We start from the raw sequence: 90,249 nt of genomic DNA, 5'->3' as shown, positions 1-90,249 counted from the left end.
CCCCCCCCCCCCCCCCCCCCCCCCCCCCCCCCCCCCCCCCCCCCCCCCCCCCCCCCCCCCCCCCCCCCCCCCCCCCCCCCCCCCCCCCGCCGCCGATTTCACGGGAGGCCGCCGGTGCGGTTAGACTCGTGAAACTGCTCGGCGAGGGATGCCGTGTGCCCGCTCGCCGGGTGCCCGCTCCGTGATCGACGCGCTGCCGGTGCCGGACTCCCGTCCGCCCGGCAGGCCGTTGCCGCCGAGTGACCCCCGAACGTACTGAGGGTGTGGTCCCGGCGGTTTTTCGCGTTGCCTGCACCCCCGTGCCAGTTTCCACGAGGAGTGCAGTCGTGTCCGAGATCCGTATTGCCGCTGAGACCCGTTCCGAGTTCGGCAAGGGTGCCGCCCGTCGTGCCCGTCGCGCCGGCTTCGTCCCCGGTGTCGTCTACGGCCACGGCCACGCCCCGGTTCACCTGAACCTGCCCGGCCACGACCTGATGATGGCCCTGAAGACCCCGAACGCCCTGCTGGTCGTCCCGATCGACGGCAAGGACGAGTACGTGCTGCCGAAGGCCGTCCAGCGCGAGGCCATCAAGCGCACCATCGAGCACGTCGACCTGCTGCTGGTCAAGCGCGGCGAGAAGGTCACCGTCGAGATCCCGGTCCACGTCGAGGGCGAGCTGGCCCCGGGCGGCAACCTGGTGGAGCACGTCCTGCAGGCCCTGCCGATCGAGGCCGAGGCCACCCACCTGCCCGAGTCGGTCACCGTCTCCGTCGAGGGCCTGGAGGCCGGCGCCTCCATCCACGCCAAGGACATCGCCCTGCCGGCCAACGTCTCGCTGGCCGTCGAGGCCGACGCCGTCGTGCTGCAGGTCATCGCCGCCCAGGCCGCCCCGGTCGAGGAGGAGGCCGCCGAGGCCGAGGGCGCCGAGGCCTGAGCCTCGCGTCACTAGCTGAGACCGCTGCCCCGGTCGCTCCCGCTGGAGCGGCCGGGGCAGCGGTGTGTCCGGGATGATGGCAGGGCCTAGCGCGAAGGAGGAAGAAGGCATGGCGGACGAGTACGAGGGCCCCTGGCTGGTGGTGGGGCTGGGCAACCCCGGGGAGCAGTACGCCCGGAACCGGCACAACATCGGCTTCATGGTGGTGGACCTGCTGGCGCAGCGGATGGGCGCCAAGTTCAAGGCGCACAAGAGCCGGGCGCAGGTGGCCGAGGGGCGGCTGGCGGGCAAGCGGGTGGTGCTGGCCAAGCCGATGTCCTTCATGAACCTCTCCGGCGGGCCCGTGACGGCGCTGCGCGACTTCTACAAGGCGCCGGCCTCGGCGCTGATCGCGGTCCACGACGAGCTGGACATCGACTACGCGGCGCTGCGGCTGAAGCTGGGCGGCGGGGACAACGGCCACAACGGCCTGAAGTCGATCACCAAGTCGCTGGGCCCGGACTACTACCGGGTGCGGTGCGGGATCGGCCGCCCGCCGGGCCGGATGGAGGTCGCGGACTTCGTGCTGAAGGACTTCTCCTCGACCGAGCGCAAGGAACTGGAGTGGTTCGTGGACCGCTCGGCGGACGCGGTGGAGGCGCTGCTGTCCGAGGGGCTGGAGCGGGCCCAGGGAACGTACAACTCCTGACTCCGACTGACGAGCCGTCAGAACGCCTGCGCGGTACGCAACGGTCGTACAACGCTTGCCCGTCCAAACCTGAATCCGTGTGAGAACCCTGTGCGGGATCGGATAGCGTCGGTCCGGTACGCGAACGAGTCCTGGGGAGTTCTCGATGCGGGGATTGCGTCCGGTCCGCCGGGTGCGGCGGAGCCGGGTGGTCGAGCCGAAGCGGCTCGGGCGGCGGGTCGGTACGGCCGGTGCGCTGGGGGTGGCCGGGGTGCTGCTGTCGGGCGGCGCGCTGGCGCACGCGGATTCGGCCGTCGAGTCGGACCCGGCGATCTCCCCGGAGCCGGCGGCGGCGCAGTTCGGCCCGGTGCTCGGCGATTCGATGGGCCCCGACGCGGGGCTGCTGGCGGTCGGCGGCGGCCTGGTGGTGGCGGCCGGCGGCGCGGCGCTGTGGCTGAAGCGCAGGCGCGCGGGCGAGGGCGCGGAGTAGGGCCTCAGCCGGCGTCCCGCACGGCCCCCACACGCGCCTCGCGGCCCCACGCGGCGCCTCGCGGAGCCGGAAGCCGGCGCGAAGCGGGAACCTCACGGCCGAGGGCCGGTGTCCGGACGGGACACCGGCCCTCGGCCGTTCGCGGTCCGGCCGTCAGCCGGTGTTGCGCAGGCCGGCGGCGATGCCGTTGACGGTCAGCAGCAGCGCGCGGGCGCGCAGCGGGTCGTCCTGGCGCCCGGCCGAGAGCTCCTCGCGCTGGCGGCGCAGCAGCGCGACCTGGAGGTAGGAGATCGGGTCGAGGTAGGCGTCGCGGACGGCGAAGGTCTGCTTCAACACCGGGTTGTGCTCCAGCAGTTCGCTCTCTCCGGTGAGCCGGAGCACCTCGCGCAGGGTGAGCGCGTGCTCGGCCTTGATCTGGTCGAAGACGTGGTGCAGCTCGCCGGGCACCAGCTGCTCGACGTAGTGGCGGGCGATCCGCAGGTCGGTCTTGGCCAGCGTCATGGCGACGTTGGACAGGAAGTTGCGGAAGAAGTGCCACTCGCCGTACATCTCGGTCAGCACGTCGCCGAGGCCGGCCGCGCGGGCGGCGGCGAGGCCGGAGCCGACGCCGTACCAGCCGGGGACGATCTGTCGGGACTGGGTCCAGCCGAACACCCACGGGATGGCCCGCAGGCCGTCCAGGCCGGCGCCGGAGTCGGGGCGGCGGGACGGGCGGGAGCCCAGGTGCAGCGAGGCGAGCTGGTCGACCGGGGTGGAGGCGAAGAAGTACTTCGGCAGGTCCTCCTGCTCGACCAGGGCGCGGTAGGCGGTGTGGGCGGCGTCCGAGACCCGGTCCATCGCGGCGTCCCAGCGGGCCAGTTCCTCGGGGGCCTGGCGCGGGGCGGTGTGCAGCGCGGAGGCCGCGAGGGTGGCGGAGAGGGTCAGCTCCAGGTTCTCCCGGGCCAGCGAGGGGAGCAGGTACTTGTCGGAGATGACCTCGCCCTGCTCGGTGACCTTGATCTCGCCCTCCAGGGTGCCCCAGGGCTGGGCCAGGATGGCCTCGTGCGAGGGGCCGCCGCCGCGGCCGACGGTGCCGCCGCGGCCGTGGAACAGGCGCAGCCGGATGCCGTAGCGGTGGGCGACGTCGCGCAGCCGGCGCTGGGCGCGGTGGATCTCCCACTGGGAGGTGGTGATGCCGCCGAACTTGGAGGAGTCGGAGTAGCCGAGCATGACCTCCTGGACGTCGCCGCGCAGCGAGACGAGCAGGCGGTAGGACGGGTCGGAGAGCATCTCGTCGAGGATGCGGTCGGCCTGCTGGAGCTCGTCGGTGGTCTCCAGCAGCGGCACGATGCCGATCTTGGCGAGGCCGGCGTGCAGGTCGATCAGGCCGGCCTCGCGGGCCAGCACGGTGGCGGCGAAGACGTCGTCGGCGCCCTGGCACATGGAGATGATGTAGCTCTCGACGATCTCGTCGCCGAAGCGGTCGAAGCCCTCGCGGATGGTGTTGAACACGCCGAGGGTCTTGGTGCCTGCCTCGTCCAGCGGGGCCGGGGTGGGGGCGAGCGGGCGGCGCGAGCGGAGTTCCTTGGCGAGCAGCTTCTGCCGGTACTCGCGGGGCATGTCGGCGTAGCGCCAGGCCTCCTCGCCGAGCCGGTCGAAGAGCTGGCCGAGCGCGTGGTGGTGGGCCTCGGCGTGCTCGCGCACGTCCATGGTGGCGAGCTGGAGGCCGAAGGCCTCGACGGTGCGGATGGCGCGGGCGAGGCGGCCGTCGGCGATCAGTTCGCCGCGGTGGGAGCGCAGCGAGTCCTGGATCAGCCGCAGGTCGGCGATCAGCTCGCGGGTGCCGAGGTAGTCGCGGCCCGGGACGTGCGGGGTGCCGCCGGCCAGCCGCTCGCGGGTGTTCTCCAGCTTGAGCCGGATGCAGGTGGCCTTGAGGCGGTACGGCTCCTCGGCGTTCATCCGCTTGTAGCGCGGGCTGAGTTCGGGGAGCAGGTGCAGGTCGGTGTTGAGCGAGGCCAGCAGCTCGACCGAGGCGCCGGCCAGCCGCTCGGAGGTGGAGAGGGTGTTGCGCAGGTCGTCGATCGCGGCGAGCGCGTCCTTGATGCCGTACTCGTGCTGGAGGTTGAGGACGTCCCAGGTGACCTTCGGGGTGACGTTGGGGTTGCCGTCGCGGTCACCGCCGATCCAGGTGCCGAAGGTGAGCGGCCGTACGCCCTCGGGCAGGCTCAGGCCGACCCGGGCGAGCTCCTCGTGCAGCTCCTCCAGGACCTCGGGGACGGCCTCGCGGTAGAGCTCGTCCAGGTAGTAGACGGCGTTGCGGGCCTCGTCGGTGGGCTCGGGGCGGGCGATGCGCAGTTCGTCGGTCTGCCAGAGCAGGTCGATGACCTCGGCCAGGCGGCGGTCGGCGGAGCGCTTGGCGCTGCTGGTGCGGGCCTGGTCGGCGGCGGCCAGGCCGGAGGTGACCTCGTCGCGGTGGATGCGGTCGAGGAGTTCGCCGATCCGGCGCAGCTTGTTGAGGACGCTGCGGCGGGCGGCCTCGGTGGGGTGGGCGGTGAAGACCGGGCGGACCGCGAGGTGGGCCAGGGTGTCCTGGAGGTGCTTGGGGTCGGCCTCGGCGAGCTGGTCGGCGGTCTGCGCGAGCAGCGAGCCCTGCCGGGCGCGGCGGGTGGCGAACTCGCGGCCGCGGTGCACCTGCTCGGTGACGTTGGCGAGGTGGAAGTAGGTGGAGAACGCCCGGACCAGCTTGGCGGCGGTGTCCAGGTCGATGTCGGAGAGGAGCTCGGCGGTGGCCTCGCCGTCGGTGCGGCTCAGCAGGCGGACCTGTTCGACCAGGCCCAGCAGCTGGGGGCCCTCCTGACGGACCAGCGTCTCGCCGAGCAGGTCGCCGAGGCGGCGGATGTCCGCGCGCAGGGCGGCGTTGTCGGCGCTGACGGGCGTGGGGTTCTCCGCCGGGGCGGGGACCGGAGCGGTCACGGCTGGCTCCCTGTGGTGGTGGGGGTTCGGCAACGGCTCATCGTCACAGTCCACACGCGTGTGGCCGGCGTGACGCGTGCGGACCGCGCTGTCCGACGCGACCCAGCATAGGTGTCGGGGCGGATGCTGTCCGCGAGGTGGCCGGATGGCGGACAGCGCTGCCGAAAACCACCTGTGGTCTGGACCACTTGACGGGTTGGTTGAGTGTGACGGGCAATCCCGGTGGGGAGGGGAGGAGGTTGCCGCTTACTCTGTGGGGATGAGCAAGTCGCCTGGGGAGCGCGCGCCGGTCCGGTCGTTCTGGTGGTGGAAGCGGCCGCGCAGCGCTTTCCTGGACATCGGGCTGGCGATGCTCGCCGCGGTGGAGTGCGCGGTCAGCACGATCGCCTTCCTCTCCGCCCGGATCCACGTCAGCACCGCGGGAGCGGTCGGGATAGCCGTGCTCGGCACCCTGGCCGGCGGCTCGCTGGTGGTGCGCCGGCGCTGGCCGGCCGTCCCGGTGCTGGTGACGCTGCTGGTGATGCCCGGGATGCTGGGCGTGGTGCTGCTGGTGGTGGCGCTGTACACGCTGGCCTCGACCTGGGAGTGGCCCTCGCGCCGCCGCCGGGTGGTGGCGCTGTCCGCGCTGGCCTTCGCCGAGGCGGCCGCCGTGATGGCGGTGTCGCTGATGACGCCCGGCGACGCGCCGGTGGATCCGCCGCCGCTGTGGGGCCAGGTCCTGCTGTCGCTGCTGGTGTCGGTCGGGCTGACCGTCGCCCCGGTGGTGACCGGACTGTACGTCGGCGCGCGGCGGCGGCTGATCGAGTCGCTCAAGGACCGCGCGCACGGCCTGGAGACCGAGCTGGACCTGCTCGCCGAACAGGCGCAGGAACGCGCCCGCCGGGCCCGCCTGGAGGAGCGCACCCGGATCGCCCGGGAGATGCACGACGTGGTGGCGCACCGGGTGTCGCTGATGGTGGTGCACTCCGGGGCGCTGGAGCGGATCGTCGTCAAGGACCCGGAGAGGGCCGCGCAGAGCGCCAAGCTGATGGGCGAGGTCGGCCGGCAGGCGCTGAACGAGCTGCGGGAGATCCTCGGGGTGCTGCGGATGGACGACGAGCGGCAGCCGGAGCCGGACTCGCTCGCCGGACTGCCGCGGCTGGTCGACCAGTCCAGGGCGGCCGGGATGGCGGTGACGCTGACGGTCAGCGGCAGCCGGCAGGAGTTCACCGGCGAGGCCGAGCAGACCGCCTACCGGGTCGTCCAGGAGGGCCTGACCAACGCCCACAAGCACGCGGGCGGCGCCCAGGTGTCGGTGCTGCTCTCGTACGCGCCGAACGGGGTGCGGGTGGCCGTGGTGAACGCCTGCCCGGGCGGGGAGCGGGGCGCGGCGAAGCTGCCGAGCGGGGGCAACGGGCTGGTCGGGATGCGGGAACGGGTGATCGCGCTGGGCGGCACCTTCTCCTCCGGGCCGGAGGCGGACGGCGGGTTCCGGATCGAGGCGGTGCTGCCGTCCCGGTTGGCGGTGCGGGCCGAGCGGCTGCGCTGAGCGGCTGCGCTGAGCGGGCGGGCCTCGGGGCTCCTCCGGGTCCCTCGGTACTCCTTCGGTCCCTCAGTACGCGTCGGCGGTGCGCAGCAGCTCCGGTACGGTGCCCAGGACCAGCGTGGAGATCGCCTGGTCGATGCCCTGGCCGAGGAACCACTCGCCGGTGTGGTCCAGGCTGTAGACCCGGCCCTCCTCGTCGACGGCCAGCAGCGCCTGCCCGTACGCCTCCTCGCCGAGCGGGGCCAGCTGCGTCCCCAGCGCCCGGCCGAGGTCGAGCAGGGTGCGCGGCTGGTGCAGACCGCACAGCGGGTCGATCAGGAACGGGGTGCGGGCCAGCTGGCGGCCCGGGCCGGACAGGTCGAAGGCGAGGCCGCCGAACTCGGCCCAGGCCTCCACCGCCGCCGGGAACACCGCGTGCCGTGCGCCGGTGGGCGCGCCGTGCCCGACCAGGGTGTCGGCCCACTCCTCGGCCTGCCGGATCTGCCAGCGGCCGGGGTGCCAGCCGGCCGCCTTGAGCTCGGCGGCGACGTCGGCGGGGAAGCGGGGCCGGGTCCGCGTGCCGGCGGGGGAGAGGGTGGCCGGTGCGGGCGGGATGGGCGGGTTCAGGGCGGGCTCCAGGGCTGGGGGACGGGGACGTGCCGGCCGCTCGGCCGGTCAGTGCGCGGGCGGGCCGACGGCGACGCTGCGCACGGTGAAGTGCTCCAGCATCGGGGCGCAGGAGCGGCACGGCGGCGCGTGGCTGCCGTGCGCCGGGTCGCCCTCCTCACGGATGCGCACGGTCGTCATCCGGGAGCCCTTGAGCGCCTTGCGGGCCTCGTGCAGGGTCATCGGCTTGCGGGCGGCGCGCTTGGAGCGCCTGCCGTCGACGGCGGTCAGGTACTGGGAGAGCAGGACGGCCTCCGGGCAGCGGCCGGTGAACCGCTCGCGGGCCTCGGCCGGCAGGGTGTCCAGGAACTCGGCGACCAGGTGGTGCAGCACCGGGCGGCGCGGGTCCTTGTCGCCCGCCAGGGTGTGCACCTCGCCGCCCTTGAGCGACAGCGCGGCGGCGACGGCGGGCAGCAGGCTGTCGCGGTGGTGGCGCAGCACGGGCGGGCCCGCCGGCTCACCGGTGGTCATCCGTCCTCCTCCTCCTCGTCATCCCGACGTCGGCCGCGGTGGCCGGGCCGGTCCGGGGCAAGCCTGTCAAACGACACCGACAACCGCACATCCGGGGTGCGGCGCAGGCCGGTGCCGCGACGGCCCGGCCATCGCCGTACCCGATGCTGTCGAATGCTCACCGGTCCGTCACGACTTGTCCGTCGATGTGCCGAAACGGCCTCCGGCCAGGCTCGCGGCCGGTACCGTTCCGGCCGCGAGCCGGAGGGGGCGCGGCCGACCGCCCGGGGACAGGTGCCGCCGGCGGGCCGACTCCGGTGCCCGCGCCGGACGTTGGGGCCGCCGGGAACCGGGCCGGGGCGCACCGCCCGGCGCCGGTCCACCGGCAGCCCGCGTTCCGTCACCTCGGCCACCGCGAGGGGACGTTCCCGGCCGCCGGGCGGGCGGTGGTGACGGCGGTGGGTCCGGGTGGTGCGCCGAGTCCGTCGTCCGCCTGGCAGCCGGGGGGTTGAGGGCAGGCCCTAGGCTGGTGCCCAGCAGGCACCGTATTTTGCAGCAGCCAGTGGGGGCTCCCAGATGACGACAGGTCGGCCCGGCGTCGCCGCCGCACCGAACGCGGCGTACGCAGGTCAGGTGGTGCAGTTCCCGGACCCGGTCCGCGCGGAGCGGCACCCCGCCGGGGTCAGGGTGGACGAGTACGGCTTCCCGGATTTCGGCCCGTACGCCGCCGCGGCGGCCGAGGTGGCCGACCCGCCGGAGGGCTTCGGCGTGGACGAACTGCGGCTGACCGACTACGTCTCGGCCAACGCCGCGCTCTACACCCAGGGCCACCCGCTGTGGGCCGACCTCCCGACCGCCGTCGCCACCCCGCCCGGCTGGACCTGGCACCACGCGGTCGGCCGCGCCGCCCCCGGCTGGCGGCGGATGGAGCTCGTCCCGGTCGAGGTCAAGGCGCTGCTGCGGCACCACGGCGGCCTGGCCACGTCCGGCGCCGACCACACCCGCCGCGGCACCCGCCCGCTGCAGGAGCGCCGGCCGGTGCACTTCTCGCTGGCCAGGGACGGCGGGGACCCGATCGGAGTCCCCGAGGACCTGGTGCAGCGCGCCGAGGAGCGCCTCGGCTACCGGCTACCCGACGCCTACCGCACCTTCCTCAAGCTGGGCGGCGGCCGCGCCCCGGTCGGCGTGGGGCTGGACACCGAGCTCGGACTGCTGCTCGACCAGCCGTTCCTGACGCTCACCGAGGAGTACGGCACCCAGGACGTCGTGTACGCCAACAAGTGCCTGCGCGACCACCTCACCAAGGACTACCTGGGCATCGCCTACGCGCAGGGCGGCCTGGTCGCGCTCAAGGTGCGCGGCGAGCGGGCCGGCTCGGTCTGGTTCCACCTGTACGACGACGCCCGCGACACCGGCGCCCCGGAGGCCCCGGAGGACCGCTGCGCCCGGCTGCTGCTGCCCTGCGGCGAGGACTTCGACGCCTTCCTGCTGCGGCTGGCGGGCAGCCCGCCGGAGCTGGAGACGGTCGCGGCGCTGATGGTGGACGGCGGGTTCGCCCGCGCCGTCCCGGTGGGCTGAGGCGCGTGGTCGCGGTGGTCGCGGTGGTGTCGGTGGCCGCGGTGTTCGCGGTGGAACGGGGGACGAAGAGGATGCGGACAGGGGTGAACCGGGCGTGGTGACGTACGCGCAGGCGCAGGAGCTCGCCGAGGAGTGGATCAACGGCGGAGTGCCGCGCACGCGGCAGCGCGAGGTACGGGTCCGGGAGTTCGACCTGGGCTTCGTCTGTTGGGCGGTGGCGCCCGCGGGCCCGGCCGAGGGTACGGGCGGCGCGGGCGGCGGCTCGGGGGAGGCCCGGCTGGTGATCGCCCGGGACTCGGGCGCCAGCACGCTGTGGCCCGCGCTGCCCGTCAACGAGGTGGTCCGGCAGTACGAGGAGGTCTACGGGCGGCCGGTGGCGGCCAACCCGGCGGGGGCGGCGAAGCCCGCGCCCGGGCCGGTGGAGGCGACCTCCTTCCTGCTCAGCCCGCCGCAGTGGCTCCAGGAGGCGGGGGCCGCGGCGATCGCGGCGGAGGCGGAGCGGCTCGGGACGGCTCCGGCCGCTGCCGCGGCTGCCGAGCCCGTCGAGGAGCCGCCGGCTCCGGCGCCGCAGCCCGCGCCGGCCGTGCAGCCCGCGCCGGCCGTGCAGCCCGCGCCGGCCGCGCAGCCCGCGCCGGCCGTGCTGACCGAGCCGCCGGTCTCCGACCGGCCCGCCGGGGACGCGCCGACCATGCTCGCGCCGCCGCCGGGGCAGGACGAGCCGGCCGTCGTACCGCAGTCGGCGCCGGTGCCGGTGCCGGTGCCGCAGGCCGCCGCGCCGATCGCGCCTGATGTGCCCGCCGCGCCCGCGACGCCCGCCGGGCCCGCGACGCCCGTCCCGCCCGCAGCGCCCGTCGCACCCGTGGTGCCGGGCCCGCCGGCCGGGGCCGAGGCCGCGACCATGCTGATGCCCGAGGGGCTGCGGACCACCGGCTCGGATCTGCCCGAGCCCGCCGCGCCGGCGGGTGCCGAGGCCGCGACCATGCTGATGCCGCCGACGGGCGGCGGCTACGGCATGCCCCCGCTCCCGCCGTCCGCGCCGGCCCCGGCCGCCGCGGAGCAGCCGCCCGTTGCCCCGCCGGCCCCGGTGCCCGCCCCGGCCGCCGAGCCGGCGCCCACGCTGCTCGCCTCGCCGGACGCCATGCCGGGGCTGATGGGCCTACCGGGCGCTCCGGCCGCCCCGCCCGCCGGCGGTCCGCAGGTGGAGCACGCGCCGACGATGCTGGCCCCGCCCGGCGGTCTGCCCGGTCTCGCCGGTCTGCCGGGCGCCCCGGTACCCGGCGTTCCGGCCCCGGCCCCCGGTGCCCCGGCCCCCGGCGTTCCGGCCCCGGGCGCCCCGGAGGGCGGCGCGCCGCAGGCCGGGCTCGGCCGGGGCGCGGGCTCCGCCCCGCCGCCGCCCCCGCCGGCCGCACTGCGCGGTGGCCCCGCCGGCCCTCCCGCCGCGGGCGCCGCTCCCGCCGGGCTGGGGCGCAACGCGGGTTCGGGCCCGCCGCCGCCCCCGCCCGCCGGGCTGAAGCACACCCCGGGTGCCGGCACGCCCGTCGCCAACCCCGGCGGCCGTGGCGCCGCCTCCGCCCCGCCGCCCCCGCCCCCGGTGGGCCTGCGCGGTGGCGAGGCCCCGGCGACCCCGGCGGCCGCGCCGACCGGCCCGGCGGCGTCCGGGACGGCGTACGAGGCGACCCAGCTGGCGAGCGCGATCGACCCGGCGCCGGCGGCCGGCCCGGCGGACCCGGGCACCCCGCCGTCCGGCGGCCCCGCCGTCCCGCCGCCGCCCGGCGGTCCGGCGGCCCCCGTCGCGCCCGCGGCCGGCTACGGCTACCCGAACGCGGGCGGCGCCGCCGGGCTCGTCCCGCCGGCGGCGGTGCCCGGCTCGCCGCAGCCCGCGCCGGTGCCCCCGGGCGTGCCCGCGGTCGGCCCGGGGTACTTCGCCGCGCTCAGCTACCGGGGCCCGGACGGCTCGGAGCAGAAGCTGCTGCACCGCAGCGAGCCCGGCACCCCGCACCCGGAGTGGAAGATCCTCCAGGACCTGCGCCGGCTCAACGTGCCGCCGGAGCAGGTGCTGGAGCTGTACACCGAGCTGGAGTCCTGCGACCTGCCGGGCGGCTACTGCAACCGCATGATCGCCGCGTCCTGGCCGAACGTCCGGCTCACCCACACCGCCCCGTACGGCCGCGACCACGCCTCCCGGCAGGCCGGGATGTCCGAGCTGCTCGACCACCTGGACGAGCTGCACCAGCTGGCCTCCGGCGCCCAGCGGGTCCGCCCGTTCCGGGTGCCGGCGCCCGCGCCGGGGACGGTCCAGGCGCTGCCGCCGCTCCCGCCGCAGCAGCTCGCCCAGGAGATCGGCGCCGCGTTCGGGCAGAACCTGTTCCGCTACGAGCAGCGCGCCGTCTCCCGCCAGGGCGTGCCCGAGCCGGTGTCCCAGACCCTGATGTGGGCCGGGCTGCCGCGCGACTTCGGGCCGTTCTTCTGGGCGCAGGCGCAGGAGGGCCGCCCGATCCCGACGCTCGCCGAGCTGGCCGCCGAGCGCGGCCTCGCCGCAGGCCCGGACTTCGGCGGCTACCTGGTGCTGGGCAACGACTACGGCCGCCAGCTGTGCGTCCAGTACGGCACCGCGCACGTGGTGGCGGTGGACATCGATGGAACCGGCCAGCCGCCCCGGTTCGTCAACAGCGGTGTACCGGAGTTCGTCCGTTCGCTGGCCCTGCTGGGCCGGATGTGGCGGCTGCGGTACGGGCTGACGCCGGACCAGGCCGGTCGCTGGACGACCGACTTCCAGGCCCAGCTCGCCGCGATCGACCCGGCGGCCCTGCAGAACGCGGACACCTGGTGGGCCGTGCTGCTGGAGCAGTTCTGGGACGGCCTGCTGTAGCGGTCCGTCGCCGATCCTCGCAGGTGGGGAGGGGTCGTTCCGGTGTCCGGGACGGCCCCTCCGGCATGCCGTCGCAGCCGTGCCTCATTGGGGTTTCGCCCGGATCTGCGCAAAATAGGTCAAGAGGATGGGTCTATTCGTCCCGTCCTCGACGCAATCCGGTCCGTAGGACGGCGGAATCCGGCCCCGGACTCCCAACCGGTTCCGGATCCGACCGTTCCGTCCGATCATGGGCTCCGCAGCCCGCGAACGAGGGGAAGAGCCCATGAGCGACGCCGTCCCCCAGTACGGCTTCACCCAGGCCCGCAAGGGCTACGCGCCCGAGCAGGTCGACCGAGCCCTGGCCGCGCTCACCGCGCAGCGCGACGAGGCCTGGGAGCGGCTGAGTGTCCTGGGCGCCGGCATCCGGCAGATGGAGGCCCGGCTGGCCGACATCCGCCGGACCGCCGAGGAGGCCCCGGAGCCCGACTACCAGGTGCTCAGCGAGCAGGCCGCCGGACTCGCCGCGATGGCCGAGAACGAGGCGCGCGCCGTCCGGGAGAAGGCCGAGCGCTTCGCCGAGGACCTCCGGGACGAGGTCTACGAGGCCGGGCAGGCGGCCGACCGCGCCGCCAGGGAGTACAGCGCCACGACCCGGGCCGCCGCCGACGCGGCCGCCCGCCGCACCGAGGAACGGACCCGGGCCGAGGCCGAGGGCATCCGGTCCGAGGCCGACCGGGAGAGCCGCGCCATCCGGGACGCCGCCACCGCGTACGCCGCCAAGGTGCGGGTGGCCGCCGCCGAGGCCGGCGAACAGGCCGAGGCCGAGCTGGCCGCCCGGCGCCGCAAGGCCGACGAGACCTTCGCCGCGGCCCAGGCCAAGGCCGACGCCGAGGACGCCGAGGTCTCGGAGACCGCCGAGCGCCGGGTCAAGGAGGCGGAACAGCAGCGGGAGACCGTGCTGAACCGGATCAAGCAGCTGGAGACGGACGCCCAGGCCAAGGCCGACCAGCTGATCGAGCAGGCCCGCCGGGAGGCCGAGGAGATCAACGCGGCGAGCGAGCGCGAGCAGCGCGAGTTCGACACCCGGCTGGAGACGGTGCAGCAGCACCTGGACCACATCAAGGCCACGCTGGCCTCGCTCACCGGGGCGGCGGTCGGCCAGATCGAGCCCGAGGTGGCGGCCGCGGCCGTCGCGGCGGCCCGGGCCGCGGAGGGCTCGGCCGAGCAGGCCGCCGAGGAGTCCGCCGAGGCCCCCACGGCCCCCACGGCCCCCGCTCCGCGGGACGCGGTCGAGGACGCCGTCGCCGACACCGCGCCGGTGGACTCGGAGGCGGACACCGGAGAGATCCCGGTGGCGAACCTGCGCAAGGCCCTGGCCACCGCGGCTCCGGCCGGAGCCAAGGGCTCCGCCCCGGAGCAGTCGGCGCCCGTGCTGCGGACGCCGGTGGTCGGCAGCAGCGCGACCAGGGCCATCGGCGGCCCCGTGGCGACCGGCCCGGTGCCCCCGAAGCCGGCCTCGCCGCCCGCCGGGGAGATGGCGGCCTCCGACGCCGCCGCTGCCGGGAAGGCCGCCGAGGGGCGGGCGGAGGACGAGACCCGGATCGTTCCGAAGATCATCATCGTGGACGACGGCACCGACTACGCGACCCCCAACACGGTGAGCTACCGCCGCCGCTGACCGGCCGCGACCGTACGTCGTCGCGAAGGCCCGGCCGCTTCCCCCGGGGCGGTTTCCGGCGGTCGTTGCCACACGTGGTCGGTCGTCCAGGCCGCGATGAGTTCAGCCAGGCGCTCGGCTGGGGTTTCCCAGCCGGGCGTTTCGCGTGGGCGGCGGCCGACCGGGTGGGCGCCGGGAGCGAAAGAGGCCGAGACCCGTGGCGCCCTCCAGGAAAGGGCGCCACGGTTCCCGGCGCTTGGGCGGGCGCCCCCACCCAGGGCCGCCCGGCCTCGCACCTCCGACCCCCATCGGTGGTGCGACAGTGCCCCCACAGCCATCCCCCACGGTTGGGTGCGGCGGGCACGTTCACCATGGTGCGCGATCTCCATGGACGGCCAGTGACAGGAGTATGTCCAGTTCGTGGCGGATAGCCGTGCTCGGTTCGGCGGTACTCCGGGTTGGTTCGTCCACCGGCCGGTCCGGTGTTCCGTCCAGTCGTTCGTTCCCGGACGCGCCCCTGACAAAAACAGCGGGGGCGGGGGCGTGCTGCCCGGTGCCCCGACTCCGGTCACGGCCCAGGTACGGCCCCGCGCCGATCCCGTTCCGGCCCCGCCGATGTCGTGGACCGCGTGCCTGTCCGTGCCGCGGCGTAGGCTGGAGACCCCCGGCCGCTCGGCGTGCCGGGCCGTTCGCGTTGCCCCGGCGGGCCTTCGACCGCCCCGGGGCGGCACCAGCCACGGGACGAAGAAGAGACCCCAGATGAGCCTGACCGGACTGCTCGATGTCGTCGCGCGGGACGCGGCGCTCGCCGAGGCGATCGAGGCGGCCACCGCCCCCGGAGCCGCGGCCGGCGGACGCCGCCACCTGGACCTGGTCGGGCCGCCCGCCGCCCGGCCGTTCGCCATCGCCGCGCTGGCCCGCGCGCTCGCCGGGCAGTCCGCCGGGGAGCGGGGCCGCCCGGTGCTCGCCGTCACCGCGACCGGCCGCGAGGCCGAGGACCTCGCGGCCTCGCTGCGCTCGCTGCTGCCCGCCGACGCCGTCGCCGAGTTCCCGGCCTGGGAGACGCTGCCGCACGAGCGGCTGTCGCCCCGCTCGGACACCGTCGGGCGCCGGCTGGCCGTACTGCGCCGGATCGTCCACCCGCGGGCCGACGACCCGGCGGCCGGGCCGGTGCAGGTGGTCGTCGCCCCCGTCCGCTCGGTGCTCCAGCCGCAGGTCAAGGGGCTGGCCGAGCTGGAGCCGGTGGCCGTCCGGCGCGGTGGGTCGTACGACCTGGAGGAGGTGGCCCGCCGGCTCTCCGCCGCCGCCTACGCGCGCGTCGAACTGGTCGAGAAGCGCGGCGAGTTCGCTGTCCGCGGCGGCATCCTGGACGTCTTCCCGCCCACCGAGGAGCACCCGCTGCGGGTGGAGTTCTGGGGCGACGAGGTCGAGGAGGTCCGGTACTTCAAGGTCGCCGACCAGCGCTCGCTGGAGATCGCCGAGCACGGCCTGTGGGCGCCGCCCTGCCGCGAACTGCTGCTCACCGACGAGGTGCGGGCCCGGGCCGCCGAGCTGTCCGCCGAGCACCCCGGGCTGGCCGAGATCCTGGACAAGATCGCCGAGGGCATCGCGGTCGAGGGCATGGAGTCGCTGGCGCCGGTGCTGGTCGACGACATGGAGCTGCTGCTGGACGTGCTGCCGCTCGGCTCCGTCACCGTGGTCTGCGACCCGGAGCGGGTCCGCACCCGGGCCGCCGACCTGGTCGCGACCAGCCAGGAGTTCCTGCACGCCTCCTGGGTCGCGGCCGCGGCCGGCGGGGACCGGCCGATCGACCTGGAGGCCATCGACGTCTCCGCCGCCTCGCTGCGCTCGCTCGCCGAGGTGCGCGAACACGCCGACGAGATCGGGCTGCCCTGGTGGTCCGTCAGCCCGTTCGCGACGAGCCAGTCCTCCGTCGACGGCATCCTGGAGTTCGACGCCAACACGCTGACCCTCGGCATGCACGCCGTCGAGGCCTACCGGGGCGACACCGCCCGGGCGATCGCCGACGCCAAGGAGCGGCTGGCCGCCGACTGGCGGGTCGTCATGGTGACCGAGGGCCACGGCCCGGCCTCCCGGCTCGCCGAGGTGCTGGGCAACGAGGGCATCCCGGCCCGCCTGGTCGCCGACCTCACCGAGGCGCCCACCCGGGACGTCGTCCACGTCTCCTGCGGCTCGATCGAGCACGGCTTCGTGGACGAGAACCTCAAGCTCACGGTCATCACCGAGACCGACCTGTCCGGGCAGAAGTCCTCCACCAAGGACATGCGCCGGATGCCCTCGCGCCGCCGCAACGCGATCGACCCGCTGGCGCTGGTGGCCGGCGACTACGTCGTCCACGAGGCGCACGGCGTCGGCAAGTACGTCGAGATGGTGCAGCGCACCGTCCAGGGCGCCACCCGCGAGTACCTGGTGCTGGAGTACGCCCCGGCCAAGCGCGGCCACCCCGGCGACCGGCTGTTCGTGCCGACCGACCAGCTGGACCAGGTCACCAAGTACGTCGGCGGCGAGGCCCCGACGCTGCACCGGCTCGGCGGCGCGGACTGGGCGAAGACCAAGCAGCGGGCCAAGAAGGCCGTCAAGGAGATCGCCGCCGACCTGATCAGGCTGTACTCGGCACGGATGGCCGCCCCAGGCCACACCTTCGGCCCGGACACCCCGTGGCAGCGCGAGCTGGAGGACGCCTTCCCGTACGCGGAGACGCCGGACCAGCTGACCACCATCGCCGAGGTCAAGTCGGACATGGAGAAGTCCGTTCCGATGGACCGGCTGATCTGCGGCGACGTCGGCTACGGCAAGACCGAGATCGCGGTGCGGGCCGCCTTCAAGGCCGTGCAGGACGGCAAGCAGGTGGCCGTCCTGGTGCCGACCACGCTGCTGGTGCAGCAGCACTTCTCGACCTTCGCCGAGCGCTACGCCAACTTCCCGGTGACGGTGAAGGCGCTGTCCCGCTTCCAGACCGACACCGAGGCCAAGGCCGTGCTGGAGGGGCTTTTCGAGGGCTCGGTGGACGTCGTGATCGGCACCCACCGGCTGTTCTCCTCCGAGACCAGGTTCAAGGACCTCGGCCTGGTCATCGTCGACGAGGAGCAGCGGTTCGGCGTCGAGCACAAGGAGCAGCTGAAGAAGCTGCGCGCCAACGTGGACGTGCTCACCATGTCCGCGACCCCGATCCCGCGCACCCTGGAGATGGCCGTCACCGGCATCCGCGAGATGTCCACCATCACCACCCCGCCGGAGGAGCGGCACCCGGTGCTGACCTTCGTCGGCCCGTACGACGAGAAGCAGATCTCGGCCGCGATCCGGCGTGAACTCCTGCGCGAGGGCCAGGTGTTCTACATCCACAACCGGGTGGAGTCGATCGACAAGGCGGCCGCCCGACTGAAGGACCTGGTGCCCGAGGCGCGGATCGCCACCGCGCACGGGCAGATGGGGGAGACCCAGCTGGAGAAGGTCGTCGTCGACTTCTGGGAGAAGGAGTTCGACGTCCTGGTGTCGACCACGATCGTGGAGTCCGGCATCGACATCTCCAACGCCAACACCCTGATCGTGGAACGCGGCGACACCTTCGGCCTCTCCCAGCTGCACCAGCTGCGCGGGCGGGTCGGGCGAGGGCGCGAGCGCGGCTACGCGTACATGCTGTACCCGCCGGAGAAGCCGCTCACCGAGACCGCGCACGAGCGGCTGGCCACCATCGCCCAGCACACCGAGATGGGCGCCGGCATGTACGTCGCGATGAAGGACCTGGAGATCCGCGGGGCGGGCAACCTGCTCGGCGGCGAGCAGTCCGGGCACATCGCGGGCGTCGGCTTCGACCTCTACATGCGGATGGTCGGCGAGGCGGTGGCGGAGTTCCGCGAGTCGCTGGCGGGCGGCGGGGAGCCGGAGGAGGAGCCGCTCGAGGTGAAGATCGAGCTGCCCGTCGACGCCCACGTGCCGCACGACTACGCGCCCGGCGAGCGGCTGCGGCTGCAGGCGTACCGCTCGATCGCCGCCGTCAACTCGGAGGAGGACATCCGGCAGGTCCGGGACGAGCTGGTGGACCGCTACGGCAAGCTGCCCGAGCCGGTGGAGAACCTGCTGCTGGTCGCGGCGCTGCGACTGTACGCCCGGCGGTGCGGGATCGCGGACATCACCCTCCAGGGCTCCAACGTCCGCTTCGGGCCGGTGGAGCTGCGTGAGTCCCAGCAGCTGCGGCTGAACCGGCTCTACCCGCGCAGCCAGGTGAAGGCGGCGGCCCAGCAGCTGCTGGTGCCGCGCCCGAGCACCGGGCGGATCGGCGGCAAGCCGCTGGTCGGGCGGGAACTGCTGGGCTGGTGCAGCGAGTTCCTGTCGGCCATGTTCGACGACCTGGCGGGGGCGAAGAAGTAGCGTCCGCCGCTCGGCGGTTCCCGGCTGGTTCACGGCTGGGCCCCCGCCGGGTTCACAGCTGGATCGCGGCGGTCTCGGGCTTCGGCCCGGGGCCGCCGTTCCGTACGTACGGGGGTGCGGCGGGAGGTCAGCCGAGCTTCCACTGGCCGGCCTGGTTGGAGAAGCCGTTGTCCAGCGCGAACTGGACCTTGTCGAGCTTGGTGCCGTCCGGGACCTCGAAGGTGACGAAGCCCTTGCCCGTCTCGCCGGGAGCGATGTTGGTGGGGGTCTGGAAGGCGGGGCCGGCCTTGGTCTCCTCGAGGTTCGGCCCGTACGCCTGGCCCTGGGCGTCCACGACCTTGGCGCTGCTGGCGGGGACCTCGCCGTACGCCTGGGCACCGGTGGCCTTGATCTGGAACTGCACCGCGACGTAGTGCTTGCCCTCGGCCGGCTTGAGGTACTCGTTGGCGCTCTCGGCCGGGTCGACCACCTTCACCGCGGTGACGTCGGCGGTGTTGCCCTTGTCCATGCCCTTGAGCGCGATGGTGTCGCCGAGCTTGGCGGGGGCCTTGGCGGTGTCGGCGGCCTTGGTGCCGGCGCCGGCGGCCGCGGTCGGCTTCGCCTCGGTCGAGACGGAGGCGCCACCCGTCGAGTCGCAGGCGGTCGCGGTGAGGGTGACCAGCGCCGCGCCCAGCAGCAGGGCGGCGGTGCGGCGGGTGGTGACGCGGCGGGCGGTGGCGGACATGACTGTTCTCCCGGTGGTCGGTGGTCTTCCTGGTGTCGCTCCCGTCCGGTGGCGACGGAGAGATCACACCACTGGCGCGTGAACCATGTCAACGAGATTTCACGAAAGATCTCTGTTCACGCGTGAACGAGGGTGGGGAGCCGCATCGCTATGCTGTGCGGTCACACCCCCTGCCCGCCCGCGCCACCGAAGGAGCCCCCGTGCCGGACCGTCCCGAAGTGACCGCCGCCGAGATCGCCCGGCTCGCCGGCGTCGGCCGGGCCGCGGTCAGCAACTGGCGCCGCCGCCACCCCGACTTCCCCCGCCCGGTGGGCGGCACCGACGCCAGCCCGGCCTTCGCGCTCGCCGAGGTCGAGTCCTGGCTGCGCGCCCAGGGCAAGATCGCCGAACTCCCGCTGCTGGAGCGGGTCTGGCAGCTCGTCGACACCCTCCGCGACCCGGCCGGCCACCCCGCCGCCCCGCTGGTCGAGGCGGGCGCCCTGCTCCTGCTGCTGCACCGCGAGCCCGAACAGTGGGCCGAGCTCGCCGAGCGGCCGGACACCCGGCTCGCCCTCGCGCTGCCCCGGGCCGTCGCCGGCGCCGCCGTCCACGCCTTCGGCCCCGACGGCGCCCACACCCTCGGCCTCCCCGGCCTGCTCGGCAGCACCCAGCTGGACCTCGCCCGGCTGCTCGCCGAACTCGCCGCCCAGGCCGGCCCGGTCGGCGCGTACGAGCAGCTGCTCACCCGGTACGCCGAGGCCAACACCCGGCAGCTCAGCCCCACCCCGCCGGAGGCCGCCGAACTGCTCGCCGCCGTCGCCGGGATCCCCGCCACCGTGCTCGACCCGGCCGTCGGCCTCGGCTCCGTCCTGCTCGCCCACCCGCCGACCACCGGCCGCTACGGCCAGGACGCCGACCCGGTCACCGCCGCCCTCGCCCGGCTCCGGATCGCCCTGCACACCCCCGCCGACGAGCCCGGCCCGCTCCCGCTCGACCTGCGGGCCGGCGACGCCCTGCGCGCCGACGGCTTCCCCGGCGACACCTTCGAGGCCGTGCTCTGCCAGCCCCCGTACAACGAACGCGACTGGGGCCACGACGAGCTGCAGTTCGACACCCGCTGGCCCGGCGGGCTCGTCCCGCCGCGCGGCGAGTCCGAACTGGCCTGGGTGCTGCACTGCCTCGCCCACACCCGCCCCGGCGGCCTCGCGGCGCTGCTGCTCCCGCCGACCGTCGCCGCCCGCCGGGCCGGCCGCCGGATCCGGGCCGAACTGCTCCGCTCCGGCGCGCTGCGCGCCGTCATCGCGCTGCCCGCCGGCGCCGCCCCGCCGTACGGCGTCCCGCTGCACCTGTGGGTGCTGCGCGCTCCCCGGCCGGGGAGCGACTTCCGCCAGGTGCTGATGCTCGACGCCGGGGCGGCACCCACCGCCGCGGTCGGGGCCGCCGGGGCGCCGGCCGCCGAGGGGGGCCGGGACAGGGTCGACTGGCCCGAGCTGCGCCGCACCGTCCTGGACGCCTGGCGCGGTTTCGACCTCGCCGCGCGCGAGGGCCTGCCGGTCCCCGCCGACCGCCCCGGCGTCCACCGGGCCGTGGCCGCCATCGACCTGCTCGACGACGAGACCGACCTCTCCCCGGCCCGACACGTCCCACCGGCCGCACCGCTCGGCGGCGCGGCCGAACTCTCCCACCTCGGCGGCCGACTGGCCGAACTGCTGGCCGGCCTGCCCGACCCGACCACGCTGCTGCCGCGGCCGGGCACCGCGCCCGACGGGGCGTCCGGCGCCGCTCCCGCGGGGCTGGTCACCATCGGTGAACTGATCCGCGGCGGCGCGCTGGAGGTGTACTCCTCCGGCACCGGCACCGGCACCGGCGCCGCCACCCGGCCGGCCGGCTCGGGAGCGGGCGGTTCGGGGGCGGCCGGGTGGGGAGCGGGCGGGTCGGGGTCGGCTGGCTCGGGGTCGGGCGGCACTCCCGTCGTCACCGACCAGGACCTCGCCACCGGCGCCGCGCCCAGCGCCGTCCTGACCGTCGGCCCCGGCCCGGCCGGGGACGTCCGCACCCGCCCCGGCGACGTCCTGGTCCCCGCCCTCGGCGGCGGCACCGCCCGGGTCGTCCCCGCCGAGGGCCCGCTGGTCGGCGCCGCCCTCGGCCGCCAACTCCACCTCCTGCGGCCCGATCCGGCCGCCCTCGACCCCGAGTTCCTGGCCGGCCAGTTCCGCTCCACCGCCGGCACCCGGCGCGCCGCCAGCCACGCCACCACCACCGTCCGCCTCGACATCCGCCGGGTCGAACTGCCCCGCCTCCCGCTCCCAGCGCAGCAGCGCCTCGGCGCCGCCTTCGCCCGCCTGGCCGCCTTCGACACCGCCCTCGCCCAGGCCGCCGCCCTCGGCCGCGGCCTCGCCCAGGCCGCCACCGACGCCCTGGCGACCGGCACGCTGCTGCCGCCGGACTGAGGGCGGTCCACGACGGGCGCCGCGGAGGTGACCCAGGCTCAGTAGCGGCGCGGTACCGGCGCGGTACCGATGCGGCAGCGGGCGGACGGAAGCCCTCCGGAGCGACCGGGCCGGGCGGTACGGTGAGCGCAGCCGTCCGCACCGCCCTCGGTGCCGGTCCTCACCAGCTCAGGAGCGCGCATGTCAGGGCACCACCCCGGGCAGTTCGGACCGCCGCCCGGCGGAACGCCGTACGGGCCGGGGCGGGGGCCGCTTCCCGCGCCGGCGCCGGTGGCCGGGCAGGCTCCGATTCCGGGGCGGTTCGGGCTGGTCGCGCGCGTCCTGTGCGCACTGGCCCCGCTGCTCACCTTCGGCCTGCTCGGGGCCGTCCCCTCGCTGCTGCTGGCGGTCCGGCGCCGGCGGGCGTACGACATCGCCGGTGCGGCGGTGTTCTGCGCGCTGCTGCTCGCCATGCTCGTCTCCGCCGGGGTCGCGGGCAGCCTGAAGAACCCCACCGCCGACACCACCGGCCAGATCACACTGGCCGTGCTGTGGCTCCTGCCGACGGCGCACTTCCTGGTGATGGACAGCCGCGCGGTCTGGCTGGCCGGGCCGCCCGCGCCGCAGGCCGTGCCGTACGCCGTGCCGCAGGCCGTTTCGCCGTACGCGGCGACCGTGCCCCGGTACGGGGTGCCCGCGCCGGCGGCCCCCGGCCCCTCGGTCGCGCCCCGCTCGGTGCAGGCCCCCTTCGTGCAGGCTCCCTCGGTGCAGACCCCCTCCGTGCGGGCTCCCGCGGTGCAGGCTCCCGAGACCGCCCACGACCTGCGCGAGCTGGGCGAGTTGCTGCGCCGCCAGGCCCGCGAGGACCGGCCGTGACCGCCACCCGACTGATCGCCGGCCGCTACCGGCTCACCGAGAAGATCGGCCACGGCGGCATGGGCCAGGTCTGGGCCGGCCAGGACGAACGGCTGCTCCGCCCGGTCGCGGTCAAGCTGCTCCGCCCCGAGCACCTGCTCCCCGGCGGGACCGGCACCGGCGGCGAACGGACCGGCCACGGCGACGAGTTGCGCCGCCGCTTCCTGCGCGAGTGCCGGGTCACCGCCGCACTCGACCACCCCGGGCTGGTCACCGTCTTCGACGCGGGCGAGGACGAGGGCGAGCTCTACCTCGTCATGCAGCGCATCCCCGGGGTCAGCCTGGCCGACCTCATCGCCGAAGACGCGCCCTTCCCGATCGAGCGCGCCGCGGCCGTCGCCGCGCAGCTGTGCGCCGCGCTGGCCGCCGTCCACGCCATCCCGGTGGTCCACCGCGACCTCAAGCCGAGCAACGTCATGGTCCGCGAGGACGGCCGCACCGTCCTGCTCGACCTCGGCATCGCCACCGCCCTCGACACCGAGACCACCCGGCTCACCCTCACCGGCGTGCCCGTCGGCAGCCCCTCCTACATGGCCCCCGAACAGGCCCTCGCCGCCACCACCGACCCGCGCAGCGACCTCTACGCGCTCGGCTGCCTGCTGCACGAGATGCTCGCCGGCGAGGAGCCGTTCCGGGCCCCCACCGCGCTCGGCGTCCTGCGCCGGCACGTCGACGAACCACCCGTCCCGCTACGGCAGTTGCGCCCCGAGGTGCCACAGCCGCTGGAACAACTGGTGCTCGACCTGCTCGCCAAGCAGCCCGCCGACCGCCCCGCCGACGCCTGGACCGTCTACACGCGGCTGCTCCCGCTGCTGCCCCCGGCCGACGGCACCCCGCAGCCCCGCCACACCCCGCTGCCGGACCCGGCCCGCCCCTTCCGGTACCCGCACCAGCCACAGCCGCCGGCCGCGGCGGCCACCCCGGCGCCGACCGTCCGCTCCGAGCCGCGGCCCTTCCTCCTGCCGCCCGCCCCTCCGACACCGCCCCCCGCCCCCGCGGGCCCGGACCTCGGCGCCGAATGCGCCCGGCTCTCCGACCTGGTCGACGCCGGCCGCCACACCGAGGTGCTCGGCCTCGCCGCCCGCCTGCTGCCCCGGGCCGAGGCCGAACTCGGCGACGCCGCGCCCCTGGTGCGCACCATCCGCACCATCTACGCCCGCACCCTCCTGCACGAGGGTCACCCCCAGCAGGCCCTCCCCGAATACCGCCGCCTCGCCGCCACCGCCGACGGCGGCCCGCACGGCCCCCAGGGCCTCGACCACCGCTACCGCGCCGCGATCTGCCTCGACCGGCTCGGCCACGGACCCGAAGCCCTCGCCGAGTACCAGGCCCTCCTCACCGCCCACACCGCCCGCCTCGAATCCGGCCTCGACACCGACCCCGAGCGAAGCTACGACCTCCGCGAACGCATCGGCCTCCACCTCGCCGCCGCCGGAGACCCCCAGAACGCCTGGCAGTGGCTGCTCCCCCTCCTCCTCGACCGCGAACGCCGCGACGGCCCCCACCACCCCACCGTCCGCCGCCTCCGCCAGTCCCTCTCCACCCTCACCCCCACCTCCACCTCCTGGCCCCCGGCACCCCGCTGACCCACCCCGCCCCCCGGCATCGCCGCCCCGCCGCCCCGGAACCTCCGGCACGGGCGCCCCGGCATGGTGGTGTGACCCTCCGTTCCGCCCTCGGCATGTCGGCCCCCGCGCCCCTTCCGGCTGGCACGACGTGTGCGTGCCGATTCAGAGGCCTTCGGCACGGGAACACCGTGCCGGCCTCGACGCACAGGGGTCGTGGTGTGGCCTTTCCACGTTGCCCTCCGGGACGTTGGCCCCCGCGACCCTTCCGGCTGGCACGACGTGTGTGTGCCACGAAGGCTGCTGCCGTGCCGGTTCGGAGCCTTCGGCACGGGCGCACCGTGCCGGCCTCGGGACGTTGGCCCCGCGCCTCTTCTGATCACCGTCAACAGCTCCAGCCCCCTGGGCCTCCAGGTATCCCGGGACGCCGCCCCCTGCCCGCCCGTTCGCCGAACGCCGTGCCACAGCCGCTCTCCACCGCCCCGACGGAGGGCGTCGCCATCTCGGATCAGGAAGTCGGCCGGGCCGACTTTTCGTGCTGGTGGCTTGCGGGGGAGCAGGGCGGCGCCTGGGAGCGGGAAGTCGGCGGGCTCGGCTTCCTGTGCGGGCGCGGGCTTGGCCGAGGCGTTGGCCTGGGCCGGAGTGGGTGCCGGATCAGGAAGTCGGCCGGGTCGACTCTTCGTGTCGCTGTGGTGCGGGTGCGCGGGTGCGCGGGAGGTCGGTGAGGCCGACTTTCCGTGCCTGCCGGGGCTTGGTGCGGGTGCCCGGAGTGGGTGTTCGGCGTGGGAAGTCGGCGGGTTCGACTTCTGCGTGGACGGGAGGCGTGGCCCGGGGCCGAGCGGATCCGGAGTGGGAAGTCGGCCGGGCCGACTTCTCGTGTCGCGGCGGGACTGGCCGGGCGAGAGCGGGGGACCGGGAAGTCGGCGGGTTCGGCGTTCTGCGCTGGTGGGGGCGTGGCTGGGGGCGGAGGTAGGTTCGGGGTGTGACGACGAATGTTCCGGGCGCGAAGTTGATCCTGCTGACCACCACCCACCGGGTGGCTCCCGGGCTGCTGGCGTGGCCGGCGTGGGAGGCGTTGCGGTCGGCGGGGCGGGTGTTGGTGGGGGACGAGGGGCATCCGCAGGTGGCGGCGGTGCGGCAGGCCGGGGTGGGCGTGGAGGTCGTGCCGGCCGGGTCGGCGCCCGCGTTGGCGCGGCTGCTGACCGGGCAGCCGGCCGGGGGCGGGCCGACGGTGTGGCTGGGCAGCCCGGACGGGGACCCGGGGCTGACCGACGCGTTGGCGCGGCTCGCGGTGGAGCAGGCCGGCGAGGTGCCCGAGATCGAGGTGCTGCCCGGCTCGTACGACCTGCCGGGGTCGCGGCTGCTGGACCTGGTGACGGTGATGGACCGGCTGCGCTCCCCGGGCGGTTGCCCCTGGGACGCCGAGCAGACGCACGAGACCCTGGTGAAGTACCTGGTCGAGGAGGCGTACGAGCTGGTCGAGGCGATCGAGGACGGGGAGCGGCAGACGCTGCGCGAGGAGCTGGGCGACGTCCTGTTCCAGGTGTTCTTCCACTCCCGGATCGCCGAGGAGCACCCGACCGACCCGTTCACCGTCGACGACGTGGCCGGGGACATCGTCGAGAAGCTGATGTACCGGCACCCGCACGTGTTCGGGAACGTCGAGGTCGAGGGTGCCACCGAGGCGGAGGCGAACTGGGAGCAGCTGAAGGCGGCCGAGAAGGCGGACCGCGAGTCGGTGCTGGACGGCGTGCCGGCCGGGCTGCCCGCGCTGGCGTACGCGGCGAAGCTGGTGTCCCGGGTGCGCCGGTCCGGGTTCACCGGAATGCCGGACGAGCCGTACGAGCTGCCCGCCGAGCTGACCGCCGACTCGGTGGGCCGGCTGCTGCTCGCGGTGGTGCAGCGGGCCCACGACGCAGGGGTGGACGTGGACGCGGCGCTGCGGTCGGCCGCGCGCGGTTACCGGGACGGGGTGCGCGCGGCCGAGGGTCTCGAGCCGGACGGGGAGTAGGTGCTCAGGCCGCCGTGGCGGTGTGCTCCGGGCGCCGCTGCGGCGGGACGAGTTCGCCGATGGCCTCGCCGACGAGGAGGACGAGTTCGGCGAGCCGCTCCAGGTCGAGGTGGTCGGGCAGGTCGGCCAGCGAGATGATCCGCTCGCCGCCCGGGCCGGCGACGGCGAACAGGTCGATCGGCCCGAGGTGCTTCTCGGCGGTGTCGACGAGGGCGGCGACGTCGCTGGGGCGGCGGATGTCGCCGCAGACGCCGACGACGGGGCAGCCCGGCCGGTCGAGTTCGGTGGCGAGGTCCTCGGCGACGCCGACGTACTGGTCGGCGATCAGCATTCCGGCGGCGCCGGCCGCGGAGAACCGGCGGGCGAGGCCCGCGCCCGACCCGCCGTCGAGGACCGCGATGACGACGACTGACCCGCTGACCCGCATGGCCTGCTCCTCCCTGTGGGCGACACCGCACCGGCGCCCACGCGTACTGCGGAGGATCGTAGGCACGTCCTGACCCTCCGCAACAGGGATTACCCCTCAGGTGACCAGGCTCACGCCCGCCCCGCGGCCAAGAGTCGGCCAAGAGCTGTCCACGGACCGTCCACGACCCGTCCACGGAGGGTCAACGGCCCGGCCACGGCCTGTCCATGAGCCGGCCGTGGAGCCGGCCGTGACCCGGTCATGACCCCGCCGCGGAGCGCCGCCCGACGGGCGCGGCCCGCCGGAGGGCGGGTGCGCCGGTCGCACCGGATACGGTCGGTCCATGCCAGCTCAGCCCGACCCCGCCCGGCCCGCCGCCGCGTCCTCCGATGCCCCCGCCCCGCAGCTGTTCACCTGGGAGTTCGCCTCCGACCCGTACCCCGCCTACGCCTGGCTGCGCGAGCACTCCCCGGTGCACCGCACCACCCTGCCGAGCGGGGTGGAGGCCTGGCTGGTGACCAGGTACGCCGACGCCCGGCAGGCGCTCGCGGACAGCCGGCTGTCGAAGAACCCGGCGCACCACAGCGAGCAGGCGCACCGCACCGGCCGGGTGGGCATCCCGGGGGAGCGGCAGGCGGACCTGATGACCCACCTGCTGAACATCGACCCGCCGGACCACACCCGGCTGCGCCGCCTGGTGTCGAAGGCGTTCACGCCGCGCCGGGTGGCCGAGTTCGAGCCGCGGGTGCAGCAGCTCACCGACCGGCTGATCGACGGCTTCGCGCAGCGCGGCTCGGCGGACCTGATCCACGAGTTCGCCTTCCCGCTCCCCATCTACGCGATCTGCGACATGCTGGGGGTGCCGGCCGAGGACCAGGACGACTTCCGCGACTGGGCCGGGATGATGCTGCGACACACGAAGCCGGGGCAGGGCGGCGGCCAACGCGGCGGCGTGGGGCGGGCGGTGAAGCGGATGCGGGCGTACCTGCTGGAGCTGATCCACCGCAAGCGCGCGGACCTCGGGGACGACCTGATCTCCGGTCTGATCCGGGCCAGTGACCACGGTGAGCACCTGACGGAGAACGAGGCCGCGGCGATGGCCTTCATCCTCCTGTTCGCGGGTTTCGAGACGACCGTGAACCTGATCGGCAACGGCACGTACGCGCTGCTGCGTAACCCGGAGCAGCGCCGGCTGCTGCAGGAGTCGGTGGCGCGCGGGGAGAGCGCGCTGCTGGAGACCGGGATCGAGGAACTCCTGCGCTACGACGGGCCGGTGGAGCTGGCGACCTGGCGGTTCGCGACCCGTCCGCTGACCATCGGCGGGGTGGACATCCCGGTCGGCGACCCGGTGCTGGTGGTGCTGGCCGCGGCGGACCGCGACCCGGCCCGGTTCGCCGCCGAGAACACCCTGGACCTGGCCCGTACGGACAATCCCCACCTGGGCTTCGGGCACGGCATCCACTACTGCATCGGCGCTCCGCTCGCCCGGTTGGAGGGGCGTGCGGCGCTGGCCTCGCTGCTTTCCCGGCTGCCCGATCTGCGGCTCGCGGAAAGCCCGGACGCCCTGCGCTGGCGCGGTGGCCTGATCATGCGTGGGCTGCGCGAACTACCGGTGGAATTCAGCCCGGAGGGCCGCTCTCCGCACACCCCTCCGCACACCCCTTCGCAGGTCTCTTGAACCCCTCCGACCTGCTGAGATCACGCTGACGGGGCGTCGCAGATCGCCCGCCGGCGGAGGTGTGAACACCCATCAATCCGGACATAACACCGCCGTTGGTAGGCGATCGGACACGGGCCGTAATTGTCGTGTGATATCGACGATATGAGCTTGTGATTGTCCTGATGATCTGTCTACTCTCCCTGGAGTTCGCAGCTGCGGACCTCGTGCGCGGAACGCCGAATCCTGCCCGCCGCGCCCGGGAAACCGACCAGACCCTGGGCAGGGGCGGGGGAACCAGGTTTGTTGCCGTCTCCCACGGCTTGGGGTGAAGCCGCCCGAGCGGAATCGTTTCCGCGTACGGCGGCCGGGCCACCTCCCGGTCCGAACCCGACAGCTCACCTCGCAGGCGTGCGGAGAGGGACCTCTTCATGCTGTTCGTTGGAACTGGCCGTCACCGTCGTCGCACCCAGGCCGAGAAGGCCATCGCCGTCGCCGGTGTGGCCGGCGTCGGACTCGCGATGCCGCTCCTCACCGCCACCGGCGCCTCCGCGGCCCCGGCCTCCACCTGGGACGCCGTCGCCCAGTGCGAGAGCGGCGGCAACTGGAGCATCAACACCGGCAACGGCTTCTACGGCGGCCTCCAGTTCACCTCCAGCACCTGGAAGGCGTACGGCGGCACCGCCTACGCGTCGCAGGCCAACCAGGCCAGCAAGGCCCAGCAGATCTCGGTCGCCGAGAAGGTGCTGGCCTCGCAGGGGCCGGGCGCCTGGCCGGTCTGCTCCCAGAAGGCGGGTCTGACCAAGGGCGGCGCCGCGGCCGTGGTCGACACCTCCTCGGACGCCAAGCCGCAGTCCGCCCCCAAGCAGCAGGCCCCGAAGCCCGCCGCCAAGCCGGCCGAGAAGCCGGCCGCGCAGCAGCCCGCCGCCCAGAAGCCGGTCCAGAAGCCCGCTGCCCAGAAGCCCGCCGCGCAGCCGGTCCAGCAGGCCGTCCCGCAGCAGCAGGCGCAGCCGCAGACCCCGGGCTTCTCCGGCAAGGCCGGCTGGGACGCCGACGCCAAGGTGTTCTGGTACCAGAACAACGGCGCCTGGTACTGGACCAGCCACCAGAGCGTCTACCAGCAGTACGCCGGCCAGGCCGCCGCCCAGCCGCAGTACGCTCCGCTCGCCGCCCAGCAGGCCCCGCAGGCCGCCGGCCACGACTACACCGTCCGCGCGGGGGACACCCTGTCGACCATCGCCGCCGCCCAGGGCGTGTCCGGCGGCTGGCACGCGCTGTACGAGCAGAACCACGCCACCGTCGGCGGCGACCCGAACCTGATCATGCCCGGCCAGGTGCTGCACCTCGGCTGAGCCGTCGCACCGGCCGTCACCCGACGCCGTCGTGACCCGACGCCGTCGTCACCCCGGCCGTCACCCCCGTCGTGGCCCGACGCCGGTGCCGCTCCGCCCGCCGTCCGAAGGGGACCGGTTCCTACCGGTCCCCTTCGTCCGCATTCGCCCGCTCCGGTGGGACAAGCTGGGACAAGCAGGTGAACTACCGGTGGGTAGTGGGGCCACACGCTGAGACGGGACCGAGGTGGACGTGGCCCCGGGAGCCCGGGCGGTTAGGCTCTGGTCGTAACGACTCCGCAATCGTCCTGCTGACAGCACCCACCGTCAGACCGGACCCTGCTTCCGCAAGGAGATGCCTCGTGCCGTCCATCGATGTCGTCGTAGCCCGTGAGATCCTCGACTCCCGCGGCAACCCCACGGTCGAGGTCGAGGTCGGCCTCGACGACGGCAGCACGGGTCGTGCCGCTGTCCCGTCGGGTGCCTCCACCGGTGCCTTCGAGGCGCTGGAGCTGCGCGACGGCGACAAGAACCGCTACTTCGGCAAGGGCGTCGAGAAGGCCGTCCTGGCCGTCATCGAGCAGATCGGCCCGGAGCTGGTCGGCTACGACGCCACCGAGCAGCGCCTGATCGACCAGGCCATGCTGGACCTGGACGCCACCCCGGACAAGTCCTCGCTCGGCGCCAACGCCATCCTGGGCGTCTCGCTGGCCGTCGCGCACGCCGCCTCCGAGGCCAGCGACCTGCCGCTGTTCCGCTACCTGGGCGGCCCGAACGCGCACGTCCTGCCGGTCCCGATGATGAACATCCTCAATGGTGGGTCGCACGCCGACTCCAACGTCGACATCCAGGAGTTCATGATCGCCCCGATCGGCGCGGAGTCCTTCTCCGAGGCCGTCCGCTGGGGCGTCGAGGTCTACCACACGCTCAAGGGCGTGCTGAAGGAGCGCGGCCTGTCCACCGGTCTGGGCGACGAGGGCGGCTTCGCCCCGAACCTGGACTCCAACCGCGAGGCCCTGGACCTCATCGTCGAGGCCATCCAGAAGGCCGGCTACGTGCCCGGCCGTGACGTCGCGCTGGCCCTGGACGTCGCCTCCTCCGAGTTCTACGAGGACGGCGCCTACCACTTCGAGGGCAAGGAGCTCACCGCCGCCGAGCTCATCGAGTACTACGCCGAGCTGGTCGCCGCCTACCCGCTGGTCTCCATCGAGGACCCGCTGGACGAGTCGGACTGGGACGGCTGGAAGGCCATGACCGAGAAGCTGGGCGACAAGGTCCAGCTGGTCGGCGACGACCTGTTCGTCACCAACCCGGCCCGCCTGGCCCGCGGCATCGAGACCGGCACCGCCAACGCGCTGCTGGTGAAGGTGAACCAGATCGGCTCGCTGACCGAGACCCTGGACGCCGTCGAGCTGGCCCAGCGCAACGGCTACCGCTGCATGATGTCGCACCGCTCCGGCGAGACCGAGGACGTCACCATCGCCGACCTGGCCGTCGCCACCAACTGCGGCCAGATCAAGACCGGTGCCCCGGCCCGCTCCGAGCGCGTCGCCAAGTACAACCAGCTGCTGCGCATCGAGGAGATCCTCGACGACGCCGCCGAGTACGCCGGCCGCGGCGCCTTCCCGCGCTTCCGCTCCGCCGAGTGACCAGCGGATCAGTACGGCGAGTCCGGGGCTGAGCGCTCCGGGCACGGGGGCCGAGTGCTCCCGGTAGCGCACGCCTGACCGGTGCCCCGCCGTTCACCCCGTAGGGTGGACGGCGGGGCACCGTCGCGACCAGGAGGGGATACGGGAGATGGCTGGCTGGAGGATCCCGGGCTTGGCGGCCCGGCCCCGGTTCACGAGCCGGGCGACCGTCCTCGTCCTGGTGCTCTGCTCCCTGGTGGCGATCCTCGCCTACCCGACGCGGCAGTTCATCTCCCAGCGCGCCGAGATCTCCGCCCAGCGGGCGAAGGCCGACCACGCGCGCCAGCAGGTCGAGCAGCTGCGCCGGGAGCGGGCCCGCTGGCAGGACCCGGAGTACGTCAAGGCGCAGGCCCGCGCCCGGCTGCACTACGCGGTGCCGGGGGAGACCCCGTACATCGCGGTGGACCCGGCCGGCCAGGGCTCCGCCCAGCCCTCCTCGTCCGCGGCCGGTGCGGCCTCCGCCCGGAACGCGGCCCCCGGAAGCGCCACCGGCCAGGCGATGGCCGCCAAACCCTGGTACGCCAGCATCTGGGACTCGGTGGACGCCGCCGACACCGCCGCGGCGGTCCCCGCCACCCCCCTTCCCCTCCCACCGTCCCCCGTTGGAGACACCTCCCCCCATGACCACTGAGAACCACCCCACCGTCTCCGACGCCGACGTCGCGGCCATCGCCGCCCAGCTCGGCCGGGTGCCGCGCGGCCTGCGCGGCGTGGCGCACCGCTGCCCCTGCGGCAACCCCGACGTCGTGGAGACGGCCCCCCGTCTGCCGGACGGCACGCCGTTCCCGACGCTCTACTACCTGACCTGCCCCAAGGCCGCCTCGCTGATCGGCACCCTGGAGGCGGAGGGCGTGATGAAGGACCAGAGCGCCCGGCTCGCCGAGGACCCGGAGCTGGCCGCCGCCTACCAGAAGGCGCACGAGGACTACATCGCCCGGCGTGACGCGATCGAGGTGCTGGAGGGCTTCCCGAGCGCCGGCGGCATGCCGGACCGGGTGAAGTGCCTGCACGTGCTGGTCGGCCACTCGCTGGCGGCCGGCGAGGGCGTCAACCCGCTCGGCGACGAGGCGCTCGGCATGCTGGAGGACTGGTGGGCCAAGGGTCCGTGCGTCTCCCCGGCCGAGGTCGAGGCCGCCGGTGAGCGGGTCGCCCGCAACCGCGCCAAGGAGCAGGACCACGACGCGGTGATCGCCGCCAAGCAGCAGCTGGCCGCCGAGCGCGCCGCGAAGAAGCGCGCCGCCGAGGAGGCCGCCGCCGGGGACGCCGCGGCGGAGCAGGAGTCCGAGTGAGCACGACCCGCGTCGCCGCGATCGACTGCGGCACCAACTCGATCCGTCTGCTGGTCGCCGACCTCGACCCGGACACCGGGGAGATCACCGACCTCGACCGCCGGATGATCGTCAACCGGCTGGGTCAGGGCGTGGACCAGACCGGCCGGCTGCACCCGGACGCGCTGGCCCGCACCTTCGCGGCCTGCCGGGAGTACCAGGAGATCATCTCCGGCTTCGGCGTCGGCCCCGAGCGGGTCCGCTTCGTCGCCACCAGCGCCTCCCGGGACGCCGAGAACAGCGACGAGTACGTCAAGGGCGTGCGCGACATCCTGGGCGTCGAGCCCGAGGTGGTGAGCGGCGAGGAGGAGGCGCACCTCTCCTTCGTGGGCGCCACCAAGGAGCTGACCGGCGGTCAGTTCCCCGGCCCGTACCTGGTCTTCGACCTCGGCGGCGGCTCCACCGAGTTCGTGCTCGGTACGGACGACGTGCAGGCCGCGCGCTCGGTGGACATCGGCTGCGTGCGGCTCACCGAGCGGTACTTCGGGGATGCCGAGCTGCCCTCCGAGCAGCAGATCGAGGCGGCCCGGGCGCACGTGCGCGCCGAGCTGGACCGGGCCGAGGAGGTCGTCCCGCTGACCGGCGCGGGCACCCTGGTGGGCCTGGCCGGGACGGTCACCACGGTGTCCGCGATCGCCCAGGGCCTGCCCGGCTACGACTCGGCGGCGATCCACCACTCCCGGATCAGCCGGGAGCGGGTCGCCGGGATCGCCCGAGAGCTGCTGGCCTCCACCCACGCCGAGCGCGCGGCCATCCCGTCGATGCACCCGGGCCGGGTGGACGTGATCGCGGCCGGGGCGCTGGAGCTGCTGGAGATCATGGAGCGCACCGGCGCCGCCGAGGTGGTCGTGAGCGAGCACGACATCCTCGACGGGATCGCCTTCGGTATCGCCCCCTGACCCCGCGCGGGGCTTGCCCGTCACGGCCCCGGCCCCCCGAGAGGGGGCCGGGGCCCTGGCGCGCCCGCACGCGGGTGGAAAAGTTCGTGAATTTCTTCACATGGCGATCGGGCCATTCGTCGCACCGGCCCGCCCGCTACGTCCGATATGTGGGACCGAAGGCCCGTCGCGCGGGTGGCCCATGGGATCGCAGGTCAGGCGTCGTTTGAGGTTTGAAAATCGAAATCACGCGCGGGAACCCGGGCGTTGTGCGGATCGTTGCTGCTCAGGCCGGTGGTGCTCCGGCGAACGTTCGCGCGGGGCCGTCCGGGGGTGGGGGCCGCCGCGCCGGGCCCGGTTTTGTGGCCGCGCAGTGTAGCACGGGGGGTCCGTCAACTTGTGACCGGGCTCACGAAGGCTGCTCCGGACGGTGCTGGATACTTTCGGATATGAGCACCACGGAGCGTCCTCGCATCCTCATTGTCGGCGGTGGTTACGTCGGCCTGTATGCCGCGATGCGCATCCTCAAGAAGATGCGTTACGGCGAAGCGACCGTCACGGTCGTCGACCCGCGGTCGTACATGACGTACCTGCCCTTCCTCCCCGAGGCGGCCGGCGGCAGTGTCGCGCCTCGCAACCTCATCGCGCCGCTGCGCAGCACCCTGAAGAAGGCGGAGGTGCTGACCGGGTCCGTCACCGGCATCGACCACGCCCGCAAGGTCGCCACGATCCAGCCCGCGGCCGGCGACAGCTACGAGCTGCCGTTCGAGTACCTGGTCGTCGCGACCGGCTCGGTCTCCCGCACCTTCCCGATCCCGGGTCTGGCGGAGAACGGCCTCGGCATGAAGACGGTCGAGGAGGCCATCGGCCTCCGCAACCACGTCATGGCCCAGCTCGACAAGGCCGAGTCCACCACGGACGAGGAGATCCGCCGCAAGGCGCTGACCTTCGTGGTGATCGGTGGCGGCTTCGCCGGCATCGAGACGGTCGCCGAGGTCGAGGACATGGCCCGTGACGCGGCCAAGCTGTACAAGACCGTCAGCCGCGAAGACATGCGCTTCGTCGTGGTCGAGGCGGCCAACCGCATCCTCCCCGAGATGGGCCCGGACCTCGGTCTGTGGACCAAGGAGAAGCTCGAGGAGCGCAACATCGAGGTCTACATCGAGACCTCGATGGACTCCTGCGTCGACGGCCACGTCATGCTGAAGAACGGCATGGAGATGGACGCCTCCACCATCGTGTGGACGGCCGGCGTGAAGCCGAACCCGGTGCTGGCCAACTTCGGCCTGCCGCTGGGCCCGCGCGGCCACGTCGACACCGCGCCGACCCTGCAGGTCCAGGGCTTCGACTACGTCTGGTCCGCCGGCGACAACGCCCAGGTGCCGGACCTCGCCGCGGGCGAGGGCGCCTGGTGCCCGCCGAACGCGCAGCACGCCAGCCGCCAGGCCATCGTCCTCGGCGACAACGTGATCTCCGGCATGCGCGGCTTCCCGCAGAAGGAGTACAAGCACAAGAACCTGGGTGCGGTCGCCGGTCTCGGCCTGCACAAGGGCGTGGCGATCCTCTTCGGCAAGTACAAGCTGAAGGGCCGTCCGGCCTGGTGGTTCCACCGCCTGTACCACGGTGCGATGGTGCCGACCTTCAACCGCAAGGTGCGCGTCTTCACCGACTGGACGCTCGCGATGTTCCTCAAGCGCGAGATGGTCGGCCTCGCCCAGATGGAGAAGCCGCAGCTGCCGATCCAGGAGGTCACTCCGCCCACCAAGCCCGTCGAGGCCGCCAAGCCGGCCGCCGACAAGGAACTCGCCAGCAAGTAAGCGACTGAGGCCCCGGTGTGGGAGCACCGGGGTATGAGTCGGAGGCCCTCCGCCCGGCAGCGTTGCCGGACCACGACCTCCGTGGTGCTCAGCCGGCCGTGCGACCGGGCGGAGTACAGAAGTAGAAGGTCCCCTGCCGAAACCCTCCGGCAGGGGACCTTTCTCGTTCCGGGGCCGGCCGACCGGGAGCGGTCGGCCGGCCCCGGCCGGTCAGTCGGTCTTGATGCTCTCCAGGATGTCCAGCTTGGACGCCCGGCGGGCCGGCCAGATCGCGGCCACCAGACCGACCACCCCGGCCAGCGCCAGGAACATCGCCAGCTGGCCGTACGGCAGGACCGTGGTCAGACCGGAGAGGCTGGACTTCAGGGTGCCGTTGACCGCCCAGGCGATGAAGCAGCCGAGCAGCAGGCCGATGCCGGCGCCGAACAGCGAGATCACCACGGACTCCAGACGGACCATCCGCTTGATGCCGCCGCGGTCCAGGCCGATCGCCCGCAGCATCCCGATCTCGCGCTTGCGCTCGAAGACCGACATGGCCAGCGTGTTGACCACGCCCAGGATCGCGATCAGGACCGCCATCCCCAGCAGGCCGTACATCAGGTTCAGCGCGAAGGTGATGGTCTGGCTGAACTCGTCCCGGACGTCCTGCCTGGACTTCACCTCGATCACCGGGTTGGCGCCGGTGGCGTCCTTGAGGGCCTGCTTGAGGCTGTCGGTGGCGCCGTCCTTGCCCTTGACCAGGACCTCGGAGATGTACGGCTTCGGCTCGTGCTTGGCGACCTCGCTGTTGGCCAGCAGCGTCCGGCCGAGCACGCCGGCGTTCTCGTACACGCCGCCGATGGTGAGCTGCCCGGTGGACTCGTCAGGGAAGGTCACGTTCATGACCGAGCCGGTGGTGGCGTTCAGCTTCTTGGCCGTGTCCTCGCTGACCAGCAGCTGCCCCTTGGCGAGGTTGGCGGTGGAGCCGGCGGTCAGCTTGACGTCGGTGAGCTGGTCGAGGTTGGCCGCGTCCACGCCGTTGATCGTCGTGCCGGTGCCGTTGAGGTCCCAGTAGGAGGTCGTCAGCGCCGAGGAGGCGGCCACTCCGGGCGCCTTGGCGATCTGCGCGGGCACCTGCTCGGACAGGCTCATGTTGTTGGCGGCCCCGATGATGTAGTCGGCCTTCATCGCGCTGGTGACGGCCCGGTCGACGGTGTCGCTGACCGAGGCGCCGATCACGGTGAGCCCGGTGACCAGGGTCAGACCGATGGTCAGCGCGGCGGCGGTGGCCGCGGTGCGGCGCGGGTTGCGCACCGCGTTCTGCTGGGCGAGCTTGCCCGGGGTGCCGCCGAGACCGCGCAGCAGCGGGCCGACCAGCGCGACCACCGGACGGGAGAGCAGCGGCAGCAGGACGAACACGCCGATCAGGGCCAGGAAGGCGCCGGCGCCGACCGGCAGCCGGCCGCTGTCGTCGCCGGTGGAGGCGCCGAAGCCGATCAGGGCGAGGCCGCCGCCGGCGAGCACCGAGCCGATCGTGTTGCGGACCACCAGGCTCTTCTGGGAGACCGGCTGGTCGCCGCTGCTCATCGCGGCCACCGGGGCGATCCGGGAGGCGCGCATGGCGGGCAGCAGGGCCGACAGGACCGTCACCAGGACGCCGACCACGATCGTCACCACGACGGTGAGCGGCTTGATCACCAGCGAGCCGTTCGGCATGTTCTCGTTCAGCGAGCCGATCAGCGACTGCATCCCGGCGCCGATCCCGACGCCGGCCAGCAGGCCGGCCGCGGCGGAGGCGGTGCCGATCAGCAGGGCCTCGATCAGCACGGACCGGGTGACCTGCTTGCGGCTGGCGCCGATGGCGCGCAGCAGGGCCAGCTCCTTGGTGCGCTGGGCGACCAGCATGGTGAAGGTGTTGGCGATGATGAAGATGCCGACGAAGAGCGAGATGAAGGCGAAGACCAGGAGCATGGTGCGCATGCTGCTGGTGGCCTCGGTGATCATCTTCTGCTCGTCGGCGTTGAGCTTGGCGCCGGTCTCGACGTCGAACTGGTGGCCGGACGGCACCTTGGGCTGGGCCTCGGCGAGCAGCGCGTCCTGGCTGGTGCCGGGCTTGGCGGTGAGCACGACGCTGCTGTAGCGGCCCGGCTCCAGCAGGGTCTGCTGGGCGGTGGCCTTGTCGAAGAGGGTGAGCGTGCCGCCGGTGTTCACCACCGGGTCGTCGGTGGTGAAGACGCCGGTGAGCTTCGCCTCGACGACCGGGCCGTTGGCGGCGACCCGGACGGTGTCGCCGACCTTGTAGCCCGCCTTGTCGGCCGTCCTGCGGTCGAGCGCGACCTCCTTGGCGGTCTTCGGGCCCTGGCCCTCGACCATCGGGTAGCGCGGGTCCTTGCCGTCCTGGCCGGGGGCGAAGTTGGCGCCCTTGGCGGCCCAGACCTGGCCGATCAGGTTGCCCTTCTTGTCGGCGACGCCGGTGAAGCCGCTGACCACGCCGCGGGCGTTGGCGGTGCCCGGCAGGGCGGCCAGCTGCTGGACGGTGGCGTCGGTGAGGGTGGCCGAGCCGCCCTCGCTCTTCTGCCGGGCGGAGGCGTGGGAGCCCGCCGCGCGGTCCACCACCTGGACCGAGACGTCCGAGTAGCTCTTGGAGTTGCTGTCCCGCATGGCCTTGCCGAAGGTGTCGGAGAAGACCATGGTGCCGGCCACGAAGGCGGTGCCGAGCATGACGGCCAGCGCCGTCATCAGCAGTCGGCCCTTGTGGGCCAGCACGTTGCGCAGTGCGGTGCGATACATGGGGTGTCCTGGGAAGAATCGGTGAGCGGGCTACGGCTGCCGGTGTGTCAGCTGGTGCGGCCCTTGGCGTCGAAGCGGCGCATGCGGTCCAGGACGGTGTCGGCGGTGGGGTGGTGGAGCTCGTCGACGATGCGGCCGTCGGCCAGGAAGACGACGCGGTCGGCGTAGGAGGCGGCGACCGGGTCGTGGGTGACCATGACGACGGTCTGGCCGAGCTCGCGCACCGAGTTGCGCAGGAAGGAGAGGATCTCGGCGCCGGAGCGGGAGTCGAGGTTGCCGGTGGGCTCGTCGGCGAAGATGATGTCGGGCTTGCCGGCGAGGGCGCGGGCACAGGCGACGCGCTGCTGCTGGCCGCCGGAGAGCTGGGAGGGCCGGTGGCTGAGGCGGCCGGAGAGGCCGACGGTGTCGACGACGCGGTCGAGCCAGGCCTTGTCGACCTTGCGGCCGGCGATGTCCATCGGGAGGGTGATGTTCTCCAGGGCGGTCAGCGTGGGGAGCAGGTTGAAGGCCTGGAAGATGAAGCCGATGTGGTCCCGGCGCAGCTGGGTGAGCTGCTTGTCCTTGAGGCCGACGAGTTCGGTGTCGCCGATGGTGGAGGAGCCGGAGGTGACGGTGTCCAGGCCGGCCATGCAGTGCATGAGGGTGGACTTGCCGGAGCCGGAGGGGCCCATGATCGCGGTGAACTCGCCCTGGGGGAAGACGACGCTGACGTTGTCGAGGGCGACGACGCGGGTCTCCCCCTCCCCGTAGACCTTGTTCAGACCGGTGGCTCGGGCGGCCGCCAGGCCGGTGTGGACGGCGGTTGCGGTCGGCGTGGTCACGGGGGCTCCTTGTGCTCGTCGTACTCGTGGACTTGTACCTCCATGTTCCGCGACGTGATCATGGTTTTGCGTCGCTCCGCCGGACGGTTGGCCCTACCACCGCTGGGCGTACGGGAGGGGTTGGCCCCTCCTCCTGCGGTATGACGTGGACCCTGATGCGGAACGGATGGCCGGAACGGATATCCTTCGTGGCCGAATCCCGGACAGATCGTCAGATGGCAGGGAAACATGACAACTTCCGGGGCTGGGAACATGCGAAAGGGTGAGTCGGGAGACTAGGCTCAGGGTGGTTTCGCAGACGCCCGGATGGTGGAACGCAGACACGGGCAGCTTAAAACTGCTTGGCCGCGAGGCCGTGCCGGTTCGAGTCCGGCTCCGGGCACCGATCACTCGGCGGGGGCGCGACGGCGTCCCCGCCGGTCATTGTTCACGGATCCTCCTCGCGGCGTATCCCGGAATTTTTGCCAAGCCATTACCCTTGTACGGGGCGGTGCAGTGCCGCCACGGAGGGAATGAGCAATGAGAAGCAGCAACCCGGTCTTCTCGCGGGAGGGGTCCTTCACCCGCGACGCCGGCTACGCAGGGTTCGGCAACACCGCACAGGCCGGGAGCCCGTACGGAAACAACCCCTACGCGGGGACGCCCTACGCCCAGCAGCCGCAGGGTCAGGCCCCGATGACCGACGAACAGCTCTACGCGCTGTACAACGGTCCGTCGGCCGGGCCGGCCGCCACCGGGCGGATGACGCTGGACGACGTGGTCGCCCGCACCGCCATGACGCTGCTGACGATGGTCGTCGCCGGCGCGGTGGCCTGGTTCGCGCTGCCGTTCGAGAACTACGGCTTCGCGATCGCCGTCAGCCTGGTGGCCCTGGTCGTCGGCCTGGTGGCCTCCTTCAAGCGCAGCGTCAGCCCGCCGCTGATCCTGACGTACGCGGCGCTCCAGGGCTTCTTCCTGGGTGCTTGGTCGCACGTCTTCAACACCATGCTGAACGGCATCGTGATCCAGGCGGTGCTGGGCACGGCGGCGGTCTTCGCGGCCATGCTGTTCGCCTACAAGAGCGGCAGGATCCGGGTCACCGCCCGCTACCAGCGGATCGGCATCTCGATCGCCCTCGGCTTCGTGCTGCTGATGCTGGTCAACGTGATCGCGATGGCCTTCGGCGCCGACATGGGGCTGCGCTCCGGCCCGCTGGGCATCGTGGTCGGCCTGATCGGCATCGGCCTGGGCGCCTTCTTCCTGTCACTGGACTTCGCGGCGGTCGAGGAGGCCATCGCCCAGGGCGCCCCGCAGCGTGAGTCGTGGCGGGCCGCCTTCGGGCTGACCCTCTCGCTGGTCTGGATCTACATGGAGATGCTGCGCCTGATCGCGATCCTGCGCGGCGACGACTGACGGTCCCTCCCGCCGTGAACCACTGCCGCCGGGCCCCGGAGCGACTCGCTCCGGGGCCCGGCGGCTTTCTGGCCTAGGCTCCTGTCCATGCATGACGTAGAGCCCCTGGACGTGGATCCCCTGGTCGAAGCCGTCGACGAACTGGCGGATCGTTTCCGCTCGCTGCCGCAGAGCAAGCTGCTGGGCGCCGTGCCCGGGCACGCCTCGCGGGCGGCGGCCGCGCTGGAGCTGGCGCGGCGGCTGGCCGGGCTGGCCGCGGCGGCGGAGGGCGGCCCGCAGCGGGACTTCCCGGACGCCGGGGCCTTCGCGGCGGGGGACCAGCTGGCCGTCGCCGGGCACGACCTGGCGACCGCGCTGGCGGCGCTGCCGGAGGGCGCGCGGGTGGCGCTGCCGGACGGGCCGGCGGCGGCCGAGGTGCTGGCCGCGGCCGTGGACGCCGTGCGGGAGACGGCGGCGCTCTGCGGCTGAGTCCCCGGGAGCGCGCACAGGCCGAAGGCCGGCCGGGTCGGTAACCCCGTGACCCGGCCGGCCTTCGGCCTGTCTGCTGCGCGCTGGTGTGCTGGTGTGCTGGTGTGCTGGTGAGCCGCCGTCAGATGCTGGCGACCACCCGGTCGGCGAGCACGTAGACGGCCTCCTCGTCGGTGGAGAAGGTCAGCGAGTACGAGCCGGAGAAGCGCGAGCCGCCGAGCAGCCGGACGTGCTCGCCGGCGCGGACCGCGTCGATCAGCCGGTAGGCGGCCTCCCGGTCGCCCGGGGCCACGCAGAGGGTGGTGCCGTCGGCGAAGGCGTAGACGTCCAGGGTGCCCAGCGGGCCCGGGCGGACGTCGATCAGGGCGACCGCCTCCTCGGCGAGGGTGGCCAGCCGGCTGTCGGTCCACTCCCGGGACGGCGCCTGGCTGGGCACGAAGTCGGGGTGCGAGGGGTGGCGGCGCGGGTCGGGCATGGCGACCGGGGCCTCCTCGACGGCCGGGTCGGCGTCCAGCAGCCCGGCCTCCAGGCCGGTGGCCAGCAGGTCGGCCTCGCGGCGGGCCCGGGCGTCCTTGGTCTCGCCGACCGGGTGGCCGGGGCGCAGCGGCACGCCGCCCTCGGTGCCGGGCTCGGCGGGGGCGGTGCCGCCGCCCTCGTTGATCAGGTCCTCCAGCGCGGAGCGCAGCGCCTCGCCGAACTCCGGGTCCATCGTCCCGGCGTTGTCGACGGCGTCCTGCGGGCCGGTGGGGCGGGGGAAGAAGAGCGGCCACTCGTCGGTGCCGGAGAACGCGCCGGAGAACGGCGAGTCGAACAGCGGCGCGTCCTCGGCCGCGCGGGCCTCCTGCTCGGCCCAGAACGCCCGGGCCTCGGTGATCTCCCGCTCACGGTCGGCGGCGAGCGCCTCGGTGACGGCCCGGCGTATCGCGGCCTCGTCCACCGGGGCGGCCGCGGTCGGGGCCGCGGCCTGCGCGTCCAGTCGGCGGGAGAGTCCGCGGAGGTGGAGCAGCACGGCGGTCGACACGGTGATCAGGATCAGTAGCAGGATGGTGTAGACGGCGCTCACGGAACGTACTCCTAGCGAGGAGCGGAACGGGGTTACGTGTCCACACTGCCGCATGCGGGGCTGTTACCGCAGTGGCGAATGTCCAATTCGTCCAGGACTTTCGCTCTTGTCCCCAAATTGTTAGGTAACACCGTTCTACGCAGTGGAGTTGATCCGCTCCGCAGTGTCGATTTCCGGGCGGAAAACGAAAGAAATGAGGGCCGGATCGACCTCGCGGTGTGATCCGGCCCTCAATTACGCTGCGTCACTCCAAATGGGTGGTCCAGACCCTTCGGAGGGTGTCCGGGAGGTCAGCTGAGGCGCTCGATGACCATCGCCATGCCCTGGCCGCCGCCGACGCACATGGTCTCCAGGCCGAACTGCTTGTCGTGCCACTGCAGCGAGTTGATCAGGGTGGTGGTGATCCGGGCGCCGGTCATGCCGAAGGGGTGGCCGACCGCGATCGCGCCGCCGTTGACGTTCAGCTTGTCCAGGTCGACGCCGAGGTCGCGGTAGGAGGGGATCACCTGGGCCGCGAAGGCCTCGTTGATCTCGACCAGGTCGATGTCGTCGATGGTCAGGCCGGCCCGCTTGAGCGCCTGCTTGGAGGCCTCGACCGGGCCGTAGCCCATGATCTCGGGGGAGAGCGCGCTGACGCCGGTGGAGACCACCCGGGCGAGCGGGGTGATGCCGAGCTCGCGGGCCTTGGTGTCGGACATGATGACCAGCGCGGCCGCACCGTCGTTCAGCGGGCAGCAGTTACCGGCGGTCACGGTGCCGTCGGGGCGGAACACCGGCTTCAGGCCGGCCACGCCCTCCAGGGTGACGCCGGCGCGCGGGCCGTCGTCCGTGCTGACCACGGTGCCGTCCGGGAGCGTCACCGGGGTGATCTCGCGCTCCCAGAAGCCGGCCTTGATGGCGGCCTCGGCGAGGTTCTGCGAGCGGACGCCGAACTCGTCCTGCTCGGCGCGGGTGATGCCCTTGAGCGCGGCCAGGTTCTCGGCGGTCTGGCCCATCGCGATGTAGGCGTCCGGCAGCAGCCCGTCCTCACGCGGGTCGTGCCACTCGCCGCCGCCCTCCTCGGCCCGCTTCTTGGTGCGCGCCTGGGCCTCGTCGAAGATCGGGTTCATGGTGCCGGGCAGGCCGTCCGAGGTGCCGTTCACGCTGCGCGAGACGGTCTCCACGCCGGCCGAGACGAAGACGTCGCCCTCGCCGGCCTTGATCGCGTGCAGCGCCATCCGCGTGGTCTGGAGCGAGGAGGAGCAGTAGCGGGTGATGGTGGCGCCGGGCAGGTAGTCCATGCCCATCTGGACGGCCACGATGCGGGCCAGGTTGTGGCCCTGCTCGCCGCCGGGCAGGCCGCAGCCCAGCATCAGGTCGTCGATCTCGCGCGGGTCGAGCTGGGGCACCTTGGCCAGGGCGGCCTGGATGATGTGGGCGGTCAGGTCGTCCGGGCGGACGTCCTTGAGCGAGCCCTTGAAGGCCCGGCCGATCGGCGAACGGGCGGCGCTGACGATGACGGCTTCGGGCATGACGGGCTCCTCGCTTGGTGACGGCGGACCTGACGTCCGGGAGGAAAGTTACCGCCTGGTAGATCAGGCGTCACCCGTACCAGCGTGTGAGCTGGCCGACGTGTTCCCGGGGGTCGTACCGGCCTCCTTCCCGCCCTCCGGGCCGGGCGGGCCGATCCGCAGCCGGTGCCTCAACTGGGCCCAGCGGCGGCCCGCGCCCTCCGCCGGTACGGCCGCCACCTCGGTGCCCTCCCGGTCGGCCGCCGCGGCCGCCGCGACCGCGACCGGCAGCACCGAGGTGCCCGGGACGGCCGCGGCCGGGCGCTCCTCCTCGGGCCAGAGTCCGAGCGTGGCGCAGACCGAGGGCAGCAACGCCATCGCGGCGGTCGCGTAGCCCTGGGCCGAGGGGTGGTAGCGGTCGGCGGCGAACATCTCCGGGCGCGCGGCGAACTCCGGGCCCAGCAGCGAGCCCAGCGAGACCGTCCGACCGCCCGCCTCCACCACCGCGATGGTCTGCGCGGCGGCCAGCTGCCGGCTCAGCCGGCGGGCCACCCAGCGCAGCGGCGGCCGCACCGGCTTGATCGTCCCGAGGTCGGGGCAGGTGCCCACGACCACCTCGCAGCCGTTGGCGTGCAGGGCGGCGACGGCCTCGCCGAGCTGGCGGACGGCCAGTTGGGCCGGGCTGTGCCGGGTCACGTCGTTGGCGCCGACCATGATCACGGCGACGTCAGGGTGGTGCGGCAGCGCCTGCTCCAGCTGGCCGGAGAGGTCGGCGGAGCGGCCGCCGGAGCGGGCCACGTTGACCAGCCGCACCGGGCGCTCGGCCACCGAGGCGAGGCCGGCGGCGAGCAGGGCGCCCGGGGTCTCGCCGGAGCGGGCCACGCCCAGGCCGGCGCCGGTGGAGTCGCCGAGGACGGCCAGCACGAGCGGGGCCTGGGGGCCGACGGTGCGGTCGGCGAAGGCGTCCCCGTAGACGCCGTCGGCCCTGGGCGGTTGGGTCTCCAGGACGCCGATGGCCTGGATGGCGAGCTTGCTCTCGGTCAGCAGCAGGCCGACCAGGCCCACCCCGAGCAGGCCGAGACCGCCGCCGCCGTAGGCCGCCGCGGTGGCGATCCGACGGGCCACCCGGGCCCGCGAGTCCCGTGCCCCTGGCATCCGGTGCCCCCTTCACGTGCTCCTGCCGGCCCCCCACGGAGGCACGGCTGCCTGCACAGCGCTCTTACCCGCGCGGGGGGCGGGATTACCCGGGGCGCCGACGGGGGTGGGCCATTGGGGGAGGTGTGAAAGAGGGGAGCCGAGGGACTGGTGCCACGCCCTAGGCTTTGCAGTACCGAAAAGCAGTCGCACGCCCACAGACCGGGAGGACCCCCGTGCGGTACCACAACTCGATCATCGACCTGGTCGGCAACACGCCGCTGGTCAAGCTGAACAAGGTCACCGAGGGCATCAGCGCGACAGTGCTGGCGAAGGTCGAGTACTTCAACCCCGGCGGCTCGGTCAAGGACCGCATCGCGATGCGCATGATCGAGGCCGCCGAGGCCTCGGGCGCCCTCAAGCCCGGCGGCACCATCGTCGAGCCGACCTCCGGCAACACCGGCGTCGGCCTGGCGATCGTGGCCCAGCAGAAGGGCTACAAGTGCATCTTCGTCTGTCCGGACAAGGTCTCGACCGACAAGATCAACACCCTGCGCGCGTACGGCGCCGAGGTGGTCGTCTGCCCGACCGCCGTCGCCCCGGAGCACCCGGACTCCTACTACAACGTCTCCGACCGCCTGGTCCGGGAGACCCCGAACGCCTGGAAGCCGGACCAGTACTCCAACCCGGACAACCCGGCCTCGCACTACCACTCCACCGGCCCGGAGCTGTGGGAGCAGACCGAGGGCAAGATCACCCACTTCGTGGCGGGCGTCGGCACCGGCGGCACCATCTCCGGCACCGGCAACTACCTGAAGGAGGCCTCCGGCGGCAAGGTCAAGGTGATCGGCGCCGACCCGGAGGGCTCGGTCTACTCGGGCGGCACCGGCCGGCCGTACCTGGTCGAGGGCGTCGGTGAGGACTTCTGGCCGACCGCCTACGACCGCAACGTCGCGGACGAGATCGTCGCCGTCTCCGACAAGGACTCGTTCCAGATGACCCGCCGCCTGGCCAAGGAGGAGGGCCTGCTGGTCGGCGGCTCCTGCGGGATGGCCGTGGTGGCCGCGCTGGAGGTCGCCAAGGACCTCGGGCCGGACGACGTCGTGGTGGTGCTGCTGCCGGACGGCGGCCGCGGCTACCTGTCGAAGATCTTCAACGACGACTGGATGGCCGACTACGGCTTCCTGCCCTCGTCCACCGACGAGGCGCACATCGGCGAGGTGCTGGCCCGCAAGGAGTCCATGGAGCAGGGCGGCGTCCCGCAGTTCGTCCACATGCACCCGAACGAGACGGTCTCCGAGGCGGTCCGGGTGCTGCGCGAGTACGGCGTCTCGCAGATGCCGGTGGTCTCCCCGGGCGCCGGGCACCCGGACATCATGGCCGGCGAGGTGATCGGCTCGGTGGTGGAGAAGCTGCTGCTGGAGGGCATCTTCGCCAAGGAGATCGAGCTCACCGACACGCTGGACAAGGTGATGTCCAAGCCGCTGCCGGTGGTCGGCTCGGGCGAGACCGTCACCAACCTGATGACCGTGCTGGAGAAGGCCGACGCGGCCGTCGTGCTGGTCGAGGGCAAGCCGCAGGGCATCGTCACCCGCCAGGACCTGCTGGGCTTCCTGACCGGTCGCGGCCAGCACTGACCCGGCGTCACCGCCGGCCGTCGTCCGCTGCCCCGTCGCTCGCCGACCGCTGCCCCGCCGCCGTCCGTCGCCGATGCTCCGTCACCGCCGTCCCGCCGTGGACGGATGCGGAGGATTCGTCCACGGGAGAAGTGGTACACCGGCGTCACCTGCCCGCAGCACGTGGTTAACAAGGCTCGGGCATCGTGGTGGTCAACGGCAGGACGCCGAGTGAGGCGACGGCAACCGTCCGGGAGCGGCTCCCCGGCGACCGCGGTCGGCTCCGGACACACCGGGCGAGCCTGACCCGGCCGCTGTGTCCTCCGCCGTGGGAGGCGCCGTCGTCCCGCCCCTGCCCGGCCCCGGCCGGCTGACAGGGTGCGGCGGCTCCCGCGGCAGCACCGCGCCGCACGGCGCGTGTCCCCGTGGCTCCCGGGTGGGGGAGCCCCGGCGGGGAACGGTGGGGCCGGTCCTTCTCCGAGGGACCGGCCCCTTCCGTTCGCGCCGTTCGCGCCGGGCGCGCGGGATGTGCTCCGGGCGGCCGCCCGCGCACCACGCCGGGCGCGGTCGTCCCGTACGCTCGCACGCATGACCAGCACTGAAACGACCGACCAGGACACCCCGCGCTACGTCCGGGTCAAGATCGAGCTCATCGCGGAGATCACCGACGAGGGCGCGCTCAAGGCGGCCGCCCTGGAGGCGGTCACCGCGGACGAGTACCTCGACGACGAGGAGCGCGCCCAGTCCGTCGAGGCCATCGAGGTGGACCCGTCGGGTTCGCTCGCCCACTTCATCGACCCGGTCGCGCTGCTCGGCGACGTGCCCGGCGTGGAGCTCGCCTCGGCGACCTGGGAGTCGGCGCAGACCGAGTTCGACCCGGACAGCGAGGAGTGGGACGAGTACCAGGTGGACGAGTCCGCCGAGTAGGACGAAGCCGTCGGGTGACGGCGCCCGCCGCCACCGCACGTGAACGCCCGGTCCGCCTCGCGGGCCGGGCGTTTCGTCCCTGTTCATCGGGAAGTTGGGTCATCTCATACGATCGCTTACCCTTCGGTGTTGGAACCGTGAACGGGTGGATTGCGTTTCTGTATCCGTAATGCCCGGGATGATCAGCAGGGAGACGCGACGTGACGGCACGGGAAGGTCAGGGGCGGGCGGCCGGAAGCGGCTGGAGCCGGCGCGGGGTCCTCGCGGGACTGATCGGCGCGCCCGTACTGCTGCTGGCGGCCTGCAACGACAACAGCGCCAGCGGTAGCAGCGGTGGCAGCGGCTCCGGCGGCTCGGGCGGTTCGGGCGGCACCCCGAGCGGCGCGAGCAGCAGCGCCCCCAAGACCTCGGCCGCGGTCATCACCGTCACCCCGGCCGACGGCGCCGCCTCCGCGAGCTTCAGCGAGCCGGTCAAGGTCACCGTCGCCAACGGCACCCTGAGCAGCGTCAAGGTCACCGACACCACCGGCAAGGAGCTGGCTGGCCAGCTCTCCGCAGACGGCACCGGCTGGACCTCGGCCACCGCCCCCGCCAGCGGTACCAAGTACACCGTCGCCGCCACCGCCTTCGACAAGGACAAGCTGGAGGCGGACTCCAACGCCGTCTTCACCACGGCGACCCCGGCCAACACCTTCGTCGGCTACTTCACCCCCGAGGACGGCTCGACGGTCGGCGTCGGCATGCCGGTCTCGATCAACTTCAGCAAGCCGATCACCGACCGCAAGAGCGTCCAGCAGGCGATCACGGTCATAGCCGAGCCGGGCGTCGAGATCGTCGGTCACTGGTTCTCCAGCACCCGGCTCGACTTCCGGCCCCAGGAGTACTGGGCCAAGGGCACCAAGGTCACCCTCAAGCTCAGGCTCAAGGACGTCGAGGGCGCCAAGGGCGTCTACGGCACCCAGTCCAAGGACGTCAGCTTCACCATCGGCCGCGCCCAGACCAGCGTCGCCGACCTCGCCACCAAGAAGCTCACCGTCACCACCGACGGCCAGGTCAGCGCGGTCTACAAGATCTCCGGCGGCTCGCCCGAGCACACCACCTGGGGCGGCAAGATGGTGATCTCCGAGCAGTACACCCAGACCCGGATGAACTCGCAGACCGTCAACCTGGGCAGCGAGTACGACATCGCGGACGTGCCGCACGCCCAGCGCCTCAGCACCTCGGGCACCTTCATCCACGGCAACTACTGGTCCTCGCCGTCGATCTTCGGCAGCCAGAACACCAGCCACGGCTGCATCGGCCTCCAGGACACCAAGGGCGCCCAGGACAGCGGCGCCGACGGCTTCAAGTTCTACAAGTCCTCGATGGTCGGCGACGTGGTCGAGGTCGTGAACTCCGGCGACAAGACGGTCGCCCCGGACAACGGCCTGAACGGCTGGAACATGAGCTGGTCCGCCTGGAAGGCCGGCAGCGCCGTCTGACCCCGCCGGACCCCGGTACGAACGACTCCCCGGGCGGGACCGGACCTCACGGTCCACCCGGGGAGCGGGACGGGCGCGAAACGGCGGTGCCCGGTGCCGCTCAGGGCTTCGCGTAGTCCGCGAAGCCCTGCCAGTCGACGATCACACAGGCCTCCGGGCCCACCGTCCAGGCGTCGTGCCCGGGCGGGCAGAGCATGAAGTCGCCGGGGCCCACCTCGCACTCCCGGCCGTCGTCCATGACGATCTTCATCCGGCCGGAGACCACGTACCCGGCGTGGGCGGCCTGGCAGCTGTCGGTCTTGGCGATCGGCTTGACGTGCTTGGACCACTGCCAACCCGGCTCGAACACGGCCCGGCCCACCGGGCCGCCGTCCAGGTTGACCAGCCGCAGCTCCCCCGTGCCCTCCTCGAAGGGGCGGACTTCCTCGGGATCGTCGAAGTTCCGTCGGTAGGGACCGGACATGGCGCACTCCTCTGCCGTGCGGCCGGCCCGGCCACCAGAGGGTGGCCGGACCGGCCCCGCCTGCCCTTCCAGTCTGCGCCCGGATCAGGGACCGGTCACTTTGAGTGGCCGCTCCCGGGAGGGGGAGGGTCAGCCCTGGGTGCGGGCCACGCCGATCGGGCAGGAGGCGCCGGTACCGCCCAGGCCGCAGTAGCCGTTGGGGTTCTTGGCCTCCGACAGGTACTGCTGGTGGTACGGCTCGGCCGGGAAGAACGGGCCGGCCGGGGCGATCTCGGTGGTGATCGGACCGTAACCGAGCGCGGTCAGCGACGGCTGGAAGGCGTCCCGGGTGGCCGCGGCGGCCTCGGCCTGGGCGGGGGAGTGGGTGTAGACGGCGGAGCGGTACTGGGTGCCGACGTCGTTGCCCTGGCGGTTGCCCTGGGTCGGGTCGTGGGCCTCCCAGAACGTCTTCAGCAGGCGCTCGTAGGAGATCACGGCCGGGTCGTACACCACCCGGACCGCCTCGGTGTGCCCGGTCAGCCCGCTGCACACCTCCTCGTACGTCGGGTTGGGGGTGTGGCCGCCCTGATAGCCGACCAGCGTCGTCCAGACGCCGGGCAGCCGCCAGAAGGTGCGTTCGGCGCCCCAGAAACAGCCCAGCCCGAAGTCGGCCACCTCCAGGCCCTGCGGGTACGGGCCGGGCAGCGGGTGCCCGAGCACGGTGTGCGGCTCGGTGAGGGTGAAGGCCGGGGAGGGCCGGCCGGGCAGCGCCTGGTCGGCGGGGACGAGCGAGGTCTTGTGGCGGTTGAACAGCACGGCCTGCTCCAGCGGGTCGGGGAACCTGGCTCAGTGTGCAACGCGCACGGCCGCCCCCGGATTCCGGGAGCGGCCGTACGGGCCGTTCGGGCCCGCTGCGCGGAGGCCCAGAGGCCGGGGGCCTCGCGCACCCGCGGTTCCGGCCCGCCGCGCACCCAGTCCCACCTGCGGGTTCGCCCCGCTTCCCGGTTCGGGCGGGCGTGACGGCATTCGCCCATTAGGCTCGGACCCATGACCGAGCACCAGCTTCCTCAGGGCTTCGAGACTCTCGCCATCCACGCGGGTCAGGAAGCAGACCCCCAGACCGGGGCCGTCGTCACGCCGATCTACCAGGTGTCCACCTACAAGCAGGACGGGGTGGGCGGCCTGCGAGGCGGCTACGAGTACAGCCGCAGCGCCAACCCGACCCGCACCGCGCTGGAGGAGTGCCTCGCGGCACTGGAGGGCGGCGCTCGCGGCCTCGCCTTCGCCTCCGGCCTGGCCGCCGAGGACACCCTGCTGCGCACCATCCTCAAGCCGGGCGACCACATCGTGATCCCCAACGACGCCTACGGCGGCACCTTCCGGCTGTTCGCCAAGGTGCTGACCCGCTGGGGCGTCGAGTTCTCCGTGGCCAACACCCAGGACCTGGCCACCGTCCGCGAGGCGCTGCGCCCCAACACCCGCGCGGTGTGGGTGGAGACCCCGTCCAACCCGCTGCTGGGCATCACCGACCTGGCCGCGCTCGCCGAGATCGCGCACGGCGCCGGCGCGCTGCTGGTGGTCGACAACACCTTCGCCAGCCCGTACCTCCAGCAGCCGATCTCGCTCGGCGCGGACGCGGTCGTGCACTCCACCACCAAGTACATGGGCGGCCACTCCGACGTGGTCGGCGGTGCGCTGGTGCTGGCCGACGCGGCCCTCGGCGAGGAGGTCGCGTACCACCAGAACGCGATGGGCGCCGTCTCCGGCCCGTTCGACGCCTGGCTGGTGCTGCGCGGCATCAAGACGCTGGGCGTCCGGATGGACCGGCACAGCGCCAACGCCGAGAAGGTCGCCGAGCTGCTGGCGAGCCACCCGAAGGTCAGCCAGGTGCTCTACCCGGGCCTGCCCGAGCACCCCGGCCACGACATCGCGGCCAAGCAGATGAAGGCCTTCGGCGGCATGGTCTCGTTCCGGGTCGCCGGCGGCGAGGAGGCGGCCGTCGAGGTCTGCAACCGCGCGCAGCTGTTCACCCTCGGTGAGTCGCTCGGCGGCGTCGAGTCGCTGATCGAGCACCCGGGCCGGATGACCCACGCCTCGGCGGCGGGCTCGCCGCTGGAGGTGCCGTCCGACCTGGTGCGCGTCTCGGTCGGCATCGAGTCGATCGACGACCTGCTGGCCGACCTCAAGCAGGCGCTGGGCTGAGCCCGTACGGGGCCGCGGCCCCTCACTGCCCCTGCTGGTCCGCCGTGTACGACTCCATCGCGAGGTTGAAGCGGGCCAGCAGGGCGCAGAACACGCGCTGCTCCTCCGGCGGCCAGCCGTCCACCAGGCGGCGCGTCAACTCGGCCCGGCCGTCGCGGACTTCGGCGAGCCGGTCGAGGCCGCGTGAGGTCAGCGCGAGCCGTACGGCCCGGCGGTCGGCCGGGTCCTGCACCCGGCCGACCAGCCCGGCCGCGACCAGCGGGGCGACCTGGCGGGTCACCGTGGAGGAGTCCACCCCCAGCGACTCGGCCAGCGCCTTGACGTTGGCCGGCCCGTGCCGCTGCAGCCGGTCGAGCAGCAGGTAGGCGGCCCGGTCCAGGGCCCCGACCCCGCCGCCGGAGGTCCGGACCTGTTCCATGCGGCGGGCGAACACCGCCAGCTGGTACTGGAGTTGGGTGTGCACGGGGTCGGTGCGGTCGGTGGCCTGGGGCGAGGTCGTCGTCATCGCGGCTCACGATCGTCGTGCGGTGAGGAAGGCTCAGGAGCAGCAGGGTACGCGGGCCGGGCGGGCCCGGGAACAGGCCCGGCATTCCGGATCACCGTCGCCCGCGCCCGTAGTCTGGCGCCATGCACACCTGGCCGATCACCCTCGACGACGTCCGCGGCGCCCAGAAGATGCTCGCCGGGGTAGCCCGGGTGACCCCGATGGAGGGCAGCCGGCACCTCTCCGGGCTGATCGGCGCGCCGGTCCACCTGAAGTGCGAGAACCTCCAGCGCACCGGGTCCTTCAAGCTGCGCGGGGCGTACGTGCGGATCGCGGGACTCTCGCCGGTGCAGCGGGCCGGCGGGGTGGTGGCGGCGAGCGCCGGGAACCACGCCCAGGGCGTGGCGCTGGCGGCCTCGCTGCTCGGCGTGCGCTCCACGGTGTTCATGCCGGTCGCGGCGCCGCTGCCGAAGGTCGCGGCCACCCGCGACTACGGCGCCGACGTGCGGCTGCACGGCGCCACCGTGGACGAGGCCCTGCGGGCGGCGCAGCAGTACGCGGACACGACCGGCGCGGTGTTCATCCACCCCTTCGACCACTGGGACGTGGTCACCGGCCAGGCGACCGTCGGGCTGGAGATCCTGGAGCAGTGCCCGGAGGTGCGGACCATCCTGGTCGGGGTGGGCGGCGGCGGGCTGCTCGCCGGGATCGCGGCGGCGGTCAAGCCGCTGCGGCCGGACGTGCGGGTCATCGGGGTGCAGGCGGCCGGCGCGGCCGCGTACCCGCCCTCGCTGGCGGCGGGGCGGCCGGTGTCGCTGGAGCACTTCGCCACCATGGCGGACGGGATCATGGTCGGGCGCCCCGGCGACATCCCCTTCGAGGTGGTCAACACGCTGGCCGACGGCATCCGGACGGTCTCCGAGGACGCGCTGTCGCGGGCGCTGCTGCTCGGACTGGAGCGGTTGAAGCTGGTGGTCGAGCCGGCCGGGGCGGCCCCGATCGCGGCGCTGCTGGAGCGGCCGGACTCCTTCGAGGGTCCGGTGGTGGCGGTGCTGTCCGGCGGCAACATCGACCCGCAGCTGATGCAGCGGGTGCTGCGGCACGGGCTGGCGGCGGCCGGCCGCTACCTGTCGCTGCGGGTGCGGCTGGCGGACAAGCCGGGTGCGCTGGCGGACCTGCTGGCCGTGCTGACCAGGGTGGACGCCAACGTGCTGGACGTGGCGCACGTGCGGATCGACCCGCGGCTGGGGCTGACCGAGGTCGAGGTGGACCTGCACCTGGAGACCAAGGGGCCGGAGCACTGCGCGCTGGTGGTCGGGGAGCTGCGGGACGCGGGGTACGTGGTCTCGGGCTGAGCTCCGTGCCGGACTCCGTGCCGCACTTCGGCCGGGCTCCGTCCCGCTCGCCGTTCCGCGCCCGGTCCTGGGCTCCGTCCCTTGACGCGATATATCGCGTACTGGAAGACTCGCGATACATCGCGTTCGAGTCCCACGGGTCGAGAATCGGGTCGCCCGTGTGCCCGGAAACGGAGCAGAGTGGGACAGATCGCCCCATACGTCCGAGGAGATGAGGCAAGGCCATGGCGCCAGCCATCCAAGCCGAGAACCTGGTGAAGACCTTCGGCGACGTACGAGCCCTGGACGGGGTCAGCCTCGACGTCCCCGAGGGCACGGTGCTCGGGCTGCTCGGCCCCAACGGCGCCGGGAAGACCACCACCGTGCGGGTCCTCACCACCCTGCTCCGCCCCGACTCCGGCCACGCGGTGGTCGCCGGGGTCGACGTGCTCAAGCACCCCAACCGGGTCCGCAGCCTGATCGGCCTGTCCGGCCAGTACGCGGCGGTCGACGAGTACCTGACCGGCTTCGAGAACCTCACCATGGTCGGCGAGCTCTACCAGATGAGCAACCGCGCCGCGAAGGCCCGCGCGCTGGAGCTGCTGGAGTGGTTCAACCTCACCGAGGCCAAGGACCGCACCGCCAAGACCTACTCGGGCGGCATGCGCCGACGCCTGGACCTCGCCGCCGCGCTGGTCGTCCGGCCGCCGGTGATGTTCCTGGACGAGCCGACCACCGGTCTCGACCCGCGCAACCGGCTCGCGCTCTGGGAGGTCATCGAGACGCTGGTCGAGCAGGGCACCACGCTGCTGCTCACCACCCAGTACCTGGAGGAGGCCGACCGGCTCGCCCACGACATCGCGGTGGTCGACCAGGGCCGGGTGATCGCCCGTGGCACCGCCGACCAGCTCAAGGCGCAGATCGGCGGCGAGCGGATCGAGGTCGTGGTGCACCGGCCCGGCCTGGTCGGCGACGCCGTCGCCGCGCTGTCCGGCTACGCGCTGAGCGAGCCGACGGTGGAGAGGAACACCCGCAGGATCACGGTGCCGATCAGCGGCGGCGCCCGGGTGCTCGCCGACGCGATCCGCGAACTGGACTCCCGCGGGATCGAGATCGACGACATCGGGCTGCGCCGCCCGACCCTGGACGACGTCTTCCTCACCCTCACCGGCCACGTCGCCGAGGAGCGGTCCGAGGAGGAGGGCGGCGCCGACCGCAAGGCGCCCGGCCGGGGCCAGGGCGGCCAGGGCGGCCCGGGTGGGCCGGGCGGGCCGGAGCCGGACAAGCAGGCCGTCGCGGCCGGGAAGGAGAGCTGAGATGAGCACCGCCACCGAGCACGCCATCGGCCCGGCGATGCCCAGGCAGCGCCGGGGGATCGCCGCCGCCCTGCACGACTCCTGGGTGGTCGCCAAGCGCAACCTGCGCAGGATGACCCGCATCCCGGAGATCGTGGTCTTCGGGCTGATGCAGCCGGTCATGTTCGTGCTGCTGTTCTCGTACGTGATGGGCGGGGCGATCAAGATCCCCGGCACCGACTCCAGCTCGGACACGTACATCCAGTTCCTGATGGCCGGCATCTTCGCCCAGACCGTCACCTTCGCCGTCGCCGGCGCCTCGGCGGGCATCGCGGAGGACATGAGCAAGGGGCTGGTGGACCGGTTCCGCTCGCTGCCGATGGCCCGGTCCGCGGTGCTGGTCGGCCGCACCCTGGCGGACCTGTGCCAGACCGCGTTCATCCTGGTGGTGCTGGGGATGGTCGCGCTGCTGGTCGGCTGGCGGATCCACGACGGCCTGCTCAACGCGCTCGCCGCCTTCGGCCTGCTGCTCCTTCTCGGCTACGCCTTCTCCTGGATCGGCGCGCTGATCGGCCTGTCGGTGCGCAGCCCCGAGGCGGCCACCTCGGCCGGGCTGATCTGGCTGTTCCCGCTGACCTTCGTGTCCAACGCCTTCGTGCCGGTCACCTCGATGCCGGGCTGGCTCCAGGGGATCGCGTACTGGAACCCGTTCAGCGCCACCGTGCAGGCCTGCCGGGTGCTGTTCGGCAACCAGGTCGGGCCGGTGGACAGCGCCTGGCCGATGCAGCACGCGGCGCTGGTGTCGGTGCTGTGGTCGGTCGTGATCACCGCGGTGTTCTCCTGGCTGGCGGTGCGCAAGTACCGCTCCTCCAGCGCCTGACCGGGCGCCGCCCGGAACGCCGCGCCCGGAACGCCGGAGGGCGGCCGCGGAAGTGCTGGACTTCCGCGGCCGCCCTCGGGTCGTGTGCGGCCGGATCAGCCGGCGTGCGGCACGACCTTGACGATCTTCACCATGGCCGGCTTGCCGTTCGGCAGCTCGTAGGTGGCCTCGTCGCCGATCCGCTTGCCGTCGATGGCGCGGCCCAGCGGGGACTGCGGCGAGTAGACGTCCAGGTCGTCGGCGCCCGCGACCTCGCGGGAGGCCAGCAGGAACTCCATCAGGTCGTCCTCGTCGCCGTCGAAGGCGACCGTGACGACCATGCCCGGGGCCACCACGCCCGAGTCGGCCGGGGCCTCGCCGACCTTGGCGCGCTCCAGCAGCTGGGTCAGCTGGCGGATGCGCAGCTCGTACTTGCCCTGCTCCTCCTTCGCCGCGTGGTAGCCGGCGTTCTCCTTGAGGTCCCCCTCCTCGCGCGCCGCCTCGATCTTCTGGGCGATCTCGATGCGCCAGGGCCCGGTCAGGTGGTCCAGCTCGGCCTTGAGCTGGTCGTAGCCGGCCTGAGTGAGCCAGGTCACGTTCTCACTGGTCTGGGTCACGGGTGCTCCTCGTAGGTGCTGGGGCTGTGCTGAGGGTGTGAGTCGTCAGCAGGGGTCGGTGGTGATATCGGTCTCAACTACAAAGCAACGCCCGCTCCCGTACCATCCGGTGCGGAAGGGGCGAAACCACGAGCCTAACAACTCCTGCTGACAAGCGGGAGGGGCGTTCACGCGTCGTTGACGGTGGCGCTGCGCCGCGGTGTGCGGCAACGGAGTGCGGGACCCTCTACGGATGCCCGCTCCCCGGATCGGATATGCGTGCCGCCGGAGGCGGGTGCGCCGCCCGGGGCGCACTGTCCGGCCCGGGCGCGGCGCCCGGTGGGGGCGCGCTGCCCGGCGGGACCACTACTTGGCCGGGGTGCAGCCCAGCAGCTCGGCGGTGGTGCCGCGCGAGGTGGTGCGCAGGGTGACCACCGCGTCGTAGCTGGAACCGGCCGCCGGGACCGGGAAGTCGGCCACCCCGACCACCCCGTGGTCGTCGCCCTGCGAGCGCACGGTGCAGGTGCCGGCCTGCCCGTCGCCCTTGCGTACGGTGAGGTGCAGCTGGACCTCGGAGTCGGAGAGCACCTGGAAGGTCGGCACCGAGCCGTTGATCTTCGACTCGCGCAGCATGTAGGAGCCGCCCAGCCAGGCGATCAGGCCCAGGCCGAGCACGCCGCAGACCGCGCCGATCACCTTCAGGCGGCGGTCCGAGTCGCGGTCGCCGCCGCGGCCGTATCGCCCCTCGGGCAGACCGGTGGCGGTGGTGTCTGCACTCATCGGACTCCGTCCTCTCCTGGGGGAGGGGCCGCGCGGGTGGTGCGGGGGAATGCGACGCTCCTCCAGTCCGTCACTATAGGAGGGGCACGCCCGCGGCCGGTCCGGCGGGGGCAGGGCTCGGCCGCGCCGGCGACGTTCCGCGGCCCGGCCCCGCGGCGACGCGGTCCCGAAGTGAGCGGTTCGTACGGTGGGCAGACCCGGACTTCGCGGAACGCCCGACAAGTGTGGAAGGAACGCAAGGCGTTGACTGAGCAGTTGCGACTGATGGCGGTGCACGCCCACCCGGACGACGAGTCCAGCAAGGGCGCGGCCACCATGGCCATGTACGTCGAGCAGGGCGTGGACGTGCTGGTGGCCACCTGCACGGGGGGCGAGCGCGGGTCGGTCCTCAACCCCAAGCTCCAGGGGGACCGGTACGTCGAGGAGAACATCCACGAGGTGCGCCGCAAGGAGATGGACGAGGCGCGGGCGATCCTCGGCGTCAAGCAGGCCTGGCTGGGCTTCGTGGACTCAGGCCTGCCCGAGGGGGACCCGCTGCCGCCGCTGCCCGAGGGCTGCTTCGCCCTCCAGGACGTCAAGGAGGCCGCGGAGCCGCTGGTCCGGCTGATCCGCGAGTTCAAGCCGCAGGTCATCACGACCTACGACGAGAACGGCGGCTACCCGCACCCGGACCACATCATGACCCACAAGATCACCATGCTGGCCTTCGACGCCGCGGGCGACCCGGACGCCTACCCGGAGGCCGGCGAGCCCTGGCAGCCGCTCAAGCTGTACTACAACCACGGCTTCCCGATGGGCCGCATCCGGGCCCTCCACACGTACCTCACCGAGCACGGCCACGAGTCGCCGTACGGCGAGTGGATCGAGGGCTGGGAGAAGAGCGGCCGCAAGGAGCGCGAGATCACCACCCGGGTCCGCTGCGACGACTGGTTCGAGACCCGCGACCGCGCGCTGATCGCCCACGCGACCCAGATCGACCCGGACGGCCCGTGGTTCCGCGTCCCGCTGGAGGTCCAGCGCGAGGTCTGGCCCACCGAGGACTACGAGCTCAGCCGTACCCTGGTCGACGTGGACCTGCCGGAGGACGACCTGTTCGCCGGCCTGCGCACGCCCACCCTGGCGGCCGAGGCCGCCGACACGCGCGACTGAACCACCCCCCGATGGCCCGGCTCCCCGTGAGCCGGGCCACCATAGAGATATGAGTGCCTCCGTGAACCTCGTCCACCTCGCCGCTGACCTCGCCGTCGACGACGCCAAGGTCACCCCCGGCCTCCTCGGCTTCGTCGTCTTCGCCGCCCTCGGCGTCGCGACCTGGTTCCTGGCCAAGTCGATGAACCGGCAGTTCAAGAAGGTCGACTTCGTCGAGCAGCCGGAGGCTCCGAAGGAGTGAGCCGACGGGCCGGTCCCACGGGGCCGGCCTTCGGTCCGCCGGATTCGGCCCGGCCCGGTTCGGCCTGCCGTCGGGCGCGCGGCGCCGGTCAGGCCGCCGCGCCGGTCAGGCCGCGGCCCCGATCAGGCCGAGTTGGGCCGCCCGCACGCCGGCCTGGAACCGGGAGCCCGCGTCGAGCCGGGTGAGCAGGGCGGCCACGTGCCGACGGTAGGTGCGCACCGACAGGCCCAGCTCCCGGGCGGCCCGCTCGTCGGTGTAGCCCCGGCTGATCGCCTGTAGGACGCGCACGGAGCATTCGTCGGCCGTCCAGCCCCGGTGGTCGGGCACGAGGCCGGTGGACTGGGTCCAGACGGCGTCATGGAGGAGGGAGATGGCTCGGACGGCCTCCCGACCGGAGATCACGGTGAGTGGCGCGTTGCGCTCCGAGGCCAGCAGGCCGACCAGGCCGTCGGTGATCACGGCGGTGGGCAGCCCGCAGGGGGAGACCCGGATCTGCGCCCCGGCGGTGGCGAGCTCGGTCAGTTTGGCCAGCGCCTCCTCGTCCTGGAGCAGCGTGCCGGTGACGAGCATCCTGACCTCACCTCCCCGGGCCAGGAGTTGGGTGTGCAGCCGGTCCAGGAGCGGGTCGTTGAACTCGTGCGGCCCGTCGGCGTAGCTGGTCTGGGCCCTGACCACGCGGTGGCCGCACTGCTGGATCAGGCGCGCGGCGACCGAGCGGGCGTCCTCGGGGGCCGCGTCGGGGCGGAGGCCGTACGCCACGCCTCCGGAGAGCCGGCCGGCCATCTCCGCCACCTGCAGTGCCAGGTCGCGCAGCGCCGGCAGGGTGGGAGAGCTGAGGTTCTCTAACGACTGCCCGATGCTGGTCAAGTGCCTCTCCGCGGGTCCGTATGGCCGAGCTCGTCCGGGCGCGCGCGGCGGCCCGGCGGTCGGCGGTGGTGGGGAGCAACGGTCGGACGCGCGGGGGCTCGGGCGGGCGCGACCTCCGGGCAGTCCAAGGCCGGCCACCGCGGCGAGGGGTGCGGGGCCGGTCCGGTCGGCGCTGTCAGTCCCCGCCGGGGTCCGGGGGCGGCGAGCCCGCGGACGTGGTCAGGACGTCGACCGGGGCAGCTGCGAACACCTGGCGGACGATTCTCATGACGGTCCCCCCTCAAGTCCTTCTCGTTGTCGGTCCGTGATCGACCGCAACCACTCCAGCATGCCCAGCCACAGACGCCATTTCCCATCCGCCTGGGCTATCTTCTTTCGGCCTGCACAAATCCGCCAGAGGGACGGAACGTGTCAAATCGGGAATTTCCGGGCGTGGTTCGTGCGCCGCTCGGCGAATCCGTCGAAATCCTCTACGACTTCACGCTCCGGCAGTCCTCTCCGCCGACCCTCGCCGAGGCGGGGCACGATCTGAACCTGACCGACAGTCAATACAAAGTTGCGGTAGCGGAATTACTCGGGCTGAAGCTGCTGCAGGCCGGTGCCGCCGACGCCGGGCGGCTGGTGGCGGTGCCCCCGGAAGCCGCCCGCATCCGGATGCTGGCACCGGTGCTGCAGGATCTGGCGCGGCGGCAGCGGGAGGCCGACCGGCTCTGGTCCACCTACACCGGCACGGCCAGGGCGCGGAGGTGCGGACCACCAGCAACGACTTCGCGCGCCTGATGATCTTCGATCGGACGGTCGCGTTGATCGAGCTGCGCGACGATCCGCTGAGCGCGGCGGTGGTACGCGATCCGAGCGTGGTCGACTTCATGTACGCGGCCTTCGAGTTCGCCTGGTCGAGCGCGCTGCCGCTGTCCCCCGGCTACGACCGCAGCATGGTGGAGACAGCGTCGGACGACACCAAGGCGATGATCATCAGCCTGCTGGTGGACGGCGTCGACGATCGCGCGATCGCCCGTCGCCTCGGGATCTCCATGCGCACCTGCCAGCGCCACATCTCCGGGATCATGCGCGGCTCGGCGCGAAGAACCGGCTGCACGCCGGCTACCTCCTGCACCAGCTGCAGGACCGCGAGATCCACTGATGGGTGTTCCCGGTGGGACCCATCCGCCCGGCAACCGGTCCGGCGCCCCGTCATCCGCGGGCGCGGGCGACCGGGACGATGCAGAGCAGGGCGATGGCCGTCACCGCGGCGGTGAAGACGGCGGCGGTGACGAGCAGGGTGGTGGCGCCGAGCAGGAGGCCGGTGCCGACCACTGGCAGGGACAGCCCGAGGTAGGCCGAGGTGAAGTAGCCGGAGACCAGTCGGCCGGCCTGGTCGGGGCGGGCGTTGGCGGAGAGCAGGGCCAGACCGGAGCGGAAGGCGAATCCGGCGGCCCCGCCGGAGACCGCCGCCCCGACCAGGAAGAGCGACAGCGAGACGGCCGGGATCGCCGCGACGACCGACACCAGCCCGGCCGGGAGGACGGCCATGCCGGCGATGACGCCCGTCCTGGGTGCGACCCTGCTGCCCCAGACCTGGGCCAGCGCGGCCGCCGTGAAGGCGGTGCCGGGGGCGACGCCGACCATCAGGTGGTTGGTGATGTGCAGGCCGTCCCGGAGGAAGGTGCCGGCCAGGGCGGCGAACAGGCCGAGCGTCGCGAACGGGCCGAGCGCGGCGAGCGCGGAGTAGGCGAACGCCGTCCGGTGTTCGGCCGGGATGCGCAGGCGCTGCGGGCGGAGGGGGACCGGGCCGACGGCGCGGACGACGGTCTCCGGCAGCGCGAGCACGGCGAACCCGGGCAGGAGCAGGGCGGCCAGCGCCAGGTACGGAAGGAGCATCGGGCCGGGGCCGTACTGGACGAGGACGCCGGAGAGCATCGGTCCGATGCCGAGGCCAGCCATGTTGGTCGCCGAGGCCACCAGGGCCGCCTTGCGCCGGTCGGCCAGCAGCTCGCCGAGGTAGGCCGTCGCCGCGCCGGAGGACAGGCCCACGGCGAAGCCGCACAGCAGCCGCCCGCCCAGGATGCCGGGCAGGGTGGGCGAGACGGCGAACAGGGCGCAGCTGAGCAGGCCCAGACAGAGGGCTGCCAGCAGGATCGGGCGGCGCCCGATCCGGTCCGACATGCCGCCGAACAGCAGCAGCGTGCAGAGCGTGCCCAGCGCGTAGGTGGAGAACACCGCCGTCACCAGCAGCGGGGTGAGCCCGAGCTCGTGCGCGTAGAGCGGATAGACCGGGGTGGGCACGGTGGCGCCCGCGATCAGGGTGCACATCAGCCAGGCCACGACCCAGGCGGCCCGGGGCCGTCGGCTGGGGGCCGGGATGCCCGCGGGGGTTCCCGGTCCCGACCGGAGGGTCTTCTCAACCGCCATGTCAGGCTTGTCCGTGAGGTCCGTCGGCGGTGTAGGACCGGCGCATCGCCCGCTTGAGGGCCTTGCCGGTCACGCCGGTGAACTCCTCGCTCCCCTTGGCGAGAATCCGGTCGGCCGGCAGCAGGGCGGCGGCGGTCAGGGTCTCGTTGATCCGCGTCAACAGCCCGTCCAGGTCGGCGGCCGGGTCGGCGAGGTCGACGGCCAGCACCAGCTTCCCTACGTCCTCCGACTTCACCAGCGAACAGTCCTGGAGCTCGGGGAAGTTGCGCAGGATCAGCTCCTCGGTCTGGGTGCTGTAGACCGTGCCGCGGCTGGTGGTGATGGCGTCCGTGGTGCGGTCGACGTGGTAGAAGCGGCCGTCCTCGTCGCGGAAGGCGAAGTCACCGGTGAGCCAGTAGCCGCGCACCCGGTTCTTCTCGCTGAGCAGCGAGTTGTTCCAGTAACCGGCCGTCACCGTAGGAGACTTGAGGCCGAGTCGGCCGACCGCGAACGGGCCCAACGGTTCGTCCCGGTCGTCGAAGACCTGGGCGTCTATCCAGGCGAACGGGCGGCCTATGCAGCGGCCGTAGCGGTCGCTGGTCGGCGTGTGCACCTGGCGGAACATGGCGAAACCGAACTCGGACGAGCCGAAGTTGTCGATGAACAGGGACCCGGGCTGCCGCTGCCCCGAGCGGTCGGTGTGGTTGCCGAGCGCGACCAGCTTGCGGATGTGCTGCTCGTGGTTGGCGTCGCCGGTGCACATCCAGTACGAGATGGAGGCGAAGTCCGCCGGGTCCGGGTCCAGTCGGCAGAGGTCGACGAAGACCTTGGGGAATCCGACCACCAACTGCGGGCGGAAGGTGGCGAACCGCTCGACCAGTCGCTGCGGGGAGCGCTCGGTGGCGAGCATGACGTCCAGGCCGCGCAGCACACCGGACATCAGCACCGAGATCGCCGAGGCGTGGCTCTGCGGCAGCACGGACAGGATGCGCTCGCCGAGGTCCGCGTCGGCCTGCTGCCTGATGCCGAAGAAGAAGCCGAAGTGGTTGAACTGCACGGCCTTCGGCACGCCGGTGGTGCCGGAGGTGTGGGCGATCAGCACCGGGTCGTTCTCGGTGTGCTGGAAGTACGTGACCTGGTCCGGCGAGTACGGGTCCGCCTCGTAGTACGGCAGGTCCAGCGCGTCCTTGGCGAGCCGCTCGGGGTCCGAGACCACGGCCACGGCGCCGACCCGCTGGATGAAGGCGCGGGCGGTCTCCGGGTCCAGCGAGCTGTTCAGGAAGACCGGGATCGCTCCGAGCTTGTTCAGCGCGATGTAGTGGATCAGGTACCGCACGCTCTCGTCGAGGAAGACGGCCACCGGATCCTTGGCCCGGATGCCGTCGTTGTGGAAGCCGGCCGCCACCCGGTCGGTCAGTTCGTCCAGCGCGTTCAGGGTGAACCCGTGCACCTGCTCGCCGTCGAGCGTCAGGTACGGCACGTCCAGTTCGATCCGGCTCTGCGCGGCGCCTCTGGTCGCGGCCGCGGCCAGACGGAAGAGGTTCCCGGCCCCGAGTCGGGGGTCGTCAAGCAGACCACTGCTCATTCTTCGCTGTCGCCCCTCGTCGCGAGCCAGTGCCGCAGGCCGGCCTGGATGTCGTCAGGAATGGGAACGGCCCGGTGCGTCTCCAGGGAGGTGAACACCAGGACCGTCTTGAACCGCGCACGCACCTCGCCGGCCTCGGTGCCGCGGTACTCGTAGCCGATGGTGAGCGACTTGGTGCCGATCCGCTCCACCGCGAGCTCCAGCGTCAGGCTGTCGCCGAGGCGGCTGGGTGCGAGGAAGTCGCACTCCAGCCGGACGGTCGGCACGCCGAGCAGGCGCTTGGTGAACAGTGCGGCGTAGTCGACGCCGAGGCAGCCGCTGAACCAGGCCTCCTGGACCTCGTTCAGCAGTACCAGGTACTGCGGGTAGAAGACGATGCCGGCGGGGTCGCAATGGTGGAAGAAGATCCGGCGTTCCAGCCGGAACCGCCGGCCTTCCGGTTCTTGACTGGCCGGCTGCATGACCGCCTCTCCTTCTCCGAGCTCGATCTTCGCTGCCACTCTCACCCGGCTCCCGGCGACCCGGCTCGCGGCTGGCAGGAAGTTGCCATTCCCCGCCCGTGCCGCTGGCAGGAAGCGGTCGAATCGAATGTCTGATCGCTCCCGGACCCGAGGGTGGATCGTCAAGTCTCCGGAGGAGCCATGGACGCATCGATCCCATCCGCGCACGTCGACACCTTCGCCCGCGACCGTCTTCCGCCGGTCGAGGAGTGGCCCGAGATCCTCGTCGACCTGCCCGAGCTGCGTTACCCGCAGCGGCTCAACTGCGCGGCGGAGCTGCTCGACGGGACGATCGGCCGGTTCGGCGGGGACCGGCCCTGCCTGTTGGACCAGGCGGGCACGGTGTGGTCCTACGAACAGGTCGCCGAGCTGGTCAACCGGACGGCCGAGGAGCTGGTGCACGGCCACGGCCTGCGGCCGGGCAACCGGGTGCTGCTGCGCGGGCCCAACTCGCCGTGGCTGGCGATCTGCTGGCTGGCCGTGATGAGGATGGGCGGCGTCGCCGTCACCACCATGGCCCTGCTGCGCGCCGTCGAGCTGCGCGAGGTGATCGCCAAGGCCGAGGTGCGGTTCGCGCTGTGCGACGAGCGGTTCACCGAGGAACTGGAGCTCGCGGCCGGGGACGACCTGACCGTGGTCCGGTACGACGTGCACGACGGCGGCGAGCTCGGGCGGCAGGCCAAGGCCCGTACGGGCGTGTTCCCGGCCGTGCCGACGGCAGCCGACGACGTGGCGCTGATCGCCTTCACCTCGGGTACCAGCGGTGTGCCGAAGGCCACCGTGCACTTCCACCGGGACGTGCTGGCCATCGCGGACACCTTCTCCGCCCGGGTGCTCCGGCCCGAGCCGACCGACCTGTTCGCCGGCAGCCCGCCGCTGGGCTTCACCTATGGGCTCGGCGGTCTGCTGATCTTCCCGCTGCGTGTGGGCGCGGCCAGTCTGCTGCTGGAGGAGACCACGCCGGACAAGCTGTTCCGGGCGGTGGCCCGGCACCGGGTGAACGTGCTCTTCACCTCGCCCACGGCCTACCGCCGGGTCCTGGACACCCTGGACGACTACGACCTGGCCAGCCTGCGACTGTGCGTCTCGGCCGGCGAGACGCTCCCGCTCGCGACCTGGCAGGCCTTCGAGCGGGCCACCGGGCTGCGGCTGGTCGACGGCATCGGCTCCACCGAGATGCTGCACGTGTTCATCTCGGTCGCCGACGAGGACATCCGGCCGGGCGCCACCGGCCGGGCGGTCCCGGGCTTCCGCGCGCGGGTCGTGGACGAGAGCGGGGCCGAGGTGCCGGACGGAGTGCCGGGCCTGCTGCAGGTGAAGGGCCCGACCGGCTGCCGCTACCTGGCGGACCCCCGCCAGCGAGCTCAGGTCCGGGACGGATGGACGCTCACCGGTGACGTCTTCATCAAGGATGCCGACGGCTACTTCTGGTTCCAGGCGCGCTCCGACGACATGATCGTCAGCTCGGGCTACAACATCGCCGCGCCCGAGGTGGAGAACTCGCTGCTGCGGCACCCGGCCGTCGCGGAGTGCGCGGTGGTGGGCGCGCCGGACCCGGCGCGCGGCGAGATCGTCAAGGCGTACGTGGTGCTCGCGGCCGACCACCAGCCGGGAGAGGAACTCGTCGCCGCACTGCAGTCCTTCGTCAAGAGCGACATCGCGCCGTACAAGTACCCGCGCGCGATCGAGTTCACCGCCGACCTGCCGCGCGGCAACACCGGAAAGCTCCTGCGCAGCGCCCTGCGGAAGTGAGCCGCACGGGGAGCCCGACCGGGGCGATCCCCGTCCACCGGGTGATGGCGCTTGAGCGGACAGCGGACAGCGGACAGTGGCCGAGCGGACGGACACGCGTGGGTTCCGCCGTCGGGCTCGGGGCACTGTGAGAGGCTGGGTCGCATGAACCGGTTGGCTGGTGTGACCTCGCCGTATCTGCTTCAGCACGCCGACAATCCGGTCGACTGGTGGCCCTGGGAGCAGGCGGCCTTCGACGAGGCGCGGCGGCGCGGCGTGCCGGTGCTGCTGTCGGTCGGCTACGCGGCTTGTCACTGGTGCCATGTGATGGCACACGAGAGCTTCGAGGACGCCGAGCTCGCCGAGTACCTCAACGAGCGGTTCGTCGCGGTCAAGGTGGACCGGGAGGAGCGGCCCGACGTCGACGCCGTGTACATGGAGGCGGTGCAGGCCGCGACCGGGCAGGGCGGGTGGCCGATGACGGTGTTCCTCACCCCCGACAAGGAGCCGTTCTACTTCGGCACCTACTTCCCGCCGCGGCCCCGGCACGGCATGCCGTCCTTCCGGCAGGTGCTGGAGGGCGTGGACGCCGCCTGGCGGGACCGGCGGCAGGAGGTCGGCGAGGTCGCCGGACGGATCCGGGCCGAGCTGGCCGAGCGGGCCGCCGTCTACTCGGCCGGCGCCCACCACCCGCCCGGCGAGGCCGACCTGCACCAGGCGCTGGTGACCCTCAGCCGGGACTTCGACCAGAACCGCGGCGGCTTCGGCGGCGCGCCCAAGTTCCCGCCGGCCATGGTGCTGGAGTTCCTGCTGCGCCACCACGCCAGGACCGGCTCGGAGGCGGCGCTGGAGATGGCCGTCCGCACCGGCGAGGCGATGGCCCGCGGCGGCATCCACGACCAGCTCGGCGGCGGCTTCGCCCGGTACGCGGTGGACGCCGGCTGGGTGGTGCCGCACTTCGAGAAGATGCTGTACGACAACGCGCTGCTGCTGCGCGCCTACCTGCACCTGTGGCGGGCCACCGGATCGGGCCTCGCCCGCCGGGTCGCGCTGTCCACGGCGGACTTCCTGCTGCGCGAACTCCGCACGCCCGAGGGCGCGTTCGCCTCGGCGCTGGACGCCGACAGCCTGGACGAGGAGACCGGGCAGACCGCCGAGGGCGCGTACTACGCGTGGGAACCCGGCCAGTTGGTCGACCTGCTGGGCCCCGCCGACGCGGCCACCGCCGCCCGGCTGTTCACCGTCACCGCCGATGGCACCTTCGAGCACGGCACCTCGGTGCTCCAACTCCTCGCCGACCCCGAGGACTTCGCCGAGTACGAGACGATCCGGGCACGGATGGCCGAGGCCCGGACGGCCCGGCCCGCCCCGGCCCGGGACGACAAGGTGGTCGCCGCCTGGAACGGCCTGGCCATCGCCGCGCTCGCCGAGACCGGCGCACTGCTGGACCGCCCCGACCTGGTCGAGGCCGCCGAATGCGCCGCCGACCTGCTGCTCGCCGTCCACCTCACCCCCGAAGGCCGGCTGCTGCGCACCTCCCGGGACGGTCGGCCCGGCGCCAACGCCGGTGTGCTGGAGGACTACGCGGACACCGCCGAGGGCTTCCTCGCGCTGTACGCCGTCACCGGCGAGGCCTCCTGGCTCCAGCTCGCGGGCGGCCTGCTCGACACCGTGCTCAAGCACTTCACCGACGAGGCCTCCGGCGCGCTCTACGACACCGCCGACGACGCCGAGGAGCTGATCCGCCGCCCGCAGGACCCGACCGACAACGCCACCCCGTCCGGCTGGACGGCCGCCGCCGGCGCGCTGCTCACCTACGCCGCGTACACCGGCTCCGACCGGCACCGCACGGCCGCCGAGCGGGCCCTCGGCGTGGTCGGCGCGCTCGCCGGCCGGGCACCGCGGTTCATCGGCTGGGGCCTCGCCGTCGCCGAGGCGCTGCTCGACGGGCCGCGCGAGGTCGCCGTGATCGGCCCGGACGGCGACCCGGCCACCGCGGCGCTGCGGCGGGCCGCGCTGCTCGGGACGGCGCCGGGGGCGGTGGTCGCGGTCGGCGCGCCCGGGGAGTCCGAGGTGCCGCTGCTGGCCGACCGGCCGCTGATCGGCGGGGCGCCCGCGGCGTACGTCTGCCGGCACTTCGCCTGCGACGCCCCGACCACCGATCCGGCGGCGCTGGCCGAGAAGCTGGGCACGGCGGTCGAGTAGGCAAATCCTTGGCGCACCGGTCCGGGCCTGGCCCACCATGGGTCATGACCTGGACCTTCAGCACCTCCCTCGACGAGTTCCGCGACCGGGCGGGCGCCTTCCTGGCCGCCCGCCCCGCCGAGAACACCGTCCTGCTCACCATCGCCACCGGCTCCCCTCACTCCCAGTCCCAGCGGATGCCCAGCAGGCACGGCCGCAGCGCCGTCGCGACCAGGTGGACGCAGTGGTGGCCGTCGAGGGTGAGCTCCTCGGTCTCGTACGGGGCGGCGCCGGGGGAGTGGCGGGCGAAGCGGTGGCAGCGGACGGGGAGGGCGGCGGGGTGGAAGGTGACCTGGAGGACGTACTGGCCGGCGCCGGCGTTGAAGCCGCGGACGTACTCGCAGCTGGGCTCGGGGGAGGGGGCGTCGTCGAAGCCGTAGCCGAGCAGGTGGGTGTCGCCGGCGCGCAGGCGGCGGTCGAGGAGGAGTTCGGCGGCGAGCAGGTGATGGGCCTGGTCGCGGCGGATGCGGCCGGGGCGGCAGTTCTCCTCGGCGCGGACGCCGACGCGGGTGATGTCGCTGCCCGGGTCGCCCTGGTAGAGGGCGAGGTAGCGGTCGATGCCGTCGCGGTGGGCGCGCAGGGCGTGCTGGGAGTCGCGGCGGGCGAGCTGGCGGTCGGGGCCGACCCGGATGCGTTCGATGTGGGTGATGGTGTGCAGCCCGGTGTCGCGCGGGCCGGCGAGGGTGGCGAGCAGGCCGTCGACGGCCACCGCGGGGGAGATGAGGTCGCGGTAGGGGCGGACGGGCGGGCCGGTCGGGGCGGGGTCGGCGGCGCGACGGGGGCCGAGCAGCCGGGTGAGGGAGTGTTCGGGCAGGTCGAGGACGTCCTCCAGGGCGGCGACGGCGCGCAGTGACTCGGCGCGTTCCGGTCGGCGGCGCCCCTGCTGCCAGTAACTGAGGCTGGTGAGGCCGATGTTGACGCCGCGCAGCGCGAGGTGGCGGCGGACGCGGTGCAGGGCGAGGCCCCGGGTGGAGATCGCGGTGCGCAGGGCGAGGTGGAAGGGGCCGGTGCGCAGGGCGGTGGCGAGGTCGGCTGGGTCGCTCTTGTGGATGGCGGCCTCCTGGGGGGCGGGGCAGGGTCCGGCTCGGGGACGGTTCGGGGAACGGTTCGGGACGCACCGGCTTTTGACCGTGAATATTCACATCGGTACGGAGGTTTGTCACCGGTGCCGGCCTGCTGCGCGGGGGTTTCGCGGGCGCCGTTCACATCCGCGCCCGTCCGTTCACACCTCGCTCCTGGCCCCACCGAGAGCCGTTGACCCGTACCTGACGAGAGGTGATGCTCGGGGCGCGATCCGGACCGCGCCCCCACACGGCACCTCGCTCCACTCGTGCAAGGAGGCACTTCCCCCATGCCAGTTCCACGAATACGGCTGCGCCGCGCGGTCTCCGTGCTCGCCCTCGGCGTGCTGGGCCCGGCGCTCACCGCCGCGGTGGCCGCACCCGCGATCGCCGCCCCCGCCGCACCCGCGATCGCCGCCCCGGCCGCGCACCAGGACCGGGCCGCCCACCAGGTCCGCCAGGCCGCCGCGCCCGGCAGCACGGCCGACCTGGCCGGCACCTACAAGAAGCTCAACATCACCATGCAGCAGCAACAGCAGACCAACTGGTGCTGGGCGGCGAGCGGGAACACCATCGCCACCTGGTTCGGCTACAACTACAGCCAGAACCAGTTCTGCAACGCCGCGTTCGGCCGGGCCGCCAACTCCTCCTGCCCCAACAGCCAGGCCACGCTGGCGGATGTGCAGAACGGGCTGAACTGGGTCGGGATCAACCCGGGCTCGTACGTCAACGGGTACCTGAACTACGGCACCGTGCAGTCCGAGGTGAACGCCGACCGTCCGATCGAGACGCGCATCCAGTGGAGCTCGGGCGGCGGTCACATGCACGTCCTGTACGGCTACGACACCGGGAACAACTGGGTCTACTGGGGCGACCCGTGGCCCTCCAACTACCGCTACAACTGGGCGGATTACTGGTACTACGTGAACAACTCCACGTTCTCGTGGACCCACTCCCTGTACCGGATCGGCGCGTGAGGGCGACCATGACCGAGACCACGGGCCGCCGTCGGGCCGCCACCACCGTCACCGTCGTCGCCGCCGCCCTGCTCACCGCCGGCCTCGCGTCGGCGCTCGCCCCGGCCGCGTACGCGGACTCCCCGTCCGCCCCGGACCCGGTGCCCGCCGCCGAGCTGGCACAGGCCCGCAGCGCGGTCCAGGACCCGGCCGTCCTCGACAAGGTCGGCCACTTCTTCGCCCGCAAGGGCGTCCCGCCGACCCGGCAGCTGACCATCGGCGCCGCCGAGGAGGCCCGGGCGGCGAGCGCGGCCGCGCCGCGGCTGGCCGGCGACACCGTGCCGGTGTACCTCCTGGACCCCGGTTTCGTGGCCGGCACCCCGGGCGCACCGGTGGCGAAGGCCGAGTTCACCGCCAGCAAGGTGGTCGCGGCGGACGGGCAGAGCGCCTCGGTCTGGACCGTCCGGCAGGGCGGGGCCTGGAAGGTGGTCAACATCGCCTCGGGCGGTGACGAGAGTGACTACGCGGCGAAGGCGGCGGGCAGCGGGGGCGGCACCGCCTTCCGCGAGCCGCAGGTCAACGCCTGGTACGTGCTGCGCGACGGCCGGGTGCTGCCGCTGGACGACGAGGCCCTGCGCTCGGTGGGCGCGGGCGGGGTCACGCTGGCCGCGTACCAGCAGCTCGTGCACCAGCGGTACGGGGACAAGCTGCCCGGCTCGGCGTACGACCGGGCGGGCAGGGGCGGCGGCTACGAGGCGGACGCCGCGGCTCGGCCCGAGGCGGTGTCGCAGCCCGTGGCGGCGGCCGCGCGCGGCGGTTCGCCGCTACCGGCCGTGACGGCGGTGGCCGCCCTGGGGGCCACTGCGCTGGTGGGCGCGGGCGCCGTGCTGCGGCGGAGGGCGGGCGTCCGACGCGGCTGACGGCGGGCGGGGCCCGGTCGTCGGGCCGGGCTCGCTGCCCGCCGCCCATGCCGTACACACAGCTCGGCCACGCGCGCGCAAGAGAACAGCGGGAGTGTCGGACCCGGCTCTCGACCAGGCGGTCGAGGGCCGGGTCCCGGCGTTCCCGGGGAGGCCTTGGGCGGCCCCGGTTCCGGCCGCCGGCCCGGGTGTGGCGGCAGGGCTCGGACACGCTCCGTGATGTGTCCTGGAAGTGCTGCTTCCGCACGAGGAATTGACGCAACGTTGATCTGTCGTTCGCCGCCCCTGGGCAGTCGGCCATGACTGACGGTAGATACCATGTGGCAATCGGTCAGTGCTGGCCGACGCGTGCCGAGAGCGGAGAAGAGGTGGGGCGGCGGGAGCCGACCACGAGCCCGGCACCGGGAAAGGGGACCGAGGTGGCCGACGCGGACGACAAGCAGATGAGCGCCCAGGTGTGGGGCTCGGCGGTGGTGGTGGGATCGGCGCTGGCCGTGGTCGCGGCCTATCTGATCGACGGCGCCCCGCTGGTCCTGGCGGTCGCCGGGATCGAGACCGTGTTGCTCATGGTCTACGTCGCCCGCCGCTGGCGCGCCCTGCACGGCGGGTCGGCCCCGGTCCGGCACCGCCCGCACCGCGGCACCCCGGACGCCGCGCACTGCGAGCGCTGCCGCCGGGCCCGCGAGGCGCTGGACGCCCGGGAGGCGCGGGCCCGTTCGGCCGGCGCGGTCCGGCGTTCCGGGTCCGCGACGTTCCCGACCCCGCCCGGCGTGCCGGGCGAGCCGCACCGGCCGTCGCCCGAGCCCTCCCGGGAGTCGCACGGCGAGCTCCACCGCGCGCACGGGGAGCCGCACGGCGCGCACGGCGAGCTGCACCACGCGCACGGACTGCTGCAGGACGGGGGCCCGCAGTCGGAGCCCGGTGGCGCCGACCACCCGGCCTACTCGCGCCGTCCGCAGATCCGGGCCCCGTACGAGCGGCCCTGGACGGCGGAACGGGCGGCCGGCCGGTCCGTGGACCGTTCGACCGCCCGTCGGGGTGCGCCGGGGTCAGCCGGCCGCGCTGTACGCCACCAGTGAGACGCCGACGTACTGGACGATGAACGCGCCCAGGGTGAAGGCGTGGAACACCTCGTGGAACCCGAACCAGCGCGGTGAGGGGTTGGGCCGCTTGAGCCCGTACACCACGCCGCCGATGCTGTAGAGCACCCCGCCGACGATCATCAGCACCAGGACGGCGACGCCGCCGGTGCGCAGGAAGTCCGGCAGGAAGAAGGCGGCGGCCCAGCCCAGCGCGAGGTACACCGGCGTGTACAGCCAGCGCGGCGCGCCGACCCAGAACACCCGGAACGCGATCCCGGCCAGCGCGCCGCCCCAGACCGCCCAGAGCAGCAGCTGCTGGGCGGCGCCCTCGAGCAGCAGCATCGTGAACGGCGTGTAGGTGCCGGCGATGATCAGGAAGATGTTCGCGTGGTCCAGCCGGCGCAGCACGGCGTCCCCGCGCGGTCCCCAGTCGAAGCGGTGGTACACCGCGCTGACCCCGAACAGCAGCCAGGCGCTGACCGAGTAGATCGTGCAGGCGATCTTGGCGGGCGTGGAGTCGGCCAGGCAGATCAGCACGATCCCGGCGGCCACCGTGGCGGGGAACATCCCGGCGTGCAGCCAGCCGCGCCACTTCGGCTTGCTCTCCGTGAGTGCACTCTCCGCGAGCGCAGCAGCAGTCATGCGCAGCATGCTACCCGCTACCTACGGATCCGTAGGTTACTGACGCGTAGGAAGTGGCGATCATCACCGTTGGACGTTTTGGAGTAATTGAAGTGTGGCGCCGCACACTCCGTCCGGGGTTCGGGTGGCGTGTTACTCGCCAGTAATCATACTAGCTGTAGTAAAAGATGCGTCAATTTCGACGCTTCGCCGCGTTCCGGCCGTGGGTCCGGAGCTACGCTGCAAGCACCCTCAGACCCCCGCGACGCCGTCTCCTCGCCGAGATGGCGTGAAACGGAGCGATCGTGTCGTACGAGATCTCTGCTCTCAGCGCATCCGCGCCCACCCGCCACAAGCAGCTGCTCGCTTGGGTGAGCGAGATCGCCGAGCTCACCCAGCCGGACCGCATCGAGTGGTGCGACGGTTCCGACGAGGAGTACCAGCGCCTCGCGGACCTGCTGGTGGCTCAGGGCACCTTCAAGAAGCTCAACGAGGAGAAGCGCCCCAACTCCTACTACGCCGCCTCGGACCCCACGGACGTGGCGCGCGTGGAGGACCGCACCTTCATCTGCTCCGAGCAGGAGAAGGACGCCGGACCGACCAACAACTGGAAGGCCCCCGCCGAGATGCGGGAGCTGTTCCAGGGCGAGCAGGGCCTCTTCCGCGGCGCGATGAAGGGCCGCACGATGTACGTCGTGCCCTTCTCGATGGGCCCGGTCGGCTCCCCGCTGGCCGCGTACGGCGTCGAGATCACCGACTCCGCCTACGTCGCCGTCTCCATGCGCGTGATGACCCGCATGGGTCAGGCCGTGCTGGACCAGCTCGGCGAGGACGGCGACTTCGTCCGGGCCGTGCACACCGTCGGCGCCCCGCTGGCCGAGGGCGAGGCGGACGTGCCGTGGCCGTGCAACACCACCAAGTACATCTCGCACTTCCCGGAGACCAAGGAGATCTGGTCCTTCGGCTCGGGCTACGGCGGCAACGCCCTGCTCGGCAAGAAGTGCTACGCGCTGCGCATCGCCTCGACCATGGCCCGCGACGAGGGCTGGCTGGCCGAGCACATGCTCATCCTGAAGCTCACCCCGCCCAACGGTGAGGCCAAGTACGTCGCGGCCGCCTTCCCCTCGGCCTGCGGCAAGACCAACCTGGCCATGCTCCAGCCGACGGTCCCGGGCTGGAAGGTCGAGACGATCGGCGACGACATCGCCTGGATGCGCTTCGGCGCCGACGGCCGCCTGTACGCCATCAACCCCGAGGCCGGCTTCTTCGGCGTCGCCCCCGGCACCGGCGTGGACACCAACGCCAACGCCATCGACACCCTCTGGGGCAACACCGTCTTCACCAACGTCGCCCTCACCGACGACGGCGACGTGTGGTGGGAGGGCCTCACCGAGGAGCCCCCGGCGCACCTGACCGACTGGCGCGGCAACGACTGGACCCCCGAGTCCGGCACCCCGGCCGCCCACCCGAACGCCCGCTTCGCCGTCCCGGCCGCGCAGTGCCCGACGATCGCCCCGGAGTGGGAGGACCCGGCGGGCGTGCCGATCTCGGCGATCCTGTTCGGTGGCCGCCGCGCGACCGCCGTCCCGCTGGTGACCGAGTCCTTCGACTGGCAGCACGGCGTCTTCCTCGGCGCCAACATCGCCTCCGAGAAGACCGCCGCCGCCGAGGGCACCGTCGGCGAGCTGCGCCGCGACCCGTTCGCGATGCTGCCGTTCTGCGGCTACAACATGGGTGACTACTTCGCCCACTGGCTGAAGGTCGGCGCCCAGGCCGACGCCGCCAAGCTGCCGAAGATCTACTACGTCAACTGGTTCCGCAAGGACGCCGAGGGCAAGTTCGTCTGGCCCGGCTACGGCGAGAACAGCCGCGTGCTCAAGTGGATCGTCGAGCGCCTGGAGGGCACCGGCGAGGGCGTCGAGACCCCGATCGGCGTGCTGCCGACCGTCGAGGGCTTCGACCTCGGCGACCTGGACCTGTCCAAGGAGGACCTCGACCTGCTCTTCACCGTGGACGCCGACATCTGGCGCCAGGAGGCCGCCCTCGTGCCGGCCCACCTGGAGACCTTCGGCGACCACACCCCGAAGGAGCTGTGGGACGAGTACCGGAACCTCGTCGCGCGTCTCGGCTGAGCCTGAGCCTCAGCCGCGAGAGAGGCGGGCGCGCGGCACGAACCGCGCGCCCCGCCGAGCGGCAGGACGGCCGGAGTTCCGCCGGGCGATCTTTCCCCGACCAAGGAGATCGCCCGGGCCGGAGCTCCGGCCGTAGTGTTTTCGCGGACGCGGCCGGTGACGTCCGTCCGCGGCCGGACGCGACCGCCTACTGCTGGACGTAACCGCCGAGGAAGTCGCCGATCCGGGTCACCGCGTCGGTGATCTCCTCCGCCCGGGGCAGCGTGACCAGCCGGAAGTGGTCCGGCTCGGGCCAGTTGAAGCCGGTGCCCTGGACCAGCAGGATGCGCTGGGAGCGCAGCAGGTCCAGCACCATCCGGGCGTCGTCCTTGATCTTGTGGACCTTGGGGTCCAGCCGGGGGAAGGCGTACAGCGCGCCCTTGGGCTTGACGCAGCTGACCCCCGGAATCCGGTTCAGCAGCTCGTACGCGGCGTCGCGCGAGGCGTGCAGCCGGCCGCCGGGCAGCACCAGGTCGCGGATCGACTGCCGCCCGCCGAGCGCGGCGGCCACCGCGTGCTGCGCGGGCATGTTGGCGCACAGCCGCATCGAGGCGAGCACGGTCAGGCCCTCGATGTAGCTGCGGGCCCGGTGCCGGTCGCCGGACAGCACCATCCAGCCGGAGCGGAAGCCCGCGACCCGGTACGCCTTGGACAGTCCGTTGAAGGTGACGCAGAAGAGGTCCGGGGCCAGGGTGGCCAGCGGGACGTGTTCGGCGTCGTCGTAGAGGATCTTGTCGTAGATCTCGTCCGCGTAGACCACCAGGTCGTGCCGGCGGGCGATCTCCGTGATGCCCTCCAGCACCTCGCGCGGGTAGACCGCGCCGGTGGGGTTGTTCGGGTTGATCACCACGATGGCCCTGGTCCGGTCGGTGACCTTGGACTCGATGTCGGCGAGGTCCGGGTACCACTCGGACTGCTCGTCGCACCGGTAGTGCACCGCGGTGCCGCCGGCCAGCGAGACCGAGGCGGTCCACAGCGGGTAGTCCGGGGCCGGGACGAGCACCTCGTCGCCGTCGTCCAGCAGTGCGGTCATGGCCAGCTGGATCAGTTCGGAGACGCCGTTGCCGAGGAAGACGTCGTCGACGCCCAGGCCGTGCAGTCCGCGCTCCTCGTAGTGCATGACCACCGCGCGGCGGGCGGAGAGCAGGCCCTTGGAGTCGCCGTAGCCGTGGGCGTCGGCGAGGTTGCGCAGGATGTCCTGAAGGATCTCCGGGGGCGCCTCGAAACCGAAGGTGGCCGGGTTGCCGGTGTTGAGCTTGAGGATGCGGTGGCCCTGTTCCTCCAGCCGCATCGCCTCGTCGAGCACCGGGCCGCGGATGTCGTAGCAGACATTGGCGAGCTTGCTGGACTGGATGACCTGCATGTCCGCCTACTTTAGGGGTACGGAGGGCCCGTGCGGTGGGCCTTCGGAGGGGTGCTTCCGAGGGTCTGAGCAGCCCCCTTGGATCGGCAGGCGGGGGTGGCGGGCGGCCTTCCGAACCAGCAGTCGAATGTCCGGAATGCTCCTGTACGCGAGGGGCGCCGGCGTACTCCCGCGCGGAACGAGACGGACGGCACACCGCCCGGGCGCCCCGCGCGGGAGGATGTGCCCGACGTGTCGGTCGAGGAGGTCGAGGTGGGGGGTGCGTCGATGGTCCCGGTCGTGCCGGTGGCGGTGCTGGTCGGTCTGCTGGCGGCCGCGCCGCTGCGCGGGCTGATCGCCCGGTTCGCGGTGCCGGAGGGCGAGCCGTGGTGTGACGGCTGCCCGGCGTGCGGCCGCGCGGTGCGCCTGCTGCCGCCGACCGGGCGCTGCCCGGGCTGCCGGGAGCGGCTGGGCGCCGGCCCCTGGGCGGTGGAGGGCGTCGCGGTGGCGGTCGCCGTCGCGGTGGCGTACGCGGCGGACGGGCTGGTGGTGGTGACCCTGGCGCTGGCCTGGGCGGCGACGCTCGGCGTGGCGCTCGGCTTCGTCGACGCGCGGGTGCGACGGCTGCCGTACCGGCTGACCGTGCCGCTGCTCGGCGGGGTGACGGCGCTGCTGCTGGCGGCGGTGCCGAGCGCGGGGCCCGCGGTGGCGCTGCGCTGCCTGCTGGCCGCGCTCGCGGTCGGGGGCGTGCTCGAACTGGCCGTCTGGTTGGGCGCGTTGGGCCCAGGGGACTCCCCGCTCGGGCTCGCCCTGGGCGGGCTGCTCGGCTGGTACGGCTGGTCGGTGGCGCTCGGCGGGCTGTTCGCCGCGATGGTGCTCGCCGGGCTGTGGGGCACCCTGCGGGCCGCCGCCGCGCTGGCCCGCCGCCGTCCGGTGCGCGGACTGGACGTCCCGGTCGGCCCGTTCCTGCTGCTCGGGGCGCTCGTCGCGGTCCTCGCGCGGTGAGCGCGCGCCCCTCGGCGCCGGACCCGGCAGCGCCCCCGGCGCCTGTGGACGGGACGGCGGTGACGGCGGTGACAACGGGACGGCGGTCATGAGGGGAGAGAACGGAAGGGCCCGCCGCACCGGTCGGTGCGACGGGCCCCGCCGCCGACGCGCAGGCCCCACCCTCAAGGAGCGGCGCGCCGGGGGGAGTTGAGCTCTGGTGGCGGTGACGGTGGCCGCGGCCGTGAGCCGACCGCGGCCGAGCGCCGCTACGGCATCTTGTGGACGAACGGGCCGACCGCGTTGGAGAAGGCGTTGCCGTTGTTGACGTCCCAGTTGGTCGACCAGGTCATCGCACCGCGGATGGTCGGCCACTTGGCCGGCGGCACGAAGCTGCCGCAGTTGTTGCCCGTGGCCAGGCAGTCCAGCGCGTTGTTCACCACGGTCGGCGAGACGTAGCCGCCGCCCGCCGCCTTGGTGGAGGCCGGGACGCCGATGCCCACCTGGTCCGGCCGCAGCCCGCCCTGGATCTGGGTGCAGACCTGCGAGGTGATGAAGTCGATGGTGCCCTGGGTGTAGACCTTGCCGTCGCAGCCGTTCATGCCACCCGAGTTGTAGAACTGGGTGTTGACGACGGTGAGGATGTCCTTGGTCTTCAGCGCCAGCTGGAAGTAGGCGCCGGAGGTGTTGTACATCCCGATGGTCTCGGGGGCCATGGTCAGGACGAAGCCGGGGCCGACCTTGGCCTGCAGGGCGTGCAGCGCGTCGCCGAGCGGGCCGGCCTGGACGCCGTTCTCCAGGTCGACGTCGATGCCGTCGAAGCCGTAGTCCTTGATGATCGCGTAGGCGCTGTCGACGAAGTTGGCGCCGGCGGTGGCGTCCCCGACGGTGATCGCGCCGTTCTGGCCGCCGATGGAGAGGATGACCTTCTTGCCGGCCGCCTGCTTGGCCTTGATGTCGGCGCGGAACTGGGCGTCGGTGTAGCCGCCGAGCGCCTTGGACAGGCCCGGGTCCAGGGTGAAGCTGATCGCGCCGGTCCTGGTCGGCACGGCGTCGGCGAAGGACACCGCGATGATGTCGTAGGCGCTCTGGACGTCGCCCAGCCGCTGCACGGTCGAGTTGTTGTCGAAGTTCTGCCAGTAGCCGGTGACCACGTGGGCGGGCAGACCGGTGGCCGGCGGGGTGGTGCCGGTCGGCGTGGCAGTGGGGGTCGGGGTGGCGGTGGGGGTCGGGCTCGCCGTCCGGGTGGGTGTCGCGGTCGCCGTGGGGGAGGCGGTGGCCGTCGGCGTGGTGGTGGGGGTCGCGGTCGGCGACGGGGTACCGGTGCCGCCGGGGCCGACCAGCGCGACGTCGTCGGCCAGGTAGGCGCTCTGGCCGTACCAGCCGTGCAGGTAGACGGTGACGCTGGTGGCGTTCGCCCCGGTGGTGAAGGTGGTGGACAGCTGGTTCCAGCTGTTCTGGTTCGACCAGGCGGACGGGTCGGTGCCGCCGGTGCCGCGCGCACCGAGGTAGACGTACGGGCCCTGGACCCAGGCGCTCAGCGTGTAGCTGGTGTTGGGCAGCACGCTGATGGTCTGGGTGCACTCGGCGGTGTCGCCGGCGCCCGGGGTGGCCTGGAGCGCGCCGGTGCCGGAGTGGACCGGGGAGGAGACCGTGGTCGCGGCGCCGGTGCAGGTCCAGCCCCCGAGCCCGCCGTCGAAGCCGCCGTTGCCGACCAGGTTGCCGACCGCCGCGCTGGCACCGCCGGCGAAGAGGGCGAGGCCGCCGCCGGCCAGGGCGAGGGCGGTGGCACCGGCCGCGACGGCCGGGAGGGGGCTGCGCCGGCGCTTGTGCGAGGGCTGGTTCAGCGTACGGGCCATGGGGCGACGCTCCTGGGGGAGGAGCGGCCGCCGCGGTGGGGGGCGCGGCGGCCGCGTGTGGGGGAGGGGAGGTCCGAAGTGAGCCTGCGGGGCGGAGCCGGAGGATCGTTCCGTCCCGGATCAAAAGCTGGACTAGACCATTGCTGGTCGTCAAGCATCGGAAGGACGGCTTACGGTTCCGTTAAGGATTCGGAGACCGTTCCGTGTCCGCGCCCCTGGGGCCGCGCGACGTGCCCTTCGCCCGTCCGGACGATCCCCGACACGCCCGTCGGGACAGACTTCGCACAGGACCGTGACAAGACCGCTACCTGGGGCTTTACCGTGCACCTGCCCGCCGGAGTAGGCTGCGCCGGGGGCGGTGACGCACCAGATGCAACGAGCAAAGAGGGGCCGGCAAACATGGGTCTGCGCGATGTCGTCGAACGGACGCCGGGGCTGCGCACCATGCTCGGAGGGATGTACGGGCTCTACGGCCGGCGGGTCGAGGTCCACCTCGCGAGCACCCCGCGCCACATCGGCGTGATCCTGGACGGCAACCGCCGCTGGGCCAAGGCGGCCGGCGGCTCCACCGCGTACGGCCACCAGCGCGGCGCCGACAAGATCAGCGAGTTCCTCGGCTGGTGCGACGAGACCCACGTCAAGGTCGTCACCCTCTGGATGCTCTCCACCGACAACCTGGACCGGCCGGCCGACGAGCTCGTCCCGCTGCTCGGCATCATCGAGGACACCGTCACCGGACTGGCCGCCGCCCGCCGCTGGCGGGTCAACCCGGTCGGCGCGCTGGACCTGCTGCCGCAGCACACCGCCGACGTGCTCAAGCGGGCCGCCGAGCAGACCGCCGACATCGACGGCATAACGGTCAACGTCGCGGTCGGCTACGGCGGTCGGCACGAGATCGCCGACGCCGTCCGCTCGCTGCTCCAGGAACAGGCCGGGCGCGGCACCTCGATCGAGGAACTGGCCGAGATCCTGACCGTCGAGCACATCGCGGAGCACCTGTACACCCGCAACCAGCCCGACCCGGACCTGATCATCCGCACCTCGGGCGAGCAGCGGCTGTCCGGCTTCCTGCTCTGGCAGAGCGCGCACAGCGAGTTCTACTTCTGCGAGGCGTACTGGCCGGCCTTCCGCAAGGTCGACTTCCTGCGCGCGCTGCGCGCGTACGAACAGCGCAACCGCCGGATGGGGTTGTAGTCCCGGCAGCACCGGCGGCTCCGCCGGCCCCGGCGCGGCACCTCGGCCGGCCCCGGCCCTCCGGAGGAAATGACCGCCGTAGGCCTGGCCTACCCGGCGCCCGCGCGAGGCCAAACGTTCACCGGCAATGATCCGTCAGTTCGCCGGGCGCGCGAATGCACCGTTCCCCGCCTGGGAATACTCCAGTCAGTCCGGCCCCGAGGCCACCGGGGCAGCGGGGGCCGGCTTGCCGCGGATGACGCAGGGTCATCCGCTCTGGAGGCCTAGTGGTCAGTTCCAAGAGCCGCCGGACACCAGACCGGCGCACGTACGTTCTCGACACCAGCGTGCTCCTGGCGGACCCGCTCGCCATGACCCGCTTCGAGGAGCACGAGGTCGTCCTCCCGGTGGTGGTCGTCACCGAGCTGGAGGCCAAGCGGCACCACCCGGAGCTGGGCTACTTCGCCCGCCAGGCGCTGCGACTGCTCGACGACTACCGCATCCGCCACGGCCGGCTCGACGAGCCGATCCCGGTCGGCGAGCTCGGCGGCACCATCCGCGTCGAGCTCAACCACTCCGACGTGTCGATACTGCCGGTCGGCTACCGCGCCGGCGGCGGCGAGGCGGACACCCGGATCCTCGCGGTCGCCCGCAACCTCCAGGCCGAGGGCTACGACGTCACCGTCGTGTCCAAGGACCTGCCGCTGCGGATCAAGGCCAGCTCGGTGGGCCTGCTGGCCGAGGAGTACCGGGCCGAGCTGGCGATCACCTCGGGCTGGACGGGCATGTCCGAGCTGCACGTCCCGGCCGACCAGGTGGACGCGCTGTTCTCGGCCGGCCACGACGCCGGGGTGGACGTCGACGGTGCCGCCGAGTTGCCCGTCCACACCGGACTGGTGCTGACCTCGGAGCGCGGCCGCGCGCTCGGCCGGGTCACCGGCGACGGCCGGGTGCGGCTGGTGCGCGGCGAGCGCGAGGCGTTCGGGCTGCGCGGGCGCAGTGCCGAGCAGCGGGTGGCGCTGGACCTGCTGCTCGACCCGGAGATCGGGATCGTCTCGATGGGCGGCCGGGCCGGCACCGGGAAGTCGGCGCTGGCGCTGTGTGCGGGGCTGGAGGCGGTGCTGGAGCGGAGGCAGCACCGCAAGGTGATGGTCTTCCGGCCGCTGTACGCGGTCGGCGGGCAGGAGCTGGGTTACCTGCCCGGCACCGAGGCGGAGAAGATGGGCCCCTGGGCGCAGGCGGTCTTCGACACCCTCTCCGCGGTCACCACCCCGGACGTGATCGAGGAGGTCATCTCCCGCGGGATGCTGGAGGTGCTGCCGCTGACCCACATCCGGGGGCGCTCGCTGCACGACGCCTTCGTGATCGTGGACGAGGCGCAGTCGCTGGAGCGGAACGTCCTGCTGACGGTGCTGTCCCGGATCGGCCAGGGCTCGCGGGTGGTGCTCACCCACGACGTGGCGCAGCGGGACAACCTCCGGGTGGGCCGCTACGACGGGGTGGTGGCGGTGGTGGAGAAGCTGAAGGGTCATCCGCTCTTCGCCCACATCACGCTGACCCGCTCGGAGCGTTCGCTGATCGCGGCGCTGGTCACGGAGATGCTGGAGGACATCAACCCGTGATCCGCCCGCACCAGGGCATAGTAGGACAATACGGTCAACTCATGGCCAGGGGCCCGTTCCTGACGGAGCGGGCCCCGCCCGTTTCATCACATCGAGTGCTTTCTGTCCAGGGAACTGCCGTACGGTGGATGTGACATGCGCCACGCGGACGGGAATTGCGTCGACAGTGCCCGGTGCGGCATGGTGAGGGTTCTGTCAGGCCCCGCGTACGGCGCGGCAGGGCTCCCGGACTCCGGGGGTCAGGCCCCGGAAGGTCCGCCAACTCCGGTCGGTGGACGCACAATTGAAGACCGTTGAGCCGTACGCCGCCCGATTTCAACGCCCGGTCGCCTCACCTCGGCCGGACGCCGGGCCAGCACCTCCCGTGACCAGAGCACCATGCGGAGGTCCGTGCCAAGGGGCATGTTGCGCCCGTACGGTCACGCGTGGGCGATGCTGGAAGGAATCCATGTGACTCGGATCTCGGTCCGGGGAGTTGCTGTGGCCTCCGCCACCGCCGTCACCGCTGTCGGTGCCGTCGTTGGTATGGCCTCGGGCAGCGAGGGCAAGACCACGCAGACGGTCGACGTCGCCGGCGCGACCCTGCTTGCCGAAGTCCCCTCTGGCGCCCAGGCGCAGACCATCAGTGACAACATCGGCCAGCAGGCTTCCGCCCAGCAGGCCTCCGCCGACGCCGCCGCCAAGGCCGCCGCGGAGCAGAAGGCCGCCGAGGAGGCCGCGCGCCAGCAGGCCGCCGCGGACGCCCAGGCGAAGGCCGACGCCCAGGCCAAGGCCGACGCGGAGCAGGCCGCCAAGGCCGCGGACGACAAGCGCAAGGCCGACGAGGCCGCCGCGAACCGTTCCAAGGCCCGGTCCGCGATGACCGCGGTCGAGGACAGCGCGCCGGCCGTCTCGGTCAGCCCCGGCTCGGTCCAGGACCTCGCCCGGCAGATCGTCGGCAACGACGCCCAGTTCCAGTGCTTCAGCCAGATCGTGAAGCGCGAGAGCGGCTGGGACTACACCGCGACCAACAAGAGCTCCGGCGCGTACGGTCTGGTCCAGGCGCTGCCCGGCAACAAGATGGCCTCGGCCGGTGCCGACTGGCGCACCAACCCGGCCACCCAGATCAAGTGGGGCCTCAGCTACATGAACTCCCGCTACGGCAGCCCCTGCGGCGCGTGGTCGTTCTGGCAGGGCCACAACTGGTACTAGGAACGGCGGCCGCTCCGGCGGCGCGGTTCCACACGGCCCCCGGTCGTCCGTCCTCCTCGGGCGGGCGACCGGGGGCCGTGGCGTTCTCCGGCCACAGGTGCCGCGCGGTGGGCGCGGGAGGACCGCGCCGCCCGGGCTGCGCTGACCAGTGCGCCCTCGGACGGTGCGGTCCCGGTTGCGGACGCGGGGCGCGGGAAGGGGTCCTGGTAGCCTCCCGCGCCGGTCGGTCCGCCGGCAGTTGGCCGTGGGGCGACCTCGGCGGCTCGGTTCCGGGGTCTCGTCCCGACTCCTCCCCAGCGAACTGTGACCGAAACCAGGTGGAACCTGGTGTTTTGTCCGGTTCATCGGGATGGTCGGTTCGAGTCGAACGGACCGGCGGGCGGAATTGCCACAGCCACGCCGGGTAGCGTCATCCCTGACGGCCGCGGCGGGACCCGCGGCGTACCGCCGGTACGGCGGGTTCGGCAGGGGAGTGGTGGTAGCGAGGATGGCGCGGGGCGGAAAGGCCTTCAAGGCCGTGGCCAAGGGCATGGCCGTGGTGGCGAGCGCGGCCGCCGTGATCGAACGGCGCCGGCGGGCCGCGATGGCGGCCGACCCGCACGAGCCGGCCCTGCCGGGGCCGGCCCTTCCCGAGCCGGCCGAAGGGCATGTTCCGGCGCTGGTGGACGGGCACGTCCCGGCACTCGCCGAGGCGCCCGGCCCGGTCCCGGTCCCGCGGGCCGACCCGGGCCCGGTGGCCGAGGCCCTCCCGCAGTCCGCCGCGGCGGGCCCGGCCGCCCGGCCCGCACCGGCCACGCACGCCGGCCTCGGGCGGGAGTACCACCCCGGCCGCCCGGCCACGCCCGCGGAGGCGGTGCCGTGGGGGCTGCGGGTGGCCGCCGAGTCGACCTGGCGGCTGCTGCTGCTCGGCGCCGCGCTCTACGTCGTCTTCTACGTGGTCGACATGCTGCGGCTGGTCGCCTTCTCGGTGCTGGCCTCGCTGCTGATCACCGCGCTGCTGGAGCCCTCGGTCTCCTGGCTGCGCCGGCGCGGGGTGCCGCGCTCACTGGCGGCGGGCGGGGTGTTCCTCAGCGGTCTGGCCGGGATCGGGCTGGTCGGCTGGTTCGTGGTCTGGCAGGTGTCGACCAACCTCTCGGACGTCACCACCCAGGTGAAGACCGGTGTCAACCAGCTGCGGGACTGGATGGTCACCGGGCCGCTGCACCTGACCCAGCAGCAGATCACCGACTTCGCCAACCAGATCACCAAGGCCATCACCACCAACACCGACCAGCTCACCTCGGCCTCGATCACCGGCGCGCAGATCGCCGTCGAGGTGCTGACCGCGCTGCTGATGACCTTCTTCACCACCTTCTTCTTCCTCTACGACGGCGGGAAGATCTGGAACTGGGCACTGCGCGGCCTGCCCCGGCACTCCCGGTTCGCGATGGCCGGGGCCGGTCCGAAGGCCTGGACGACGCTCACCGCCTATGTGCGCGGCACGGTCTGCGTGGCCTTCATCGACGCGCTCTGCATCGGCATCGGCGTCGACCTGCTGGGCGTGCCGCTCGCCCTGCCGCTGGCCGTGATCATCTTCCTGGGCGCCTTCGTCCCGCTGGTCGGCGCGCTGATCACGGGCACCGTCGCGGTGCTGATCGCGCTGGTCACCCAGGGGCCGTGGACGGCGCTGATGGTGCTGGTGGTGCTGGTGGTGGTGATGCAGGTGGAGAGCCACATCCTCCAGCCGCTGATCCTCGGCCGGGCCGTCCGGGTCCACCCGCTCGGCGTCGTGCTCGGCGTCGCGGCCGGCGGGATCATCGGCGGCATCGGCGGCGCGGTGGTCGCCGTCCCGCTGATCGCCGTCACCAACACCGTGGTCGCCCACCTGCGCCGCCGCAACGAGGCCGGCCAGGCCGTCTTCACCGCGCTGGAAGCCGCCCGCGAGGCCGCCGAGCGCACCGCGGCCGCCCCGATGGGGGCCCCGCAACCACAGGCGCAGCCGCGGTCCGCGGCGGAGTAGCCGGCGCGTACGCCGACGGGCCCCTCGCGGACATGGTGTCCGGGAGGGGCCCGTCGGCGTACGCGGGTGCGTCAGGCGTTGGCGAGGGCGGCCTCGGAGTCGAGGACGCCGGCCACGGCCTGGAGGACGGCGGCGATCTTCATCGAGGCCTGGACGACCTCGCGCTCGACGCCGGCCTTGCGCAGTACGGCCTCGTGCGAGTCGAGGCACTGGCCGCAGCCGTTGATGGCCGAGACCGCGAAGCACCAGAGCTCGAAGTCGACCTTCTCGACGCCCGGGGTGCCGATGATGTTCATCCGCAGACCGGCCCGCATCGTGCTGTACTCCTTGTCGGAGAGCAGGTGCAGCGTCCGGTAGTAGACGTTGTTCATCCCCATGATCGCGGCCGCGCCCTTGGCGGCGTTGTACGCCTCCGGGGAGAGGTTGGCCTTGGCCTCGGGCTCCAGCTCGCGCAGCAGGCCGGGGCTGCGGGTGGCCATCGCGCAGGACAGCACGGTGCCCCAGAGCTGCTGGGCGGGGAGGTCGGAGTTGCCGATGACCGAGCCCAGGTTGAGCTTGAGGTCCTTGGCGTAGTCCGGGAGGGCGGCCTTCAGGTCGTCGAGAGCCATGGGTCAGCCCGCCAGCAGGGCCTGGGCGTCGAGGGTGTCCTCGCCCTTGTTCCAGTTGCACGGGCACAGCTCGTCGGTCTGCAGGGCGTCCAGCACCCGCAGGACCTCCTTGGGGTTACGGCCGACGGAGCCGGCGGTGACCATGACGAACTGGATCTCGTTGTTCGGGTCGACGATGAAGACGGCGCGCTGGGCGGTGCCGTCCTCGTTCTCGACGCCGCAGTCGCGCATCAGGTCGTGCTTGATGTCGGCCAGCATCGGGAAGGGCAGGTCGCGCAGGTCCTTGTGGTCCTTGCGCCAGGCGTGGTGCACGAACTCGGAGTCGCCGGAGACGCCGAGGATCTGGGCGTCGCGGTCGGCGAACTCGTCGTTCAGCTTGCCGAACGCGGCGATCTCGGTCGGGCAGACGAAGGTGAAGTCCATCGGCCAGAAGAAGACGACCTTCCACTTGCCCTCGTAGGACTTGTGGTTGATGTCGGCGAAGGCGCTCGCGGCGTCCAGGTCGACACAGGCCTTGAGGTCGAACTCGGGGAACTTGTCACCGATCGTGAGCACGTTCGCTTCTCCTGAAGTGAGATGAGGGGAGATGTCCGGAATCCGGACACCACTCACGATTCCACATCGTGGACTGATCAGGGAAATAGCTAGACTGGATGTGTCTGATCGGAGATTGCTATCAGTACCGAACTTCCCACGTCGCGCCCGGCCTCCCGCAGGAAGGGCGGCGCCAGGACCGAGCCCGCTGTGGCGAGTGCCACAGTCCGCAGTCCGCGCACCCCGACCGTCGCCCAGCTGAGGGCCTTCGTCGCGGTGGCCGAACACCGGCACTTCCGGGAGGCCGCCGCCGCCACCGGGACGAGCCAGCCCGCGCTGTCCGGAGCGGTCGCGGCGCTGGAGGAGTCGCTGGGCGCGCAGCTGGTCGAGCGTACGACGCGCAAGGTGATCGTCACACCGCTGGGGGAGCGTGTGCACCGGCACGCCCGCCGGGTGCTCGCCTCGCTCCAGGCCCTCACCGAGGAGGTCGAGGCCGCCCGCCGCCCGTTCACCGGGCCGCTGCACCTGGGCGTCATCCCGACCGTCGCGCCCTATCTGCTGCCCACCGTGCTGCGGCTGGTCCGCGACCGCTTCCCGGACCTGGAGCTGCACGTCCACGAGGAGCGCACCCCCTCGCTGCTGGAGGGCCTGGCCGCCGGGCGGCTGGACGTCCTGATGCTCGCGCTGCCGGCCGGCGGGGTTTCGCCGACCCTGGACATCCCGCTGTTCGACGAGGACTTCGTCCTGCTCACCCCGCCCGGGCACCCGCTCGCCGGGCGGATCGACGTGCCGCGCGACGTGCTGCTCGACCTGGACGTGCTGCTGCTGGAGGAGGGCCACTGCCTGCGCGACCAGGCGCTGGACATCTGCCGTGAGGTCGGCGCCGACCCGACGGGCTCGACCACCCGCGCGGCCGGGCTGTCCACCCTGGTCCAGCTGGTCGCCGGCGGCCTCGGGGTGACCCTGCTGCCCGCCACCGCGCTGGACGTCGAGGCCGGGCGCACCGACCGGCTGGCGGCCGTCCGCTTCGCCGCCCCGGCGCCCGGCCGCCGGATCGGGCTGGCCGTCCGGCCGGGCTCGGCCCGCGGAGCCGAGTACGAGCGCTTCGCGGCCGCGCTGCGCGAGGTGCTGGTCGAGCTGCCGGTCCGGATCGTCTCCTAGGGCCTGCCTCGCCGGTCAGCCCTGGGCGCTCTGCGCCGCCGGGGCGCCCAGGCAGAGCCCGACCGTCGTCGCGACCAGCAGCTCCAGCGCGTCCAGGGTGTCCTGGTCGGGTCGGTCGCCGGGGCGATGCAGGGTGAGGTGGCGGGCCGTCAGGCCGTCGAAGCCGCCGAGGAAGTGGACGGCGATCCGGCGGGCGGGCAGCGCCAGGGTCAGGCCGTGGGCGGCCGCGAGGGCGCCGAGCATCTCGGTGGCGGTGCCCTCGATGTCGTGCTGGAGCCCGAGCATGATCTCCTGCATGTCCGGGTCGCGCATGGCCAGCGCCCCGAACTCGCTCAGCAGCACACAGCGCCCGTGCTCGCCGGTGGCGGCCTCCCAGAGCGCGTGCACCAGGGTGCGGACCTGCTCGCCGAACGCGCCGTCGCCGGGGGATGCGGCGCGCACCTCGCCGACGAAGTCGGACTTCAGCTGCTCGACGACGGCCCGGTAGAGGTCCTTCTTGGTGCCGAAGGTGTAGTGCACCGTCGCCTGCGCCACGCCGAGCTCGGCGGCGATCGCTCGGGTGCTGCCGGCCGCGATTCCCTCCCTGGTCATCAGGTCGATCGCGGCCTGGACCAGTTGCGGTCGGCGTTCGGAGGCGGGGACATGAGCCATCCAGTCAGGGTAGCGCCACGGGCGGGTAACTGCGTCGTTTGATCTTGTCGATCAACTTTGTCACTCGACAAAGTTCGGGCTACGGTGGGACGCGACCTGCCCTGACCGACCCGAGGGACCGCCGATGGCCACGTACCTGTACCGACTGGGCCGATACTGCTTCCGACGACGGCGAGCCGTCGTCGCCGTCTGGATCGCCGTACTCATCGCCATCGGCGGGGCCGCGGGCGCCTTCGCCAGCAAGACCACCGACGAGTTCAAGGTCCCGGGCACCGAGGCCCAGGCCACCCTGGACCGGATCAAGGACACCTTCCCGGAGCAGGGCCACGGCTCCGCGCAGGTCGTCTTCGCCGCCGGTGCGCCCGGCGGCGTCGCGACGCCCGAGGCGGGCAAGGCGGTCGGCGAGGCCGTCGCCCGGATCGCCCGGGTGCCGGGCGTGGCCGCGGTGCCCGACCCGTACGCCACCGGCGCGCTCTCGCCGGACGGGAAGGTCGCGATCGCCCTGGTCTCGTTCGACCACAAGCTCGCCGACGTCACCGACCAGCAGCGCGAGGCCGTGAAGGCCGCCGCCGAGCCGGCCCGCGCGGCCGGGCTGGACGTGGCCTTCGGCGGCGACGCGTACAACACGATGGCCCAGATCGAGGGCGGCAGCGAGGCGATCGGCCTGGTGGTGGCCGGGGTGGTCCTGGTGGTCACCCTCGGCACGCTGGTCGCCGCCGGGCTGCCGCTGCTGACCGCGCTGGTCGGCGTCGGCGTGACGATGGCCGGCCTGCTGGCGCTCACCGGCTCCTTCGAGATCATCACCACCGCGCCGGTGCTGGCCCTGATGGTCGGCCTCGCGGTCGGCATCGACTACGCGCTGTTCATCCTGTTCCGGTACCGCCGCCACCTGGACGAGGGCCTGGAGCCGGAGGAGGCCGCCGCCCGGGCCACCGCGACCGCCGGCAGCGCCGTCGTCTTCGCCGGCCTGACCGTGGTCGTCGCGCTCGCCGGACTCGCCGTCGCGGGCGTCCCCTTCCTCACCGTGATGGGCCTGGCCGCCTCCGGCGCCGTCGTGGTGGCCGTCCTGGTCGCGATCACCCTGCTGCCCGCCGTGCTGGGCTTCACCGGCCGGACCATCGACCGGCTGCCGATCTGGAAGCGGGCCCTGACCGCCAACGGTCGCACCACCATGGGCGAGCGCTGGGGCCGCTTCGTGGTCCGCCGCCCGCTGCCCGTGCTGCTGGTCTCACTGGCCGGGCTGGGCGCCCTGGCGGTGCCCGCCGCGAGCCTGGACCTCGGCCTGCCGAGCGGCGGTTCGCAGGCCGCCGGGACGGACGCCCGCAAGGCCTACGACCTGGTGGGCGAGAGCTTCGGGCCGGGCTTCAACGCGCCGCTGGTGGTCGTCGTGGACGCCCACGGCGCGCCGCGGCCCGAGCAGGCGGTGCAGGGCGTGGCCGCGAAGCTCCAGACCCTCGACGGCGTCGGGACGCTGCTGCCGCCGACCGTCGACCGGGCGAGCGGCACCGCACTGGTGACCGTCATCCCGCGGACCGGCCCGGACCACGCGGACACCAAGGCGCTGGTCAACGAGATCCGCGACCAGAAGGCGGAGCTCAAGGCGGCGACCGGCGCGGACATCGCCGTCACCGGCACCACGGCCGCCAACATCGACGTCTCCACCAAGCTCGGCCAGGCGCTGCCGCCCTTCCTCGCGGTGATCGTCGGGATCGCGGTGGTGCTGCTGGCGCTGGCGTTCCGCTCGGTGCTCGTCCCGCTCAAGGCGGTGGCCGGCTTCCTGCTCAGCATCACCGCCTCGCTCGGCGCGGTGGTCGCGGTCTACCAGTGGGGCTGGCTGGACGGCCTGATCGACGTGCCCAAGGTCGGCCCGGTGGTGAGCTTCGTGCCGATCCTGCTGATCGGCGTGCTGTTCGGGCTGGCGATGGACTACGAGCTGTTCCTGGTCTCCGGGATGAAGGAGCAGCACGTCCACGGCGCGGCGCCGCGTGAGGCCGTGGTGGGCGGCGTGCGCAACGGGGCCCGGGTGGTCACCGCGGCCGCGCTGATCATGGTGGCGGTGTTCGGCTCGTTCGTCTTCGGCCACGACCCGATCGTCCAGCCGATCGGCTTCGCCCTCGCGGTGGGCGTGCTGGTGGACGCCTTCGTGGTGCGGATGGCGTTGGTGCCGGCCGCGATGGCGCTGTTCGGCAAGGCGGCCTGGTGGTTCCCGAAGCGGCTGGAGAAGGTCGTGCCGCGGGTCGACATGGAGGGCGAGCAGCTGATCGCCCGGCTGGCGGAGCAGGCGGAGCAGTCAGCGCAGGCGGCGCAGTCGGAGCGGGCGGCGCAGGAGCCGGCCAAGGAGCCGACCCGGGCCTGACGGACCGACCCGGGGCGCCCGGTGGGACTCGTTCCCGCCGGGCGCCGTCGCGTGCACGGCACCGGGTTCACCGCGGCCGCTCGCAACACCGCGCTCACAACGGCGCGCTCACAACGGCGCGCTCACAACGGCGCGCTCACGCCCCGGCGTTCACGTTCACGTTCGCGGGCAGCCGCTGCTCGAACCAGACCACCTTGCCGGTGCCCAGCCTGGTCGCGCCCCAGCGGTCCGCGCACCGGGCCACTATCTGCAGCCCGCGCCCGCGTTCGTCCTCCGGCCCGGTGCGGCGCGGGCGCGGCAGCAGCGGGCTGTCGTCGCCGACCTCGCAGCGCAGCCGGGTGGTGCGCACCAGGCTCAGGGTGACCGGCCGGGTCGCGTGCTGGACGGCGTTGGTCACCAGCTCGCTGACCATCAGCTCGGTCGCCTCGCTGAGCTCGTCCAGCCCCCAGCGGTGCAGGGTGTGCGCGGCCAGCCGGCGGGCCCGGCCGGGCGTCTCGTTGCGCGGCTGGAGGTACCAGTGCGCGACGTCCCCGGCCGGGATGCCGTCGAAGCAGGCGCCGAGCAGCGCGATGTCGTCGCCGCGGTCGCCGGGCGGCAGGATCCGCAGCGCCTCCTGGCACAGCTGCTCCGGGGACTGCCAGCGGGCGGCGGCGATCCGGGCGCGCAGCAGCTCCAGGCCGTCGCTGATCGGGCGGGTGCGGGTCTCCACCAGGCCGTCGGTGAACAGCAGCAGCGCCGAGCCGGGCGGCGCGGGCAGTTCGACGGAGTTGAAGTCCACCCCGCCGACGCCGATCGGCGCCCCGGAGTCCAGTTCGACGAGCTCGGCGGTGCCGTCCGGGCGGACCAGCACCGGCGGGACGTGCCCGGCGTTGGCCATCACCACCCGGTTGGCGATCGGGTCGTACACCGCGTAGACGCAGGTGGCCAGGTGCTGTTCGCGGCCGAGCCGCTGGGCCTGTTCGTCCAGGTGGTAGAGCACCTCGTGCGGCGGCAGGTCGAGGGCGGCCAGGGTCTGGGCGCTGGTGCGCAGCTGGCCCATGATGGCGGCCGAGGTGAGCGAGTGGCCCATCACGTCGCCGACGATCAGGGCGACCCGGTTGCCGGGCAGCGGGACGGCGTCGTACCAGTCCCCGCCGACCTGGGCGCCGCGCTCGCCGGGCAGGTAGCGCTGGGCGATCCGGACGCCGTGCGACTGCGGCAGGCGCAGCGGCAGCATGCTGCGCTGCAGCTCGTTGGCGATCTCCCACTCGC

At 73.2% G+C, this 90,249-nt stretch carries 71 protein-coding genes, 1 tRNA gene, 1 pseudogene and 1 riboswitch (1 of these 74 running past the window's edge); of the genes and pseudogenes, 46 read left to right on the top strand and 27 right to left on the bottom strand.

Annotated features, from left to right (window positions below; all coding sequences use genetic code 11):
• Window positions 1-326 precede the first annotated feature (326 nt).
• The 3 genes from ACZ5OX_RS16145 to ACZ5OX_RS16135 all read left to right on the top strand — a co-directional run bounded on the left by ACZ5OX_RS16145 (window position 327) and on the right by ACZ5OX_RS16135 (window position 2,071).
• Complete coding sequence (locus ACZ5OX_RS16145; protein ID WP_465630385.1) at window positions 327-914, top strand: 50S ribosomal protein L25/general stress protein Ctc; 588 nt, start codon at window positions 327-329, stop codon at window positions 912-914.
• A 109-nt stretch (window positions 915-1,023) separates the two neighbouring features.
• The gene (gene pth, locus ACZ5OX_RS16140; RefSeq protein WP_449790422.1) at window positions 1,024-1,602 is read left to right on the top strand and encodes an aminoacyl-tRNA hydrolase; all 579 of its coding nucleotides are present in this window, start codon (window positions 1,024-1,026) and stop codon (window positions 1,600-1,602) included.
• Between the two features lie 145 nt (window positions 1,603-1,747).
• Window positions 1,748-2,071 carry a hypothetical protein gene (locus tag ACZ5OX_RS16135; RefSeq protein WP_465630384.1) on the top strand — a complete coding sequence of 108 codons (324 nt, stop codon included), beginning with the start codon at window positions 1,748-1,750 and terminating at the stop codon, window positions 2,069-2,071.
• 153 nt (window positions 2,072-2,224) lie between these two features.
• Here the strand turns inward: ACZ5OX_RS16135 and ppc are convergent, their stop codons facing one another.
• The gene (gene ppc / locus ACZ5OX_RS16130; protein WP_465630383.1) at window positions 2,225-5,023 is read right to left on the bottom strand and encodes a phosphoenolpyruvate carboxylase; all 2,799 of its coding nucleotides are present in this window, start codon (window positions 5,021-5,023) and stop codon (window positions 2,225-2,227) included.
• Between the two features lie 259 nt (window positions 5,024-5,282).
• On the opposite strand from ppc, the gene ACZ5OX_RS16125 reads away from it, so the two are divergent.
• Window positions 5,283-6,551 carry a sensor histidine kinase gene (locus ACZ5OX_RS16125; RefSeq protein WP_465630382.1) on the top strand — a complete coding sequence of 423 codons (1,269 nt, stop codon included), beginning with the start codon at window positions 5,283-5,285 and terminating at the stop codon, window positions 6,549-6,551.
• A gap of 63 nt (window positions 6,552-6,614) precedes the next feature.
• Here the strand turns inward: ACZ5OX_RS16125 and ACZ5OX_RS16120 are convergent, their stop codons facing one another.
• Together ACZ5OX_RS16120 and ACZ5OX_RS16115 are read right to left on the bottom strand one after the other, a co-directional pair.
• Window positions 6,615-7,142, bottom strand: a complete 528-nt coding sequence (locus ACZ5OX_RS16120) for an SUKH-3 domain-containing protein (RefSeq protein ID WP_465630402.1) — start codon at window positions 7,140-7,142, stop codon at window positions 6,615-6,617.
• 60 nt (window positions 7,143-7,202) lie between these two features.
• Window positions 7,203-7,664, bottom strand: a complete 462-nt coding sequence (locus ACZ5OX_RS16115; protein ID WP_449790426.1) for a YwqJ-related putative deaminase — start codon at window positions 7,662-7,664, stop codon at window positions 7,203-7,205.
• Window positions 7,665-8,219: 555 nt separating this feature from the next.
• Here ACZ5OX_RS16115 and ACZ5OX_RS16110 point away from each other — a divergent pair.
• The 4 genes from ACZ5OX_RS16110 (at window position 8,220) to mfd (ending at window position 18,118) form a co-directional block, all read left to right on the top strand.
• Window positions 8,220-9,221, top strand: coding sequence for an SMI1/KNR4 family protein (locus ACZ5OX_RS16110; RefSeq protein ID WP_465630381.1), 1,002 nt, complete (start codon window positions 8,220-8,222; stop codon window positions 9,219-9,221).
• A gap of 94 nt (window positions 9,222-9,315) precedes the next feature.
• The gene (locus ACZ5OX_RS16105; protein WP_465630380.1) at window positions 9,316-12,090 is read left to right on the top strand and encodes an SUKH-4 family immunity protein; all 2,775 of its coding nucleotides are present in this window, start codon (window positions 9,316-9,318) and stop codon (window positions 12,088-12,090) included.
• Window positions 12,091-12,355: 265 nt separating this feature from the next.
• Window positions 12,356-13,750: a hypothetical protein gene (locus ACZ5OX_RS16100; protein WP_465630379.1), complete on the top strand. Its 1,395-nt coding sequence runs from the start codon at window positions 12,356-12,358 to the stop codon at window positions 13,748-13,750.
• Window positions 13,751-14,488: 738 nt separating this feature from the next.
• Window positions 14,489-18,118: a transcription-repair coupling factor gene (gene mfd, locus ACZ5OX_RS16095; RefSeq protein WP_465630378.1), complete on the top strand. Its 3,630-nt coding sequence runs from the start codon at window positions 14,489-14,491 to the stop codon at window positions 18,116-18,118.
• Between the two features lie 127 nt (window positions 18,119-18,245).
• Here the strand turns inward: mfd and ACZ5OX_RS16090 are convergent, their stop codons facing one another.
• Window positions 18,246-18,842: a DUF4352 domain-containing protein gene (locus tag ACZ5OX_RS16090; RefSeq protein ID WP_465630377.1), complete on the bottom strand. Its 597-nt coding sequence runs from the start codon at window positions 18,840-18,842 to the stop codon at window positions 18,246-18,248.
• A gap of 200 nt (window positions 18,843-19,042) precedes the next feature.
• Between ACZ5OX_RS16090 and ACZ5OX_RS16085 the strand changes: the two genes are divergently transcribed.
• The 4 genes from ACZ5OX_RS16085 (at window position 19,043) to ACZ5OX_RS16070 (ending at window position 25,741) form a co-directional block, all read left to right on the top strand.
• Complete coding sequence (locus ACZ5OX_RS16085; protein WP_465630376.1) at window positions 19,043-21,271, top strand: N-6 DNA methylase; 2,229 nt, start codon at window positions 19,043-19,045, stop codon at window positions 21,269-21,271.
• 180 nt (window positions 21,272-21,451) lie between these two features.
• On the top strand, window positions 21,452-22,126 hold the full coding sequence (locus ACZ5OX_RS16080; RefSeq protein ID WP_465630375.1) for a hypothetical protein: 675 nt from the start codon (window positions 21,452-21,454) through the stop codon (window positions 22,124-22,126).
• A complete protein-coding gene (locus tag ACZ5OX_RS16075; protein ID WP_465630374.1) occupies window positions 22,123-23,751 on the top strand; it encodes a protein kinase domain-containing protein in 1,629 nt (542 codons plus the stop codon). Before ACZ5OX_RS16080 ends, ACZ5OX_RS16075 begins: the two co-directional genes overlap by 4 nt.
• A gap of 961 nt (window positions 23,752-24,712) precedes the next feature.
• Window positions 24,713-25,741 carry a nucleoside triphosphate pyrophosphohydrolase gene (locus tag ACZ5OX_RS16070; protein ID WP_465630373.1) on the top strand — a complete coding sequence of 343 codons (1,029 nt, stop codon included), beginning with the start codon at window positions 24,713-24,715 and terminating at the stop codon, window positions 25,739-25,741.
• 4 nt (window positions 25,742-25,745) lie between these two features.
• On the opposite strand, the gene ACZ5OX_RS16065 is transcribed toward ACZ5OX_RS16070, so the two are convergent.
• A complete protein-coding gene (locus ACZ5OX_RS16065; RefSeq protein WP_392873917.1) occupies window positions 25,746-26,168 on the bottom strand; it encodes an SDR family NAD(P)-dependent oxidoreductase in 423 nt (140 codons plus the stop codon).
• A 322-nt stretch (window positions 26,169-26,490) separates the two neighbouring features.
• Between ACZ5OX_RS16065 and ACZ5OX_RS16060 the strand changes: the two genes are divergently transcribed.
• The 7 genes and pseudogenes from ACZ5OX_RS16060 (at window position 26,491) to ACZ5OX_RS16030 (ending at window position 34,846) form a co-directional block, all read left to right on the top strand.
• On the top strand, window positions 26,491-27,825 hold the full coding sequence (locus ACZ5OX_RS16060; RefSeq protein WP_465630372.1) for a cytochrome P450 family protein: 1,335 nt from the start codon (window positions 26,491-26,493) through the stop codon (window positions 27,823-27,825).
• A 238-nt stretch (window positions 27,826-28,063) separates the two neighbouring features.
• A riboswitch (cyclic di-AMP (ydaO/yuaA leader) is annotated at window positions 28,064-28,230 on the top strand.
• Between the two features lie 5 nt (window positions 28,231-28,235).
• The gene (locus ACZ5OX_RS16055; protein ID WP_465630371.1) at window positions 28,236-29,156 is read left to right on the top strand and encodes a LysM peptidoglycan-binding domain-containing protein; all 921 of its coding nucleotides are present in this window, start codon (window positions 28,236-28,238) and stop codon (window positions 29,154-29,156) included.
• A gap of 341 nt (window positions 29,157-29,497) precedes the next feature.
• Entirely contained in the window at window positions 29,498-30,784 is a 1,287-nt protein-coding gene (gene eno / locus ACZ5OX_RS16050) for a phosphopyruvate hydratase (RefSeq protein ID WP_392873908.1), read from the top strand.
• A 148-nt stretch (window positions 30,785-30,932) separates the two neighbouring features.
• On the top strand, window positions 30,933-31,454 hold the full coding sequence (locus ACZ5OX_RS16045; RefSeq protein WP_402410034.1) for an FtsB family cell division protein: 522 nt from the start codon (window positions 30,933-30,935) through the stop codon (window positions 31,452-31,454).
• Window positions 31,426-31,965: pseudogene (locus ACZ5OX_RS16040) on the top strand (DUF501 domain-containing protein); the annotation flags it as partial. The gene ACZ5OX_RS16045 and the pseudogene ACZ5OX_RS16040, both read left to right, overlap by 29 nt.
• A 143-nt stretch (window positions 31,966-32,108) precedes the next feature.
• Window positions 32,109-33,050, top strand: a complete 942-nt coding sequence (locus ACZ5OX_RS16035) for a Ppx/GppA phosphatase family protein (protein WP_465630370.1) — start codon at window positions 32,109-32,111, stop codon at window positions 33,048-33,050.
• A 428-nt stretch (window positions 33,051-33,478) separates the two neighbouring features.
• Window positions 33,479-34,846, top strand: coding sequence for an NAD(P)/FAD-dependent oxidoreductase (locus ACZ5OX_RS16030; protein WP_449790437.1), 1,368 nt, complete (start codon window positions 33,479-33,481; stop codon window positions 34,844-34,846).
• Between the two features lie 210 nt (window positions 34,847-35,056).
• Here the strand turns inward: ACZ5OX_RS16030 and ACZ5OX_RS16025 are convergent, their stop codons facing one another.
• Complete coding sequence (locus tag ACZ5OX_RS16025) at window positions 35,057-37,615, bottom strand: ABC transporter permease (protein WP_465630369.1); 2,559 nt, start codon at window positions 37,613-37,615, stop codon at window positions 35,057-35,059.
• A 47-nt stretch (window positions 37,616-37,662) separates the two neighbouring features.
• Window positions 37,663-38,436, bottom strand: a complete 774-nt coding sequence (locus ACZ5OX_RS16020; protein WP_465630368.1) for an ABC transporter ATP-binding protein — start codon at window positions 38,434-38,436, stop codon at window positions 37,663-37,665.
• A gap of 300 nt (window positions 38,437-38,736) precedes the next feature.
• On the opposite strand from ACZ5OX_RS16020, the gene ACZ5OX_RS16015 reads away from it, so the two are divergent.
• The 3 genes from ACZ5OX_RS16015 to ACZ5OX_RS16005 all read left to right on the top strand — a co-directional run bounded on the left by ACZ5OX_RS16015 (window position 38,737) and on the right by ACZ5OX_RS16005 (window position 40,296).
• Window positions 38,737-38,818 (top strand) — tRNA-Leu (locus tag ACZ5OX_RS16015).
• A 137-nt stretch (window positions 38,819-38,955) separates the two neighbouring features.
• Complete coding sequence (locus ACZ5OX_RS16010) at window positions 38,956-39,828, top strand: Bax inhibitor-1/YccA family protein (RefSeq protein ID WP_465630367.1); 873 nt, start codon at window positions 38,956-38,958, stop codon at window positions 39,826-39,828.
• 87 nt (window positions 39,829-39,915) lie between these two features.
• Window positions 39,916-40,296, top strand: a complete 381-nt coding sequence (locus tag ACZ5OX_RS16005; protein ID WP_465630366.1) for a hypothetical protein — start codon at window positions 39,916-39,918, stop codon at window positions 40,294-40,296.
• Between the two features lie 121 nt (window positions 40,297-40,417).
• Here the strand turns inward: ACZ5OX_RS16005 and ACZ5OX_RS16000 are convergent, their stop codons facing one another.
• From ACZ5OX_RS16000 to ACZ5OX_RS15990, 3 genes are all read right to left on the bottom strand, one after another.
• A complete protein-coding gene (locus ACZ5OX_RS16000; RefSeq protein WP_465630365.1) occupies window positions 40,418-41,359 on the bottom strand; it encodes a hypothetical protein in 942 nt (313 codons plus the stop codon).
• Between the two features lie 290 nt (window positions 41,360-41,649).
• Window positions 41,650-42,870 (bottom strand): acetyl-CoA C-acetyltransferase, encoded by a 1,221-nt coding sequence (locus ACZ5OX_RS15995; protein WP_392873885.1) that lies wholly within the window; start codon window positions 42,868-42,870, stop codon window positions 41,650-41,652.
• Between the two features lie 63 nt (window positions 42,871-42,933).
• Entirely contained in the window at window positions 42,934-44,004 is a 1,071-nt protein-coding gene (locus ACZ5OX_RS15990; RefSeq protein WP_449791187.1) for an SGNH/GDSL hydrolase family protein, read from the bottom strand.
• Window positions 44,005-44,219: 215 nt separating this feature from the next.
• On the opposite strand from ACZ5OX_RS15990, the gene ACZ5OX_RS15985 reads away from it, so the two are divergent.
• From ACZ5OX_RS15985 to ACZ5OX_RS15975, 3 genes are all read left to right on the top strand, one after another.
• A complete protein-coding gene (locus ACZ5OX_RS15985) occupies window positions 44,220-45,620 on the top strand; it encodes a cystathionine beta-synthase (RefSeq protein WP_465630364.1) in 1,401 nt (466 codons plus the stop codon).
• 567 nt (window positions 45,621-46,187) lie between these two features.
• The gene (locus ACZ5OX_RS15980) at window positions 46,188-46,526 is read left to right on the top strand and encodes a hypothetical protein (RefSeq protein WP_392873876.1); all 339 of its coding nucleotides are present in this window, start codon (window positions 46,188-46,190) and stop codon (window positions 46,524-46,526) included.
• A 200-nt stretch (window positions 46,527-46,726) separates the two neighbouring features.
• Window positions 46,727-48,007, top strand: coding sequence for a L,D-transpeptidase (locus ACZ5OX_RS15975; protein WP_465630363.1), 1,281 nt, complete (start codon window positions 46,727-46,729; stop codon window positions 48,005-48,007).
• A gap of 100 nt (window positions 48,008-48,107) precedes the next feature.
• Here the strand turns inward: ACZ5OX_RS15975 and ACZ5OX_RS15970 are convergent, their stop codons facing one another.
• Together ACZ5OX_RS15970 and msrA are read right to left on the bottom strand one after the other, a co-directional pair.
• Window positions 48,108-48,470 (bottom strand): cupin domain-containing protein, encoded by a 363-nt coding sequence (locus ACZ5OX_RS15970; protein WP_449791183.1) that lies wholly within the window; start codon window positions 48,468-48,470, stop codon window positions 48,108-48,110.
• Window positions 48,471-48,599: 129 nt separating this feature from the next.
• Entirely contained in the window at window positions 48,600-49,265 is a 666-nt protein-coding gene (msrA, locus tag ACZ5OX_RS15965; RefSeq protein WP_392874271.1) for a peptide-methionine (S)-S-oxide reductase MsrA, read from the bottom strand.
• Between the two features lie 231 nt (window positions 49,266-49,496).
• Here msrA and ACZ5OX_RS15960 point away from each other — a divergent pair, with 231 nt between their 5' ends.
• The gene (locus ACZ5OX_RS15960; RefSeq protein WP_316526555.1) at window positions 49,497-50,651 is read left to right on the top strand and encodes a cystathionine gamma-synthase; all 1,155 of its coding nucleotides are present in this window, start codon (window positions 49,497-49,499) and stop codon (window positions 50,649-50,651) included.
• Between the two features lie 22 nt (window positions 50,652-50,673).
• On the opposite strand, the gene ACZ5OX_RS15955 is transcribed toward ACZ5OX_RS15960, so the two are convergent.
• Window positions 50,674-51,156 (bottom strand): MarR family winged helix-turn-helix transcriptional regulator, encoded by a 483-nt coding sequence (locus ACZ5OX_RS15955; protein WP_392873867.1) that lies wholly within the window; start codon window positions 51,154-51,156, stop codon window positions 50,674-50,676.
• 122 nt (window positions 51,157-51,278) lie between these two features.
• Here ACZ5OX_RS15955 and ilvA point away from each other — a divergent pair, with 122 nt between their 5' ends.
• The 3 genes from ilvA to ACZ5OX_RS15940 all read left to right on the top strand — a co-directional run bounded on the left by ilvA (window position 51,279) and on the right by ACZ5OX_RS15940 (window position 54,644).
• Window positions 51,279-52,490, top strand: a complete 1,212-nt coding sequence (gene ilvA / locus ACZ5OX_RS15950; protein WP_465630362.1) for a threonine ammonia-lyase — start codon at window positions 51,279-51,281, stop codon at window positions 52,488-52,490.
• A gap of 224 nt (window positions 52,491-52,714) precedes the next feature.
• Window positions 52,715-53,785, top strand: coding sequence for an ATP-binding cassette domain-containing protein (locus ACZ5OX_RS15945; RefSeq protein WP_465630361.1), 1,071 nt, complete (start codon window positions 52,715-52,717; stop codon window positions 53,783-53,785).
• Window position 53,786: 1 nt separating this feature from the next.
• A complete protein-coding gene (locus tag ACZ5OX_RS15940) occupies window positions 53,787-54,644 on the top strand; it encodes an ABC transporter permease (protein WP_465630360.1) in 858 nt (285 codons plus the stop codon).
• 95 nt (window positions 54,645-54,739) lie between these two features.
• Here the strand turns inward: ACZ5OX_RS15940 and greA are convergent, their stop codons facing one another.
• A complete protein-coding gene (greA, locus tag ACZ5OX_RS15935) occupies window positions 54,740-55,240 on the bottom strand; it encodes a transcription elongation factor GreA (protein ID WP_316526550.1) in 501 nt (166 codons plus the stop codon).
• A gap of 345 nt (window positions 55,241-55,585) precedes the next feature.
• Window positions 55,586-55,999, bottom strand: a complete 414-nt coding sequence (locus ACZ5OX_RS15930; protein WP_465630359.1) for a DUF4307 domain-containing protein — start codon at window positions 55,997-55,999, stop codon at window positions 55,586-55,588.
• 243 nt (window positions 56,000-56,242) lie between these two features.
• Here ACZ5OX_RS15930 and mca point away from each other — a divergent pair, with 243 nt between their 5' ends.
• Together mca and ACZ5OX_RS15920 are read left to right on the top strand one after the other, a co-directional pair.
• Window positions 56,243-57,148 (top strand): mycothiol conjugate amidase Mca, encoded by a 906-nt coding sequence (gene mca / locus ACZ5OX_RS15925; RefSeq protein ID WP_449791175.1) that lies wholly within the window; start codon window positions 56,243-56,245, stop codon window positions 57,146-57,148.
• Window positions 57,149-57,197: 49 nt separating this feature from the next.
• Window positions 57,198-57,389, top strand: a complete 192-nt coding sequence (locus tag ACZ5OX_RS15920; RefSeq protein WP_355255494.1) for a hypothetical protein — start codon at window positions 57,198-57,200, stop codon at window positions 57,387-57,389.
• A 105-nt stretch (window positions 57,390-57,494) separates the two neighbouring features.
• Here ACZ5OX_RS15920 and ACZ5OX_RS15915 read toward each other — a convergent pair whose 3' ends face one another.
• Complete coding sequence (locus tag ACZ5OX_RS15915) at window positions 57,495-58,256, bottom strand: helix-turn-helix transcriptional regulator (RefSeq protein WP_465630358.1); 762 nt, start codon at window positions 58,254-58,256, stop codon at window positions 57,495-57,497.
• 408 nt (window positions 58,257-58,664) lie between these two features.
• Between ACZ5OX_RS15915 and ACZ5OX_RS15910 the strand changes: the two genes are divergently transcribed.
• Window positions 58,665-59,036, top strand: a complete 372-nt coding sequence (locus ACZ5OX_RS15910) for a hypothetical protein (protein ID WP_465630357.1) — start codon at window positions 58,665-58,667, stop codon at window positions 59,034-59,036.
• The gene (locus tag ACZ5OX_RS15905; RefSeq protein ID WP_465630356.1) at window positions 59,003-59,515 is read left to right on the top strand and encodes a hypothetical protein; all 513 of its coding nucleotides are present in this window, start codon (window positions 59,003-59,005) and stop codon (window positions 59,513-59,515) included. The genes ACZ5OX_RS15910 and ACZ5OX_RS15905 overlap by 34 nt, the downstream gene beginning before the upstream one ends.
• Here the strand turns inward: ACZ5OX_RS15905 and ACZ5OX_RS15900 are convergent.
• Genes ACZ5OX_RS15900 through ACZ5OX_RS15890 form a run of 3 tightly spaced genes read right to left on the bottom strand, consistent with a single transcriptional unit; the run spans window position 59,451 to window position 62,693 of the window.
• Complete coding sequence (locus ACZ5OX_RS15900; protein ID WP_465630355.1) at window positions 59,451-60,668, bottom strand: MFS transporter; 1,218 nt, start codon at window positions 60,666-60,668, stop codon at window positions 59,451-59,453. The genes ACZ5OX_RS15905 and ACZ5OX_RS15900 overlap by 65 nt on opposite strands.
• A gap of 1 nt (window position 60,669) precedes the next feature.
• Complete coding sequence (locus tag ACZ5OX_RS15895) at window positions 60,670-62,232, bottom strand: class I adenylate-forming enzyme family protein (protein WP_465630354.1); 1,563 nt, start codon at window positions 62,230-62,232, stop codon at window positions 60,670-60,672.
• On the bottom strand, window positions 62,229-62,693 hold the full coding sequence (locus ACZ5OX_RS15890) for an acyl-CoA thioesterase (protein ID WP_449791170.1): 465 nt from the start codon (window positions 62,691-62,693) through the stop codon (window positions 62,229-62,231). The genes ACZ5OX_RS15895 and ACZ5OX_RS15890 overlap by 4 nt, the downstream gene beginning before the upstream one ends.
• A gap of 180 nt (window positions 62,694-62,873) precedes the next feature.
• Here ACZ5OX_RS15890 and ACZ5OX_RS15885 point away from each other — a divergent pair, with 180 nt between their 5' ends.
• The gene (locus ACZ5OX_RS15885) at window positions 62,874-64,484 is read left to right on the top strand and encodes an AMP-binding protein (RefSeq protein WP_465630353.1); all 1,611 of its coding nucleotides are present in this window, start codon (window positions 62,874-62,876) and stop codon (window positions 64,482-64,484) included.
• 144 nt (window positions 64,485-64,628) lie between these two features.
• Complete coding sequence (locus tag ACZ5OX_RS15880) at window positions 64,629-66,668, top strand: thioredoxin domain-containing protein (protein WP_465630352.1); 2,040 nt, start codon at window positions 64,629-64,631, stop codon at window positions 66,666-66,668.
• Between the two features lie 157 nt (window positions 66,669-66,825).
• On the opposite strand, the gene ACZ5OX_RS15875 is transcribed toward ACZ5OX_RS15880, so the two are convergent.
• Window positions 66,826-67,758 carry a hypothetical protein gene (locus ACZ5OX_RS15875; protein WP_465630401.1) on the bottom strand — a complete coding sequence of 311 codons (933 nt, stop codon included), beginning with the start codon at window positions 67,756-67,758 and terminating at the stop codon, window positions 66,826-66,828.
• 300 nt (window positions 67,759-68,058) lie between these two features.
• Here ACZ5OX_RS15875 and ACZ5OX_RS15870 point away from each other — a divergent pair, with 300 nt between their 5' ends.
• From ACZ5OX_RS15870 to ACZ5OX_RS15860, 3 genes are all read left to right on the top strand, one after another.
• A complete protein-coding gene (locus ACZ5OX_RS15870; RefSeq protein ID WP_465630351.1) occupies window positions 68,059-68,745 on the top strand; it encodes a papain-like cysteine protease family protein in 687 nt (228 codons plus the stop codon).
• 8 nt (window positions 68,746-68,753) lie between these two features.
• Window positions 68,754-69,644 (top strand): hypothetical protein, encoded by an 891-nt coding sequence (locus ACZ5OX_RS15865; RefSeq protein WP_465630350.1) that lies wholly within the window; start codon window positions 68,754-68,756, stop codon window positions 69,642-69,644.
• Window positions 69,645-70,063: 419 nt separating this feature from the next.
• A complete protein-coding gene (locus ACZ5OX_RS15860; RefSeq protein ID WP_465630349.1) occupies window positions 70,064-70,723 on the top strand; it encodes a hypothetical protein in 660 nt (219 codons plus the stop codon).
• On the opposite strand, the gene trhA is transcribed toward ACZ5OX_RS15860, so the two are convergent.
• Window positions 70,694-71,368 carry a PAQR family membrane homeostasis protein TrhA gene (gene trhA / locus ACZ5OX_RS15855; protein ID WP_449791164.1) on the bottom strand — a complete coding sequence of 225 codons (675 nt, stop codon included), beginning with the start codon at window positions 71,366-71,368 and terminating at the stop codon, window positions 70,694-70,696. The two genes, ACZ5OX_RS15860 and trhA, sit on opposite strands and share 30 nt — an antisense overlap.
• Window positions 71,369-71,652: 284 nt before the next feature.
• Between trhA and ACZ5OX_RS15850 the strand changes: the two genes are divergently transcribed.
• On the top strand, window positions 71,653-73,479 hold the full coding sequence (locus ACZ5OX_RS15850; protein ID WP_465630348.1) for a phosphoenolpyruvate carboxykinase (GTP): 1,827 nt from the start codon (window positions 71,653-71,655) through the stop codon (window positions 73,477-73,479).
• Window positions 73,480-73,666: 187 nt separating this feature from the next.
• Here ACZ5OX_RS15850 and ACZ5OX_RS15845 read toward each other — a convergent pair whose 3' ends face one another.
• Window positions 73,667-74,881: a pyridoxal phosphate-dependent aminotransferase gene (locus ACZ5OX_RS15845; RefSeq protein WP_392873777.1), complete on the bottom strand. Its 1,215-nt coding sequence runs from the start codon at window positions 74,879-74,881 to the stop codon at window positions 73,667-73,669.
• Between the two features lie 231 nt (window positions 74,882-75,112).
• Here ACZ5OX_RS15845 and ACZ5OX_RS15840 point away from each other — a divergent pair, with 231 nt between their 5' ends.
• Window positions 75,113-75,865, top strand: a complete 753-nt coding sequence (locus tag ACZ5OX_RS15840) for a prepilin peptidase (protein WP_465630347.1) — start codon at window positions 75,113-75,115, stop codon at window positions 75,863-75,865.
• A 248-nt stretch (window positions 75,866-76,113) separates the two neighbouring features.
• On the opposite strand, the gene ACZ5OX_RS15835 is transcribed toward ACZ5OX_RS15840, so the two are convergent.
• Window positions 76,114-77,703 carry a chitinase gene (locus ACZ5OX_RS15835; protein ID WP_465630346.1) on the bottom strand — a complete coding sequence of 530 codons (1,590 nt, stop codon included), beginning with the start codon at window positions 77,701-77,703 and terminating at the stop codon, window positions 76,114-76,116.
• A gap of 399 nt (window positions 77,704-78,102) precedes the next feature.
• On the opposite strand from ACZ5OX_RS15835, the gene ACZ5OX_RS15830 reads away from it, so the two are divergent.
• The 4 genes from ACZ5OX_RS15830 to ACZ5OX_RS15815 all read left to right on the top strand — a co-directional run bounded on the left by ACZ5OX_RS15830 (window position 78,103) and on the right by ACZ5OX_RS15815 (window position 83,688).
• A complete protein-coding gene (locus ACZ5OX_RS15830; RefSeq protein WP_392873769.1) occupies window positions 78,103-78,897 on the top strand; it encodes an isoprenyl transferase in 795 nt (264 codons plus the stop codon).
• Window positions 78,898-79,163: 266 nt separating this feature from the next.
• Window positions 79,164-80,498 carry a PhoH family protein gene (locus tag ACZ5OX_RS15825; RefSeq protein ID WP_465630345.1) on the top strand — a complete coding sequence of 445 codons (1,335 nt, stop codon included), beginning with the start codon at window positions 79,164-79,166 and terminating at the stop codon, window positions 80,496-80,498.
• Between the two features lie 450 nt (window positions 80,499-80,948).
• Window positions 80,949-81,689, top strand: coding sequence for an aggregation-promoting factor C-terminal-like domain-containing protein (locus tag ACZ5OX_RS15820; protein WP_465630344.1), 741 nt, complete (start codon window positions 80,949-80,951; stop codon window positions 81,687-81,689).
• 487 nt (window positions 81,690-82,176) lie between these two features.
• Complete coding sequence (locus tag ACZ5OX_RS15815) at window positions 82,177-83,688, top strand: AI-2E family transporter (protein WP_465630343.1); 1,512 nt, start codon at window positions 82,177-82,179, stop codon at window positions 83,686-83,688.
• A gap of 71 nt (window positions 83,689-83,759) precedes the next feature.
• Here the strand turns inward: ACZ5OX_RS15815 and ACZ5OX_RS15810 are convergent, their stop codons facing one another.
• Window positions 83,760-84,296: an alkyl hydroperoxide reductase gene (locus ACZ5OX_RS15810; protein WP_392873757.1), complete on the bottom strand. Its 537-nt coding sequence runs from the start codon at window positions 84,294-84,296 to the stop codon at window positions 83,760-83,762.
• A 3-nt stretch (window positions 84,297-84,299) separates the two neighbouring features.
• A complete protein-coding gene (locus tag ACZ5OX_RS15805; RefSeq protein ID WP_224283642.1) occupies window positions 84,300-84,851 on the bottom strand; it encodes a peroxiredoxin in 552 nt (183 codons plus the stop codon).
• A gap of 189 nt (window positions 84,852-85,040) precedes the next feature.
• On the opposite strand from ACZ5OX_RS15805, the gene ACZ5OX_RS15800 reads away from it, so the two are divergent.
• Window positions 85,041-85,991, top strand: coding sequence for a LysR substrate-binding domain-containing protein (locus ACZ5OX_RS15800; RefSeq protein WP_465630342.1), 951 nt, complete (start codon window positions 85,041-85,043; stop codon window positions 85,989-85,991).
• 15 nt (window positions 85,992-86,006) lie between these two features.
• Here the strand turns inward: ACZ5OX_RS15800 and ACZ5OX_RS15795 are convergent, their stop codons facing one another.
• Window positions 86,007-86,642 carry a TetR/AcrR family transcriptional regulator gene (locus tag ACZ5OX_RS15795; RefSeq protein WP_465630341.1) on the bottom strand — a complete coding sequence of 212 codons (636 nt, stop codon included), beginning with the start codon at window positions 86,640-86,642 and terminating at the stop codon, window positions 86,007-86,009.
• A gap of 124 nt (window positions 86,643-86,766) precedes the next feature.
• Here ACZ5OX_RS15795 and ACZ5OX_RS15790 point away from each other — a divergent pair, with 124 nt between their 5' ends.
• On the top strand, window positions 86,767-88,998 hold the full coding sequence (locus ACZ5OX_RS15790; protein ID WP_465630340.1) for an MMPL family transporter: 2,232 nt from the start codon (window positions 86,767-86,769) through the stop codon (window positions 88,996-88,998).
• A 136-nt stretch (window positions 88,999-89,134) separates the two neighbouring features.
• On the opposite strand, the gene ACZ5OX_RS15785 is transcribed toward ACZ5OX_RS15790, so the two are convergent.
• Window positions 89,135-90,249, bottom strand: partial view of a SpoIIE family protein phosphatase gene (locus ACZ5OX_RS15785; protein WP_465630400.1) — the 3' portion only. It continues 628 nt past the right edge of the window; 1,115 of the gene's 1,743 nt are visible here — the last part of the coding sequence; the start codon falls outside the window, past its right edge; its stop codon occupies window positions 89,135-89,137.

Source organism: Kitasatospora sp. NPDC032121 (genome assembly GCF_055580145.1).
Note: the sequence above shows the minus strand (reverse complement) of the source record. Positions and strands in the feature narration are given on the sequence as shown.

Coding starts and splice junctions, on each gene's coding strand:
- ACZ5OX_RS15995 (WP_392873885.1), bottom strand. CDS start 42,870: ATGCCCGAAGCCGTCATCGTCAGCGCCGCCCGTTCGCCGATCGGCCGG.
- ACZ5OX_RS15980 (WP_392873876.1), top strand. CDS start 46,188: ATGACCAGCACTGAAACGACCGACCAGGACACCCCGCGCTACGTCCGG.
- ilvA (WP_465630362.1), top strand. CDS start 51,279: ATGCACACCTGGCCGATCACCCTCGACGACGTCCGCGGCGCCCAGAAG.
- ACZ5OX_RS15895 (WP_465630354.1), bottom strand. CDS start 62,232: ATGAGCAGTGGTCTGCTTGACGACCCCCGACTCGGGGCCGGGAACCTC.
- ACZ5OX_RS15940 (WP_465630360.1), top strand. CDS start 53,787: ATGAGCACCGCCACCGAGCACGCCATCGGCCCGGCGATGCCCAGGCAG.
- ACZ5OX_RS16090 (WP_465630377.1), bottom strand. CDS start 18,842: ATGTCCGCCACCGCCCGCCGCGTCACCACCCGCCGCACCGCCGCCCTG.
- ACZ5OX_RS16045 (WP_402410034.1), top strand. CDS start 30,933: ATGGCTGGCTGGAGGATCCCGGGCTTGGCGGCCCGGCCCCGGTTCACG.
- ACZ5OX_RS15830 (WP_392873769.1), top strand. CDS start 78,103: ATGGGTCTGCGCGATGTCGTCGAACGGACGCCGGGGCTGCGCACCATG.
- ACZ5OX_RS15955 (WP_392873867.1), bottom strand. CDS start 51,156: ATGACGACGACCTCGCCCCAGGCCACCGACCGCACCGACCCCGTGCAC.
- ACZ5OX_RS15900 (WP_465630355.1), bottom strand. CDS start 60,668: ATGGCGGTTGAGAAGACCCTCCGGTCGGGACCGGGAACCCCCGCGGGC.
- ACZ5OX_RS16025 (WP_465630369.1), bottom strand. CDS start 37,615: ATGTATCGCACCGCACTGCGCAACGTGCTGGCCCACAAGGGCCGACTG.
- ACZ5OX_RS15885 (WP_465630353.1), top strand. CDS start 62,874: ATGGACGCATCGATCCCATCCGCGCACGTCGACACCTTCGCCCGCGAC.
- ACZ5OX_RS15890 (WP_449791170.1), bottom strand. CDS start 62,693: ATGCAGCCGGCCAGTCAAGAACCGGAAGGCCGGCGGTTCCGGCTGGAA.
- ACZ5OX_RS16125 (WP_465630382.1), top strand. CDS start 5,283: ATGAGCAAGTCGCCTGGGGAGCGCGCGCCGGTCCGGTCGTTCTGGTGG.
- ACZ5OX_RS15960 (WP_316526555.1), top strand. CDS start 49,497: ATGACCGAGCACCAGCTTCCTCAGGGCTTCGAGACTCTCGCCATCCAC.
- trhA (WP_449791164.1), bottom strand. CDS start 71,368: ATGACTGCTGCTGCGCTCGCGGAGAGTGCACTCACGGAGAGCAAGCCG.
- ACZ5OX_RS16115 (WP_449790426.1), bottom strand. CDS start 7,664: ATGACCACCGGTGAGCCGGCGGGCCCGCCCGTGCTGCGCCACCACCGC.
- ACZ5OX_RS15870 (WP_465630351.1), top strand. CDS start 68,059: ATGCCAGTTCCACGAATACGGCTGCGCCGCGCGGTCTCCGTGCTCGCC.
- ACZ5OX_RS15795 (WP_465630341.1), bottom strand. CDS start 86,642: ATGGCTCATGTCCCCGCCTCCGAACGCCGACCGCAACTGGTCCAGGCC.
- ACZ5OX_RS16030 (WP_449790437.1), top strand. CDS start 33,479: ATGAGCACCACGGAGCGTCCTCGCATCCTCATTGTCGGCGGTGGTTAC.
- ACZ5OX_RS15930 (WP_465630359.1), bottom strand. CDS start 55,999: ATGAGTGCAGACACCACCGCCACCGGTCTGCCCGAGGGGCGATACGGC.
- ACZ5OX_RS15790 (WP_465630340.1), top strand. CDS start 86,767: ATGGCCACGTACCTGTACCGACTGGGCCGATACTGCTTCCGACGACGG.
- ACZ5OX_RS16065 (WP_392873917.1), bottom strand. CDS start 26,168: ATGCGGGTCAGCGGGTCAGTCGTCGTCATCGCGGTCCTCGACGGCGGG.
- ACZ5OX_RS16055 (WP_465630371.1), top strand. CDS start 28,236: ATGCTGTTCGTTGGAACTGGCCGTCACCGTCGTCGCACCCAGGCCGAG.
- ACZ5OX_RS16005 (WP_465630366.1), top strand. CDS start 39,916: ATGCATGACGTAGAGCCCCTGGACGTGGATCCCCTGGTCGAAGCCGTC.
- ACZ5OX_RS16010 (WP_465630367.1), top strand. CDS start 38,956: ATGAGAAGCAGCAACCCGGTCTTCTCGCGGGAGGGGTCCTTCACCCGC.
- ACZ5OX_RS16100 (WP_465630379.1), top strand. CDS start 12,356: ATGAGCGACGCCGTCCCCCAGTACGGCTTCACCCAGGCCCGCAAGGGC.
- ACZ5OX_RS15945 (WP_465630361.1), top strand. CDS start 52,715: ATGGCGCCAGCCATCCAAGCCGAGAACCTGGTGAAGACCTTCGGCGAC.
- ACZ5OX_RS16060 (WP_465630372.1), top strand. CDS start 26,491: ATGCCAGCTCAGCCCGACCCCGCCCGGCCCGCCGCCGCGTCCTCCGAT.
- ACZ5OX_RS15865 (WP_465630350.1), top strand. CDS start 68,754: ATGACCGAGACCACGGGCCGCCGTCGGGCCGCCACCACCGTCACCGTC.
- ACZ5OX_RS15920 (WP_355255494.1), top strand. CDS start 57,198: ATGAGTGCCTCCGTGAACCTCGTCCACCTCGCCGCTGACCTCGCCGTC.
- ACZ5OX_RS15815 (WP_465630343.1), top strand. CDS start 82,177: ATGGCGCGGGGCGGAAAGGCCTTCAAGGCCGTGGCCAAGGGCATGGCC.
- mfd (WP_465630378.1), top strand. CDS start 14,489: ATGAGCCTGACCGGACTGCTCGATGTCGTCGCGCGGGACGCGGCGCTC.
- ACZ5OX_RS15880 (WP_465630352.1), top strand. CDS start 64,629: ATGAACCGGTTGGCTGGTGTGACCTCGCCGTATCTGCTTCAGCACGCC.
- ACZ5OX_RS15845 (WP_392873777.1), bottom strand. CDS start 74,881: ATGCAGGTCATCCAGTCCAGCAAGCTCGCCAATGTCTGCTACGACATC.
- ACZ5OX_RS15810 (WP_392873757.1), bottom strand. CDS start 84,296: ATGGCTCTCGACGACCTGAAGGCCGCCCTCCCGGACTACGCCAAGGAC.
- ACZ5OX_RS15990 (WP_449791187.1), bottom strand. CDS start 44,004: ATGCCAGGGGCACGGGACTCGCGGGCCCGGGTGGCCCGTCGGATCGCC.
- ACZ5OX_RS15835 (WP_465630346.1), bottom strand. CDS start 77,703: ATGGCCCGTACGCTGAACCAGCCCTCGCACAAGCGCCGGCGCAGCCCC.
- ACZ5OX_RS16080 (WP_465630375.1), top strand. CDS start 21,452: ATGTCAGGGCACCACCCCGGGCAGTTCGGACCGCCGCCCGGCGGAACG.
- ACZ5OX_RS15970 (WP_449791183.1), bottom strand. CDS start 48,470: ATGTCCGGTCCCTACCGACGGAACTTCGACGATCCCGAGGAAGTCCGC.
- ACZ5OX_RS16110 (WP_465630381.1), top strand. CDS start 8,220: ATGACGACAGGTCGGCCCGGCGTCGCCGCCGCACCGAACGCGGCGTAC.
- pth (WP_449790422.1), top strand. CDS start 1,024: ATGGCGGACGAGTACGAGGGCCCCTGGCTGGTGGTGGGGCTGGGCAAC.
- ACZ5OX_RS16135 (WP_465630384.1), top strand. CDS start 1,748: ATGCGGGGATTGCGTCCGGTCCGCCGGGTGCGGCGGAGCCGGGTGGTC.